This window comes from Arthrobacter sp. P1_D12, assembly GCF_056406175.1.
On the sequence record NZ_JBFUAR010000007.1, the window covers coordinates 1 to 113,620 of the forward strand.

Annotated in this window: 103 protein-coding genes, 1 tRNA gene and 1 pseudogene (1 of these 105 cut by a window edge); 41 read left to right on the plus strand and 64 right to left on the minus strand. The window is 67.3% G+C overall.

Going from position 1 to position 113,620, the window contains the following annotated elements:
• The 3 genes and pseudogenes from AC1DZV_RS06935 to AC1DZV_RS06945 form a co-directional block, all read left to right on the plus strand.
• Window positions 1-221, plus strand: a pseudogene (locus AC1DZV_RS06935) (lipoyl synthase); the annotation flags it as partial.
• 90 nt (window positions 222-311) lie between these two features.
• Complete coding sequence (locus AC1DZV_RS06940; protein ID WP_243179470.1) at window positions 312-1,061, plus strand: DUF4191 domain-containing protein; 750 nt, start codon at window positions 312-314, stop codon at window positions 1,059-1,061.
• 216 nt (window positions 1,062-1,277) lie between these two features.
• Window positions 1,278-1,640, plus strand: a complete 363-nt coding sequence (locus AC1DZV_RS06945) for a DUF3817 domain-containing protein (protein WP_476953328.1) — start codon at window positions 1,278-1,280, stop codon at window positions 1,638-1,640.
• A 167-nt stretch (window positions 1,641-1,807) separates the two neighbouring features.
• On the opposite strand, the gene AC1DZV_RS06950 is transcribed toward AC1DZV_RS06945, so the two are convergent.
• Entirely contained in the window at window positions 1,808-2,245 is a 438-nt protein-coding gene (locus AC1DZV_RS06950; protein WP_459384400.1) for an RDD family protein, read from the minus strand.
• A 284-nt stretch (window positions 2,246-2,529) separates the two neighbouring features.
• Here AC1DZV_RS06950 and glnA (AC1DZV_RS06955) point away from each other — a divergent pair, with 284 nt between their 5' ends.
• Entirely contained in the window at window positions 2,530-3,954 is a 1,425-nt protein-coding gene (gene glnA / locus AC1DZV_RS06955; protein WP_018772378.1) for a type I glutamate--ammonia ligase, read from the plus strand.
• A gap of 278 nt (window positions 3,955-4,232) precedes the next feature.
• Here glnA (AC1DZV_RS06955) and AC1DZV_RS06960 read toward each other — a convergent pair whose 3' ends face one another.
• The 5 genes from AC1DZV_RS06960 to glnA (AC1DZV_RS06980) form a co-directional block, all read right to left on the minus strand.
• Window positions 4,233-4,880 carry an MBL fold metallo-hydrolase gene (locus AC1DZV_RS06960; RefSeq protein WP_476953329.1) on the minus strand — a complete coding sequence of 216 codons (648 nt, stop codon included), beginning with the start codon at window positions 4,878-4,880 and terminating at the stop codon, window positions 4,233-4,235.
• Between the two features lie 70 nt (window positions 4,881-4,950).
• A complete protein-coding gene (locus AC1DZV_RS06965) occupies window positions 4,951-5,466 on the minus strand; it encodes a GNAT family N-acetyltransferase (RefSeq protein WP_476952022.1) in 516 nt (171 codons plus the stop codon).
• Between the two features lie 49 nt (window positions 5,467-5,515).
• Window positions 5,516-5,932, minus strand: coding sequence for a VOC family protein (locus AC1DZV_RS06970; RefSeq protein ID WP_476953330.1), 417 nt, complete (start codon window positions 5,930-5,932; stop codon window positions 5,516-5,518).
• A 71-nt stretch (window positions 5,933-6,003) separates the two neighbouring features.
• A complete protein-coding gene (locus AC1DZV_RS06975) occupies window positions 6,004-9,015 on the minus strand; it encodes a bifunctional [glutamine synthetase] adenylyltransferase/[glutamine synthetase]-adenylyl-L-tyrosine phosphorylase (RefSeq protein ID WP_476953331.1) in 3,012 nt (1,003 codons plus the stop codon).
• 9 nt (window positions 9,016-9,024) lie between these two features.
• The gene (glnA, locus tag AC1DZV_RS06980) at window positions 9,025-10,365 is read right to left on the minus strand and encodes a type I glutamate--ammonia ligase (RefSeq protein WP_028275859.1); all 1,341 of its coding nucleotides are present in this window, start codon (window positions 10,363-10,365) and stop codon (window positions 9,025-9,027) included.
• Window positions 10,366-10,627: 262 nt separating this feature from the next.
• Between glnA (AC1DZV_RS06980) and panB the strand changes: the two genes are divergently transcribed.
• From panB to AC1DZV_RS06995, 3 genes are all read left to right on the plus strand, one after another.
• Window positions 10,628-11,593: a 3-methyl-2-oxobutanoate hydroxymethyltransferase gene (gene panB / locus AC1DZV_RS06985; RefSeq protein WP_476952020.1), complete on the plus strand. Its 966-nt coding sequence runs from the start codon at window positions 10,628-10,630 to the stop codon at window positions 11,591-11,593.
• A 205-nt stretch (window positions 11,594-11,798) separates the two neighbouring features.
• On the plus strand, window positions 11,799-12,188 hold the full coding sequence (locus tag AC1DZV_RS06990) for an SHOCT domain-containing protein (protein WP_476952019.1): 390 nt from the start codon (window positions 11,799-11,801) through the stop codon (window positions 12,186-12,188).
• Window positions 12,189-12,211: 23 nt separating this feature from the next.
• Window positions 12,212-12,970, plus strand: coding sequence for an MBL fold metallo-hydrolase (locus tag AC1DZV_RS06995; protein WP_476952018.1), 759 nt, complete (start codon window positions 12,212-12,214; stop codon window positions 12,968-12,970).
• Between the two features lie 52 nt (window positions 12,971-13,022).
• On the opposite strand, the gene AC1DZV_RS07000 is transcribed toward AC1DZV_RS06995, so the two are convergent.
• Complete coding sequence (locus AC1DZV_RS07000; protein ID WP_476952017.1) at window positions 13,023-15,068, minus strand: phage holin family protein; 2,046 nt, start codon at window positions 15,066-15,068, stop codon at window positions 13,023-13,025.
• Between the two features lie 144 nt (window positions 15,069-15,212).
• Window positions 15,213-15,377 carry an SPOR domain-containing protein gene (locus tag AC1DZV_RS07005; RefSeq protein WP_018772367.1) on the minus strand — a complete coding sequence of 55 codons (165 nt, stop codon included), beginning with the start codon at window positions 15,375-15,377 and terminating at the stop codon, window positions 15,213-15,215.
• 131 nt (window positions 15,378-15,508) lie between these two features.
• Here AC1DZV_RS07005 and map point away from each other — a divergent pair, with 131 nt between their 5' ends.
• Together map and ppgK are read left to right on the plus strand one after the other, a co-directional pair.
• The gene (map, locus tag AC1DZV_RS07010) at window positions 15,509-16,387 is read left to right on the plus strand and encodes a type I methionyl aminopeptidase (protein ID WP_028275863.1); all 879 of its coding nucleotides are present in this window, start codon (window positions 15,509-15,511) and stop codon (window positions 16,385-16,387) included.
• 98 nt (window positions 16,388-16,485) lie between these two features.
• Window positions 16,486-17,289: a polyphosphate--glucose phosphotransferase gene (gene ppgK, locus AC1DZV_RS07015; RefSeq protein ID WP_476952016.1), complete on the plus strand. Its 804-nt coding sequence runs from the start codon at window positions 16,486-16,488 to the stop codon at window positions 17,287-17,289.
• A 196-nt stretch (window positions 17,290-17,485) separates the two neighbouring features.
• Here the strand turns inward: ppgK and nrdR are convergent, their stop codons facing one another.
• The 3 genes from nrdR to AC1DZV_RS07030 form a co-directional block, all read right to left on the minus strand.
• A complete protein-coding gene (gene nrdR / locus AC1DZV_RS07020; RefSeq protein ID WP_028275865.1) occupies window positions 17,486-17,989 on the minus strand; it encodes a transcriptional regulator NrdR in 504 nt (167 codons plus the stop codon).
• Between the two features lie 103 nt (window positions 17,990-18,092).
• Window positions 18,093-19,445, minus strand: a complete 1,353-nt coding sequence (hisD, locus tag AC1DZV_RS07025; RefSeq protein ID WP_476952027.1) for a histidinol dehydrogenase — start codon at window positions 19,443-19,445, stop codon at window positions 18,093-18,095.
• A gap of 29 nt (window positions 19,446-19,474) precedes the next feature.
• Window positions 19,475-20,053 (minus strand): hypothetical protein, encoded by a 579-nt coding sequence (locus tag AC1DZV_RS07030; RefSeq protein ID WP_476953332.1) that lies wholly within the window; start codon window positions 20,051-20,053, stop codon window positions 19,475-19,477.
• 195 nt (window positions 20,054-20,248) lie between these two features.
• Here AC1DZV_RS07030 and AC1DZV_RS07035 point away from each other — a divergent pair, with 195 nt between their 5' ends.
• Window positions 20,249-20,707: a flavin reductase family protein gene (locus tag AC1DZV_RS07035; RefSeq protein WP_476952026.1), complete on the plus strand. Its 459-nt coding sequence runs from the start codon at window positions 20,249-20,251 to the stop codon at window positions 20,705-20,707.
• Window positions 20,708-20,753: 46 nt separating this feature from the next.
• On the opposite strand, the gene dnaE is transcribed toward AC1DZV_RS07035, so the two are convergent.
• The 23 genes from dnaE to dinB form a co-directional block, all read right to left on the minus strand.
• Window positions 20,754-24,311, minus strand: coding sequence for a DNA polymerase III subunit alpha (dnaE, locus tag AC1DZV_RS07040; RefSeq protein ID WP_476952014.1), 3,558 nt, complete (start codon window positions 24,309-24,311; stop codon window positions 20,754-20,756).
• A gap of 118 nt (window positions 24,312-24,429) precedes the next feature.
• Window positions 24,430-25,398, minus strand: a complete 969-nt coding sequence (locus tag AC1DZV_RS07045; protein ID WP_028275872.1) for an RluA family pseudouridine synthase — start codon at window positions 25,396-25,398, stop codon at window positions 24,430-24,432.
• Between the two features lie 25 nt (window positions 25,399-25,423).
• Entirely contained in the window at window positions 25,424-26,002 is a 579-nt protein-coding gene (gene lspA, locus AC1DZV_RS07050; protein WP_223916639.1) for a signal peptidase II, read from the minus strand.
• A 152-nt stretch (window positions 26,003-26,154) separates the two neighbouring features.
• Entirely contained in the window at window positions 26,155-26,850 is a 696-nt protein-coding gene (locus AC1DZV_RS07055) for a DivIVA domain-containing protein (protein ID WP_028275874.1), read from the minus strand.
• 164 nt (window positions 26,851-27,014) lie between these two features.
• Window positions 27,015-27,323 carry a YggT family protein gene (locus AC1DZV_RS07060; protein WP_028275875.1) on the minus strand — a complete coding sequence of 103 codons (309 nt, stop codon included), beginning with the start codon at window positions 27,321-27,323 and terminating at the stop codon, window positions 27,015-27,017.
• A 137-nt stretch (window positions 27,324-27,460) separates the two neighbouring features.
• The gene (locus AC1DZV_RS07065) at window positions 27,461-27,991 is read right to left on the minus strand and encodes a cell division protein SepF (protein ID WP_026266243.1); all 531 of its coding nucleotides are present in this window, start codon (window positions 27,989-27,991) and stop codon (window positions 27,461-27,463) included.
• Between the two features lie 87 nt (window positions 27,992-28,078).
• Window positions 28,079-28,897, minus strand: coding sequence for a YggS family pyridoxal phosphate-dependent enzyme (locus AC1DZV_RS07070; protein WP_476953333.1), 819 nt, complete (start codon window positions 28,895-28,897; stop codon window positions 28,079-28,081).
• Window positions 28,890-29,657: a purine nucleoside phosphorylase YfiH/LACC1 family protein gene (locus AC1DZV_RS07075; protein ID WP_476952012.1), complete on the minus strand. Its 768-nt coding sequence runs from the start codon at window positions 29,655-29,657 to the stop codon at window positions 28,890-28,892. The genes AC1DZV_RS07070 and AC1DZV_RS07075 overlap by 8 nt, the downstream gene beginning before the upstream one ends.
• 114 nt (window positions 29,658-29,771) lie before the next feature.
• Complete coding sequence (gene ftsZ, locus AC1DZV_RS07080) at window positions 29,772-30,989, minus strand: cell division protein FtsZ (RefSeq protein WP_476952011.1); 1,218 nt, start codon at window positions 30,987-30,989, stop codon at window positions 29,772-29,774.
• 254 nt (window positions 30,990-31,243) lie between these two features.
• Window positions 31,244-32,155, minus strand: a complete 912-nt coding sequence (locus AC1DZV_RS07085; protein WP_476953334.1) for a cell division protein FtsQ/DivIB — start codon at window positions 32,153-32,155, stop codon at window positions 31,244-31,246.
• Complete coding sequence (murC, locus tag AC1DZV_RS07090) at window positions 32,148-33,548, minus strand: UDP-N-acetylmuramate--L-alanine ligase (RefSeq protein ID WP_476952009.1); 1,401 nt, start codon at window positions 33,546-33,548, stop codon at window positions 32,148-32,150. Before murC ends, AC1DZV_RS07085 begins: the two co-directional genes overlap by 8 nt.
• A 4-nt stretch (window positions 33,549-33,552) precedes the next feature.
• Window positions 33,553-34,725 carry an undecaprenyldiphospho-muramoylpentapeptide beta-N-acetylglucosaminyltransferase gene (gene murG, locus AC1DZV_RS07095; RefSeq protein ID WP_476952008.1) on the minus strand — a complete coding sequence of 391 codons (1,173 nt, stop codon included), beginning with the start codon at window positions 34,723-34,725 and terminating at the stop codon, window positions 33,553-33,555.
• 10 nt (window positions 34,726-34,735) lie between these two features.
• Entirely contained in the window at window positions 34,736-36,265 is a 1,530-nt protein-coding gene (ftsW, locus tag AC1DZV_RS07100) for a putative lipid II flippase FtsW (protein ID WP_476952007.1), read from the minus strand.
• 2 nt (window positions 36,266-36,267) lie between these two features.
• Complete coding sequence (gene murD / locus AC1DZV_RS07105) at window positions 36,268-37,869, minus strand: UDP-N-acetylmuramoyl-L-alanine--D-glutamate ligase (RefSeq protein ID WP_476952006.1); 1,602 nt, start codon at window positions 37,867-37,869, stop codon at window positions 36,268-36,270.
• Window positions 37,851-38,960, minus strand: a complete 1,110-nt coding sequence (gene mraY / locus AC1DZV_RS07110) for a phospho-N-acetylmuramoyl-pentapeptide-transferase (RefSeq protein ID WP_028275881.1) — start codon at window positions 38,958-38,960, stop codon at window positions 37,851-37,853. Before mraY ends, murD begins: the two co-directional genes overlap by 19 nt.
• Entirely contained in the window at window positions 38,957-40,525 is a 1,569-nt protein-coding gene (locus tag AC1DZV_RS07115) for a UDP-N-acetylmuramoyl-tripeptide--D-alanyl-D-alanine ligase (RefSeq protein WP_476952005.1), read from the minus strand. Before AC1DZV_RS07115 ends, mraY begins: the two co-directional genes overlap by 4 nt.
• 6 nt (window positions 40,526-40,531) lie before the next feature.
• Window positions 40,532-42,193 carry a UDP-N-acetylmuramoyl-L-alanyl-D-glutamate--2,6-diaminopimelate ligase gene (locus AC1DZV_RS07120; protein ID WP_476952004.1) on the minus strand — a complete coding sequence of 554 codons (1,662 nt, stop codon included), beginning with the start codon at window positions 42,191-42,193 and terminating at the stop codon, window positions 40,532-40,534.
• 197 nt (window positions 42,194-42,390) lie between these two features.
• A complete protein-coding gene (locus AC1DZV_RS07125; protein ID WP_476952003.1) occupies window positions 42,391-44,193 on the minus strand; it encodes a peptidoglycan D,D-transpeptidase FtsI family protein in 1,803 nt (600 codons plus the stop codon).
• A 41-nt stretch (window positions 44,194-44,234) separates the two neighbouring features.
• Window positions 44,235-44,915 (minus strand): cell division protein FtsL, encoded by a 681-nt coding sequence (gene ftsL / locus AC1DZV_RS07130; RefSeq protein ID WP_476953335.1) that lies wholly within the window; start codon window positions 44,913-44,915, stop codon window positions 44,235-44,237.
• Window positions 44,912-45,910, minus strand: a complete 999-nt coding sequence (gene rsmH / locus AC1DZV_RS07135; protein ID WP_476952001.1) for a 16S rRNA (cytosine(1402)-N(4))-methyltransferase RsmH — start codon at window positions 45,908-45,910, stop codon at window positions 44,912-44,914. The genes ftsL and rsmH overlap by 4 nt, the downstream gene beginning before the upstream one ends.
• Before the next feature lie 226 nt (window positions 45,911-46,136).
• The gene (gene mraZ, locus AC1DZV_RS07140) at window positions 46,137-46,565 is read right to left on the minus strand and encodes a division/cell wall cluster transcriptional repressor MraZ (protein ID WP_028275887.1); all 429 of its coding nucleotides are present in this window, start codon (window positions 46,563-46,565) and stop codon (window positions 46,137-46,139) included.
• 436 nt (window positions 46,566-47,001) lie between these two features.
• On the minus strand, window positions 47,002-47,373 hold the full coding sequence (locus AC1DZV_RS07145) for a DUF3040 domain-containing protein (protein WP_476952000.1): 372 nt from the start codon (window positions 47,371-47,373) through the stop codon (window positions 47,002-47,004).
• A 294-nt stretch (window positions 47,374-47,667) separates the two neighbouring features.
• On the minus strand, window positions 47,668-48,924 hold the full coding sequence (gene dinB / locus AC1DZV_RS07150) for a DNA polymerase IV (RefSeq protein ID WP_476952025.1): 1,257 nt from the start codon (window positions 48,922-48,924) through the stop codon (window positions 47,668-47,670).
• Between the two features lie 115 nt (window positions 48,925-49,039).
• Here dinB and AC1DZV_RS07155 point away from each other — a divergent pair, with 115 nt between their 5' ends.
• Both AC1DZV_RS07155 and AC1DZV_RS07160 read left to right on the plus strand, forming a co-directional pair.
• Window positions 49,040-49,567, plus strand: a complete 528-nt coding sequence (locus AC1DZV_RS07155) for a hypothetical protein (protein ID WP_476951999.1) — start codon at window positions 49,040-49,042, stop codon at window positions 49,565-49,567.
• Window positions 49,564-50,658: a polyprenyl synthetase family protein gene (locus AC1DZV_RS07160; protein ID WP_079553917.1), complete on the plus strand. Its 1,095-nt coding sequence runs from the start codon at window positions 49,564-49,566 to the stop codon at window positions 50,656-50,658. Before AC1DZV_RS07155 ends, AC1DZV_RS07160 begins: the two co-directional genes overlap by 4 nt.
• A gap of 135 nt (window positions 50,659-50,793) precedes the next feature.
• On the opposite strand, the gene AC1DZV_RS07165 is transcribed toward AC1DZV_RS07160, so the two are convergent.
• Window positions 50,794-51,147, minus strand: coding sequence for an Rv2175c family DNA-binding protein (locus tag AC1DZV_RS07165; protein WP_026266238.1), 354 nt, complete (start codon window positions 51,145-51,147; stop codon window positions 50,794-50,796).
• Window positions 51,148-51,455: 308 nt separating this feature from the next.
• Between AC1DZV_RS07165 and AC1DZV_RS07170 the strand changes: the two genes are divergently transcribed.
• Window positions 51,456-52,847, plus strand: coding sequence for a lytic transglycosylase (locus tag AC1DZV_RS07170; RefSeq protein ID WP_476951998.1), 1,392 nt, complete (start codon window positions 51,456-51,458; stop codon window positions 52,845-52,847).
• Window positions 52,848-52,968: 121 nt separating this feature from the next.
• The gene (locus AC1DZV_RS07175; protein WP_476951997.1) at window positions 52,969-55,125 is read left to right on the plus strand and encodes a Stk1 family PASTA domain-containing Ser/Thr kinase; all 2,157 of its coding nucleotides are present in this window, start codon (window positions 52,969-52,971) and stop codon (window positions 55,123-55,125) included.
• 146 nt (window positions 55,126-55,271) lie between these two features.
• Here the strand turns inward: AC1DZV_RS07175 and AC1DZV_RS07180 are convergent, their stop codons facing one another.
• The gene (locus tag AC1DZV_RS07180; protein WP_223916664.1) at window positions 55,272-56,666 is read right to left on the minus strand and encodes a class II 3-deoxy-7-phosphoheptulonate synthase; all 1,395 of its coding nucleotides are present in this window, start codon (window positions 56,664-56,666) and stop codon (window positions 55,272-55,274) included.
• Window positions 56,667-56,750: 84 nt separating this feature from the next.
• The gene (locus AC1DZV_RS07185; protein WP_476951996.1) at window positions 56,751-57,593 is read right to left on the minus strand and encodes a lysophospholipid acyltransferase family protein; all 843 of its coding nucleotides are present in this window, start codon (window positions 57,591-57,593) and stop codon (window positions 56,751-56,753) included.
• A 111-nt stretch (window positions 57,594-57,704) separates the two neighbouring features.
• Here AC1DZV_RS07185 and AC1DZV_RS07190 point away from each other — a divergent pair, with 111 nt between their 5' ends.
• Genes AC1DZV_RS07190 through AC1DZV_RS07200 form a run of 3 tightly spaced genes read left to right on the plus strand, consistent with a single transcriptional unit; the run spans window position 57,705 to window position 60,005 of the window.
• Window positions 57,705-58,505 carry an alpha/beta hydrolase gene (locus tag AC1DZV_RS07190; protein ID WP_476951995.1) on the plus strand — a complete coding sequence of 267 codons (801 nt, stop codon included), beginning with the start codon at window positions 57,705-57,707 and terminating at the stop codon, window positions 58,503-58,505.
• A complete protein-coding gene (locus AC1DZV_RS07195; RefSeq protein WP_476857719.1) occupies window positions 58,502-59,305 on the plus strand; it encodes an alpha/beta hydrolase in 804 nt (267 codons plus the stop codon). Before AC1DZV_RS07190 ends, AC1DZV_RS07195 begins: the two co-directional genes overlap by 4 nt.
• Window positions 59,298-60,005 (plus strand): hypothetical protein, encoded by a 708-nt coding sequence (locus AC1DZV_RS07200; RefSeq protein ID WP_476951994.1) that lies wholly within the window; start codon window positions 59,298-59,300, stop codon window positions 60,003-60,005. The genes AC1DZV_RS07195 and AC1DZV_RS07200 overlap by 8 nt, the downstream gene beginning before the upstream one ends.
• Before the next feature lie 58 nt (window positions 60,006-60,063).
• Here AC1DZV_RS07200 and AC1DZV_RS07205 read toward each other — a convergent pair whose 3' ends face one another.
• Window positions 60,064-61,158 (minus strand): ROK family glucokinase, encoded by a 1,095-nt coding sequence (locus AC1DZV_RS07205; RefSeq protein WP_476951993.1) that lies wholly within the window; start codon window positions 61,156-61,158, stop codon window positions 60,064-60,066.
• Window positions 61,159-61,381: 223 nt separating this feature from the next.
• Here AC1DZV_RS07205 and AC1DZV_RS07210 point away from each other — a divergent pair, with 223 nt between their 5' ends.
• Window positions 61,382-63,205: an AMP-dependent synthetase/ligase gene (locus AC1DZV_RS07210; RefSeq protein ID WP_243179542.1), complete on the plus strand. Its 1,824-nt coding sequence runs from the start codon at window positions 61,382-61,384 to the stop codon at window positions 63,203-63,205.
• A 128-nt stretch (window positions 63,206-63,333) separates the two neighbouring features.
• Here the strand turns inward: AC1DZV_RS07210 and AC1DZV_RS07215 are convergent, their stop codons facing one another.
• A complete protein-coding gene (locus tag AC1DZV_RS07215) occupies window positions 63,334-66,729 on the minus strand; it encodes a pyruvate carboxylase (RefSeq protein ID WP_476953336.1) in 3,396 nt (1,131 codons plus the stop codon).
• Window positions 66,730-67,046: 317 nt separating this feature from the next.
• Between AC1DZV_RS07215 and AC1DZV_RS07220 the strand changes: the two genes are divergently transcribed.
• Window positions 67,047-67,928, plus strand: coding sequence for a ParA family protein (locus tag AC1DZV_RS07220; protein ID WP_476953337.1), 882 nt, complete (start codon window positions 67,047-67,049; stop codon window positions 67,926-67,928).
• Between the two features lie 118 nt (window positions 67,929-68,046).
• Here the strand turns inward: AC1DZV_RS07220 and AC1DZV_RS07225 are convergent, their stop codons facing one another.
• From AC1DZV_RS07225 to gcvH, 5 genes are all read right to left on the minus strand, one after another.
• A complete protein-coding gene (locus tag AC1DZV_RS07225) occupies window positions 68,047-68,643 on the minus strand; it encodes a MerR family transcriptional regulator (protein WP_028275903.1) in 597 nt (198 codons plus the stop codon).
• A 350-nt stretch (window positions 68,644-68,993) separates the two neighbouring features.
• Window positions 68,994-69,497: a bifunctional nuclease family protein gene (locus AC1DZV_RS07230; protein ID WP_028275904.1), complete on the minus strand. Its 504-nt coding sequence runs from the start codon at window positions 69,495-69,497 to the stop codon at window positions 68,994-68,996.
• Window positions 69,497-70,219: a transcriptional regulator FtsR gene (gene ftsR / locus AC1DZV_RS07235; RefSeq protein WP_028275905.1), complete on the minus strand. Its 723-nt coding sequence runs from the start codon at window positions 70,217-70,219 to the stop codon at window positions 69,497-69,499. The genes AC1DZV_RS07230 and ftsR overlap by 1 nt, the downstream gene beginning before the upstream one ends.
• A 17-nt stretch (window positions 70,220-70,236) precedes the next feature.
• On the minus strand, window positions 70,237-70,713 hold the full coding sequence (locus AC1DZV_RS07240) for an FHA domain-containing protein (protein ID WP_028275906.1): 477 nt from the start codon (window positions 70,711-70,713) through the stop codon (window positions 70,237-70,239).
• Window positions 70,714-70,873: 160 nt separating this feature from the next.
• Window positions 70,874-71,260: a glycine cleavage system protein GcvH gene (gene gcvH / locus AC1DZV_RS07245; RefSeq protein ID WP_079553886.1), complete on the minus strand. Its 387-nt coding sequence runs from the start codon at window positions 71,258-71,260 to the stop codon at window positions 70,874-70,876.
• Between the two features lie 195 nt (window positions 71,261-71,455).
• On the opposite strand from gcvH, the gene AC1DZV_RS07250 reads away from it, so the two are divergent.
• On the plus strand, window positions 71,456-72,325 hold the full coding sequence (locus AC1DZV_RS07250) for an Fpg/Nei family DNA glycosylase (protein WP_476951991.1): 870 nt from the start codon (window positions 71,456-71,458) through the stop codon (window positions 72,323-72,325).
• Window positions 72,326-72,335: 10 nt separating this feature from the next.
• Here the strand turns inward: AC1DZV_RS07250 and AC1DZV_RS07255 are convergent, their stop codons facing one another.
• From AC1DZV_RS07255 to AC1DZV_RS07300, 10 genes are all read right to left on the minus strand, one after another.
• Window positions 72,336-73,925, minus strand: a complete 1,590-nt coding sequence (locus AC1DZV_RS07255; RefSeq protein ID WP_476953338.1) for a hypothetical protein — start codon at window positions 73,923-73,925, stop codon at window positions 72,336-72,338.
• A 224-nt stretch (window positions 73,926-74,149) separates the two neighbouring features.
• Window positions 74,150-74,226 (minus strand) — tRNA-Pro (locus tag AC1DZV_RS07260).
• 148 nt (window positions 74,227-74,374) lie between these two features.
• A complete protein-coding gene (gene der / locus AC1DZV_RS07265; protein WP_028275909.1) occupies window positions 74,375-75,925 on the minus strand; it encodes a ribosome biogenesis GTPase Der in 1,551 nt (516 codons plus the stop codon).
• Window positions 75,922-76,602, minus strand: coding sequence for a lysophospholipid acyltransferase family protein (locus tag AC1DZV_RS07270; protein WP_476952146.1), 681 nt, complete (start codon window positions 76,600-76,602; stop codon window positions 75,922-75,924). The genes der and AC1DZV_RS07270 overlap by 4 nt, the downstream gene beginning before the upstream one ends.
• A gap of 73 nt (window positions 76,603-76,675) precedes the next feature.
• Window positions 76,676-77,419 carry a (d)CMP kinase gene (gene cmk, locus AC1DZV_RS07275; protein ID WP_028275911.1) on the minus strand — a complete coding sequence of 248 codons (744 nt, stop codon included), beginning with the start codon at window positions 77,417-77,419 and terminating at the stop codon, window positions 76,676-76,678.
• Complete coding sequence (locus AC1DZV_RS07280; RefSeq protein WP_476952115.1) at window positions 77,419-78,528, minus strand: prephenate dehydrogenase; 1,110 nt, start codon at window positions 78,526-78,528, stop codon at window positions 77,419-77,421. The genes cmk and AC1DZV_RS07280 overlap by 1 nt, the downstream gene beginning before the upstream one ends.
• Before the next feature lie 2 nt (window positions 78,529-78,530).
• Window positions 78,531-79,796, minus strand: a complete 1,266-nt coding sequence (locus AC1DZV_RS07285) for a pseudouridine synthase (RefSeq protein ID WP_476952116.1) — start codon at window positions 79,794-79,796, stop codon at window positions 78,531-78,533.
• A 130-nt stretch (window positions 79,797-79,926) separates the two neighbouring features.
• The gene (scpB, locus tag AC1DZV_RS07290; RefSeq protein WP_476952147.1) at window positions 79,927-80,532 is read right to left on the minus strand and encodes an SMC-Scp complex subunit ScpB; all 606 of its coding nucleotides are present in this window, start codon (window positions 80,530-80,532) and stop codon (window positions 79,927-79,929) included.
• Between the two features lie 101 nt (window positions 80,533-80,633).
• The gene (locus AC1DZV_RS07295) at window positions 80,634-81,512 is read right to left on the minus strand and encodes a segregation and condensation protein A (RefSeq protein ID WP_476952117.1); all 879 of its coding nucleotides are present in this window, start codon (window positions 81,510-81,512) and stop codon (window positions 80,634-80,636) included.
• Between the two features lie 44 nt (window positions 81,513-81,556).
• Window positions 81,557-82,456, minus strand: a complete 900-nt coding sequence (locus tag AC1DZV_RS07300; RefSeq protein WP_476952118.1) for a ParA family protein — start codon at window positions 82,454-82,456, stop codon at window positions 81,557-81,559.
• Window positions 82,457-82,812: 356 nt separating this feature from the next.
• Here AC1DZV_RS07300 and AC1DZV_RS07305 point away from each other — a divergent pair, with 356 nt between their 5' ends.
• The 11 genes from AC1DZV_RS07305 to AC1DZV_RS07355 are packed head-to-tail and all read left to right on the plus strand — an operon-like array spanning window position 82,813 to window position 91,882.
• A complete protein-coding gene (locus AC1DZV_RS07305; RefSeq protein WP_028275916.1) occupies window positions 82,813-83,142 on the plus strand; it encodes a hydrogenase maturation nickel metallochaperone HypA/HybF in 330 nt (109 codons plus the stop codon).
• Between the two features lie 2 nt (window positions 83,143-83,144).
• The gene (gene hypB, locus AC1DZV_RS07310) at window positions 83,145-84,077 is read left to right on the plus strand and encodes a hydrogenase nickel incorporation protein HypB (protein WP_476953339.1); all 933 of its coding nucleotides are present in this window, start codon (window positions 83,145-83,147) and stop codon (window positions 84,075-84,077) included.
• Window positions 84,078-84,132: 55 nt separating this feature from the next.
• The gene (locus tag AC1DZV_RS07315) at window positions 84,133-85,191 is read left to right on the plus strand and encodes an NADH-quinone oxidoreductase subunit B family protein (RefSeq protein WP_026538777.1); all 1,059 of its coding nucleotides are present in this window, start codon (window positions 84,133-84,135) and stop codon (window positions 85,189-85,191) included.
• A 25-nt stretch (window positions 85,192-85,216) separates the two neighbouring features.
• Window positions 85,217-87,010 carry a nickel-dependent hydrogenase large subunit gene (locus AC1DZV_RS07320; protein WP_018772303.1) on the plus strand — a complete coding sequence of 598 codons (1,794 nt, stop codon included), beginning with the start codon at window positions 85,217-85,219 and terminating at the stop codon, window positions 87,008-87,010.
• A gap of 6 nt (window positions 87,011-87,016) precedes the next feature.
• Window positions 87,017-87,991 carry a NifU family protein gene (locus tag AC1DZV_RS07325; protein WP_476952120.1) on the plus strand — a complete coding sequence of 325 codons (975 nt, stop codon included), beginning with the start codon at window positions 87,017-87,019 and terminating at the stop codon, window positions 87,989-87,991.
• A gap of 43 nt (window positions 87,992-88,034) precedes the next feature.
• Window positions 88,035-88,757 (plus strand): DUF5947 family protein, encoded by a 723-nt coding sequence (locus AC1DZV_RS07330; RefSeq protein WP_476952121.1) that lies wholly within the window; start codon window positions 88,035-88,037, stop codon window positions 88,755-88,757.
• On the plus strand, window positions 88,750-89,391 hold the full coding sequence (locus tag AC1DZV_RS07335) for a DUF6084 family protein (RefSeq protein WP_476952122.1): 642 nt from the start codon (window positions 88,750-88,752) through the stop codon (window positions 89,389-89,391). Before AC1DZV_RS07330 ends, AC1DZV_RS07335 begins: the two co-directional genes overlap by 8 nt.
• Window positions 89,388-90,914, plus strand: a complete 1,527-nt coding sequence (locus tag AC1DZV_RS07340; RefSeq protein WP_476952123.1) for a hypothetical protein — start codon at window positions 89,388-89,390, stop codon at window positions 90,912-90,914. Before AC1DZV_RS07335 ends, AC1DZV_RS07340 begins: the two co-directional genes overlap by 4 nt.
• Window positions 90,911-91,030: a DUF6893 family small protein gene (locus AC1DZV_RS07345; protein ID WP_018772298.1), complete on the plus strand. Its 120-nt coding sequence runs from the start codon at window positions 90,911-90,913 to the stop codon at window positions 91,028-91,030. The genes AC1DZV_RS07340 and AC1DZV_RS07345 overlap by 4 nt, the downstream gene beginning before the upstream one ends.
• The gene (locus AC1DZV_RS07350; RefSeq protein ID WP_476952525.1) at window positions 91,027-91,611 is read left to right on the plus strand and encodes a hydrogenase maturation protease; all 585 of its coding nucleotides are present in this window, start codon (window positions 91,027-91,029) and stop codon (window positions 91,609-91,611) included. Before AC1DZV_RS07345 ends, AC1DZV_RS07350 begins: the two co-directional genes overlap by 4 nt.
• Window positions 91,612-91,624: 13 nt before the next feature.
• On the plus strand, window positions 91,625-91,882 hold the full coding sequence (locus AC1DZV_RS07355; RefSeq protein ID WP_476945388.1) for a HypC/HybG/HupF family hydrogenase formation chaperone: 258 nt from the start codon (window positions 91,625-91,627) through the stop codon (window positions 91,880-91,882).
• 70 nt (window positions 91,883-91,952) lie between these two features.
• Here AC1DZV_RS07355 and AC1DZV_RS07360 read toward each other — a convergent pair whose 3' ends face one another.
• Entirely contained in the window at window positions 91,953-92,723 is a 771-nt protein-coding gene (locus AC1DZV_RS07360; protein ID WP_476952125.1) for a DUF6390 family protein, read from the minus strand.
• Window positions 92,724-92,918: 195 nt separating this feature from the next.
• On the opposite strand from AC1DZV_RS07360, the gene AC1DZV_RS07365 reads away from it, so the two are divergent.
• The 3 genes from AC1DZV_RS07365 to AC1DZV_RS07375 all read left to right on the plus strand — a co-directional run bounded on the left by AC1DZV_RS07365 (window position 92,919) and on the right by AC1DZV_RS07375 (window position 95,911).
• Window positions 92,919-94,106, plus strand: coding sequence for an ABC transporter substrate-binding protein (locus tag AC1DZV_RS07365; RefSeq protein WP_476952126.1), 1,188 nt, complete (start codon window positions 92,919-92,921; stop codon window positions 94,104-94,106).
• Window positions 94,107-94,203: 97 nt separating this feature from the next.
• Window positions 94,204-95,169: a FecCD family ABC transporter permease gene (locus AC1DZV_RS07370; protein ID WP_476952127.1), complete on the plus strand. Its 966-nt coding sequence runs from the start codon at window positions 94,204-94,206 to the stop codon at window positions 95,167-95,169.
• Window positions 95,162-95,911, plus strand: a complete 750-nt coding sequence (locus tag AC1DZV_RS07375) for an ABC transporter ATP-binding protein (RefSeq protein ID WP_476952128.1) — start codon at window positions 95,162-95,164, stop codon at window positions 95,909-95,911. The genes AC1DZV_RS07370 and AC1DZV_RS07375 overlap by 8 nt, the downstream gene beginning before the upstream one ends.
• A gap of 138 nt (window positions 95,912-96,049) precedes the next feature.
• Here the strand turns inward: AC1DZV_RS07375 and AC1DZV_RS07380 are convergent, their stop codons facing one another.
• Window positions 96,050-97,417 (minus strand): cation:dicarboxylate symporter family transporter, encoded by a 1,368-nt coding sequence (locus tag AC1DZV_RS07380; protein ID WP_459384356.1) that lies wholly within the window; start codon window positions 97,415-97,417, stop codon window positions 96,050-96,052.
• 137 nt (window positions 97,418-97,554) lie between these two features.
• Here AC1DZV_RS07380 and AC1DZV_RS07385 point away from each other — a divergent pair, with 137 nt between their 5' ends.
• Both AC1DZV_RS07385 and AC1DZV_RS07390 read left to right on the plus strand, forming a co-directional pair.
• Window positions 97,555-99,279 (plus strand): sensor histidine kinase, encoded by a 1,725-nt coding sequence (locus AC1DZV_RS07385; protein WP_476952129.1) that lies wholly within the window; start codon window positions 97,555-97,557, stop codon window positions 99,277-99,279.
• Entirely contained in the window at window positions 99,276-99,995 is a 720-nt protein-coding gene (locus AC1DZV_RS07390) for a response regulator (protein ID WP_476952130.1), read from the plus strand. The genes AC1DZV_RS07385 and AC1DZV_RS07390 overlap by 4 nt, the downstream gene beginning before the upstream one ends.
• A gap of 332 nt (window positions 99,996-100,327) precedes the next feature.
• On the opposite strand, the gene AC1DZV_RS07395 is transcribed toward AC1DZV_RS07390, so the two are convergent.
• Both AC1DZV_RS07395 and AC1DZV_RS07400 read right to left on the minus strand, forming a co-directional pair.
• Complete coding sequence (locus AC1DZV_RS07395; RefSeq protein ID WP_476953340.1) at window positions 100,328-101,773, minus strand: SLC13 family permease; 1,446 nt, start codon at window positions 101,771-101,773, stop codon at window positions 100,328-100,330.
• A gap of 10 nt (window positions 101,774-101,783) precedes the next feature.
• Window positions 101,784-102,902 (minus strand): PrpF domain-containing protein, encoded by a 1,119-nt coding sequence (locus tag AC1DZV_RS07400; RefSeq protein WP_476952132.1) that lies wholly within the window; start codon window positions 102,900-102,902, stop codon window positions 101,784-101,786.
• A gap of 241 nt (window positions 102,903-103,143) precedes the next feature.
• On the opposite strand from AC1DZV_RS07400, the gene AC1DZV_RS07405 reads away from it, so the two are divergent.
• The gene (locus tag AC1DZV_RS07405; RefSeq protein WP_476953344.1) at window positions 103,144-104,082 is read left to right on the plus strand and encodes a LysR substrate-binding domain-containing protein; all 939 of its coding nucleotides are present in this window, start codon (window positions 103,144-103,146) and stop codon (window positions 104,080-104,082) included.
• A gap of 18 nt (window positions 104,083-104,100) precedes the next feature.
• Here the strand turns inward: AC1DZV_RS07405 and AC1DZV_RS07410 are convergent, their stop codons facing one another.
• A complete protein-coding gene (locus AC1DZV_RS07410; protein ID WP_476953345.1) occupies window positions 104,101-106,011 on the minus strand; it encodes an AMP-binding protein in 1,911 nt (636 codons plus the stop codon).
• 187 nt (window positions 106,012-106,198) lie between these two features.
• On the opposite strand from AC1DZV_RS07410, the gene AC1DZV_RS07415 reads away from it, so the two are divergent.
• The 4 genes from AC1DZV_RS07415 to AC1DZV_RS07430 all read left to right on the plus strand — a co-directional run bounded on the left by AC1DZV_RS07415 (window position 106,199) and on the right by AC1DZV_RS07430 (window position 110,475).
• Window positions 106,199-106,858: a GntR family transcriptional regulator gene (locus tag AC1DZV_RS07415; protein ID WP_476952134.1), complete on the plus strand. Its 660-nt coding sequence runs from the start codon at window positions 106,199-106,201 to the stop codon at window positions 106,856-106,858.
• Window positions 106,851-108,371 (plus strand): MmgE/PrpD family protein, encoded by a 1,521-nt coding sequence (locus tag AC1DZV_RS07420; protein WP_476952135.1) that lies wholly within the window; start codon window positions 106,851-106,853, stop codon window positions 108,369-108,371. The genes AC1DZV_RS07415 and AC1DZV_RS07420 overlap by 8 nt, the downstream gene beginning before the upstream one ends.
• Entirely contained in the window at window positions 108,371-109,273 is a 903-nt protein-coding gene (prpB, locus tag AC1DZV_RS07425; RefSeq protein WP_028277409.1) for a methylisocitrate lyase, read from the plus strand. Before AC1DZV_RS07420 ends, prpB begins: the two co-directional genes overlap by 1 nt.
• A 62-nt stretch (window positions 109,274-109,335) precedes the next feature.
• Window positions 109,336-110,475 (plus strand): bifunctional 2-methylcitrate synthase/citrate synthase, encoded by a 1,140-nt coding sequence (locus tag AC1DZV_RS07430; RefSeq protein ID WP_476952136.1) that lies wholly within the window; start codon window positions 109,336-109,338, stop codon window positions 110,473-110,475.
• Window positions 110,476-110,590: 115 nt separating this feature from the next.
• On the opposite strand, the gene AC1DZV_RS07435 is transcribed toward AC1DZV_RS07430, so the two are convergent.
• The 5 genes from AC1DZV_RS07435 to xerD form a co-directional block, all read right to left on the minus strand.
• The gene (locus tag AC1DZV_RS07435) at window positions 110,591-111,499 is read right to left on the minus strand and encodes a hypothetical protein (protein ID WP_476953341.1); all 909 of its coding nucleotides are present in this window, start codon (window positions 111,497-111,499) and stop codon (window positions 110,591-110,593) included.
• Between the two features lie 163 nt (window positions 111,500-111,662).
• Window positions 111,663-112,145: an 8-oxo-dGTP diphosphatase gene (locus AC1DZV_RS07440; protein WP_028277411.1), complete on the minus strand. Its 483-nt coding sequence runs from the start codon at window positions 112,143-112,145 to the stop codon at window positions 111,663-111,665.
• 35 nt (window positions 112,146-112,180) lie between these two features.
• On the minus strand, window positions 112,181-112,576 hold the full coding sequence (locus AC1DZV_RS07445; RefSeq protein WP_476952138.1) for a hypothetical protein: 396 nt from the start codon (window positions 112,574-112,576) through the stop codon (window positions 112,181-112,183).
• Between the two features lie 347 nt (window positions 112,577-112,923).
• Complete coding sequence (locus AC1DZV_RS07450; RefSeq protein ID WP_476953342.1) at window positions 112,924-113,487, minus strand: RNA polymerase sigma factor; 564 nt, start codon at window positions 113,485-113,487, stop codon at window positions 112,924-112,926.
• Window positions 113,488-113,555: 68 nt separating this feature from the next.
• Window positions 113,556-113,620: the 3' end of a site-specific tyrosine recombinase XerD gene (gene xerD, locus AC1DZV_RS07455; protein ID WP_476952149.1), read on the minus strand. Its footprint extends 967 nt past the window's final position; 65 of the gene's 1,032 nt are visible here — the last part of the coding sequence; the start codon falls outside the window, past its right edge; it ends in the stop codon at window positions 113,556-113,558.

Below are 113,620 nucleotides of genomic sequence, written 5' to 3' on the forward strand. Positions count from 1 at the left end.
CAGGAATTCGTGGACCTGCAGCACTGCAGCACGAAGCGGACGAGATCGGCTTCCTGGGCGTCATGTCCGGGCCCCTGGTCCGTTCCTCCTACCGCGCCGGCCGGCTCTGGGCCACCGCGATGCGCAAGAAGGGCTGGGAAATCCCGGCCGAACTCGCCCACATCGAAAGCTCCGGAAGCACCCGCCAGGAAGCCAGCTCGCTGCTCGCGGCACATTCCTGAACCCTGCTCTGACACCCTTCCACTTAAGGGCCGGCACCGGATGACTCCGGTGCCGGCCCTTGGCCGTCCATCACGTAGAATTAAGGAACTATGGCGAATTCCCCTGATCCCAGCAACTCCAGCCCGGCTTCCGAAGCTCCGAAGCGCGGTCTTTTCTCCCGCAAGCCCAAGGAAGCAAAGGCCAAGAAGCCGAGCCGGCTGAAGCAGATCGGCGAGGTCTTCCAGATGACCCGCCGCCACGATCCCATGGTTCCCTGGCTCATGTTGCTGGCGTTCCTGGGTGTTGTTGCCCTCAGCCTGCTGGTCGGTTTCCTGCTCGATAACTGGATCACCGGCCTGATCATCGGCATCGCCCTGGGCGCCCTTGCGGCCACGCTGATCCTCTCCCGCCGGGCCGAGCGCGCCGCGTTCGCGCAGATCGAGAACCAGCCCGGCGCCTCAGGTGCCGCGCTGGGCACGCTCAAGCGCGGCTGGATCACCGAGGACCAGCCCGTCGCCGTGAACCCCCGCACGCAGGATGCCGTCTTCCGTGCCATCGGCCGCCCCGGCGTCGTGCTCGTCAGCGAAGGCCCCAGCAACCGGGTCAAGCCGCTGGTCGACGCCGAGCGCAAGCGCCTTGCGCGCATCCTCCCCAACGTCACCATCCACGTGATCGAAAGCGGCCGCGGCGAGGGCCAGGTGCCGCTCAGCCAGATCGCCAGGAAAATGAACAAGCTCAAGGGCGAACTGACCAAGACCGAGGTCAGCGCCGTGTCGAAGCGCATTTCCTCCCTCGGCGGCCGCCTGCCCATCCCGAAGGGCATCGATCCCTACAAGGCCCGTCCCACCCGCGGACGCTAGGCGGGCGTCAGTACCGCACCGCATAACGGAATTGCCCGCAGTACAGAATCGCCCCGGTTCACGGCCACCTCAGGCCGCCAGCCGGGGCGTTTCTCTTATTGCCCGACGTCGGCCAGCCCGGCGCCGGGCCACCGGACCTGGGACAACGGACGCAAGGTACCGGGCAGAGCGACACTGGACACCGCGAAAACGCACGCAAGAACTCAGGAGACACGCATGAAACTTCCCTCGACCGCCACGATGATCCGCATTTTCCGGGGGCTGGCGATCGCCGAAGCGTTCAGCTGGGCCACGCTGCTGCTCGGCATGGTGCTCAAATGGATCACCCGGACGACGGAACTCGGCGTGGAGATTGCCGGTCCGATCCACGGGGCGTTCTTCATCGGCTACGCGATTGCGGCACTGAGCCTGTGGGCAATGCTCCGCTGGCCGTTCCGGGTTGCCTTGCTCGCCGGGCTCTCCGCCGTCTTCCCCTTCGCGACGGTGTGGTTTGAGCGCTGGGCCGGCCGCCACGGATACCTGACGGCACGGTCCGGAGAGGCTGCGCCGACGCCGGCCCAGGAGACGGCAGGGGTCTAGCTCCGTCCAGGACCTCGGGTTTCTGTGCGCCCCGGCACACCATCGCTGTGCCCATCTGACGCACATGGCCGCAATGCGGGGAGGTTAGCGGCCATTCGTGGCAAACGGACGAGGCCCCGCCGCGCCTGGTTGCCTGGCACCGCCGTCGCGCATCCGGCGACGGATTGCTACATCCGGACGAGCACCGTATTCATGGCCTTGTCGTGGAGGCCGCGCTGGTCCGGGTCGAAGATGACGGCAGGGATAACGAGGCACAGCAGCAGAGTACGCACCAAAGCCGCGAGTGGACCCGCCGGGCCGCCGCCCAGCCGGACCACGTGGATCCCCACGATCCGGTGGCCGATGCCGTAGCCGAGGGTGCCGATCAGCAGGATCTGCTCGATGGCAAACACGGCAAGCGTGGCCCAGGAGTCGCCGCCGAAGGCGAAATTGCTGATCAACAGGGCAATGCCCCAGTCAATGCAGATCGCCAAGATGCGCCGGCCGGCACGGGCGATCGATCCTGCCCCGGATTCGGGCAGCCCGAGCCGCTCCCCCGGGTACCTGGAGATGCCGGATGTGTCCGGCCCGGTGAGCCATGAACCGATGTCTTTGCGATCAACCACCCTCCAAGCTTATCGGCTCTGGCCTGTCCACAGTGTGGGAGGTAGGGTGTCACATTGTGGACCAGATAGGCCACAGTGTGGACTGGCGACTAGCGTTTACGTGTCAGGACATTCTGTAACCTCCCCGAAACAATGCGGACACTGCGGGGAAATCCCTTGTCCTTAGGGTGGTAACAGTTGCTAGCGACTGCGAAGCGGGGAAGCTTTTTTGCCTTCTCCGCTGTTGGACTGCGCTGGACAAATGTGCCTGACGGCCAGATCTTTCATATGCGTAAGGAGCATAGATGTTCAAGACTGCGGACGAAGTCCTCAAGTTCATCAAGGACGAAGACATCAAATTCGTCGATATCCGCTTCACCGATCTCCCGGGCGTTCAGCAGCACTTCAACGTGCCCGCCAAGAGCGTTGACGCCGACTTCTTCGTCAACGGCCAGCTTTTCGACGGATCTTCGATCCGCGGCTTTCAGGGCATCGCCGAGTCTGACATGCAGCTCATCCCGGACGTCACGACGGCGTTCATCGACACGTTCCGCATGGAGAAGACCCTTGCGCTGAACTTCTCGATCGTGAACCCGCGTACCGGTGACCCGTACCACCGCGATCCCCGCGGCGTGGCCGAGAAGGCGGAGGCCTACCTGGCTTCGACCGGCATTGCCGACACCGCGTTCTTCGCTCCCGAGGCCGAGTTCTTCGTCTTCGACAACGTCCAGTACCAGTCCTCCCCGCAGGGCAGCTTCTACAAGATCGACTCCGAGGAAGCACACTGGAACTCGGGCCGTGAGGAAGAGGGCGGAAACCTCGGCTACAAGACCCCGGTCAAGGGCGGATACTTCCCGGTCTCCCCCACCGACAAGCAGGCCGACCTGCGCGACGCCATGTGTGTTGCCCTGGACGAGGCCGGCCTTGAAGTCGAGCGCAGCCACCACGAAGTCGGCTCCGCCGGCCAGGCTGAAATCAACTACAAGTTCACCACCTTGACCCACGCGGCTGATGACCTGCAGAAGTTCAAGTACGTCATCAAGAACACCGCCGATGCCTGGGGCAAGTCCGTGACCTTCATGCCGAAGCCGGTCTTCGGTGACAACGGCTCGGGCATGCACTGCCACCAGTCGCTGTGGACCGGCGGCGAGCCGCTGTTCTACGACGAGAAGGGCTACGCCGGCCTGTCCGACACCGCCCGCTGGTACATCGGTGGCCTGCTGAAGCACTCCTCCGCTGTCCTGGCCTTCACCAACCCGACGGTGAACTCCTACCGCCGCCTGGTCAAGGGTTTCGAAGCGCCGGTCAACATGGTTTACTCGCAGGGCAACCGTTCCGCCGGTATCCGTATCCCGATCACGGGCTCCAACCCGAAGGCCAAGCGCATCGAGTTCCGCGCTCCGGACCCCTCCTCCAATCCGTACCTGGCGTTCGCTGCCCAGCTGATGGCCGGCATCGACGGCATCCGTAACCGGATCGAACCCCCGGCTCCGATCGACAAGGACCTCTACGAGCTCCCGGCCGAAGAAGCCAAGGACATCCCCAAGGCTCCGGGCACCCTCGAGGAGGCCCTGGATGCACTGGCCGAGGACAACGAGTTCCTGCAGGCCGGCGGCGTCTTCACCCAGGACCTGATCGACACCTGGATCGAGTACAAGTACGAGAACGAGATCCGTCCGCTTTCACTGCGCCCGAACCCGTACGAGTTCGAGCTCTACTACGGCGTCTAGTTAGATAAAGCGGCCCGACACTGTTCGTCCGCAACAGTTCCAATATAAAAAGGCCGGTCACGGGTTCATCCCGTGACCGGCCGCACACTGCAATGGCCTCCCACGACAGTCCGGCCTGCCGGGCACGCAGCACCACTTCGGTTTCCGTGCGCGCCAGTTCTTTGTGGAGTTCCGCCACGGCGTAGAGCGCCTCGGCCGGCCCCTTGCCGTCCATGGAACCTATCAATGTCTGCATGAAGCACCTCCTGCGTCAACGTTAGTTGACACAGGGAGAGGCGTCAACCCTCGTTGACGGCGAGAAGCCGGCGTAATTCCCCTATGGGATCGGGGATTTCCGGTCCGTGGGAAAAGAGCATCCTGTCCGGCTCCAGCAAGCTCAGTCTCAGAAGCGACTCTTCGGCCCGCGCAGAGTCCGCTGTAAACTGCTCCGGCGGCCGTCGCATCACACCTCCGGCTGTCCCCACAGCGTCCCCTACGAACAGCATTCCGTCGTCATGCAGCAAGCTGATATGTCCTGCCGTATGGCCAGGCGTCTGCACGATCTGAATATCGCGGACCCTGTCACGTTCCACGAGCGGGCGCAGCGGCACCGCGGAAGGAATCTGGGAAACGTCCGCCGCGCCCGTCCAGATCGCTGCCAACGGGCTCCGATCCACGACTTCGCCGAGGCCGCCGACATGGTCCGGATGCCAATGGGTGAGGACGACGTCGGTGATGTCACTCCATGCTGCTCCAACACGGTCCAACGCCGCCGCAATCGCATCCGCGCTGCCCTTGAGGCACGTATCGATCAACAGCAATCCCCCGGTGTGCGGCACAAGGAAACAACGTACGTCCATCGTCAACTCAACCGGCCCTGCCAGCCCGGCGGGGATGTGGAGCTCCTGGATGACCGGTTCTACCTGCATCTGTGAGTGGCCCATCATGCACCTTTCCAGCGGCTGATCGTGGTTCAATACTGAGGCACACATCGTCCCAGTCAAGATGCGCTTGCGGTCAGAATGCCCGGTACATGATGCGTTGCGGGCCGGCGTCGCCGCCTTCGTAGCGGCCGCGGTCCTCGAATCCGGCCTTGCGGTATGCGGCTTGGCCGCCGGGGTTCAGTTCGTTGACGGAGAGTACAACGCCGGCCTGGCCGCTGCCGAGGTCCGCCGTCAGTTTGGCGGCCTCCCGCACTGCGGCCTCCGCGGCGAGGGTGCCGAGGCCCTTGCCCTGCTGCCACCGGTCGATCAGGAAGCCCCGCAGGAGCCAGGCCGTGTGGTCCTCTGGCCAGCCCGCGAGGGTCGCCGCCCCAGCCTGGAGCGTCAAGACTCCCACGGCGGCCCCGTTCTCATCCACGGCGATCGGGTGCCGGGACTCTTCCTCGAGCCCGATCAGCATCATCCGCAGCGGGTCCCCCACCAACTTCTGCTGCCCAGCGCCGAGCTCCAGCAGCGCGATCTCCCCAAGCTTGATGGCCCGGGCGTCGTCGTCGAGGTTCTTTAAAGGCAGCAGCCATACATGTCCAGACATAAAGACAGCGTACCCGCGCCGGCGGCGCCCGCCGCCTCAAGGAAAGGGGCTACAGCGCAGCGTCCTTGGGCGGTCCGGCCGGATCCATCCAGAAGACTTCCCAGAGGTGTCCGTCCGGGTCCTGGAAGCTGTGCGTGTACATGAAGCCGTAGTCCTGGGCCTCCGCCGATGCCGTGCCCCCGGAGGTCAGGGCGGTGCGGATGACCTCATCCACGGCTTCGCGGCTCTCCAGCGAGAAGGACATGATGACCTCGGCGGTGCCGGCCGTAGCGGCGACGGACTTCGACGTGAAGGTCTTGAAGTAGGACTCGACGAGCAGCATGACGTACGCGCCGTCGTTGACGATCATGCAGGTGGCGTTCTCATCGGTGAAGTCGGGGTTGAAGGAAAATCCCAGCGCCGTGAAGAATTCAACGGTCTTATCCAGATTCCGGACGGGAAGGTTCACAAAAAGTTGCCTGGCCATTGGCCCAAGGTAGCACCGCCCGCAGCATGTGTCAGTAGGCCCTGTCAGCAGCCGCAGGCCGCCGCCGGGCGCTATTGGCCGTAGAAGACCCGCTCGAAGACCGCCCGGGCGCGCCGGCTCAACCGCAGGTAGTCCTCCTCCAGCGCCGCGGCGTTGCCCTGTCCGTAGCCGCACCAGCGGGCCACCGCCTCAAGGTCACGGCGGGAGGAGGGCAGCAGGTCCGAGGGCCGGCCGGTCCAGATGACGTTGGCCGAACGGATCCGGCTCGCCAGCCGCCAGGCCCGGAGGAGGATGCCGGTGTCCCCCGCGTCCATCAGGTCCAGGGCCGCGGCCGCCTCGAGCGCGTCCACCGTGGACGTGGTCCGCAGCTCCGGGTGCCGGCCGGCGTGCCGGAGCTGGAGCAGCTGGGCCAGCCACTCGACGTCACTCAACCCGCCCCGGCCAAGCTTCAGGTGACGGGCGGCATCGGCGCCGCGCGGCAGGCGCTCCGCCTCGACCCTGGCCTTGACCCGCCGCACCTCCCGGACGTCCTGGTCAGACAAAGACTCCGGGTACCGGATGGTGTCGATCAGCGCGACGAAATCCTCGGCCAGGGCGTCGTCGCCGGCCATGGGGCGCGCCCGCAGCAACGCCTGGGCCTCCCAGACCAGGGACCACCGGCGGTAGTACTCGGCATAGGACTCCAGGGACCGCACCATGGGCCCGCTCTTGCCCTCGGGGCGCAGGTCCGCGTCCACCGCGAGTACCCGCTCGGCCAGGATCGCCGGTTTGAGCGGCTGGGTCAGCAGGCTGGAGAGCTTGCCCACGATCTGCAGGGCCTGAGCCTGCGCCTCCTCTTCCGGCACGCCGGGGCGTCCGCGGTGGACATACATGACGTCGGCGTCCGAGCCGTAGCCGATCTCCCGGCCGCCCTGACGGCCCATCGCAACCACCAGCACGTGGGTCTTCAGCGGTTCCCCGGCGGTGATGATCGTCTCCGCCACGCGCAGCGCCCCCAGCACGGCGGCCCGGTCCGTGTCGGCGAGGGCTTCCCCCACCTGGTCCTGGTCCAGCAGCCCGGCGCTGTCCGCGATGGCGACCCGGAGGATTTCCCGGCGCCGGATCAGCCGGATCAGCCGCATGGCACTCTCCGGGTCCGCGTGCCGGGACATCTTCGAGGTGATTTCAAGCCATTGGGATTCGAAGCTCAGCGGCACCAGTTCCTTGTCCGTGCCCAGCCACGCCACTGATTCGGGCGAAACCTCCAGCAGGTCCGCGATCAGCCGGGAGTTGGCGAGCACGTGGCAGAGCCGCTCGGCCGCGGCCGTCGAATCCCGGAGCATGCCCAGGTACCAGTGCGTTGTGCCGAGGGCCTCGCTGACCCGCCGGAAGGCGAGCAGCCCGGCGTCGGGGTCCACGCCGTCGGCGAGCCAGTCCAGCAGGATGGGCAGGAGCTGGCGCTGGAGTGCCGCGCGCCGGCTCACGCCGGCGGTGAGGGCCTCGATGTGCCGCATGGCGCCGGGGGGATCGAGGTAACCGAGGGCGGCGAGGCGGCCCTGGGCGGCTTCCGGGGTCAGGCGTGCCTCTTCGCTGCTCAGGGTGGCGACAGTATTGAGCAGGGGGCGGTAGAAAATTCGTTCGTGGAGTTCCCGCACGGAGCGCTTGGTTTTTCGCCATGCGGCGACCAGAGCGTCCGGCTTGGGCCGCTCGGCGGAGAAAGGTCCCAGGACCGCCTTGGCGAGGGAACGCAATGACGCTTCGTTCACCGGCATGAGGTGCGTCCGGCGCAGCTGGAACAGCTGGATCCGGTGTTCGAGCAGCCGCAGGTAGCGGTAGTCGCGGTCGAACTCCGCGGCGTCGGAGCGGCCGATATACCCGCCGGCGGAGAGCGCGGCGATGGCCGAGGTGGTGTCACGGCAGCGCAGCGATTCATCAGACTTGCCGTGCACGAGCTGCAGCAGCTGGACGGTGAATTCGACGTCGCGCAGGCCGCCGCGGCCCAGCTTGATCTGCCGCTGTTCCTCATCGGCTGGAATATGCTCGGTGACGCGGCGGCGCATGGCGCGGACGGATTCGACAAAGCCCTCCCGGCCGGCCGAAGACCAGATCAGGGGCGTCAGGGCTGCCTCGTAGCGGGCCCCCAGGACGGTGTCGCCGGCGATGGTCCGGGCCTTCAGGAGGGCCTGGAATTCCCAGCTCTCGGCCCAGCGCGCGTAATAGCTCTCGTGCGAGGCGAGGGTCCGGACCAGCGGCCCCGACTTGCCCTCGGGCCGGAGGTTCGCATCGACTTCCCACAGCCCGGGTTCGCGGCTCGTGGACATGATCGCGCGCGAGATCCCGGAGGCGAGGACCGTGCCGATGGTCGTGGCCCGGGTCTCCTCAACCGCGCCGGACTCGATCACGTAGATGACGTCGACGTCGGAAATGTAGTTCAGTTCGCGGGCACCGCACTTGCCCATGCCGATCACGGCGAGGCCGACGTCGGCCACCTCCGCGGCGTCGAACTTCTCCGCCGCCTCGGCCCGGGACACGGCGAGGGCCGCCTCGAGCGCAGCCCCGGCGAGATCCGCCAGTTCCGCACCCGCGGCCGGCATGAAGTCCAGCGGATCGGCCGCGCACAGGTCCTTGATGGCGAGCTCCACGAGCCCGCGCCGGTAGGCGGTGCGCAGGGCCGCGTAGGCTTCCTGACCGCTAAGGGCCGCCACCGGCCGGGCAGACTTGGGATCGGCCCGCACCGACTGCAGCAGCCGCGTCCGCAGGGCCACGGCGTCCGCGGGCATCGGCTCCGGACTGACCCGGACATCGAAGGCATCGAGGTGTTCGGGGTGGCGGATGAGGAACTCGCCCAGCGCCTCGGAGGCCCCCAGGACCCGGTACAGCGGTTCGCTGCTTTCCGGGTCCGCGACGGCAAGCTTGCGCAGCTCCGGGTGCTTCTCGATCAGCCGGACCAGGGACTGCAGGGCCGTGTCCGGGTTGGCCGCCAGCTGCAGCCCTGCAAAGAGGGCATCCTGGTCGAGTCCTTCCAGTTCCCGGGCCGCCAGGAACCGCTCGCCCTTGTCGAGATCGCTGAAGCCGGCGGCAATGAGGCGTCGTGCCAGGCTCATCGGGGCAACCTACAGAATGCCGAGATTGCGCTGCAGTTCGTAGGGCGTCACCTGGAGGCGGTAGTCCTGCCATTCTGCACGCTTGTTGCGCAGGAAGTGCTCGAACACCTGCTCGCCGAGGATCTGCGGCATGAGCTCGGAATCCTCCATGGTCCGGATGGCGTCATGCAGGCTGGCCGGCAGCGGGTCGTGTCCCATGGCGCGGCGTTCCGCCGAGCTCAGCGACCAGATGTCGTCCTCGGCCGCCGCGGGGAGCTGGTAGCCCTCCTCGATGCCCTTGAGGCCGGCACCGAGCAGCACGGCGTAGGCCAGGTAGGGGTTGGCGGCGGAGTCGATGCCACGGTATTCGATCCGCGCGGACTGGCCCTTGCCGGGCTTGTACAGCGGGACGCGGACCAGGGCGGAGCGGTTGTTGTGGCCCCAGCTCAGGTAGCTCGGTGCCTCTCCCCCGCCCCAGAGCCGCTTGTAAGAGTTGACGAACTGGTTGGTCACGGCCGTGAATTCGGGGGCGTGCTTGAGGATGCCGGCGATGAACTGGCGCGCCGTCTCGGAAAGCTGGAACTCGGAACCGGCCTCGTAGAAGGCGTTGGTGTCCCCCTCAAAGAGGGAAAAGTGGGTGTGCATGCCGGAACCCGGGTGGGCGGTGAAGGGCTTGGGCATGAAGGTGGCATAGGTGCCCTGCTGCAGCGCGACTTCCTTGATGACCGTGCGGAACGTCATGATGTTATCCGCGGTCTGCAGGGCGTCGGCGTAGCGCAGGTCGATTTCGTTCTGGCCCGGGCCGGCTTCGTGGTGGCTGAATTCCACCGAGATACCCACCGATTCGAGCATGGTCACGGCGGTCCGGCGGAAGTCCTGGGCCACGCCGCCCGGGACGTGGTCGAAGTAGCCGCCCTCGTCCACGGGGATGGGTGATCCGTCCGGCCCCGGTTCCTGGGACTTGAGCAGGTAGAACTCGATCTCGGGGTGGGTGTAGCAGGTGAAGCCCATGTCCGCGGCCTTGGCCAGGGTGCGCTTGAGGACGTTGCGCGGGTCCGCGGCGGAAGGTTCGCCGTCGGGCGTCAGGATGTCGCAGAACATCCGCGATGTGGCCTCGGTCTCGCCACGCCACGGCAGGATCTGGAACGTGGCCGGATCCGGCTGGGCCAGCATGTCGGATTCGAAGACGCGGGCCAGGCCTTCGATCGAGGAACCGTCGAATCCGAGTCCTTCCTCGAAGGCGCCTTCCACCTCGGCCGGGGCCAGCGCCACGGACTTGAGCGATCCCACGACGTCGGTGAACCACAGGCGCACAAACCGCACGTCGCGCTCTTCGATCGTCCGCAGGACAAACTCTTGCTGGCGGTCCATACTGGCCTCTTTCCGGTTCTTCCATCCGCCCCAGGCCCGGCATTCATGGGCCCCGCGGCTGCTCACGGTTCACTTTACTAAGCATTGCCGCCGATTGCTGAAGCCGGACCCCCGCGTAACACACCGTTAACACAAAGGCGGACGAATTCGCGGCGAGAGGGGCTATTGCGCCGTCGCACAGGCCGCCCGTGTGACGTGATTCACGCCGGGCGGGGGCAACCCGCGGTAGCTGCGGCACTTCGTCTCGCACTACGCTCGTGGCATGGCCTCAAGTAACAGCTCCGATTCCAGCACGCCCGCAGAACTCGCGGCCCCCTACGGCAGCGGCCCGGCGGCGGCTTCAGCGGCCGCCTCTTCGGGCACGACGGCCAGTGGCACAGACGGAACCGCCGACGGCGGCACCGGCGGGCCTGCGGAGGCGGCCCGGAAACCGGCGGCCAGGATCCGCACGCATCATCTCCAGGCGGCCAAGGCGAACGGTGAGCGCTTCGCCATGCTCACCGCGTATGACCAGTACACCGCAGAAATCTTTGACCAGGCAGGCATCGAGGTGCTCCTGGTCGGCGATTCGGCCTCCAATAACGTCTTCGGCAACGAAACCAGCCTTCCGGTGACGGTGGACGAGCTCCTTCCGCTGTGCCGGGCCGTCGCCCGCTCCGCACGGCGGGCCCTGGTGGTCGCTGACCTGCCGTTCGGCAGCTACGAGGTCTCCGCCCAGCAGGCTGTTGCCACCGGCGTCCGGTTCCTGAAAGAGGGCCTGGCCCACGCCGTTAAGATCGAAGGCGGAAAGTTCTACGCCGAGACCGTCCGGGCCATGGTCCAGGCCGGCATCCCCGTCATGGCGCACATCGGTTTCACCCCGCAGAGCGAGCACTCCCTCGGCGGCTACCGCGTCCAGGGCCGCGGCGATGACGCCCAGCGGTTGATCGACGACGCCGTCGCGCTGGCGGACGCCGGCGCGTTCAGCGTGCTCATGGAAATGGTCCCGGCCGCCACGGCAGCCGCCGTGGATGCCGCCGTCGACGTCCCCACGGTCGGCATCGGCGCCGGCAGCGCCACCACCGGACAGGTCCTGGTGTGGCAGGACATGGCCGGTTTGCGCGGCGGAAAGATGGCGAAATTCGTCAAACAGTACGCCGACCTCCGCACGTCGCTCAGTGACGCCGCAAAAGCCTATGGCGACGACGTGCGCTCAGGCCAGTTCCCCGGCCCGGAACACTCCTTCTAGTTCCGCTCCGGCGGGCCCCTGACCTTCCGGTTCCGGGGACTCTTTTGCAAGACCTCATCCTTCACGGGCGATGCGTTGCGCCTCAGGTACGGGCAGGCTGACCAATAAGGTCTGCATTAGGACCTCAAGATGTTCCGCCGGCCCGGACGGTTTCATGCGCTAAGCGTCAGGTCAGGCTCCGGCGGACACGATTCGAGGAGTATCGATGGACACGAATAGCTTCTGGAACGTTCTGCTCTGGAGTTTCTGGTTCTTCATCTGGATCGCTGCGCTGATGGTGTGGTTCCGCTGCCTGATGGACTTGTTCAGCGACCACGAACTCAGCGGTTGGGCCAAGGCCGGCTGGGTTATCCTGCTGATCTTCGTTCCCTGGCTCGGCGCCCTCATCTACCTGATCGCCCGGGGCCGGAGCATGACCGATCGTCAGATGAAGATGCTGGCCCAGCAGCAGGCTGCCCAGCAGGAGTACATCAAGCAGGCCGCAGGCTCGACGGCCAGCCCGGCCGGCCAGATCGCCGATGCCAGGGCGCTGCTCGATTCCGGAGCCATCAACCAGACCGAGTTTGATTCGCTCAAGGCAAAGGCCTTGGCCTGACACGAAAACGGGCTACGCCCGACATGAGAATCACCTGGCTTGGTCACTCCACGGTGGTTCTGGATCTCGACGGGGTTCGGATCCTCACCGATCCGCTGCTCCGTTCCCATGCCGGGTTGCTCCGACGCCTGGCACCGCGTCCGGACCCGGCCTTGTGGGACCGACCGGACGCGGTGCTCCTCTCCCACCTGCACCACGACCACGCCGAGTTGCGCTCCCTGCGCATGCTGCGCGGGGCACCGCTGATGAGCGCGCCGGCGAACGTGGCCTGGCTGCGTCGCCGAAAGCTGGCGCACACAGTTTCCTTGGGCGACGGCTGGACCCCGGTAGGCAGCGGCGTCCAGATTCGCCAGGTGCCGGCCGAGCATCGCAGCCGGCCAATGCCGCACCGACCCAACGACGCCAATGGCCAGCTCGTCCGCGGCCAGTCGGGCATCGTGTGGATCGCCGGTGACACTGGCTTGTTCCCGGAGATGGCCGCGCTCCCCGCCATGGCGGGAGGGCCGATCGATGTCGCCCTGGTGCCGGTCTGGGGGTGGGGGCCGAGGCTCTCGGCGGGACACCTGACTCCGGAGACCGCCGCCCGGGCTGTCGCGATGAGCGGCGCGCGGTTCGCCCTGCCGGTGCACTGGGGGACGCTGCACCCTCCGTTCGTCACCTACTTTGCCCGGAGCTGGCTCGAGCGGCCCGGCCACCGGTTCGCCGCTGCCGTGGCGGAACAGGCTCCCGGCTGCACGGCAGTGGTCCTCGCTGCCGGCCAGTCCTGGGTCGCGCCCTCGTAAGCCAGGGGCCTCGGGTTGGATCCGCCCCGGGGAAATCCCCCCGGTTGGTCGCTCAGCCGCGGGACGCCGTCGTGGCGCGCTGGCCACAGGACTCAAGCATCGCCACCAGCACCTGGTGGAGTTCCCCGGCACCCTCGATCCGCTCGGGCAGCCGCGCCATGAGATCGGCCGGGCCCATCAGCACGGCGCGGTCCTGCCAGCCTCCCAGTCCCCCGTGCGATCCCACGAGGCCTTCGAAGGCTGCAACGTCGCCGGTCGCGGGATCCACCGCGCTGTTGACATAGAGGTCCGGCGCCTCGGGGTGCATCAACGCGAGATTCAGCACCCGCGCCGCATGCGGCCCGAAACCGGCCAGCGGGTCGGTGCCCTCCACTGCCCCGCTGGTGATGTTGACGCGCCCACCGCTTCCGATCGCCCACGCCCCGCCCTCTTCATCGATGCCGGCCACGAACCCGATGCCGGGATGGCCCGCCAGGCCAGGGACCAGGGCGGGCCACCGATGCTCGAGGGCCTGGAGACTCAGGCGCCGGTCACCCCGCAGGTACACCAGGCCCAGGTTGCCCGAGCCCAACACGACCACCGGGTCCTCCGCGCCGCCTGGGCCGGATGTCTGCTGTGCCGGCGTCTCTTGTGCCTTGGTCAGCACCTTGTCGGCGCGGCCGGCTAGCTTCCCGGACAATCCGCCAGTGGCAACGTCGCCGGCGATGGAGTCAGCGCGCCCGAGTCCCTCGACGGACGCGTCCACGTTCTGAACGTGTTCCTGCATCAGTTCCGCGCACAGATCACCAAGCGCCTGGTCATACCTGTCCGCGAACGGCGTGCCCTGGGACTGGCCGTGGTCCGAGAGCACCACCAGCCGGTAGCGGCGGGGAGCGGACCCGGCGAGTTCGGCCAAGGCACCGAGCGTGCGGTCCAAGCCATCCAGGGCTGCAAGCGACTCGGGGCGGAACATGCCTGCGTGGTGGGCAATCTCGTCGTAGTCAACGTAGTCGACATAGATGCTCTTCGTGCCGCGACGCAGCTCCTCTGCCACCAGCGCCGTGTTCAGGTCCCGCAGCAGACCGTTGGTGACTGCCCGCAGCAGGGCGAAGGTCCAGTCCCGCCGCACCCGCGGGTTGAGGTCACGTTTGACCTGTCTCCGGGCCTGCCAACGCTCCTTGAAGATCTCGCCGACGGTCCGCGTGAAGCTGCGCATGAAGCCGTTCGGGGTGGCAAAAAACCAGGCGAACGCCCGGCGGGTTTGGGTCGAGCCGCGCCGGACCTCTACCCGGCTCATCGTCAAAAACGAGCGGGGCGCGTCACCGGTGAACAGGTTCGAGATGGAGACGCCGTCGTCGCAGAGCAGTCCCTGGCCGGTGCTGTGCCTTTCTTCGATCACCCGGGCGTCTGCCGGACGGTTGGCCACCAGGACGCGTTGGAGCTCACGGTCATACCACCGGAAGGCCGGGATCCCGTCGACCGTGCCGTGCAGAATGCCCATCTGGCTCGCCGGCGTCGTGCAAGGCAGCTGGGGAGTCCATTCACGGAACTGATAGTCCCCCGAGGCCAGCCAGCGGCGGAGATGGGGCACTCCCCCGGACTGGATAGCCCACTGCAGCACCGGGAAGGGGACCCCGTCGAGCTGGACGAACAGGACACCGTCAACCTCCGGATCGGTCACCGGTACCTGCCGGCGTGCCCGTCCGGCCAGCGAGGTGATGAGGCCGTCATCGGTTCCGGCTGTGGTGGCCCACGAAATGAGCGTGCCCACGACGGCACTGACCCAAGTAGCGGCGAGGGCTGTCAAAGGCGTCGACTCGATGCCGGGCACCAGACGGATGGCGACGTACATGATCAGGGCCTGCCCCACCAGGGCGGTGAGAAGCACTGCCACCCAGCCCACCCTGGCCGAGATCTCCACTAGCACCGGGCGCAGGACCAGGCCGACGAGGCCGGCTGCCGCCGCCACGGCGGCGTATGACCACCAGCTGGCCGCAGAGAACCCCGGAAGCAGGGCGCCGGTGATAATGAGGGCTACAGTCGAGGCAGCCCAGGCAAGGACCAGCCTGGCGAGGTCTGAGATTCGGGCGCCGCGGGTGCGGGCAACGCGCGTCGGCATTTTCCCAGTATGGCTGTCGGCAACCGGCTCGCACCCACCCTCACAGGGTGAGAATCAGGGGCTGGGAAAAATCAGTCAGCCTGTGCGCTGTCCGGTCCGCGATCGCCGGGGGACGTTCCCGCGGGCGCAGCAGGCCCGTACGGGCTAGTCGTCCTCGTCCTTGTCCCAAGCCTCATTGCGCGCCTTGACCTTTTCCAGGGCATGTTCGGCTTCCTCACGGGTCTTGTACGGTCCGATCAGCTGGCTCCAGTCGGACATCGCGTCTTCCTCGATCTCGTGGGTGTTGACGTTGTACCAGTATTCGGGCATCGGGGCTCCTTCATGGCCCGGAGCGTGTCCCGGCGTGTTTTCCGGGCTGTATTTTCCGGGCTGTATTTTCCGGGCTGTATTTTCCGGGCTGTATTTTCCGGGGCGAGCCCGGCTACTTATATGATCAATCTATGCCTTCTCTAGCCTCAACTGCACCCATCGGCACGCTGGTCCCGGGGACAGTGAGCCCGCAGCTTCCCGTGCCGCCGTCCATCCCGCGTCCGGAATATGTAGGCAAGCCGGCTCCTGCGAAGTTCACAGGGTCCGAGGTCAAGTCGGCGGAGACCATCGAGAAGATCCGGATCGCCTCCAAAATCGCCGCCCAGGCCATCGTGGAGGTCGGCAGGCACATCGAACCCGGCGTCACCACCGACCAGCTGGACCGGGTGGGCCATGAGTTCCTGCTGGACCACAACGCGTACCCCTCCACCCTCGGATACCGGGGCTTTCCGAAGTCCCTGTGTTCGTCCCTCAACGAGGTCATCTGCCACGGCATCCCGGACAGCACGGTGGTCCGGGACGGCGACATCCTCAACATCGACATCACGGCCTTCATTGGCGGCGTCCATGGCGACACCAACTACACCTTCCTGGTCGGCGACGTCGACGAGGAATCCCGCCTCCTCGTCGAGCGCACCCGGGAATCGCTTAACCGCGCCATCCGGGCCGTGGCTCCCGGACGCGAAATCAACGTGATCGGCAGGACCATCGAGTCCTACGCAAAGCGCTTCGGCTACGGGGTGGTCCGCGACTTTACCGGGCACGGAGTTGGCGAAGCCTTCCACACCGGGCTGATCATTCCGCACTATGACGCGGCGCCGGCATACAACACCACCATGGAAACCGGTATGGTGTTCACGATCGAGCCAATGCTGACCCTGGGCACCGTTGACTGGGACATGTGGGCCGATGACTGGACCGTCGTGACCCGCGACCGCAAGCGCACCGCCCAGTTCGAGCACACCCTGCTCGTGACGGAGTCCGGTGCCGAGGTCCTCACGCTGCCCTGACCGCCGGCTCCACACGCTAGTTCCCGGAACCACCCCGCTCTTTCACCACCGGCCTTGCCCGGTCACTACAGCCCGCCCCTGCCACGAACGGAACGACATTGGCCAAGAAGGACGAAAAGTCGAAGAAGAACGCCCCCCTGATCGGCATTGACATCGGTGGCACCGGAATCAAGGGCGGGATCGTGGACCTGAAGAAGGGGAAGCTGATCGGTGACCGCGTGCGCTTCCCGACGCCGCAGCCCTCCACCCCTGAGTCCGTGGCCGAAGTCGTCGCGCAGGTTGTCGCCGAGCTCTCTGCCCGTTCCGATGCCCCCGACGCCAGCAGCCCCGTGGGAGTCACCTTCCCCGGCATCATCCAGCACGGCGTGGTCCATTCGGCCGCGAATGTAGACAAGTCGTGGCTGGAAGCCGACATCGATGCCATGCTCACGGCGCGTCTCGGCCGCCCGGTGGAGGTCATCAACGACGCCGACGCGGCCGGACTCGCCGAGGCCCGCTTCGGTGCCGGCGAGGGAGTCGCCGGCACGGTGCTGGTGATCACCCTTGGCACCGGCATCGGTTCTGCGTTCATCTTCGACGGCAAGCTGGTTCCCAACGCCGAACTCGGACACCTGGAGATTGACGGCTTCGACGCCGAGACCAAGGCCTCAGCCGTGGCCCGTGAGCGCGAGGGCCTCAGCTGGGAACAGTACAGCGTCCTGCTGCAGCGCTACTTCTCCCATGTTGAATTCCTGTTCTCCCCCGAGCTCTTCATTGTAGGCGGCGGCATCTCCAAGCGTGCGGACGAGTACCTGCCGCGCTTGAAGCTGCGCACGCCGATCGTCCCGGCCGAGCTGAAGAACGACGCCGGGATCGTGGGCGCGGCCATCGAGATTGCCCTCAAGCACAAGCTGGCAAAATAAAGGCCCATCACGCCGCAAAAACCAATTGAGCTATCACTCCGGGTCGTTCTGAACGCTGGGAACGACCCGGAGTGATAGCTCAATTTCTTTGTGGAGCGGTTAAGTGGAGCCGGTGGTGGCTGCGGCTTCCCCTCCGCTGCCACCACCGGAGTCTGTGGTGGATCCCGGGACGCAGTCACCAGGACAATCAGGACATTTACGACGGCGCCTGGAGCGGCCGCTTGTCCGGGCTCTTGCCGTCCCGGCCCTTGGTCTCGGCCTCATGGCGAAGCAGGGAAATCGCCGATTCGAAGTCCTCGAGCGATTCGAAGGCCTGGTAGACGCTGGCGAACCGCAGGTAGGCGACCTCGTCGAGACGCTGCAGCGGCTCCAGGATCGCCAGCCCGACTTCGTGGGCCTCGATTTCGGCGGCGCCGGATCCCCGGATCGCCTCCTCGACTTCCTGCGCCAGCAGGGCGAGGTCGTCTTCGGTGACCGGGCGGCCCTGGCAGGCCTTGCGCACGCCGTTGATGACCTTGCTGCGGCTGAACGGCTCGCCGACCCCGGAGCGCTTGATGACGGTCAGGCTGGTGGTTTCCACGGTGGTGAACCGGCGGCCGCATTCGGGGCACTGCCGACGGCGCCGGATGGCGGAGCCGTCATCGGCGATCCGGCTGTCCACGACGCGCGAATCAGGGTTACGGCAGAACGGGCAATACATGTCGGTTCCTCCCCTGTCGCAATCCGGTGTGACCTCAGTTTACGACTAGATGTAGCAGAATAACAAGCCTGTAATTACTACATGTAGTGGTCTGGGTCCTGAACTACCGGGCGGCGAACCGCACCGTGACGGCCTCGCCGTGCGCCGGCAGGTCCTCCGCGCCGGAGAGGCTGACGATGTGGCCGCTGACCTGCTCCAACGCGGACCGGGTGTAGTTGATGACCTGGATGGCACGCAGAAACGTGGTCACGTTCAGTCCGGAGGAGAAGGCAGCGGTGCCGCTGGTGGGCAGCACGTGGTTGGAGCCCGCGCAATAGTCCCCCAGGCTCACGGGGCTGTAGTCCCCCACGAAGATCGCACCGGCGCTGCGGATCCGGCGGGCCACCCGGGCGGCGTCGGCGGTCATGATTTCAAGGTGTTCCGCGGCGTACGCGTCGCAGGCGGCAATGCCCTGCTCCAGGTCCTCGACCAGCACCACCCCGGACTGCGGGCCCGAGAGTGCCTCGCGGACGCGGCTGGAGTGCTTGGTGGCAGCGGCCTGCCGCTCAAGCTCCACGCGGACCTCGGCGGCGAGGGCCTCGGAGTCGGTGAACAGCACCGATGCAGCCTTGGGGTCGTGCTCGGCCTGGCTGATGAGGTCCGCGGCCACGAGCGCCGGACTGGCGGTGGCGTCCGCGAGGATCGCGATCTCCGTGGTGCCGGCCTCGGAATCGATCCCGACAACGCCTTTGACCAGGCGCTTGGCGGTGGCCACGAAGATATTGCCCGGACCGGTGACGACATCCACGGGCTCGATCCCGGGGAGGTGGCCGCCGTCGGACGCGTCGGCCGGGATGCCGTAGGCGAAGGCCGCGATGGCCTGCGCCCCGCCGATCGCGTAGACCTCCTCGATGCCCAGCAGGCAGGCCGCAGCCAGGATCGTGGGGTGCGGGAGGCCGCCGAAGTTCTTTTGCGGCGGCGAGGCCAGGGCAATCGATTCGACGCCGGCGGCCAGGGCCGGGACCACGTTCATGATCACCGAGGACGGGTAGACCGCCAGGCCGCCGGGGACATAGAGCCCCACGCGCGCCACCGGCACCCAGTTCTGGCTGACGACGGCGCCCTCGCCGAGTTCGACGTCGATGTTCGCCGGGCGCTGGGCGTCGGCGAAGGCGCGGGCCCGCTTGATGGATTCTTCCAGGGCCGCGCGGACGGCGGGATCCAGGTTCTCAAGGGCTGCACGCAGCGCCTCGGCAGGGACGCGGGGATGCGCCTGCTCAACGCCGTCGAAAGCAAGTGCCAGCTCCTGCAGTGCGCCAAAGCCCCGGGCGCGGACGGCGGAGATGATATCCAGGACCTTGCCCTCGGCGTCGGCCATCGTCCCGGACTGTGCCCGGGGCACGGCTGCGCGGAGTCCGGCGAGAGACAGGTGCGCACCGCGCACGTCCACCGTGCGGAAGTTAAGGGCGGCGGTCATCGGGGTCACGGGGCTGTCAGGAGTTAGGCTCACCCGATCATTTTACGTGCCCCGCCGCGGCGGGGTTTGCCCCCGTTGCCCGGGAAGAGGCTGTTCAGGAAGATGGCCAGGGCGATCGCTGCCGGCCAGATGGCGAGGACCGCATAGGAGCGCAGGGAGAAGGCGACGCTGGCGCTGGCCGAAGTATCCGCCGGCGCTCCCCACCATTGGGCGCTGAGCACGCCGGTTCCCCACGCGATGAGCGCACCGGCTGCGCCGGCGAGGACCACGAGGATAACGGTGACGGGGCCGGGCTGCTGGTGCTTGTTGCCGGCGACGAACGACCCGGCAACGCACCCTGCGAGCAGGCACAGCCCCGCCAGCACAAGGTCCCTGGGCAGCCAGGTGGCGGTGTTGGTGCCGGCGGCGAGGTCAGGGTTTCCGGTCAGGATATTGAGGCCCGACGGCGCCAGAAGCCACCAGAGCAGCCCCACCGGGATGCCGGCGGCCGCGATGACCGTGGCCTTCCGCCATGTCCGCCCGGGACCTGGCTGCCCCTCGGGATGCCGCTCGGGCTGTGCGGGCTCCCCGGAGTGGTGGACGGGGCCGTCTACTGCGGACTGTGTCATGCAACAAACCGTAACAAGGATTGCCGCGGCGCATGACGCCGGCCGGCAGCACATGACGGGAGACGTAAAGAAAATGCCGCACTCGATTCCCCTGCGCAATACGCTGGCAGAGTATAAGTACGACACGCACGTGCAGCAGGGAGTTGGATCGCAGTGGCCACAGATGAAGGTATTTTCGAGGGAACATTCAGGGAAATGTTCCGCCGGCACGCGGCGGGCGTGGCCATCATCACGGCCAACCACAACGGCGTCCCGTTCGGATTCACGGCGACCTCTGTGGCCTCACTGTCCGCCAAGCCGCCGCGCTTTACATTCAACATGGCCAGGACCTCCAGCTCGTGGCCGGCCGTGGCGAACACGACCTACATTGGCGTGCACATGCTCGGGCTGGAAAACCAGGAGCTCGCCGACCGTTTCGCCCGGGCCGGCAACCGGTTCGACGGCGACCACTGGGAGCTCGGCCCCCACGAGGTGCCCGTGCTCAAGGGGGTCAGCGGCTGGCTGATCGGCAAGGTCCAGATGCGGCTCTCCTTCGAGAACAACGCCGTCGTGGTCGTCGAGGTGGTGGAGGGCCAGGTCGGCGACGACGGCGTTCCCCTGCTCTACCACTCCGGGGGCTACAGCCAGCCCGTTCCACTCGACTACGAGATCTAGCCGCCGGCCGGCCGGCCGTTCCAGTGCCCGGGGCCGGTAGCCCGCCCTAGTTATCCAGGCACGTCGGGCCGAGCAGCACCTTCAAGTCGCCGAACAGTGACGGGCTCGGGTTGACGCGCAGGTGCACCGGCAGCCCCATGACCTCCACCCGGGTGTCGCCCTGCAGGTGCAGGCGGACCTCCGAATTTCCGCGGTGGGTGCGCAGCACGTCGCCCAGTTCGGTGACCACGGCTTCGGTGGCCTTGTGCGTGGCCATGGTGATCACCACGGGCCCGTTCTGGCTGTCGCTGAGGTCCGGTACGGAGAGTTCCATGCAGTTCAAGGTGACGGCGCCGTCGTCGCGCCGCTGCAGCCGGCCCTTGACCACCACGATCAGGTCCTCCGCGAGCACCGAGGCGATGGGGCCGTAGACCTGGCCGAAGAACATGACCTCCATGGAACCGGCGAGGTCCTCGATTTCGGCCCGGGCGTAGGCGTTGCCGCTGGCCTTGGCGATCCGTCGGCTGAGCGAGGTGATCATGCCGGCGATGGTCACGATCGAGCCGTCCGGCGGGCCGTCTTCGGCGATGATCGAGGTGATCGACCGGTCGGCGTGCTGGCTCAGGAGCCCTTCCAGTCCTTGCAGCGGATGGTCGGAGACGTAGAGGCCGAGCATGTCGCGCTCGAACGCCAGTTTGTCCTTCTTCTCCCATTCCGGCAGGTCCGGGATCTCGGTGCTGAGCGACGCCTCGGGCTCCTGGTCCTCAAAGCCGGCGAAGAGGTCGAACTGGCCGATCGCCTCGTTGCGCTTGAGGGTGATGACGGAGTCGATCGCTTCTTCATGGATCATGGCCAGGGCCCGGCGGGGGTGGCCGAGCGAGTCGAAGGCGCCGGCCTTGATCAGGGATTCGATGGTGCGCTTGTTGCAGACCACTGCCGGGACCTTCAGGAGGTAGTCCTTGAAGGAGGTGTAGGCGCCTTCTTTTTCGCGCGCCGCCACCATGGCTTCGACGGCGTTCACGCCGACGTTGCGGATGGCGCCCATGCCGAAGCGGATGTCGGTGCCCACAGGGGTGAAGTTAAGGGCTGACTCGTTAACGTCCGGCGGCAGCACCGTGATGCCCATGCGCCGGCATTCGTTGAGGTAGATCGCCGACTTGTCCTTGTCGTCACCCACCGAGGTCAGCAGGGCAGCCATGTACTCCGGCGCGTAGTGCGCCTTCAGGTACGCGGTCCAGTAGGAGATCACGCCGTAGGCGGCCGAGTGCGCCTTGTTGAAGGCGTAGTCCGAGAACGGCAGGAGGATGTCCCAGAGGGTCTTGACCGCGGCCATGGAATAGCCGTTGTCCTGCATGCCCTGGGAGAAGCCGGCGAACTGCTTGTCCAGCTCGGATTTCTTCTTCTTGCCCATGGCGCGGCGCAGGATATCGGCCTGGCCCAGGGTATAGCCGGCGAGCTTCTGCGCCACGGCCATGACCTGCTCCTGGTACACGATCAGCCCGTAGGTCCCGCCGAGGATTTCGGACAGCGGTTCCTCGAGTTCCGGGTGGATCGGGATGACTTCCTGGATCTTGTTCTTGCGCAGCGCGTAGTCGGTGTGCGCGTTGGCGCCCATGGGTCCGGGCCGGTAGAGGGCCAGCACGGCGGAGATGTCTTCGAAGTTGTCGGGCTTCATCAGCTTGAGCAGGGACCGCATGGGTCCGCCGTCGAGCTGGAAGACGCCCAGTGTGTCTCCGCGGGCGAGCAGCTCGTAGGACGCCGTGTCATCCAGCTCGAGCGTTTCGAGGTCGAGCTCGATGCCGCGGTTCATTTTGATGTTTTCCAGGGCATCGGAAATGATCGTCAGGTTTCGCAGCCCGAGGAAGTCCATCTTGATCAGGCCGAGGCCTTCGGACGTCGGGTAGTCGAACTGGGTGATGACCTGGCCGTCCTGGAAGCGGCGCATGATCGGGATCACGTCGATGATGGGGTCCGAGGACATGATGACGCCGGCGGCGTGCACGCCCCATTGCCGCTTCAGGCCCTCGATGCCCAGCGCCGTCTCGAAGACCTTGGCGGCCTCCGGGTCGGTGCTGATGAGCTGGCGGAAGTCGCCGGCCTCGCTGTAGCGCTTGGACTGGGGGTTCTGAATGTCGGCCAGCGGGATGTCCTTGGCCATGACCGCCGGCGGCAGCGCCTTGGTCAGCTGTTCGCCCATGCTGAACGGGTAGCCCAGCACGCGCGAAGAGTCCTTGAGGGCCTGCTTGGTCTTGATGGTGCCGTAGGTGACGATCATCGCCACGCGTTCGTCGCCGTATTTGCGTGTGACGTAGTCGATCACTTCGGAACGGCGCCGGTCATCGAAGTCGACGTCGAAGTCAGGCATGGAGACGCGGTCCGGGTTGAGGAAGCGCTCGAAGATCAGGCCGTGGTGCAGCGGGTCCAGGTCGGTGATGCGCATGGCGTAGGCCACCATGGAGCCAGCACCGGAGCCACGCCCGGGACCGACCCGGATGCCGTTGTTCTTGGCCCAGTTGATGAAGTCGGCGACGACGAGGAAGTAGCCCGGGAAGCCCATCGAGGTGATGACTTCGAGCTCATAGTCGGCCTGCTTGCGGACCTTGTCCGGGATGCCTCCGGGATAACGGTAGTGGAGTCCCTTGTCGACCTCCTTGACCAGCCAGGACGTTTCGTCCTCCCCCTCCGGGCAGGGGAACCGGGGCATGTAGTTGGCGCCGGTGTTGAAGGAGACTTCGCAGCGTTCGGCGATCAGGAGCGTGTTGTCGCACGCCTCGGGGTGGTCGCGGAACAGTTCGCGCATTTCCTGCGGCGACTTCAGGTAGTAGCCGCTGCCGGAGAAGGCGAAGCGCGAGCCGCCGTTGTCGTAGGTCGGCTCCAGGAGGGTGGAACCGGACTGGATGGCCAGCAGGGCCTCATGCGCCTTGGCGTCGTGCTCGTGCGTGTAGTGCAGGTCGTTGGTGGCCACCAGCGGCAGGTTCAGGTCCTTGGCCAGGCGCAGGAGGTCACCGGTGACGCGCCGCTCGATGTCCAGGCCGTGGTCCATGAGCTCACAGAAGTAGTTCTCCGCACCGAAGATGTCGCGGAACTCCGCCGCGGCCTCCAGGGCTTCGCGGTACTGGCCGAGCCGCAGCCGGGTCTGGACCTCGCCGGACGGGCAGCCGGTGGTGGCGATGAGCCCTTCCGAGTAGGTGTTCAGCAGCTCACGGTCCAGCCGGGGCCATTTGCCGAAGACCGAGTCGAGCGAGGCGATCGAGGAGGCCCGGAAAAGGTTCCGCATGCCCACGTTGTTGTAGCTGAGCAGGGTCATGTGCGTGTACGAGCCGCCGCCGGAGATGTCGTCCTTGCGCTGGTGCTCCTCGCCCCAGCGCACACGGGTCTTGTCCGTGCGGGCGGTCCCGGGAGTCACATAGGCTTCGACGCCGATGATGGGCCTGATGCCCTGGTCTGTTGCGCGCTTCCAGAAGTCGAAGGCGCCGAACAGGTAGCCGTGGTCGGTCGTGGCGAGGGCCGGCATGCCGAGCCGTTCGGTTTCGTCGAACAGCTCACCGAGCCGGGCGGCACCGTCCAGCATCGAGTACTCGGTGTGGTTGTGGAGATGGACAAACGAGTCGTTGCTGGAAGTCACCGCACCATTCTAGTGCCGTGCCACGACGGCGGCGTGCAGCCACGGCGGTTGGCACCGAACGGCGGCAGCGGGCGGCCCGGCAGAACCCCGTGGATTCAGGCCGCCCGTGCCGTGCGGCTCAGGCGTTTCCGGACTCCAGGACCGTCAGCGCGTACTGCAGGTCCTGCGGGTACTCGCTGGCGACGGTAACCCGCTCCCCTGTCCGCGGGTGGTCGAAGGACAGTTCCCGGGCGTGCAGCCACTGCCGGGTGAGGCCGAGGGTGGCGGCCAGCCTCGGGTCCGCACCGTAGGTGAGGTCACCGGCGCAGGGGTGGCGCAGGGCCGAGAAATGCACGCGGATCTGGTGGGTGCGGCCCGTCTCGAGGTGCACCTCCACGAGTGAGGCTTTCCCGAAAGCTTCCAGGACCTCATAGTGCGTCACCGAATCACGGCCGTCCTCGGTCACGGCAAACCGCCAGTCATGGCCCGGGTGCCGGCCGATGGGCGCGTCGATGGTGCCCGCCAGCGGATCGGGAAGGCCCTGGACGACGGCGTGATATACCTTGTCCACGGTGCGCTCCTTGAAGGCCCGCTTGAGCACGGTGTAGGCATTTTCGGTCTTGGCCACCACCATGACACCGGACGTGCCGACATCGAGCCGGTGGACGATGCCGGCGCGCTCCGGGGCGCCCGACGTCGAAATCCGGTAGCCGAGCCCGGCGAGGCCTCCCACCACCGTGGGTCCCACCCAGCCGGGCGAAGGGTGCGCGGCCACACCGACCGGTTTGTCGATGACCACAAATTCGTCATCGTCCAGCAGGATCAACAGGTCGTCCACTACTTCCTCCACGATTTCCAGGGGGTCCCTGCGGTCCGGCACCACGACCTCGAGCACTGTGCCCAGGGTGAGTTTGAGGGACTTTCCGACCTTCCCTGCGTTGCTGGTGACGTTGCCTTCGGCGATCAGGACTGCGGCCTGGGAGCGGGAGATGTCCATCAGCCTGGCCAGTCCGGCGTCCACGCGGGAACCGGCGAGGTCCTCCGTGACGGTGAAGCGGTGGTGCCCGGCGGGTGCGGTGCCGGCTTCGGCGGCCATATCGGCCGCCATGTCAGCGGCGTTTCCTGAGGCAGTGTCAGACATCGTTAGCCACCGTATCCTTCGTGTGGCGCGAGCCGTCCAGGGAGATTCCGCGGAGCGTGAGCAGGCAGATGATCACGACGGCGGAGACGACGGCGGAGTCGGCGATGTTGAAGATCGCGAAGTTTGGCAGCTGGATGAAGTCCACCACATGGCCCATCGCGAAGGACGGCTCGCGGAACAGCCGGTCCGTCAGGTTCCCGAGTGCGCCGCCGAGCAGCAGTCCCAGCGCCAGGGCCCACCAGAGCGAACCGAGCTTGCGCAGCTGCAGCAGGATCGCGACAGACACGGCCGCCATGATGATCGTGAACACCCAGGTGACGTTCTCGCCGATTGAGAACGCCGCCCCCGAGTTGCGGATGTAGAACCAGTGCAGCAGCGGGGGAAGCACGGGGATCCGCTCACCCTCGGTCATGGTGGTCGTGACCCAGAGCTTGGTGAGCTGGTCGAACACGTAGGCGAAGACCGCGAAGGCAGCGAAAAGGACAAACAGCTTTGCCCGCCGCGGCCGGGCGCGCACGGGCTGTGCCGCCTCGACAGGCTGCATGGCGTCTGGTGATGGTGCGTCAGTCATAGGGCTTTCGATCGGGAGCCAGTGCGGGGACCGGGTTCAGGTACCGGCAAGCGCCGGGCACCTGGGCCGGTGCCGGCACGTTGCGGGAAAAGGGAAAAGCCGGCGGCCGAGGAATCCTCAGCCACCGGCTTTCAGAATACTTGCTTTTTGCCCTAGCTGGCTTCGCCAACCTCGGGGGCCGCGACGGAGCCGCGGGCGTCCAGGTCGCGGAGCTGGCCTTCGATGTAGGCCTTCAGGCGTGAGCGGTAGTCGCGCTCGAAGCCGCGAAGCTGCTCGACCTTGCGTTCCAGGACGGAGCGCTGCTGCTCGAGGGCACCGAGGATCTTGCGGGACTTTTCCTGCGCATCGTTGACGAGGCTGCTGGCCTCGATCTGGGCTTCAGCGATGATCTTGTCCCGCTGCTGCTCGCCGTCTGCGACGTGCTTGTCGTGCATCTGCTGCGCCATGGCGAGCAGGCCGGCGGCGGACTCCGACGCGGGGGTGGCGGCGCTGCGTGCCGGCTCGACAACCTGGGCGGCCTTGGCGGCCTGCTCGGCTTCCTTCTTCTTGGCGGCTTCTGCGGCCGCCTTTGCCTTGGCCTCGGCCTCGGCCTTGGCGGTGTCTTCCTTCTCGGCCTTGACGGGTGCCGGGACCTTTTCCACCACGGGTGCGGCGGCTGCGGAGCTGGCAGGCGTGCCGGCGCCGGATTCGGCGAGCTTCTTGCGCAGCTCGTCGTTCTCCTGGTTCAGGCGCCGAAGTTCGACGACGATCTCGTCCAGGAAGTCGTCAACCTCGTCCTGGTCGTAGCCTTCGCGGAACTTGGTCGGCTGAAAGCGCTTGTTGACAACGTCTTCTGGCGTCAAAGCCATCTGGTCACCTCGTTGGTCTAGTTAGTCAGTAGGCCTTCCGGCCGTCAAACTACGGTACCTAAATATGGTCTGGTTCCTCTAATTCAACACCGCAGTGTCAAACCGGAGTTTACTTTCGGTTTGGGCCGGGGCCGGGCAGGTCGCTGCCCGGCKGCGGCCGCGGCCTATGCTGCGATCGGCTGGGCGTACACCAGGCCCTTGACGATCCACATCGCCACACTCACGGCCACGAACAGCAGCAGGAAGCCGATGTCAAGCGACATTCCGCCCAACCGCAGCGGCGGGATGAGCCGGCGGAGCAGTTTGAGGGGCTTGTCCGTGACCGAATACACAGCATGGGCGGTCACTAGTGCCAAACCGCGCGGCCGCCAGCTTCGGGCAAACATCTGCACCCAGTCGTAGACCAGGCGGATGATCAATGCCACGAAAAAAAGCAACAGAGCGATATAGACGAGCCCCAAAACAATTCCCATGAGCTAACTCATATCTCCATGTTCATTCCGGATACCGAAGTGTCCTAAGGAAAGTGTCACTTCTATTTCAACACGGATAATTCCGCACGGATGCCAGGCAGGTGTCCCCGCCTGGCATCAGTACCGAATATTCGGGCCTAGCTCTGGTTGAAGAAACTTGCCTGCGTCTCGCTGACCTTCTTGTCGTCGCCAATGACTTCGATGTACGACGGCGAGAGCAGGAAGACCTTGTTGGTCACCCGTTCGATGCTGCCGCGGAGGCCGAAAACAAGACCGGCGGAGAAGTCCACGAGGCGCTTGGCGTCAGCCTCGCCCATGTCGGTGACGTTCATGATGACGGGGATGCCGTCGCGGAAGCTTTCGCCGATGAGCTTGGCGTCGTTGTACGACCGCGGATGGATGGTCGTGATTTGCCGGAGTCCGGTGGTCTCTTCGCGGCTCGATGCCGCACGCTTGATGGGTGTCACAGGTGCGCGATATTCCTCTTCAGCGGCGTGGGGCTCTTCCCGGGGGACCTCGCGGACGGGCGCCGGAGCACGTCGTTCCTCGCGGTCCTGCTCCATGGATTCGTCCTCATCCTTGTGCGGTGTGGGGTGCTCAGACTCGTAGTGTTCGTCGCCGTCGGCGAGCCCAAGATAGATCATTGTCTTGCGCAGAGCGCCAGCCATGGTCGACTCCTAATCTTGTCCGTAAGCGGGCCGCTTAGTGACTAGACAGCCTTGGAATCCCCGCCATTACCTTCCAATATGTCGAACTTACCGCAGGGCCGGACGCGGACCGAGAATATCGGAGCCAATGCGCAGGTGTGTCGCCCCGAAGCGGACGGCCTCTTCGAGGTCCTGGCTCATGCCGGCGGATATTCCCGTGGCGTACGGAAATTGTTCGGCCAGCCGCCCGGAAATGCCCGCCAGCTTTTCGAAAGCAGCCCCCGGGTCCGCCCCGAGCGGGGCAACGGCCATGACGCCGGCGAGCCTCAGCCCGCCGGCACCGGCGACCTGTTCGGCCAGCGCGGGGACTTCGCCGGGCGCCGCGCCTCCGCGGTGTGCCCCTGCTGCATCGCCGGCCTGCTCGGCCAGGCTGACCTGGATGAAACAGTCCAGGGGCGGGCGTCCGGTGCGGTCGGCTTCGACGGCCATCGCCTTGGCCAGGGCCGAGGCGACGGCTTCCCGGTCCACGGAGTGCACGGACGCGGCGTACTTCACCACGGATTTGGCCTTCTTGCTTTGGAGCTGGCCGATAAAGTGCCAGCTCAGGCCAAGGTCCTGAAGCTGCGCCGCCTTTTCCGCGGCCTCCTGGTCCCGGTTCTCCCCGACGTCGGTGACCCCCAGCGACGCCAGCCGCCGGACGTCCTGCGCAGGATGGAACTTGGTGACGACGATCAGGCGCGGTGGCGCCGCCWGCCGGCCCGCGGCGGCCACGGCGGCGTCGATCCGGCGGCGGACGGCCCCGAGGTTCGCCTCCAGCTGGGCCAGTCGGGGGCCTTCCAGCGCGTCCGTTCGGTTCTCATGATTCTCCCCCGGCGCCGTGACGGGCTGGCCGGCGTGTGCGTCGGGGCGCTGCGCCGGTTCAGTCATGGCCCTGCGCCCTATTCCCGTCAGTCCCGTCAGTCCCGTGGATGCCGTCCGTCCAAGCGAGCCCGGCGAAGCGGCCGGCGTGGCTGTTCCGGCGGTAGGAGAAGAGGGTGTCGTCCTCGAGGGTGCATCCCCCGGAGTATTCGATCGCGACGCCCGCAGCTTCCAGCTGGCTCCGCACTCCGGCCGGCAGGTCCAGGCCAGGGGTGCCGGTAGAGGTGGTGCACCAGGTGGCAGGCACGGCCGCGGCAACGTCCGCGCGCAGGCTGTCGGGGACCTCATAGCAGCGCCCGCAGACCGAGGGGCCCACCCAGGCGCTGATGCGGTCCGCACCGAGCTCCCGGAGGCGGGCCACGGCGGCTGGCACAACCCCGGCGGCGACGCCTGGCCGTCCGGCGTGGACGACGCCCAGCACCGGCGCCCCGGCCGGATCCTCGCCGACCAGCACCACCGGCACGCAGTCCGCCACCAGGACGGCCAGCGGCTCAGCCAGGGAGACCATGGCATCGGCCGTGGGCGCGGCCGGACCTTCGCCAGCGGAGTCCGCGGCCGTGGACCCGACGATGGTGGCGACGTCACTGCCGTGGACCTGGTTCATGTACCGGAAGGAGCGCCCGCCGAGCCCGGCGGCCGCTTCGAGATCCGCGCGCCGGCGGCGCACCGCCACGGGGTCGTCACCGACATGCAGTGCCAGGTTCCCGGCTCCGGCGTCGGTGAAAGCCACCCATACGCCCGCCCGGACTTCAGCCCGCCAGCAAAACAATCACAACACCGCCATCAACATGTCCGGAATACCTGCGTTCATATAATCCACCGTAACCCGCCGCAATGCAGCATGGCACCGCCGGACGGCGGTGCCATGCAGGAGCGGAACTATTTACTTCAGGAAGTCCGGGACATCCAGGTCATCGGAGTGCCGGCCGGACAGGTCCGGCTCCACGACGGCCGGAAGGTCGACGTCGAAGCCCGAATCGGCCGGTACGGCAGAGGGACGCTGCTGGCCCCAGCCGCCGTAGCCGGAGGCGCCGACGGTGGCGTGCAGCGGCTGGACCGGGGCGGAGGCGGGTGCCTGCGCCGGGGCGGGGGCGGCGGACGCGGGACGCGGCGGCGCGGCCGGCAGGGACTGGTCCATGGACGGCGAGGTGGCCTTGACGTCGTCGAAGCCGGCGGCGATGACGGTGACGCGTGCCTCGTCGCCGAGGGCGTCGTCGATCACGGCGCCGAAGATGATGTTGGCCTCCGGGTGGGCGACTTCCTGGACCAGGCGGGCTGCCTCGTTGATTTCGAACAGGCCAAGGTCCGAGCCGCCCTGGATGGACAGCAGCACGCCGTGCGCGCCGTCGATCGATGCTTCCAGCAGCGGGGAGGCGATGGCCAGCTCCGCGGCCTTCACGGCGCGGTCTTCGCCGCGGGCAGAACCGATGCCCATCAGCGCGGAACCGGCACCCTGCATGACGGACTTGACGTCGGCGAAGTCGAGGTTGATCAGGCCGGGGGTGGTGATGAGGTCCGTGATCCCCTGGACACCGGAGAGCAGGACCTGGTCGGCGGAACGGAACGCGTCCAGGACCGAGACGTTGCGGTCGCTGATGGAGAGCAGGCGGTCGTTCGGGATCACGATCAGGGTGTCGACTTCATCGCGCAGGGCGTCGATGCCGGCCTCGGCGGAGCCGGCACGGCGGCGGCCTTCGAACGTGAAGGGGCGCGTCACGACGCCGATGGTCAGGGCGCCAAGGGACCGGGCGATCCGGGCGACGACGGGGGCGCCGCCGGTGCCGGTTCCGCCGCCTTCGCCGGCGGTGACGAAGACCATGTCTGCGCCCCGGATGACCTCTTCGATTTCATCGGCGTGGTCCTCGGCGGCCTGGCGGCCAACCTCAGGGTTCGCGCCAGCACCGAGACCACGGGTCAGCTCACGCCCGACGTCGAGTTTGACGTCGGCATCGCTCATCAACAATGCCTGGGCATCGGTGTTGATGGCGATGAATTCGACGCCGCGAAGACCGACCTCGATCATGCGGTTGACTGCGTTCACGCCACCGCCGCCGATGCCGACGACCTTGATGACGGCCAAGTAATTCTGCGGAGCTGCCACGTTACGTGTCCCTTGTTCGTGTACTAATGCGAAAACTGGTCGAGTCCTGCTTGAAGCTTTGAACCTTAACCTTCGACTTGAAGGTTATAGTTATGTCAAGTAACTCATGTCTGTGACGGTATTTCCTATGCCGGGGACATTCAATAACCGCCGCCGCGTGTCGCGGGAATACCGGGCAAATAGCCCCTGTAAAAAGTCCCGAGGGCAGCTGGACGTCCGCTGGACATCCGGGCTGCGGCGGATCTGATTGCCGGCTACCGCGTGACAGGGTGCCGGGGCACGCTGACATCGTAGACCTTCACCGGGTTTTTGGGGTCGGCCGGGACCTTCAGGAGGGCAGAAAGGACCCGTGCCTTCAGCTCTTTCTCCCCCGCGTTGCCCCAGACGATTGTCTGCCCGTCGACGAGTTTGAGTTCGACGGCGTCGGCCGACGCGGCAGAGGCGTTGGAGAGCCGCGCCAGCACATCCGCCGGCAGGGCCCCCAGCACCGCCGTGATGGCCTGGAACAGGTCCTTCGGCAGCGTTCCGCTGCCGCCGTCGATCACCGGCAGCGATACCGAGGCCGCATCGGCGGTGGTGCTGAGCTGGACACCGTCGACGTCCACCAGCTGGAATGTCTTGCCCTGCTTGACCATGGCCACGGGAATGCGCTCGGTGACGTGCACCTGCAGGGTGTTGGGCGGCAGCGCCTTCGCGGTGACGTCCTTGACCTGGACCAGCGGCTTGAGCAGGGCTGTGACCTCCTCCTCGCTGATCTGCGGCAGCGGCTTGCCCTGAAGAGGCGCGAGGGCGGCCTGGACCTGATCCGGGTGCAGCATCTTTGTACCCTCCACCGTGACAGTGCGCAGGGCCAGCACCGGCGAGTAGACAGCGGCCGCGACGATCCCCGCCATCAGCACGGCCACGATCCCGATGGTGCTCAGCAGGATCCGCCGGCGACGCTTGCCCTTGGGCTCGGGGAAGGAGAGCACCTTGCCGGGCCCGTTGTCCGGGGTGCCCTGCGGGTTCTGCAGGTTCTGCGGATTGCGGGACCGACCGACGGCGGTGTCCGCGGCGGTCTTGGACGCAGAAATGACATCCGTGCCCGTTCCGGCGGACGGCGGCCGGGAGCCGGATCCGCCGGTGCCGGATCCGCCACGGTAGGTGGGGCGCCTGGTGCTAGGCACCGGCGGCCTCGGCCGTCAGGGCCTCGACAATCAGAGGCCCGTAGGCCGTGACGTCACCGGCGCCGGCGGTCAGCACGATGTCCCCGGGCCCTGCGGCCGTCAGCAGTGCCTGCACAGCTTCCCCGTCGGGTCCGACAAGGCGGCCGCCTGAGCCCAGGTGCTCGGCGATCAGCCCGCTGGTGACCCCTGGAATGGGATCCTCGCGGGCAGGATAGATGTCCAGGACCAGGGCCGTGTCCGCCGTGTTGAGCGCTTCGGCGAACTCGCGGGCAAATTCGCGGGTCCGGGAAAACAGGTGCGGCTGGAAGAGCACGTGCACCTTGTGCTGCCCGGCGACGGCCCGTGCCGCGGACAGGGCGGCGCGGACTTCCGTGGGGTGGTGGGCATAGTCGTCGTAGACGCGGACGCCCCGGCCCTCCCCCTTGAACTCGAAACGGCGCGAGGCGCCGGAGAAGTGGGCCAGTGCCGCCGCAGCGGTGTCGGGCGCGACGCCGAGTTCGATCGCCACGGCGAAGGCGGCGGCAGCGTTGAGTGCGTTGTGCCGGCCCGGAACCTGGAGTTCGACGCCGAATGTGCCCGCCGTCGTCGAGATCCCCATCCGGCCAGGTCCCGCGTCGTGCAGCCGGATGGCGGCGTCGTCGGCGGTTCCGTAAAGCACCACGCGGGTGTTGCCGCGGGCCAGGGTGCGCTCCGCCAGTGCCCTGGCCCCGGGGTCGTCAGCGCACGCCACCAGGACGCCGTCCGCCGGGAGCAGGGCCGTGAAGCTGTCGAAGGAGGCATAGACGGCCTCGGCGGTGCCGTAGAAGTCCAAGTGGTCCGGCTCGACGTTGGTCACCACGGCGATCCTGGGGCGGTAGTTCAGGAAGGAGCCGTCCGACTCGTCGGCCTCGGCGACGAAGATGCCCGCCGTGCCGTGTGCCGCATTGACTCCGAGCGCCGGGACGTTGGCGCCGATCGCGAAGGACGGGTCCAGCCCGGCGCCCTGCAGCAGCACCGTGATCATGGAGGTCGTGGTGGACTTGCCGTGCGTTCCGGCGACTGCCACCACAGTGTCATCCGCCATCGTGGCGGCCAGCGCCTCGGAGCGGTGCAGCACCGGGAGTCCGGCGGCACGGGCCGCTGCGAGCTCGGGGTTGTCGGCCCGGATCGCGGAGCCGGCGACCACCGTCTGGGCGTCTCCCAGGTTGCCGGGAGCATAGCCGACGGCGATCCGCGCCCCGGCGGCCGCGAGGTCCGCCATGACGGGCAGCGACTTGGCGTCGGAGCCGCTCACCGGGATGCCGCGGGCCACCATGATGCGGGCAACGGCGGACATGCCGACGCCGCCGATGCCGATGAAGTGGACGCGGCCGAGGGATTCCAGGGCATGCGTGCCGTGTTGGGGCTGGGTCATTGCTCTACTGCTTCCTGCCGTGCTGGTTCGGGCCCTGCTGTTTCGGACGCTGCCGGTTCCCGCTGTGCTCGTTCGAAGACGCGACGTCGAGGATGAGATCGGCCATGCGCCGGTCGGCGTCGCGGATGCCGAGCTGTTCGGCGCTGGCTGCCATCCGGGCCAGCCTGTCCGTGTCCAGCAGCAGGGGAATGATGTTCCCGCTGATCCAGTCGGCGGAGAAGGCCTTGTCATCGACGATCAATGCGCCTCCCGCGGCGACCAGGCCCGCGGCGTTCAGCGCCTGCTCGCCGTTGCCGATGGGCAGGGGCACGAAAACGGCAGGCACGCCCACGGCGGCCACCTCGCAGACCGTGGCGGCTCCGGCACGGGCCAGCAGCAGGTCCGCCGCGGCATAGACGGTTTCCATGCCGTCGACGTACTCCACCTGCCGATAGCCTGGCGCGGCGAGCGGTTTGCCGTCGGCGTCGTGGACGGACTTGCCGCGGCCGGTGATGTGCAGGGTCTGCACGCCGGCGTCGGCGAGGGCCCCTACGGCCGCAGCGAGGGACCGGTTGATGCTCTGGGCGCCCGAGGACCCGCCCGTGACGATGAGCGTCGGCCGGTCCGCGTCCAGGCCGAGCGCCTGCCGTGCACCGGCCCGGGCGGCCGCGCGGTCGAGGCCGGAAATTTCGGGGCGCATGGGCATGCCTACGTGCCGGGCGGCGCGGCCCAGTTTGGTCGCGGCGAAGGCCACTGCCACGTGGGCGCCGAGGCCTGCGCCAACGCGGTTAGCCAGGCCGGGACGGGTGTTGGCCTCGTGGACCACGATCGGGATCTTCCGGCGCCGGGCAGCGAGGTACATCGGTGTGCACACGTACCCGCCGACCCCCACCAGGACGTCGGCGCCTGCCTCGTCCAGGATTGAACCCGCCTGCTTCACCGCACCGGCCATCCGGCCCGGCAGCCGGAGCAGGTCCGCGGAAGGCCTGCGCGGAAGCGGGACACGGCTGATGGTGGCAAGGTCCAGGCCGGCCGCCGGGACGAGCCGCGCTTCCATTCCGCCGGGGGTCCCGACAGCCAGGAGCTGCACTCCGGGCCGGGACTTCCGGAGGGCGCCGGCGATTGCCAGCAGCGGGCTGATATGGCCGGCGGTTCCGCCGCCGGCAAGGACTACGGACAAGGGCGACTCGGTGTTCATGAAGGGCTGTTTACGCTTTCGTACGGTTCTTGGCGGCGGGGCTCTTGGCGGGGCTCTTGGTGGCGGGGCTCTTGGCGGGGCTCTTGCCTGCGGGGGCCTTGGGTCGGGCTGCCGTGCGGGCGGCGGACCGGCTGGAGGCCGTGCTGGCGGCGGACCGGCTGGCGGCAGTCCTTGCAGCCCGGGCAGCGCGGGCCCTCCGGACGGAATTAGCGAAGGCGGCCGGGCCGAACCTGAGCATCTTCTTCGGCTGCATGCCGGGGTCCATCTGGGCCCGGGCCAGGGACAGGACGACGCCGATTGCGCACAGCGACATCAGCAGGGCCGAGCCGCCATAGGAAATGAAGGGCAATGGGACACCGATCACCGGTGCCAGCCCGGTGACCACGGCCATGTTGACGCTGGCCTGGCCCAGCAGCCAGACCATGATCGTGCCGGCCAGGACGCGGTGGAAGACATCGTGCTGGGCGACGACCACGCGGTAGATGGCGGTGCCGAGGATGGCGAACAGGACCAGGACGACGATCGTGCCGACCAGTCCGAGTTCCTCGCCGATGATCGCGAAAATGAAGTCGTTGTGTGCTTCCGGGATCCAGCTGTACTTCTGCCGGCTCTGGCCCAGTCCGACACCGAACCAGCCGCCGGATGCGAGCCCGTACAGGCCGTTGGTGGACTGGTAGTTCAGGTCGGAGCCGTCGGCGCAGGTCTGGCCCGTCCATGACAGGATGCGGCACATCCGGTTCGGGCTCGTGACGGCGAGGATCGTCGCGCCAAGGGCCAGGACCGCCCCGGCGAAGCCGAAAAGGTACAGCCGCACGCCGGCGAAGAACAGCGCGGCGGCCACGATGATCATCACGATCATGGCCGTCCCGAGGTCGTTTCCGGCCAGGATGAGGCCCAGGACCGCAATGGCGCCCGGGAGCACGACCGGAATGAGCGCGTGGCGCCATTCGTGGAGGAGCTTGGCCTTGCGGTCAAGCACGGTGGCCATCCAGAGCGCGAGGGCAAGCTTGGCGGCTTCGGAGGGCTGGAACGTGAACGGACCGACGTCGATCCAGTTCTGGTTGCCCAGCGCGCTGCGTCCCACGAGGAGAACAAGGCCCAACAGCGCAATGGCCAGGAAGATGAGCGGCCAGGCAAAGCGCCGTAGCCAGACGACGTTCACGCGGGAGAGGACAAGCATCGCGAAGACGCCAATCGCGGCGAATCCGCCCTGTTTGAGGGCGGCCGAGTACGGCGACTCCCCCGCGGCGATGGCTTCCACGCTGGAGGCCGAGAGGACCATCATGATCCCGATCGCCGTCAGCGCCAGGGTGGAGCCAAGGATCAGGTAGTACGTGGATCCGTTGCGGGACTTGCCGGTGCCTTCCAGCGCGGACCAGAATCCGCGGCTCCAGGCACGCACCCGGGCAGCGGGGGTGACGGCGGGGCCGCCGGCCGTTGGCCGTGCCGCCGAAGGGGCCGGACGGCCGGCGGGCGTGCCACTACTGGCCCCGCCTGCGGCGGATCGTGTCGTCGTCGTACGTGTGGGCGTGCTGACCATTGTTACTCCTCGCTGGTCTGAGCCTGCCCTTCCACGAGCTCGTGGACAGCTTCGATGAAGGCATCGCCACGGTGAGCATAGGAAGAGAACTGGTCCATGGAAGCAGCCGCCGGGGCTAGCAGCACAGTGTCCCCGGAGGCGGCCAGCTGCGCCGCCGAGGCAACGGCCTGGGCCATCACAGTCTCGCCGAAAATCGGCGAAGGGCCTGCGTCGGCTTTGGCCGTACCGGCAGTCTGCACGTCTTCAGTCTCGCCCTTGCCCTGCCCGATCACGGGGACATCCGGCGCGTGTCGCTTCAGGGCGGCCTGCAGGTCGCTGGAGTCCGCGCCGATCAGGACCACGGCCTTGAGCCGGCTGCCCTGTTCCTGGATCAGGGAGTCGTAATTCACGCCCTTGGACAAGCCTCCCGCGATCCACACCACATTCTGGAACGCGGACAACGAGGCGGCGGCGGCGTGGGGGTTGGTGGCTTTGGAATCGTTGATCCACAGCACACCCTCATGCCGGGCCACCAGCTGGATCCGGTGGTCTCCCGGAAGGTAGTTCAGCAGGCCCTGGCGCACAGCCGATGGCTCCACCCCGTAGGCCCTGACCAGGGCAGCGGCTGCCAGCGCGTTGGCCACCATGTGGCGCGGCGCCACCGGTCCCAGGTCGGCGATCGAGGCGAGTTCGGCCGCGCTGTCCTTGCGTTCGGCGATGAACGCCCGGTCAACCAGCAGCCCTTCCACGACGCCGAGCATGCTGATGGCCGGGGTCAGTGTGGTGAATCCCACGGCCCGGCAGCCTTCCACCACGTCCGCGTCCTCGACCATGCGTTCGGTCTCGATCTGCTCGGCGTTGTAGATGCACGCCTTCTGCGTGTTCGCGTAGACCTTGGCTTTGTCGGCCAGGTAGGAGGCGTAGGAGCCATGCCAGTCCACGTGGTCTTCAGCGACGTTGAGGCACACGCTGGCCACCGGCGACACCGAGTGGCTCCAGTGCAGCTGGAAGCTGGACAGTTCCACCGCGAAGGCGTCGTAGTCCACGGGATCGCGCAGGGCGTCCAGGATCGGGGTTCCGACGTTGCCTACGGCGATCGCTTTCAGGCCGGCGGCCTGAAGCATGGATTCGGTCAGGCCGACCGTGGTGGTCTTGCCGTTGGTGCCGGTGATGGCCAGCCAGTCGGCGGTCTTGCGTCCCTCGCGTTCGCGGAGCCGCCAGGCGAGCTCGACGTCGCCCCACACCGGAATGTGCGCCCGCGCCGCTGCGGCGAGCAGGGCCTGGTCCGGGCGCCAGCCCGGGGAAGTGACCACCAGGTCCGGCTTCTGCCCGTCGATCTTCGGAACGGACTCCACCGCTTCCTCGCCCAGCAGGACGTCCACGGCGCCGACGATCCGGAGCGTGTCGGCCTGGGCCAGCGCCTTGGCGCTGGTGGCGGCGTCCACCACCACCACCCGGGCGCCGAGTTCAATGAGGGTGTCGGCGGCGGCGAATCCGGAGACGCCGATGCCGGTGACCACGACGCGCAGGCCGGCCCAGTCGGAATCCCAGGTGGTGAGTCCCTGCAGCCGGGGCGAGGTGGTGAGCGGGGCGGGGATGGGACTGGTCACAGCAGCACCACCCATTCGGCGTAGAAGATGCCCAGGCCGGCGGCGACAAACAACCCGGACAGGATCCAGAACCGGACCACCACCGTGACTTCGGCCCAGCCCTTGAGTTCGAAGTGGTGCTGGAGCGGTGCCATCTTGAAGAACCGTTTGCCCTTGGTGATTTTGAAGTAGCCCACCTGGATGATGACCGAGAGCGTGATGAGGACGAAGAGCCCGCCGATGAAGGCCAGCAGCAGTTCAGTGCGGGACAGGATCGCGAAGGCTGCGACGGCGCCGCCGATGGCTAGAGAGCCGGTGTCGCCCATGAAGATCTTTGCTGGCGAGGTGTTCCACCACAGGAACCCGACCATCGCCGCGCTCAGGATGGCGGCCAGCAGGGCCAGGTCCAGAGGGTCGCGGACCGAGTAGCAGCCGCTGCCGGCCTGCCTCGGGGATCCGCAGGCCTGATTGCTTTGCCAGATGCCCATGAGCGTGTAGGCCCCGAACACCATGACGGAAGCGCCGGCGGCCAGGCCGTCGAGGCCGTCGGTGAGGTTCACGCCATTGGTCGCGGCCGTGACGATCAGGTTGGACCACAGCACGAACAAGATGGCGCCGAGCACGGTTCCGGCGAACGCGAGGTTAAGCCACGGAATATCGCGCACCAGCGAGATCTGGGTGGACGCCGGGGTCAGGCCCGCGGCATTCGGGAAGTTCAGCGCCAGCACGGCAAAGATGATGCCAACGGCGCCCTGGAGGATCAGCTTGGCCTTGGCGTCCAGGCCCAGGCTGCGCTGTTTGGAGATCTTGATGAAGTCATCCAGGAATCCGACCAGCCCCATGCCCACCATGAGGAAGAGCAGGAGAAGCCCGGAGGCGCTTGGCCCCGGTGAGTGCGGGTTCATCATCCACATGATCAGGTGCGTGAGCCCGTAACTGACCAGGACCGCCACGACCACCACGGTACCGCCCATTGTGGGTGTGCCCCGCTTGGTGTGGTGGGAGGTGGGTCCGTCGTCCCGGATGAATTGTCCGTAGCCCTTGCGGACCAGGAACCGGATGAACAGCGGGGTGCCCACAAACGCGAGGAGCAGCGCCATTCCGGCGCCCATCAGCAGTGCAATCACAGCTGTGCACTCCCTTCTGTGGCGGTGGCAGCAGTTCCCTCAGCAGGTCGCTCGGGAGAGTCTTGGGTGGCATGTGGGGGTAATGCTATCCGATCCCCCAAGTGGCGCAGCCCGATGCCGTTCGATGACTTGAACAGGACCAGGTCGCCGGGCTGGAGCTCGGCTTGGAGAAGCTCGTAGGCCTCGTCCGCCGTCTCGGCGAAAACGCATTCGTCGCCCCAGGAGCCTTCGTTGACGGCGGAGACATACAGCGACCGCGCCTCCCGGCCCACCACGACGAGCCGCGAGATGTTCAGCCGCACCACCTGGGTGCCGACTGCCATGTGCTCGCGGATGGAATCCGGGCCCAGTTCCAGCATGGCGCCCAGGACCGCCCAGGTGCGGCGGCCGCGGCCCAGTTCGGCCAGCGTCCGCAGTGCTGCCCGCATGGACTCCGGGTTGGCGTTGTAGGCATCGTTGATGACAGTCACGCCGTCGGGACGCTCCGTGCGCTCCATCCGCCAGCGGCTGGCGGCGGTCTGCGCGCTGAGCGAGGCCGCGATCTGCGCGCCGGGGATGCCGGCCGCGTGCGCCGCGGCCGCGGCCGCGAGGAGGTTGGCCATGTGATGGGCGCCGATCAGCTTGGCGGCGACGTGGTGCCGGGTTGGTCCTTGCTGTGCCGTCACCTCGGCGGGCAGGTAGAGCTCAAATTCCGGGTGGCCGTCGGCGTTCAGTTCCACATCCGCGGCTCTCACCACATCGGCTTGGGCCACGTCGGCCTGGATGGTGTTGTCCGGGCCGGTGCCGGCCGCGCGTGAGGTGTAGCCGAGCACGCGGGCCCGGGTCCGGGTGGCCATCGCGGCGACGCGGGAGTCGTCCAGGTTCAGCACGGCGGTGCCCCCGGCCGGGAGCGCCTCCACGAGTTCGCCCTTGGCGACAGCGATGTTCTCGACGCCGCCGAACTCGCCGGCGTGGGCGGAGCCGACGCCGAGGACGACGCCGATCTCCGGCCGGACCATGTCCGCGAGGTATTGGATGTGGCCGATGCCCGTGGCGCCCATCTCGATGACGAGGTAGCGGGTGTCGAAGTCGGCTTTGAAGACTGTGAGCGGCACGCCGATCTCGCCGTTGTAGGACCCTTGCGGTGCAACTGTGGCACCTTCGGCGCCGGCGGCCGTGAAGATTCCGGCGAGCAGGTCCTTCGTGGTGGTCTTGCCGGCGGAGCCGGTGATGCCGACCACGGTGAAAGCGGCGCCGGCCGCGGCGCGGCTGGTGCGGATCCGGCGGACGGCTTCGGCGGCCAGCGCGCCCATGGCGAGGACAGCGTCCTCAACGACGACGGCGGGATAGTCCGTTCCGGCGGCGTCGGCCACTTCGCGCTCCACGAGCGCCAATACGGCACCCCGGTCAAAGGCTGCGCCGACGAAGTCGTGTCCGTCGGCGTTCTCCCCCGGTTTGGCCACATAGAGGGAACCCGCCGTGGCCTCGCGGGAGTCGGTCACCACGGAGGCGGGGGTAATTCCCGGTTCCGCGGCGAGCCGGCCGTTGGTTATGTCGGCGATTTCCGCCGCTGTAAATGCAATCATCTCGGTTTAGGACTCTATCCGGTGGTCTTCGAGAACGGTGAATCCCCGTGCTGTCAAGGCGTTCCGAAGCTCCACCCGGTCATCCAGTGCCAGGTTGACTCCCTTGACTTCCTGCCAGACCTCGTGCCCGCGCCCGGCTACGAGGATGGTGTCCCCGGCTCCGGCGAGCTCTACGGCCTTCAGGATGGCGGCGTCGCGCGGGAAGACCTCCAGGACTGTGCAGTCCAGGCCTTCGTCATCCTTGGCCGCCAGGGCCCCGGCAAGGACGTCCGCGCGGATGGCCGCCGCGTCCTCGTCGTGGGGATCGTCGTCGCTGACAATCACGGTGTCCGCCAGCCGCGCCGCGATGGCCCCCATCGCGGGGCGTTTGCCCTGGTCCCGCTGTCCGGTGGCGCCGAAAACGATGATCACTTTGGATCCGGGTTCCGGGGACCGGACGGCTTCGAGGGCACGGGCCAGCGCGTCGGGGTTGTGCGCGAAGTCCACCACGGCGGCCGGGGCCGTGGACACGAGCTGCATCCGGCCCGGCACCGCAACGGTGAAGGGATCCGCGGCGTCGAGGGCGGCCTGCACCGCGGCCGGCTCGTGGCCGCCGGCGAGGACCATCACTGTGGCCAGCGCTGCATTGGCGACATTGAAGCCGCCCGGCAGGCCCGTGTGAACGCGCAGCTCGGCGCCGTCGCGGTGCCGGAGGACGAAGTCGGAGCCGAGGCCCCGCGGAGCAGTCCGGGCAACGGTCCAGTCCGCGGTCCCGTCGGCGTCAGCCGGCCCGGCGCCGTCGGCCCCGGCCGTGACCAGGGTCGTGACCGGGATTTCGGCGGCGGCCGCGAGCTTGCGGCCCCAGTCATCATCGATGGTCACGACGGCGGCGCGGGCGCGTTCCGGCGTGAACAGCCGGGCTTTGGTCTGGAAGTATTCCTCCATGGTCCCGTGCAGGTCCAGGTGGTCCTGGGTGAGGTTCGTGAAGCCGGCGACGTCGAACACCACGGCGTCGACGCGGTGGAAGGACACGGCGTGCGAGGAAACCTCCATGGAGGCGGCATCGAGCCCGCGTTCGCGCATGAGCGCCAGCAGCGCGTGCACATCCGTGGATTCGGGCGTGGTCAGCAGGCTCGGTATCGGCTCCCCGCCGGCCAGGATCTCAATCGTCCCGATCAGCCCGGTCCGCTTGCCCAGCGCCCGCAGCAGGGCATTGATGAAATAGGTGGTGGTGGTCTTGCCGTTGGTGCCTGTCACCCCGAAGAGGGCCGGCGCCCCGGCGCCGTCGGGCCTGCTCTGGTAGATGAGCGCGGACAGCCGGCCGACCACGCTGCGCGGCTCGTGGGCCAGCAGCACCGGGACGGCGATGTCATGGCCCAGGGCCAGCAGGCGCGCCCCGGCGTCGTCTGTCAGGACCGCCACGGCGCCAGCGTCGACGGCCTGGGACACGAAGTCGGCCCCGTGCCGTGTGGCGCCCGGCAGGGCCACGTACAGGTCTCCCGGGCGGACGGACCGGGAGTTCAGGGAGATCCCGATGACCTGGACGGAGCCGGACGCACCGGGAACGGCGACGCCAATCGCCGCGCCAATGGCTGCCAGCGGCACTGCGGCAACCGCAGTGGGCCGGAAGCCCTGGGTGGAGTCATGGCCGGACGGCGCGGAAGCATCGGGGTCGGTGAGCTCTGACAAAGTGGATCTCCGTTGTGGTGCTAGTGGATCGGGCACTGAACTAATCGGGCACTGAAAAAAATCGGGCACTGAAAAAAATCGGGCACTGAATGAATCGGCACTGGTAGATCGGGACCTGCGCACGCGGAAATGCTCCGGCGCGCAGGCAATGGGTGTGGCGTCGGCTGGTGACTTCCGGGTGCCAGGTGGAACAGGCGCTACTTGGCGTACTGCGGCAGCCGCGCGGGTTCGCCGGTGGAGGGCTGGACGTTGAATGTGCGCAGCGTCTGGCTCATCACCGAACGGAACACCGGTCCGTTGGTGATTCCGAAGATGCTTCCCTTGGGCCGTTGCAGGACCACCTCAACAATAAACCGCGGATCGTCCATGGGCGCCATTCCGATGATGGAGGCTGTATAGCCGCAGAACCCTGATTTGCCGTCGTCGCAGGGCGATTCGGATGTGCCGGTCTTGGCACCCACCCGGTACCCGTCGATGGCAGCCTCTTTGATCTCACCCTCGGTTACGGCGCTCTCAAGGATGTCGCGGACCTGTTTGGCCGTCTCCTTGGAGACGACCTGCTGCGGAGCCTTGGCCGGGACTTTTTCCTCGGCACCGTCCGGGTTGATGTAGCTGTCGATCAACCGGGGCTGGAGCATCACGCCGTCGTTGGCGATGCTCTGGTAGGCCCGGACGGTCTGGAGGGTGGTTTGGGCGACGCCCTGGCCGAAGAGCACGGTGTACTGCTGGCGCCCGTCCCACTGGTCGGCCGGGGTCAGGATGCCCTTGGATTCGGCCGGCAGACCGATGTCGGGGGCCTCTCCGATGCCGAACTTCCGCAGCCACTCATAACGCTGTTCCTTGCTCAGCCGCTGGCCCACCATGACTGTGCCCGTATTCATGGAGTAGCCGACAATGCCCGCCAGCGTCCGCTGCTCGGTGCCGTGTTCGAACGCGTCGCTGAAGGTCTGGCCGTCCACGGTGTAGGTCGGTGGAATGGTGAACCTGTCCAGAGGGCTGGACTTCCCTTCCTGGATCGCCGCTGCGGCCGTGATCATCTTCTCCACCGAGCCGGGCTCGTAGGCGGCGGTGACTGCCCGGACCCCGCGGTCCTCGGCGGCAACCTTGCCGGGGTCGTTCGGATCCGGGGAGTCGGTATCGGCCATGGCGACGATGTTTCCGGTCTTGGCGTCCTGGACCACAATCACACCCCACTCGGCGCTGAGCTTGTCCTTCTGGCTTTGGATCGCCTGCTGGGAAAAGTACTGCAGGTCCGAGTTCAGCGTGAGTTTGATGTCCTTGCCGTTCACCGCCGGCGTCAATTGGTCCACGCCCACCGGTATGCGCAGTCCGTCGGCGCCGATTTCAAACAGCCGCTTGCCCGGTGTGCCTTTGAGTACCTCGTCCTGGGTCTGTTCGAGGCCCGCCTGTCCGGTGCTGCCGTCCTTGAGGAAACCCACAATTCCGCCGGCCACGGAGCCGTTGGGATACACCCGCTTGCTGGTGCCTTCGGTGACGACGCCGGGAATCTGCAGCTTGGACACCTTATCCTCGACGTCCGGCTTCAGGTCCTTGGCCACGATGTAGTAGCGCTGGGTTCCTGTCAGGGCATCGCGGAGGGTGCCGCGGTCCATGCCGAGCACGGCGGCGAGTTCGGAGATGCCCTGGTCCCGGGTGACCTTGACGAGTTCGTCCTTGCCGTTGATGGTCTCGAACCGGCGGAAGGATTCGGTCTTGGTATTGACTGTCTGGTCCACCACGACGTTGTAGCGGATGACGCTGCTGGCCAGGACCGCGCCGGAGGAATCAAGGATGCTGCCGCGCTCCGCGGGCAGCACGGTGGGCGTGAGCCGGTTGTTGAGGGCGGCCTCAGCCAGTCCCCCGATGTCCAGGCCCTGGACCATGAACAGCTTGCCGCCGACCACCAGCAGGAGCGCCAGCATGATGCCCAGCCCCACGCGGAGCCGCCGGGTGGGGTTTGGGGCTTTCGCCTTGCTTGCCCTGCCGGAGTTCTTCGCCACGGTGAGTCCTTGCTGCTTGCCTTGCTGGTGGTCAGTGAACGTTACTGCCCCGGCGTCTTCTGTGCGGGGGCGGGAACCGAGCCGCCGTGGAGCTCCACGGCGGGGGCGGCGGGTTTCGGTACGGGCTTCACAGCTGCCGGCGCCTTGTCTGTGTCCGCCGGTTTGGTGTCTGCCGGCTTGGTGTCCGCCGCCTTGCGCTGGGCGAGAGGCTCGTTCTCCGTGGCCGACGGGACCACCGTGAGCTGCCCGGCGACGGCCGGTGCAGCGATGACGGCGCCCGGGGCATCACCCTTGACGGCCGGCTTGGCCTTGCCGGTGACGTTGAGGGTGGAGAGGTCGATCTGGCCCTTGGCGACCGAAGCCACCATGCCCAGCTCCGTGGCCTTGGCCGCCAGGTTCTGCGGGGCGTCGAAGTTCTGCACCTGCTGGGTGAGGTCCTGGTTCTGCTTGGTCAGTGTGGTCTGTTCACTGCGGAGCTGGACCAGCTGGTACTGGGCGGAGGAAACGGAGATGTTCAGGACCAGCACGGCCATAAGGGCAATCGCCAGGAGTCCGAAGCAGAGCACCACGAACGGTGCGCGGCGCTTGCGCGGCACGGATCGGACCACCGACAGCGGGGTGCGTGCCTTGCGGGGCTGGTCAAGGCCGGGGCGGAGGCCGGGCAGGGCACGGGCAGTGGCGCCCTGGGCAACGGGGTAGCTGTTGACGGCGGCGGTGCTCATGCGGCTCTCCTGGCTTTGATGCGTTCGACGGCGCGCAGCCGGGCGGAAGCTGCGCGGGGGTTTTCGGCGATTTCAGCGGCGGTGGGTACCTCGGTGCCCTTTGTCAGGGTTTTGAGTTCGGCTTTGTGCTCTTCGAGTTCGACCGGGAAGCCGAGCGGCGCCGAGGACTTCGATCCGGCCTGGAAGAAGCCCTTGACGATCTTGTCTTCCAGGGAGTGGTAGGACATGACCACCACGCGGCCGCCGAGGGCGATGGCCTCGATCGCTGCCGGGATGGCGCGCTCGAGGACGTCCAGTTCCTCGTTGACCTCGATCCGGAGCGCCTGGAAAGTGCGCTTCGCGGGGTGGCCGCCGGATTTGGCGGCACCGGCTGGCACCACGGCCCGGATCTGGTCGACCAGTTCGCCGGTGGTGGTGAAGGGCTTTTCGGCGCGCGCGGCCACGATCCTGTTCGCGATGCGGCCGGCGAACTTCTCTTCGCCCCACTTCCGGATGATCCGGACGAGTTCTTCTTCGCTGTAGTTATTGACGACGTCGGCGGCCGTCTGGCCCCGGCTGGTGTCCATCCGCATGTCCAGGGGCGCGTCGAAGGAGTAGGCGAAGCCGCGCTCCCGCTCGTCCAGCTGGAGCGACGATACGCCGAGGTCCATGAGCACACCGTGGACTTCGGTGAAGCCCAGGTCTTCGAGGACGTCCGGGATTTCGTCGTAGACGGCGTGAACGAGGTCGGTCCGGTTCTCGAAGGGCGCCAGCCGGGCCCCCGCCAGTGCCAGGGCCTCCTCGTCGCGGTCGATGCCGATCAGGTGAAGGTCCGGGAAGCGCTCCAGGAGGGCCTCGGAGTGTCCGCCCATGCCGAGCGTCGCGTCGATCACCACGGGGGTCTCGCCGCGGCTCCGTGCGGCGTCGATGCCGGGGGCCAACAAATTGATGCACCGGTCCTTGAGGACCGGTACATGGCGTTCGGACGTCGGCTTCGCCTGGTCGGGATCCGTCATGCCTTCGTCCTTTCGTTGGCCTTGTTTGTTTTTGAGCTTTGCTTGTTGAGCTTTGCTGGTTGCGGATTGCTTGGTACTGCTCTTACGCAACGTTCCTTGGTCCAGATCCCCATCCGCGCCTATCCTGCGCCGGCCTGGCTCCGGGGAAGTGAGCCAGGACAACAACCGGATGGGCGGCTGGAGATCTCGATCAAGGAACGTTGTTTGCTGGTGGATCAGTGGGGGTTCAGAGAATCCCCGGGATGGCGTCGTCTGTTTCCGAGAAGGCGGTTTCCTTTTCGGCCAGGTACTCATTCCAGGCTTGGGCGTCCCAGATCTCTGCCCGGGATCCTGCGCCAATGACGGCGAGTTCCCGGCCAAGACCTGCATACTCCCGGAGCGCCGGCGGAATCGTCACGCGCCCCTGCTTGTCAGGTACCTCGTCCGAGGCTCCAGAGAGGAAAACACGGATGTAGTCACGTGCCTGCTTGGAGGAAATTGGAGCCTCCCGCATCTGCTCGTGAACCCGGCCGAATTCCGCCTCACTGAAGACGTAGATGCAACGCTCCTGGCCCCTTGTGAGAACCAGCCCGCTGGCAAGTTCCTCTCGGAACTTCGCGGGGAGGATAATTCGACCTTTTTCATCCAGACGCGGCGAATGTGTGCCGAGAAACACGGCCCACCGCCTGTCTGTTTTAGGAAGTCCAACGTCCCCTGTGCTGCCACTACCCTCTTACGTCCTCCACATTACTCCACATCGCTCCACAGTCAACGACACGCCCGGGATGTTTAGACAATTCTGCGGATGTTTATCCCCCTTCTTCCCAGCATTTGCAGGGAATCGGGACTGGCGGGGGAAAGTGGAGCGATTTTTCCCTGCTTGCCTCCCACCCCGCACCGATTGACGCGGCGCACCGGCGCGGGAGCGAATAATTCGGCGCGGTTGTCCCTTATTACGGCGCCATCGAAGCCAAATTCCAGCAATGCTGCAGCAAAGGTGCCGGAAATTACCGCCTTAAATGGCGAAAGACCCGCCGAAGCGGGTCTCGCGCCGCTCCCCGGCGGACCGGTGGCGGGAAGTGGAGGACTTTACGGGGCCGTCACTGAGCGGTTTAGGACTCGCCCCCGTGCCGTTCGTCCCAGCGCTGCTCGAGGTTGCTCATGAACGAACTCCGGGGCTTGCCCTGCTTGCGTCCGCCGGCTGCCCTGGACTTGCCCACCGCAGAACTGCGCATCGTGGCGAAATAGACTCCGGCGCCCATCACAACAAAGCCGAGGACCCCGACAAAGATGTTCTGCATCGACACCCCGACCAACAACAGCAGGACGCCCGCGAGAGTCGCGAGCACGCCGATGACTAGGTGGCGGGTGGACCATGAGCGTCCGGGGACCGATCCCATTGAGCTTGCAAACTTTGGGTCGTCCTCATGCAGCTGCTTCTCAAGTTGCTCCAGCAACTTCTGTTCGTGTTCCGAGAGCGGCATCACGACCTCCTCAAGTCTGCCAACGTCCGGGCATGACGTGGCCATTGCCCTAATTCCCTAACGCCCGGGATTCCGAAGTGGTTCCCCCGTCACCGCCATTGGTGAAAAGGGGGGCAATTCAGCTCTCCCGCGCCGGTCTTAGCTGGCCAGGTCGCCCGAACGGTCGATCCAGTAGTCCTAAACCTAGGTATTAATAAGGATAGATTGTCGCGGCCTGTTCTGAAAGACAGTCTTAAGGCCCTTTCGCCGCCGGAACACTTGGGAACGGGCGGCCCGCCGGGGTTCCGGCCGGGCTTACTCGGGGGCGCCCCCGGAATCCAGGAGCCGGGCCGGAAGGACTGACTTGTTGCCGAACTTCCGGGTGACAGCATCGAGGGCTTGTTCGGCGGCCCGCCAGTTGTCGTCCCGGCGGTCAAGACTGAGCTGAAGCGGGGCATCGGCGGCCTCTTCCAGCTGCTCGGCGCGGATGCCGACCAGCCGGACCGTCATGGGCCGCTCACCCACCGATTCCAGGAGCTGCACCGCCACCGCGTACAGGAGTTGGGCGCTGTCGATCGGTGTGCTCACGGTGCGGCTGCGGGTAATAGTGGAAAAGTCGGCGTAGCGCAGCTTGAGAGCCACGGTGCGGGCGTGCATGCCGGCACTGCGGAGGCGCTCCGCCGTCCGGTGCGAAAGCCGCAGCAGCTCCCTGTGAAGCAGCGCGTCATCCGCGGTGTCGGTGGCGAACGTCTCCTCGGCACCAATGCTCTTTTCCAGGCGGACCGGCGTCACGGGCCGTGGATCGATGCCCCAGGAGAGCCGGTAGACATGCTCCCCCGATGCGCCCAGCAGCTTGCGCAGGGAAGGCAGCGGCGACGCGGCCACGTCCGCCACCGTCCTGATGCCCCGGCGGGCCAGCACCTCCACGGTCTTGCCGCCGACTCCCCAGAGCGCACTGACGGGAAGGCTGTGCAGGTAGGGAACGGTTTCCTCCGGCCTGATCAGCAGCAGTCCGTCCGGTTTGCAGCGGGTGGACGCGATCTTGGCCACAAACTTGCTGGCGGCGATGCCCACTGATGCCGTAATGCCCAGCTCCCGGAACACGCGTGCCCTGATGAGTTCGCCAATCTCCCGTGGCGGCCCGAGCCTCCGGATGGCTCCCCCGACGTCCAGGAACGCCTCATCAACGCTGAGCGGCTCGACGAGGTCGGTGATGGAACCAAAGATTGCCATGATCTGGCCGGACACTTCGTAGTACAGCTTGTGGCGGGGCTCGATGATGACAGCAGAGGGGCACATCCGCGCCGCCACCACCATGGGCATCGCTGATCTGACGCCGAAGGCGCGGGCCTCATAGGATGCGGAGAGCACCACGGAGCGGTCTGCCGGGTAGCCCACAATCACGGGCTTTCCCTTCAGCTCGGGCCGGCTGCGCAACTCCACGGAGACGAAGAAGGCGTCCATGTCCACGTGCATGATGCTGCTGCGCCGCAGTTCCAGCAGGGAGTCCCCTCCCAGGCTGCCGGCGGGCTGGACCTGGGGCTGTGCATTCGAGGGCCCGTTGGGGTGCATATTCGTCTGCACTGTCTGCTGATTCTCTGCGTCCGGCCCCACGTCTTCAATCCTATGCCCGGGGACTGACTAAACTGGAGGCTGATTCCGCTTCAACCCCAGGAGGAAAGTCCCTGTGAAGGTATTTGGACAGCGCAAACGTGCCGCAGCCGCCATCGCGGCGGCTGGCGCGCTATTGGCCTTGGCCGCATGCACGCCTGCCGGCACCGGGAGCCCGGCGGCGTCGCCGGCGTCGACCCCGGACGCCTCTGCGCAGTCCTCCACCACGGCTCCCCCCAGCCCTTCCGCGGCGCCCGGCACGTCAGCCACAGTCGGCGCCCTCGTGCCCGGCTTCCCGCAGAAACTCCTGCCGCTGATGCCCGGGGCACAGGTGGTCTCCAGCAGCTTCGACAAAACCACGGTGCCGGCAACCGCGGCACTGGTCGGCAGCATCACCGCCCCCGCCGCCGATGTCCTGGCTTTCTACGCCAAGGGGCTGCAGGCGCAGGGCTTCAAGCCCGTACCCGGGGAAACCGTCGGTGCCCTGCCGTCCAAGGACTTCCTGCGCGGGGACAACGAAACCGTGAACATCTCCGTCATGCAGACAACTGGGGTGTCCACGTTCACGATCGGTGCGAACGTCGCTGCCGAGTCCGTCAAGTGAGTCTCGCCGAACAGCTGCGGCTCGAGCAGGCGGATTACGTGGCCGCCGTCGCCGGCAAGCTCACCGAGTTCCTGACCAGCCGCCAGGCAGTTATGGCCTCGATCTCCCAGGACATCGATCCGCTCATGGGCTCGATCTCAAACCTGGTCACGGGCGGAAAGCGCCTGCGGGCGCTCATGTGCTACTGGGGGTGGCGCGGCGCGGGCGGAGAAGCCGGCGCGGCCGAGGTGGTCACGGCCGGCTCGGCCCTGGAGCTGTTTCAGGCCGCGGCCCTGATCCACGATGACATCATTGACCGCTCGGACACCCGCCGGGGCGGACCCAGCGTCCACCGCAGGTTCATTGAACTGCATGAGGCCCAGGGCTGGGCGCTGGACAGCGAGCGGTTCGGCCACGCGGCAGCGATCCTGACCGGGGATCTGTGCCTGTCCTTCAGCGAGGAATCGTTCACGGAGATCGGACACCGGGCAGCCTCCGGCAGCCCGGCACGGCTGATCTTCAACCTCATGCGCGCAGAAGTCATGGCCGGGCAGTACCTCGACATCCTGGAAGAGGTCGCCGGGCCCCGGCGGGACCGCGCCGGGGCAGTCAGCCGGGCCCAGTCCATCATCCGGTTCAAGTCGGCCAAATATTCCACCGAGCACCCGCTCGCCCTCGGCGGCGCCCTGGCCGGCGCCGGCGACGAGCTGCTGCGCGGCTATTCCGCCTTCGCGCTGCCGCTCGGCGAGGCGTTCCAACTGCGGGACGATGTCCTTGGCGTCTTCGGTGACCCCGTCACCACCGGCAAACCTGCCGGGGACGATCTCCGTGAGGGCAAGCGCACGGTCCTGGTGGCCTTCGCCCTGGACCAGGCCTCGGCGGCTGAATCAGAGTTCATCGACGCCAAGCTGGGCAGCCCCGATCTCGGCGATGCGGACATCGAGGAGATCCGGCGGATCATCGTGGACTGCGGTGCACTCCAGGCCACGGAAGTGCTCATCGAGGAGTTCGGCAAGGCCGCCTTCGCCGCCCTGGACCTGCTGCCGCTTCAGGAGCTGCCCAAAACCGCGCTCCGGAGGCTGGCAGAAGCCACGGTCAGCCGCGCCGCTTAGCCCGGCCCCTCACGGCAGTACCGCCTTTTATAGGGTGCCTGGAAACGCCGCGGGCCGTGCACGGTGCAAGAGCAGTGCACGGCCCGTCAGGCACGTCCGGGGGATGCTGCCGGCGCAGTTGCTGCCGGTGTGCTTTTACCAGGCCAGTGATTGTGCCCTGCGGCGAATTTCGGTCTTGCGCCCTTCCCGCAGGGCGTCAATGGGCCGGCCGCGGAGGGAATCGTCCGGCGTAAAGAGCCAGTTGATCAGTTCCTCATCCGAGTATCCGGCGTCTGAGAGAACAACGATGGTGCCTTTCAGGCTCTCCACCGCATGCCCGTCCTGGATGAAAGCCGCAGGCACGGACCGGATGCGCCGGTCGCCGATTCTCACGGCCGCCAGCGCACGCTCGTCCAGCAATGCATGGACCTTGGTGATAGATACGTTCAGAAGCTGTGCGACATCGGGCAGGGGCAGCCATTCGCCCACGAGGCTTTCTACATTACTCACGCATAAAGATTGCCATGGCCGGTGCCCCGCCGCCTAGTCGGCATCCGCAGAATTCACCCTGCGGCCATGGCCGGTCCCGCCCAGCCGGAATGCCGCCCGGCAACACCGAGGGACTCCACTGGAACGACTTTCGGGCGACACTCCACCGGAATCCGGTTTGCGGAATGTCAAACGGTTCTTGTGCTAATTGCCAATTCATGAGAGATTCACATAGATCACATTTGTAACAGAAATAACTTTTGTCACACTGGTAACACCAGTTCTACCGGCCTGACCGCAGCGTTGCCGCTGAGAAGAGGATCTTTCCAATGACAACCTCACGTTCGCCACAGCTCCGTCCGGGGCGCAGCCTGCCGCTTATCGCGGCGACGACGGCGGCGCTTCCCGCCGTCGTGCTTTCCTCCCTGGCGATCGCCCAGCCTGCCGCAGCCGAATCGCGGGTGCGGTCGGTCCCGGCAACGCTCGCGGCAGCCATGCGTGCCCAGGCGAAGGCTGACGCGGCGACATCCCTGAAGGCGGCAGTGATCCCGGCTGCCTCCGTCCCGGTGACGCTGCCGAGCGCCTTGCGGCCCGCGCAGGCGGCTGCTCCGGCCGTCTACACGATCGCCCGCGGCGACACCATCAGTGCCATTGCCGGCCGCTACGGCCTGGACACGTTTGCCGTGCTCAAGCTGAACAACCTGCAGGCGAACACCATCATCTACCCGGGGCAGAAGATCAAGCTCACGGGCTCGTCGCCGGCGCCGGCAGCGCCCAAGCCGTCCGCACCGGCGAAGTCGACGCCGACAACGCCCGCCTCGGGCGGCAGCGTGTACGTCGTTAAGTCCGGCGACACCCTGAGCGCCATCGCCACCCGCCACGGCGTTGGGCTTTCCGAGATCTTCAAGTGGAACGGGCTCGGGATGAGCTCCGTGATCTATCCCGGCCAGAAGGTCAAGGTCGGCGGCGGTTCCAGCGCGCCGGCCCCCTCCGCACCGGTGACGGCCGCCGCACCCAAGCCGTCGGCGCCCGCGCCGGCCAGTTCCGGCTCCTACACCATCAAGGCCGGCGACACCCTCTCGGGCATCGCGGCCCGCAACGGTGTCAGGCTCTCGGACGTCCTGTCGGCCAACCGGCTGACAATGTCGAGCATCATCTACCCCGGCCAGAAGCTCGTCATCCCCGGCGCGTCGACCATCGCACCGGCATCGAGCACGCCTGCCACCACCACGCCCCTCGTGCCCAGCACGTTCCTCGGGTTCAGCTACCCGGCCGCGGTGGTCAGCTCGGCCAACCAGAACAAGGCGCTGCTCAATGCCTCTCCGGTGCCCACCCGCCAGCAGATGAAGTCGATCGTGGCGGACACGGCCCGGCGCATGGGCGTGGACGCCAGCCTTGCACTGGCTTTTGCCTTCCAGGAATCCGGCTTCGACCAGCGTGCCGTGTCACCGGCCAATGCGATCGGCACCATGCAGGTCATCCCGTCCTCCGGCGAATGGGCTTCCGATCTGGTGGGCCGCAAGTTGAACCTGCTCGATCCGTACGACAACGCCACGGCAGGCATCGCGATCATCCGCCAGTTGGTCCGCACGAGCCCGGATGTGGACACCGCAATTGCCGGCTACTACCAGGGCCAGTACTCGGTGAGCCAGAACGGCATGTTCGAGGACACCAAGGGCTACGTCGCCGCCATCAAGGCCAACCGGCAGCTGTTCGGCTAAACCCGGCCGTTCGGCCAACTACAGACTCCAGCACAGGCTCCCTTTCGGCGGAGCGTGACGCTACGGGCCCGGATCGCATGTTGATTCGGGCCCGTTTCTGTCCAGCGACTACGATTGTAAGGTGCAGGAATACGTGTCGGATGCTCTCGTAGGGAACCTGGTGGACAACCGCTACCAGGTTCAATCCAGGCTTGCCCGCGGCGGGATGTCCACCGTGTACCTCGCCACGGACCAGCGCCTTGAGCGTGATGTCGCGCTGAAGGTGCTCCATCCCCATCTGGCCGACGACCCGCAGTTCCTTGACCGGCTGGGCCGCGAAGCCAAGGCTGCCGCCCGGCTCTCCCACCCGCACGTCGTGGGCGTCCTGGACCAGGGCGAAGACGGCCGGCTCGCATATCTGGTGATGGAATTCATCAAGGGCCACACGCTGCGGGATGTCCTCAATGACAAGGGCGCCCTGTCGCCGCGGCTGGCCCTGGCGCTGATCGATCCGGTCGTCGAAGGCCTCGGCGCCGCGCACGCCGCCGGAATGATCCACCGGGACATCAAGCCCGAAAATGTCCTGATCGCCGACGACGGGCGGATCAAGCTTGGCGACTTCGGCCTGGCACGCGCTATCTCGACGTCGACGAGCACGGGCGCCCTGATCGGGACTGTCGCCTACATCTCCCCCGAACTTGTCCTGGGCAAACAGGCAGATGCCCGCAGCGACATCTATTCGGTCGGGATCATGCTCTACGAAATGATCACGGGCCGGCAGCCGTTCGAAGGCGACGTGCCCATCCAGGTCGCCTACCAGCACGTCAATTCCACCGTCGCAGCGCCTTCGCTGGAGGTGCCCGGGCTGGCCGCGGAGATCGACGAACTCGTCCAGTGGTGCACGGACCGGGACCCGGACAAGCGCCCCGTCGACGGCAGCGCCCTGTTGTCGGAACTGCGGCACATCAGGACCAACCTCAGCGACGCCGAACTCGACCTCCAGCCGCCGGCGGCCCGCAGCACCCTGCCGGCCGTGGCAGCACCGCCAACCCGGCCTCCGGGCGGTACCGGTCCGGCGTCGGACGCGCAGGCAACGGCCCACGTGCTGCCGCCCGCCGAAAGGCCCACGGAATTGCAGACTGAGGTATACGGCAGCCTCGCCCGGCCCACCGAGATGATTTCCCGCACCAGCGGCAACCCGACCACCGTGATGTCCGGTGCCCCGCGGCGTCCGGCCTACGGACCGTTGTCCACCCCGGACGAGGCGGCCTACGAAGGCGCCGGGTATGACGGCCCGGCGGAGAGCGCGGTTGCCCCCAGCAAACGCGCCCAGCGCAAGCTGGACCGGGACGAGGAGAAGGCGCGCCAGCGCGCGGCCGCCACGCCCACCAGGACCCTGCACGAGGGCAACCCCCGGCGCCGCGGCTTGCTGTGGATCGTCCTGCTCGTCGTCGCGGCGCTGCTCGCCGCCGTCGCCGGCTGGTTCTTCGGCATGGGTCCGGGGTCGCCGGGAACGATTCCCCCGGTGGCGAACAAGACCGTTGCCGAGGCCCAGGACCTGCTCCGCACCGCCGGCTTCCAATCCACCGTGAAGGATGTCTTCGACGACGACGTCTCGCCCGGGCTCGTGGTCGGCTCGGAGCCGACCGCCGGCGAGGTCATCCGCAAGTTCCAGCCGGTGTCGCTGGCCGTGTCCAAGGGCCCGGAGCTGTTCCCGCTGCCGGAACTGGCCGGCAAGAGCCTGGAGGAGGCCAAGACCACGCTCAACGGCGCCCAGATGGCTTTGGGCCCGATTACCGAGACCTTCGACGAGAAGGCACCTGCCGGAACCGTCCTTGCCCAGGCTCCGCGCAGCGGCAACCCGGTCAGGCACGGGACGCCAGTGGGCCTGACCGTCTCGAAGGGCCCGCAGCCCATCCCGGTCCCGGATGTCCGCGGGCAGGGGCAGGACGCCGCCGTTAAGTCCCTTGAGGATGCAGGCCTGAAGGCCGTGGTGGCCCCGGAAGCAGTGAACGACAGGAATGTCCCCGAGGGCGCGGTGCTGGCGCAGGACCCGGCCTCCGGCAACCTGACCAAGGGCGGCACCGTCACCTTGACCATCTCGAAGGGCCCGAAGCTCGTCGAGGTGCCCAGCTTCATCGGCAAGCAGGCCTCGGAGGCCCAGGAAGCCCTTGAGAAACTCGGCTTCAAGGTCCAGGTCGATAACATCCTCGGCGGTTTCTTCGGCACGGTCCGGGACCAGAATCCGGTGGACACGAAGGCCCCGGAAGGCTCGACCGTCACGCTCACCGTCGTCTGACTGGCACCCCGCTCCGGCCCCTGCTGCTCGCACAAGAAAGCTCCGCCCGGCTGCTGTAGCCGGGCGGAGCTTTTTGTCAGAATGCGTTCTGTGGGAAACGTTCTGCCGGAATGCGTTCTGCCGGACGCGTTCTGTCCATCAGTGCGTCAGCGCTTGGAGAGCGCTCCGGCCACCAGGAACGCCATCTCGAGCGACTGCATGTGGTTCAGGCGCGGATCGCAGACGGACTCGTAGCGGTCCAGGAAGGCTTCCTGGTCGATCGGGTCGGCTCCGCCGAGGCACTCGGCGACGTCGTCACCCGTCATCTCCACGTGCAGGCCGCCGGGAACGGTGCCGAGCGCGTGGTGGACTTCGAAGAATCCGCGCACTTCGTCAATGACGTCGTCGAAATTGCGGGTCTTGTAGCCGTTGGGCGAGGTGACCGTGTTCCCGTGCATGGGGTCGGTGACCCAAAGGACCTGGGCTCCGGAGGCGGTGACGCGCTCGACGATCGCCGGCAGCTTCTCGCGGATGTTGCCCGCACCCATGCGGGTGATGAAGGTGAGCCGGCCGGGCTCCCGGTTCGGATCCAGCTTGTCGATCAGGCGCAGGGCGTCGTCGCCGCTGGTCGACGGGCCGAGCTTGACGCCGATCGGGTTGCGGACGCGGGAGAGGAAGTCGACGTGTGCGTGGTCCAGCTCGCGGGTCCGCTCCCCGATCCAGAGGAAGTGCGCGGAGGTGTCGTAGGGCAGCCCCGTGCGCGAGTCGATGCGGGTCAGGGCGCGCTCGTAGTCCAGCAGCAGGGCCTCGTGGCTCGCGTAGAATTCCACCCGCTTCAGGGCCTCGAAATCGGCACCGCAGGAGGCCATGAACTTGATGGCGCGGTCGATGTCCCGGGCCAGGGACTCGTAGCGGGCGTGGGCCGGGTTCTCGGTGAAGCCCTTGTTCCACTGGTGCACCAGGCGCAGGTCCGCGAAACCGCCCTGGGTGAAGGCGCGGATCAGGTTCAGCGTCGAAGCGGAGGTGTGGTAGGCCTTGAGCATCCGGCCGGCGTCGTGGGCGCGGGACTCGGGCGTGAAATCGTAGCCGTTGACGATGTCGCCCCGGTAGGCCGGCAGGGTGACGCCGTCGCGCGTTTCATCGTTGGAGGAGCGGGGCTTGGCGAACTGGCCAGCCATGCGGCCCATCTTGATGACGGGCATGGCCGCGCCGTAGGTCAGGACAACGGCCATCTGCAGGATGGTCCGGACGCGGGCGCTGATCTTGTCCGCCGTCGCGGCTTCGAAGGTCTCGGCGCAGTCGCCGCCCTGGAGCAGGAACGCCTTGCCCTGCGCGGCGGCGGCGAGCCGCTCGCGAAGAATGTCCACTTCGCCGGCGAACACAAGGGGCGGGAGGACGGAAAGTTCCTTGACGGACGCCTCGAACACAGCCGGGTCCGACCAGGTGGGCTGCTGCGAGGCCGGGAGCTCCCGCCAGTTGTCCAGTCCGGGATAGTTGGCGGCTCCGCTCTGGGCGGTGCTGGTCAGCGGGGAAACTGGTTTCTCAGATAGCTCGGTCACTATCTAAGGATAGTAGTCCCATCAAGGTTCGGGGGCCCTGCCTGTCATTGACAGCCCGGCTGCCGTCATATGGCGCCCGTGGCCCGCTCATGCGGGGCCGGGAACCTCCGGCCCCGCGTCCCCGGCAGCGGTTTCATTCGGGGTTTCCGGTGGGGCCGTGTTTGGGGCTTCGTTCGGGGTATTGCCGGCGGCCGCATCCTGCACCGCGTCAGGGCCGGCAAGGGTTTTGTCCGGGGCCGCGTCCTGCGCTTTGCCCGCCAGGCGGAGCTTTACGACGGCGGCGTACTCATCCACGTATTCCTGGCCGGAGAGGCGCATGAGTTCGTACATGATCTCGTCGGTCACTGAACGCTGGATCAGCCGGTCATCCTCCATGCCGTAGTAGCGGCTGAAGTCGAGCGGTTCGCCAAAGATCATGCCGATGCGGCGGATGTTGGGCACGCGCTTGCCGATCGGCTGGACTTTGTCCGTTCCGATCATTGCCACCGGGATGACCGGAACACGGGCCTGCAGCGCAAGGCGCGCAACCCCCACCTTGCCGCGGTAGAGGCGCCCGTCGGGGCTGCGGGTCCCCTCGGGGTAGATGCCCAGGAGGGAACCCTTCTTGAGCACGTCCATGCCGGCGTTCAGCGACTGCGCGGACGCGGCGCCCCCGGACCGGTCCATGGGGAGCTGGTTGGTGAGCCGGAAGAAGGCTGCGGTCAGCCTGCCCTTGATCCCGGTGCCGGTGAAGTATTCGGATTTCGCCAGGAACGCGACCGGCCGCGGCACCATGACCGGCATGAAGATGGAATCCGAGAAGGAGAGGTGGTTCGAGGCAAGGATCGCGGCGCCCTCGGCAGGGGCGTTGTCAAGGCCCTTGACCCAGGGCCGGAACAGCAGCCTGAGCACCGGCCCCAGGACAAACGTCTTCATGAACCAATAAAACACTCGGTGACCTCTCCGGAAGGCGTCTGGCCTGCGGCCCGAACCGGTCCGGCCAGGCTTCAATGGACACCTTACTCTAGTGAGTTTTGGCGCTAAGGGTGACACGATGGGCTCATGACTGAAAGCAGCACTTCCCCTGCGCCCGCCGCTTTCAGCTACCCCGGCCACGGCCCGAACGCCCGGACCGGTGTGGCCATCTGCCACGGCTTCACAGGCAGCCCGCTCAGCGTCCTGCCGTGGGCCCGCCACCTCGCCGCCCAGGGCTTCGCCGTATCGGTACCGCTTCTGCCCGGGCACGGCACCCACTGGCGGGACCTCGCCCGGCAGGGCTGGCAGGACTGGTACAGGAGCTTTGAAACGGCGTACCTGGACCTGGCCGCCCGGACTGATGACTGCTATGTCGCGGGACTGTCCATGGGCGGCACGATCGCCCTGCGTACCGCGGCCCGCCACAGCGTGGCCGGCGTGGCCGCCGTCAACCCCGGCCTGAGCTTCTATGACCGCAGGGTCCGGATCGTGGGACTGCTCAAGTACTTCCAGCGCACGACCACGCCCATCCAGGAGGAGAATTCCACGGCGGCCACCACTGACGACGGTGACTACTCCCTGACGCCGCTGGCCGCCGTCCACCAGTTGCGCCGGCTGTTCGCCGCGACCCTCCGGGACCTGCCGTCCGTCTCCGCCCCGGCCCTGGTGTTCAAGTCGGACACCGACGCCGTGGTCCCGCCGTCGTCCCTGGCGCTGCTGCGCAGGCGGCTCGGGTCCCGGGAACTCACGGTGGTTCCCCTTCCGCACAGCGGGCACGTTGCCACCCTGGACGCCGATGCGCCGCTACTCTTTGAAGAATCAGTGCGTTTTTTCCTGCAGCACGCCCACGCCATTTCGCCGCCCCGCGCCCCCTCGGAGACCCCATGAGCATCCTCCCGGACCACTCGCCGTTCAGCAGCCCGTTCACGGGAACCATCCCCCGGACCGGCGTCGTGGTCTCGCACGGCTTCACCGGTAGCCCGCACGGTGTGCGGGACTGGGCGTTGTCCCTGGCCGGTGCCGGGTTCGCCGTCCGGCTGCCCCTGCTGCCGGGGCACGGAACGAGCTGGCAGGAGCTGGCCAAGACCCGGTGGCAGGACTGGCATGCTGCCTTGGACGCGGCCTACCTGGAGCTTGCGGAAGAATGCGACGTCGTGGTCGTGGCGGGGCTGTCCATGGGCGGCGCCCTCGCGTTGCGGATCGCGGCCACCCGCCCCGTGGCGGGGGTGGTGGTGGTCAACCCCGGCCTGGTTATCGATGATCCCCGCGCCCCGCTGGCGGGCGTCTTGAAGTTTGTTCTCAAGAGCACCCCGGCGATCGCCAATGACATTCTCAAACCGGGCATGGATGAGTGCGCCTACCCGCGCACTCCGGTGGCCGCCGCGCACGAGCTCAACAAGATGTTCAAGGACACCGTGCGGCTGCTGCCCCGCGTCACGGCTCCGGTCCGGGTCTACCGTTCCACAGTGGACCATGTGGTGTCCGAGTCCAGCATGGAGGCCCTGCGCCGCGGGTTGACCAACGCCCCGCTCGAGGTGGTCCGGCTGGAAAACAGCTACCACGTCGCTACCATGGACAACGACGCGCCCGAGATCTTCCGTGGCACGGCCGAATTTGTCCGGTCCGTTGCAGCCGCCGCCGGTCCGGGCGCCGCCCGCGCCAGCCGGAAGGACACGGCCAATGACTAAACCGGACCCCGGCGTCCCGGACCCCGAGACCCCTGACCCCGACGACGCCCGGTCGCCTGGCGCTGACGCATCCGGCCTCCAGCGTCCGGGCACTACCCCGCCCCCTGAGGCGCAGGACCCGGCCGCCGCGGACGCACCGCTTGCCGATGACGACGCCGTGTGGCTGGATCTCGTCGCCAGGCTGGAAGGGGTCGGGGCAGCCGGGGACGAGGCAGTCGGGGGAACTGACGGCCCGGCCGGCGGAACGGACAGCGCCGCCGGCACCGGCGCTGGATCCGGCGCCGGCACCGGTGCGAACAGGTCGTTCAGCGATTTCGACCCGCTGGGCCTCGCCGGCGTCGCGCCGATCGAACTTTCCGCCAGGGAGCGGCTCGCCTCCGCCCCGGGGAACCCGGCCGCGGGCAGCAGTGAGGCACCGGACACCGCATCCGGCCCCCGGGACTACGAGGCCGACGACGACGATGGCGTGTTCGTCCCGGAGGAGCCGCCCAGCCTGGCCGGTGCAGATCCGATGACCGTCCTTGCCTGGATTGGCGCGGTGGGTGGCCCGATTGCGCTCGTGTTCTCGGCGATGTTCTGGCGGTCGGCCCCGACGCTGGCGATCGTGGGCATGGTGGCCGCGTTCGCGGCCTCCGTGGTGTTCCTGATCATGAAGCTGCCGGGCGAGAAGGACGAGCACGACGACGGGGCTCGCATCTAATCCACCCAGTCAGGACGCCAACCCGCGCACTGGTTGGTTCAGGGCGTAGGAAGGCACGCTACTGGGTGTGCATGCGGCTGCTGACCCGGGAGAGGTCTGCGGCGCCGATCAGCCCGGCGTTGGGTCCCAGGGCCGCCAGTTCGATCTCCGCCGCGGGGCGGAAGCCGCGGCCGGTGAGGTTCCGCGCGAAGGCCTTCCGGGCCGGCGCGACGAGCAGCTCGCCGGCGTCGCACAGTCCGCCGCCGATCACGAACTTGCCTGGGTCCAGTGCCGCTGCGAGGTTCGCCAGGCCAAGGCCCAGCCATTCCCCGACGTCTTCGAGGAGTTCGCGGGAGGTCTGGTCCCCGGCCTTGGCCAGCTCCGTCACGATCACGCCCGTAATGCGTCCCACGTCGCCGTCCACGGCCTTGAGCAGTTCCTGGGCAACCGGGGAATTCGCGGCGGCCAGTTCCCTGGCCTCGCGGCCGAGCGCATTGCCCGAGGCGTATTGTTCCCAGCAGCCGCGGTTGCCGCACTCGCAGCGGTGTCCGCCCGGCATGATGATCTGGTGGCCGAACTCCCCCGCCACACCGAAGCGGCCGCGTTCGAGCCGTCCGTCCATGACCATGGCCCCGCCGATTCCCGTTCCCAGGGTGATGCAGACCAGACGGTCCTGTCCCTGCCCGGCGCCGAAGCGCCATTCCGCCCAGGCGGCGGCGTCGGCGTCGTTGGTCAGCAGGACGGGGCGGCGCAGCAGCCGCTGCAGGTTCTCGCGCAGCGGTTCATTGCGCCAGGCCAGGTGCGGGCTGAAGAGGACAGTGCCGCCGTCGAGGTCCATCCAGCCGGCGGCGCCGATTCCGACCGACCAGATCCGGTGTCCGGCGCCCAGCTCTCCGACCAGTTCGACAATGACCTGTTCCACGGCGCGCGGGTCGTTGCCCGGGGTGGAGCGTTTGGCCTGGCTGAGGATCCTGCCCTCGGCGTCCACCACGCCGGCAGCAACCTTGGTTCCCCCGATGTCGACGCCGATCGCCAGGCCCTTGCGGCCCAGCCGCAGGTGTGAGCGGAGGTCGTGCCCGGCAGTGGCGGCCGCGGCGCCGGCCAGGGTCCTGCTTCGCCAGGCGGCGGTCCGACGGCGCAGGCCGGACTGCCGGCCGGGTGATGGTGTCTGCATGGTGCCCCATTCTATTCGCCGGGGCCGCAACGGCAGCGAAGGCCCGGCCGCATGACGCGGCAGCAGAGCGCCGCCCACGTGCCCGCAGCATCCCCGACTGGCGGAACGGCGGTCCCGACCGTAAAGTTACTGGCCAGTAGGTGTCGCAGAACACACCTTCGGGGGGCCGCATACTAGGCTTAGCGGTACCCCTTGCGGGCCTATGGATACCAAAGGAGCTGTCGTGCGAGAAATCATTGTCCCGCCCCTGGTGAATGTCGATCCGGACACCAATGTCACCGATCTAGTGGTGCGCCAGGCGGCCAAGGCCTCCAACCCTGCGCTGTTCTCGCGGCTCGACGCAGCCGGCCAGTGGCAGGACGTCCGCGCCACCGAATTCCTGGCCGACGTCTCGGCCCTCGCCAAGGGCCTCATGGCCAGCGGTGTGGCCGCCGGCGACCGGGTGGGCATCATGTCCCGCACCCGGTATGAATGGGCCCTGATCGACTTCGCCATCTGGTTCGCCGGCGCCGTCTCGGTCCCGATCTATGAAACCTCCTCCCCCTCTCAAGTGGCCTGGAACCTTGGCGACTCCGGCGCCGTGGCCGCATTTGGCGAATCGGCGCACCACGAGGACATCATCCGGCAGGCGGCCACCTCCGAGGGCCTCACCGCCCTGGGGCATGTCTGGCAACTCGAGGGCGACAGCCTGGACGAGGTCCGTGCGGCCGGAGCCGGCGTCAGCGATGCCGAGCTCGAAGCACGCCGCAGCCAGGCGTCCCTGAACGATGTTGCCACGATCATCTACACCTCGGGCACCACCGGCCGGCCCAAGGGCTGCGAGCTGACGCACGGCAACTTCGTGGAACTGTCCGAGAACGCGCTGGTCACGTCGCTGGGCACGATCGTCCACGAGCAGGCACGGACCATCATGTTCCTGCCCATGGCCCACGTCTTCGCACGCTTCATCTCTGTGCTGGCAGTCGCGGCCGGCGTCACGGTGGCGCACACCCCGGATATCAAGAACCTGCTGCCGGATCTGCAGAGCTACAAACCGACCTTTATCCTCGCCGTCCCGCGCGTTTTCGAGAAGGTCTACAACTCGGCCCTGACCAAGGCCGAGGACGGCGGCAAGGGCGCCATCTTCCACCGCGCCGCGGACACCGCCATCGAATTCTCCCGGGCCCGGCAGGCCGGCAAGGTCGGGCTCGTACTGAAGCTCAAGCACGCCGTGTTCGACAAGCTCGTGTACAGCAAGCTCCGGGCCGCAATGGGCGGGAACGTCTCCCATGCCGTTTCCGGCGGCGGCCCGCTCGGTGAACGGCTGGGCCACTTCTTCCAGGGCATCGGCATGCAGATCCTGGAAGGGTACGGGCTGACTGAAACCACGGCCCCGGTCACGGTCAACACCCCCGACCTGATCAAGATCGGCACCGTCGGCGCCCCGATTCCGGGCAACTCCGTCAGGATCGCGGACGACGGCGAGATCCTCGCCAAGGGCGTGTGCGTCATGCGCGGCTACTACAAGCGCGATGACCTGTCCGCCGCGACCTTCGACGACGACGGCTGGTTCCGCACGGGAGACATCGGCCAGCTGGACGAGGCTGGATTCCTGACCATCACCGGGCGCAAGAAGGAAATCATCGTCACGGCCGGCGGAAAGAACGTGGTCCCTGCCCTGCTGGAAGACCAGATCCGGGCGGACGCGCTCGTCTCGCAGGTGCTCGTGGTGGGCGACAACCGCCCGTTCATCGGCGCCCTTGTGACCCTGGACGAGGAAGCCCTCCCCGGCTGGCTGGGCCGCCACGGGCTCCCGGCCTCGACCCCTCTCGCCGAGGCTGCCGTCAACCCCGCCGTCAAGGCCGCGGTCCAGGAGCTCATCAACCACGCCAACCAGTCTGTGTCCCAGGCCGAGGCGATCAAGTCCTTCCGGATCGTGCCGGCCGACTTCACCGAGGCCTCCGGACATCTGACCCCCTCCATGAAGGTCAAGCGGGCCCAGGTGCTCAAGGACTTCGAGAACGTGATCGAGGAAATGTACAGCGCCAAGCGACCCACTCTCGCCTAGGCTGCAACCGCGACCGCCCCGCACCAGAGCAACGCGGGAGGCAGTGCTCGGCAGAAACACAAGGGTCCTTCCGGCGGAAGCCGGAAGGACCCTTCAGTGTTAATGGGGTGCGGGTTGCCGCGCTGCCGCTATTCGACGACGAGCAGCAGATCCCCGCCCTGGACCTGTTCGATCCCGGCGACGGCGAGCCGCGCGACGGTGCCGGCCACCGGCGTCGTGATGGACGCCTCCATCTTCATGGCCTCGATCGTGGCCACCGTGTCGCCGGCCTTGACGGTGTCCCCGGCCTTGACGGTGAGCGTGACGGCACCGGCGAACGGCGAGGCGACCTGGCCCGGCTGGGACGTGTCGGCGCGTTCGGCGGCCTTGACGTTGCTCACCACTGAACGGTCGCGGACCACCACCGGCCGGGACTGGCCGTTGAGCGTGCACATTACCGTGCGCATGCCCTTCTCGTCCGGCTCGGAGACGGCCTCGAGCGAGGCGATCAGCCGGACGCCCTTCTCGAGCTCGATCTCGTGCTCCGCGCCGCGCTGCAGCCCGAAGAGGTAGTCCCGCGTGTCCAGCACCGAAAGGTTGCCGTAGGACTCCACGCTCTTCTGGTAGTCCTTGGTGGGACCGGCGAAGAGCAGGCGGTTGAGCGTGCCCCGCCGGGTCTTGGAATCGCCGTTGAGCGCGGCGCTGTCCTCGGCGCTGATCTCGACGTCGCGGACCTTGACGGTGCGCCCCTGCAGCGCCTTGGTCCGGAAGGGCTCGGGCCAGCCGCCGGGCGGGTCACCGAGCTCGCCGGAGAGGAAGCCGATCACGGAATCCGGGACGTCGTACTTTTGCGGGTTCTCGTTGAAGTCTTCCGGGTCGGCGTTGAGGCCTACCAGGTGCAGGGCGAGGTCGCCCACCACCTTGGACGACGGGGTCACCTTGACCAGGCGGCCGAGGATCCGGTCCGCCGCGGTGTACATGTCCTCGATCGCCTCGAAACGCTCGCCCAGGCCCAGCGCCATTGCCTGCTGGCGCAGGTTGGAGAGCTGGCCGCCCGGAATTTCGTGCTGGTAGACCCGGCCTGTGGGGCCCGGCAGTCCGGACTCGAACGGCGCGTAGACCCGGCGGACGGCTTCCCAGTAAGGCTCGAGGGCGCAGACGTTCGCCAGGCTGAGGCCGGTGTCGCGCGGCGTGTGGGCCAGTGCGGCGACGAGGGCCGAGGCCGAGGGCTGGCTGGTGGTTCCGGCCAGGGAGGCAGAGGCCACGTCTACGGCGTCCACGCCGGCATCCACGGCCGCGAGGAGCGTGGCCAGCTGGCCGCCGGCGGTGTCGTGGGTGTGCAGGTGGACGGGGAGGTCGAACCGCTCCCGCAGCGCCGAGACCAGGCGCGCCGCGGCAGCCGGACGCAGCAGTCCGGCCATGTCCTTGATCGCCAGGATGTGCGCCCCGGCGTCGACGATTTTCTGCGCCAGTTCCAGGTAGTAATCCAGGGTGTAGAGCGTTTCCTCCGGGTCCAGCATGTCCGCGGTGTAGCAGAGGGCAACCTCGGCGACGGCGGTACCGGTCTCGCGGACGGCCCGGATGGCCGGAGCCATCTGGTTGACGTCGTTGAGGGCGTCGAAGATCCGGAAAATGTCGATGCCCGTGGCGGCGGCCTCGTTGACGAACGCCACCGTGACCTCTTCCGGGTAGGGCGTGTAGCCGACGGTGTTGCGGCCGCGGAGCAGCATCTGCAGGCACAGGTTCGGCATGGCCTTGCGCAGGGCGGCAAGCCGGTCCCAGGGATCTTCGCCGAGGAAGCGCAGGGCGACGTCGTAGGTCGCCCCGCCCCAGGCCTCGACCGAGAGCAGCTCGGGGAGCAGCTTGGATTCTGCGGGACCGGCCGCCACGAGGTCCCGGGTGCGCACCCGGGTGGCGAGCAGGGACTGGTGCGCGTCGCGGAACGTGGTGTCTGTGACGGCCACGGCGTCCTGCGCGCGCAGGGCACGGGCAAACCCTTCGGGGCCGAGTTCCTGGAGACGCTGGCGGGACCCCGGCCGGGCCGGGGCGTCATCCAAGGCCGGTAGCTTGTCCGCCGGGTCCGTGTGGACCTTGAGTTCGCCGTTGGGCTTGTTGACCGTGACGTCGGCAAGCCAGGTCAGCAACTTGGTGCCGCGGTCGGCCGAGACCCGTGCCTTCAGCAGCTGGGGCCGTTCGTCAATGAACGAGGTGGCCACATCCCCGGCGACGAAGTCGGGATCGTCCAGGACAGCCTGCAGGAAGGAGATGTTGGTGGACACGCCGCGGATGCGGAACTCGGCGAGGGCGCGGCGTGCCCGGGCGACGGCGGCCGGGTAGTTGCGTCCGCGGCAGGTCAGCTTGACCAGCATGGAGTCGAAGTGCGGGCTGATCTCCGCGCCCGAGTAGACGGTGCCGCCGTCGAGCCGGACGCCGGCACCGCCGGCCGAGCGGTAGCCGGTGATCTTGCCGACGTCGGGCCGGAAGCCGTTGGCCGGGTCCTCCGTGGTGATGCGGCACTGCAGGGCGGCACCCTTGAGCTGGACGCTCTCCTGGGACAGGCCCAGGTCCGCGAGGCTCTCACCGGCGGCGATGCGCAGCTGCGCCTGGACGAGGTCGACGTCGGTGACTTCCTCGGTCACCGTGTGCTCGACCTGGATCCGGGGGTTCATTTCGATGAACACGTGCTGGCCGGCCCGCTCACCCACCGTGTCGACAAGGAATTCGACGGTACCGGCGTTGACGTAGTTCAGCGCCTTCGCGAACTTCACGGCGTCGCGGTACAGCGCCTGCCGGATGCCTTCGTCGAGATTCGGGGCGGGGGCGATCTCGATGACCTTCTGGTGGCGGCGCTGGATGGAACAGTCACGCTCGAAGAGGTGCATCACGTTGCCCTCCGCGTCGGCCAGGATCTGGACCTCGATGTGGCGCGGGCGCAGGACGGCCTGCTCCAGGAACATGGTGGGGTCGCCGAACGCGGCGTCGGCTTCGCGCATGGCGGCCTGCAGAGCCTCCGGAAGCGCCTCGCGGGTGTCCACGCGGCGCATGCCGCGCCCGCCGCCGCCGGCGACGGCCTTGGCAAAAATGGGGAAGCCGATTTCATCCGCGGCGGCGATCAGTTCGTCCAGGTCCTTCGACGGCTGGCTGGACTTGAGGACCGGGACGCCGGCCTTGCGCGCGGCCTCGAGGGCGGCAACCTTATTACCGGCGAGTTCCAGAACCTCGGCCGGCGGCCCGACGAAGGTGATGCCGGCCTCCTTCGCGGCCCGCGCCAGGCGCGGGTTCTCGGAGAGGAAACCGTAACCGGGGTAAATGGCGTCCGCCCCGGACTCCTTGGCGACGCGCACCACCTCATCAACGTCCAGGTAGGCCCGGACCGGGTGTCCCTCCTCGCCGATCAGATACGCCTCATCGGCCTTCTGGCGGTGAATGGAGTTGCGGTCCTCATGGGGAAACACAGCGACAGTCTTGGCACCCAGCTCGTAGCTCGCGCGGAAGGCGCGAATCGCGATTTCGCCGCGGTTGGCCACCAGAATCTTAGAAAACATACTTCTCCTGCTTCATCGCGGGCGTATCGGTAAGTGCTCACAGTGTCTAGGACCTGTGCGGGCAAACACAAATCATTGTGGCGACCGTCACAGCATTATCCGTCACGGACGCCGCGATGGGCAGGGCCTTGGCCTTAGAGCTTTCCCCGTCCGTCCGATTGGCGAGGTTCTGGCGCCCCACGCCGGATGAAACGGGTTTCGCCGGAGCATCAACATATGATGAGTGGGTGGGTGGCGCATGCACGCCCCGGCTCCGAAGAACGCAGGAGCCGGCACGACCCCGTCTCGGCAACCGGCGTTAGGTATTGGTTTTTCAAGTGCAAGTAGTGAGCATCAGCAGCCTCAAAGGCGGTGTCGGCAAGACATCCGTGACCACCGGACTGGCGTCGGCGGCATTGGCCGCCGGCATCCCCACCCTCGTCGTCGACCTTGATCCGCATGCTGACGCCAGCACGGCCCTGGGCGTGAGTCCGGACGATCAGCTCGATATCGGCAGGATGCTGAGGTCGCCGCGGCGGGCACATCTGGCGGACAACGTGGTCCCCAGCGGCTGGGTGGAACACGCCCGGATCAACGGCCGCGGCAACGCCAACGGCAGTGCGAACGGCAGGATACAGTCCGGCGCGGCAACATCCGTCCTGGACGTGGCCGTCGGCTCCGCCTATACCGGCATCTACGACCGCCCCGACCTGGGCCGCCGCGACCTTCGCCGGCTTTCCACGGTCCTGGCCGGCGCCACGAACTACGCACTCGTCCTGGTCGACTGCCCCCCGTCACTGAACGGCCTGACCCGGATGGCGTGGTCCGCAAGCGACAAGGTGACCCTGGTGGCCGAGCCCGGGCTTTTCTCGGTGGCCGGCACAGAACGCACCATGCGCGCCATCCAGCTGTTCCGGCAGGAATTCGCCCCCAAGCTGTCCCCCGCCGGCATCGTGGCCAACAGGGTGCGCAGCAGTTCGGCCGAGCACACGTTCCGGCTCTCGGAGATGGAATCCATGTTCGGCCAGCTGCTGTTGAGCCCGCATATCCCGGAGCAGGCCAACTGGCAACAGATCCAAGGCGCGGCCCACTCCATCCACCACTGGCCCGGCGACTCGGCCAAGAATGCGGCCGGGCTCTTCGATGCCCTGCTGCAGAACCTGTTGAACCAGGGCAGCGTGGCCCCGGCCGGCGCTGTCCGCGACCGCAGCCTTCGGTAGCCCCGGACTGCCGTACACAGCCCAACAAAATGAGGCCGCCTTCCCTGTCCGGGAGGCGGCCTCAGTCGTTTCTGTGCTCAGTCGTGTCAGTACGCAGTCATGCCTGCAGCTGTGGGAGCTAGCCGATCTTGCGGGCCGCTCGGCGTTTGCTCAGCTCGTCGTCGGGAAAGGACTGGTCCGCGGCGTGTTCGCTGGGAAGGGCTGCGAGGCTTCCCTCAACTTCGCGCCATACGCGGCCGACGGCGATGCCGAACACCCCCTGGCCGCCCTGGACGAGATCGATGACTTCATCTGCCGACGTGCACTCGTAGACACTGGCGCCGTCGCTCATGAGCGTGATTTGGGCGAGGTCCTCGACGCCGCGCTCCCGCAGGTGTTCCACGGCGGTGCGGATCTGTTGCAGGGAGACGCCCGTGTCCAGGAGCCGTTTGACCACCTTGAGAACCAGAATGTCGCGGAAGCCGTAGAGCCGCTGCGAGCCGGAGCCGGCCGCGCCGCGGACGGCGGGCTCAACGAGTCCGGTGCGCGCCCAATAATCGAGTTGGCGGTAGGTAATGCCGGCCGCCTTGCAGGCGGTGGGTCCGCGGTAGCCCGCGTCCTCGTCCAGAACGGGGAGATCCTCGGTGAACAGCAGGCCTTGGGCACCGCTGGCGGGCACAGCAACGCCGGCCGTTGAGGCCTGCTTCAGCTCGCCTGCTTCGCCTTTCGGACTCACGTGGACCCTCCTTGTCGTGGGTTCCCATGGGATTGTTGCATCGGCAGCAATAGATGTGAACAGCTGCATGACACCGGATGAATACTTCATCCGTGTAATTCAGCCGGGCTGCACCTTCCAGTGTGACTTGCGCGGCTACCGTATGCAATGGGAACTTGTACCTCCGACGTTAGGCCTGCCAAGGCCCAAGGTCAAAGACGTTGGGGCTATTCCAAGGGCGTGTCGAAAGTTTCATCCTCGGCTTTAACGTTTGGTGCCGCCACAGCTGTCACGCACGTATCAGAAACACCAGCAGTCACAGGCACGCCCGCAATCGGGCAGGTTCCCTGGCGCCGGTTGCCTCGGCCGGCTCAGCCGCCGAAGTCTTCGGGTTCGACGTCGTCGAGGAACTCGCGGAAGCGCCGCAGTTCGCCTTCCTCGTCCACGGCGGGTCCGGGGTGCGTGTCCTCGCCCTCGTCGTGTTCGGTGATCCGGACGCCGGCCTCGTCCATGACGGCGTCGGCGCACCAGATCCGGCACTTGGCGCGCAGGGCAACGGCCAACCCATCGGAGGCCCGGGAGCTCACGGTGGTGCCGTTCTCGAACTGCAGCTGCCCGTAGAAGATGTTGTCCTCCACCGCCACGATGTTGACGCTGACGATGGTGTGGCCCAGGGCCTCGACAACGTCCACCAGGAGGTCGTGGGTCATCGGCCGGGGCGGGATGACCCCCTGCTGGGCCAGGGCGATGGCGCTGGCCTCCGGGGTCCCGATCCAGATGGGCACGTGGCGCTCACCATGGATTTCCTTGAGCAGGACAAGCGGCTGGTTGGACGGCAACTCGATCCGCACGCCGACAATCTCCACCTCAATCATCAGATGTCCATCCTTGAGATGCGGTCGTGGACCAGCGCCTGGTGCAAGGACAGGCAGAGGTCGCTGATTTCCCGGGCCGCCTCGGCGGCGCGGGCGTGGGAGGCTGCGTCCTTGCGGGAGGTCAGGGTGGCCACAGCACGCTCCACGAGCCCGAATTCGCGGTCGGCAGCGGCCTGGAAGGGCCGCAGGTGGCGGGGTTCCAGGCCATGGCTCTCCAGCTGGACGCAGGCCCGCGCGACCTGCAGCGCGTGTTCGTCGAATTTGCCGTTGACGTGCCCGATCAGGCCGTAGCTCAGGAGCGATTCCAGCAACGGGACGCTCGCCCCGGATTCCGCGCGCAGCTGCTCCTCGCTGAGCCTGCGTGCCCGGCTGTGCAGCTCGGAGGCGAGCTCCTCGGAGACAATCCGCGGGGACAACGTGACGCCTGCCGGCAGGTTCTCCGGCCGTTCGCCCCGGTCGATCGCATCAAGGTAGTCCTTGATGACCTTCAGCGGCAGGTACTGGTCACGCTGGAGTGAGAGGACGAAGCGCAGCCGTTCGACGTCGTTCTCGGAGTACTGACGGTAGCCGGCAGGTGTCCGCTGCGGGTTGATGAGTCCCTTTTCTTCAAGGAACCGGATTTTTGACGCAGTCATGCTGGGGAAGTCGTCGCTCAGTTGAGCCAGGACTTCCCCGATGTTCAGAACCTGGGGTCCGCGCCGATCCGCATGTGCCGTGGCCACAGGCAACTACCCCGGAATCAGACGTTGCCTGCTGCGCGGGCAGGGCTGAGGTAGAAGGTGAGGCGGAATTTGCCGATCTGGACCTCGTTGCCGGACTTCAGTTCCACCGAGTCCACGCGGTCGTGGTTGACGTAGGTGCCGTTCAGGCTCCCGGTGTCCACAACCTCAAAGCTGCGCGCGGTGCGGCGGAATTCAACGTGCCTGCGCGAGACAGTGACGTCGTCGAGGAAGATGTCGGCGTCCGGGTGGCGGCCCGCCGTGGTGACGTCGGAGTCCAGCAGGAACCGTGCACCGGCGTTGGGGCCGCTGTGCGCCACGAGCAGGGCCGATCCGAAGGGAAGGGCCTCAACCGCTGCCCGTTCCTCAGTCGAAAGCTTCGGCGTGAAATTGGGTTCGTCGCGCACCGGAGTGAGGTTGATCGACGTGGTCTCCGAAGCCTTCACTCCACCCGTGCCGTAACCGTCACCGGTGTCGTTCCGTTCGTGCCCAAACATTGAGTCCTCCTCATTCGTTGCAGGTGTCCCCCCTGCAAACAACGCATGCCGTCCGGAAAAGCCGTGCAGTCCCGGTAATGAGGCCCTTCGGCGGGGCGCGGCTTTGTTTTGTTATCCCAACAACACTCGCCGGCGGCCCCGGCCCGAATGACCTCTGTCTTTAGCCTACCTGCTGTTCATACTCGGATGCACTGAGCAAGGACTCGACCGCGTCGGCTTCTGCGAGCTTGATTTCGATCAGCCAGCCTTCACCGTACGGATCGGAGTTGATAAGGGCGGAATCGGTGTCCAGCGACTCGTTCCTGGCGACCACCTCGCCCGTCACCGGGGCGTAAATGTCGCTGACGCTCTTGGTGGATTCGACCTCTCCGACGACGTCGTTGGCCTTGATGGTGGTCCCGACCTCGGGCATCTGGGCGTAGACGACATCCCCGAGGGCGTCCTGGGCAAAATCAGTGATGCCGACGCGCACAACCCCGTCGGCGTTGGGGGCCGAAACCCATTCGTGTTCTGCGGTGTAGGACAGGTCTTCGGGAATGATGCTCATGACGGGCCTTTCATCGGGTCAATCACCTGGCGGCGGCAGTCGTTTGTTCTAGCCGCCGCTGAAAGTATAGGCATATCGGGCAGGGGCCGGGGAGGGATCTGCGAAGATGGTGCCATGGCAGAACTTGCTCCGCTGAAGGGCGGGAATGTGAACAACCGGGGCGCCGGGACCGTCCGGACACGCCAGGGTTAGGCCATGCCTGAGCTCCCTGAAGTTGCGGCCCTGACGGACTTTCTGGACGAGCACCTGCGCGGAGCAATGGTGCGGAAAATCCAGCCGGTCTCCTTCGCCGTGCTCAAGACGGCAGACCCTCCCTACTCCGATCTCCAGGGCAAGGCCGTCAGCGGCGTGAAAAGGTTCGGCAAGTTTGTCAGCGTGGAAGCGGACGGGCTGCATTTTGTCTTCCACCTCGCCCGGGCCGGCTGGGTCCGCTTCACGGACTCCCCTACCGACGCCCAGCTGAAAATGGGCAAGGGCCATATCGCGCTGCGGCTGACGTTCTCGGGCGATTCCGGCCCGGTGGGCATGGACCTGACCGAGGCGGGCACGAAAAAGAGCCTGGCGGTCTATGTGGTCCGGGATCCGCACGACGTGCCCGGCATCGCGGCGCTCGGACCGGATCCGTTCAGTCCGGACTTCGACGTCGATGCACTGGCCGGGATTCTCGGCTCCAGTTCCCAGCAGATCAAGGGCGTCCTCAGGAGCCAGGGCATCATCGCCGGGATTGGGAATGCGTACAGTGACGAGATCCTGCACGCCGCGAGGACTTCGCCGTTCGCGATCGCCAAGTCGCTGGACCGGACGGACGTGCAGCGCCTCTACGACGCCATCCACACCATTCTGGGAACGGCGGTGGCGGAGGCCAAGGGCAAGCCGCCCAACGAGCTCAAGGACACCAAGCGGAGCCACATGCGGGTCCATGGCCGGACCGGCGAACCGTGCCCGGTATGCGGGGACACGGTCCGGGAGGTTTCCTTTGCCGATTCCGCCCTGCAGTACTGCCCGACGTGCCAGACCAAAGGAAAGATTCTGGCCGACCGCCGGACGTCCCGCTTCCTGAAATAGCGGGCGCGAGTCAGCCGTCGGCCCGGGTTCCCCGCCTCCGGACAACTGCGGAACGGATCGGGCGGGCAACCCAGACCAGGGCGCCGGCCAACAAGGCTCCGCCGATTGTGAGGACGAACGGCAGCGGGCCCATGGATCCCGCGGTCGAAGCCTGCGATTCTGGCGTAGCGACCGGTTGGGATGGCGCTGCGCTCGGTCCGGGAGCCGCCATGGTGGCCGGAACAGCGGCTGTCGACGGTGCAGCGGTCGGCCCGGCGTCGGGAGTCATCGGTGCATCCACCGGCATCGCCACCTCGACCCGGGACTTGACGGCGGGATAAGGCCCGGCCGCCCCGGGGGTCAAGTCGAACTGAACGCCGGTCATCGGGGCTTGGACCGAGGCCTGCGATTCGAGGTTTCCCTTGGTGGCCGTCGCTGTAGCCGTTGCAGGCGCCGACGGGGTCGGAGACACGGCGGCCGTAGCCGTTGCAGGCGCCGACGGGGTCGGAGACACGGTGGCCGTAGCCGTCGCAGGCGCCGACGGGCTCGGAGACACGGTGGCCGTAGCCGTCGCAGGCGCCGACGGGCTCGGAGACACGGTGGCCGTAGCCGTCGCAGGCGCCGACGGGCTCGGAGACACGGTGGCCGTGGSGACCGGCGCCGCACTAAAGGTGCCAGGTTGCACCACCGCTGTGGGGGCCGATCTCCGGACAACGTAGGAGTAACCAAGCCTGATCCCGGTGACCCTGACAGTCAGCGTCTTGCCAGCGTCCGACCCCGTCACAACATAGCTGGATCCGTAGGCCCGACCGGCACCGGACCACGCGTACTTCAGGACCAMCGGGGACGGGCCCCACATGCCGGGGTTCACGGYCAGGGTCGACCCGACCCTGGGGGTGCCGGTGATCGTGGGCGTGGACCTGACCAGCGCTCCCTTGATGACCGCCGCCGTCGGAAGGGACGTCCTCGAGTCAGGGGCGTGACCGGTCCGGGACGCGGTCACCTGGACCGTGAAGGTCGCGTACAGGTCGGAGGCGACCGGAACATAGGCCGCACCCGTGGCCCCGACGACCGCCACACCGGAACGGTACCACTGATAGCCCAACGCGGCCGGGGCAGCCCCGCCGCTCCCCGGGACCGCCGTCAGCGTAGACCCGACACTCGCCGTCCCGGTAATGACGGGGACCTCCCAGCCCGCAGCCACCGGCGCAGTGGCTGCCGAGGTCCTGGCCACAGTGGTGTAGCCGGTCCGGAACCCAGTGACCCGGACCGTGAGGGTACCGGCGACGTCCCTGGCGACGGGAACGTAAGTGGATGCGGTCGCCCCGAGGATGGCCACGCCCGAACGGTACCACTGGTAGTCCAACCTGACCCCGACAGGATCGGAACTGCCCTCATCGACAGGACCCCAGACACCCGGATCCGCCGTCAGCTTGGACCCCACCTCGGCGGCCCCCGTCACCGTGGGGACGGGTGAACCCTCGAGTTGAGCCGCTGCGAATGTGGTCTCGAGGAGATGAACGATGCGTTCCCCGGGCGGTTCGTACCCTTGCGCCGGCAGCGCCCCCGCCAGGAGCGAAGTAAGAGTTAGGGACAGAGCCGCAGTCAGGGCAATGGGCACAGCAAAGGTAAAGCCTTTCAAAGTTCCCCCAAATTTAGCGCAACCAAGCTTGCCGAAGTCTAGCTGCAATTCAGGGCTGACCTCGCACGACAGGTACCGGCTGGCCTCCAGCGGGAACTTTTTTGGTTTCCCCAACCGGCTAGGCGCGAAGTCCGTGCAGACGCAGGCAAAACAAAAACCGCCCCACCTCCAGGAAGATTCCCAGTGATGGAGCGGTTGTCTGTTGGTCGGGCTGACAGGATTTGAACCTGCGACCCCTTGACCCCCAGTCAAGTGCGCTACCAAGCTGCGCTACAGCCCGCTGGTTCCACCGTTCTCCGCCCGGAAGTCTTCCCGGATTCGCTCCAGGTTTTCTTCCAAGCAGTCCGGCCGAACCACCTCCAAAAGCTTACACGATCCGGGAGGGTGCCTGTGACAATTTCAGGCTGTGACGGCAAGGTGTGTCGGAATTAACGTTTCTTGCCACGCTTTTCGCGCACGCGCATGTTGACCTCGATCGGCGTGCCCTCGAAGCCGAAGGTCTCCCGGAGGCGTCGGGTGATGAAGCGGCGGTATCCCGGATCCAGGAATCCGGTGGTGAAGAGGACGAACTTCGGCGGCCGGCTCGAGGCCTGGGTGCCGAACAGGATACGGGGCTGCTTGCCGCCGCGGACCGGGTGCGGGTGCGCTGCGACAAGTTCGCCCAGGAACGCGTTGAGGCGTCCGGTGGGGATGCGCTTGTCCCAGCTTTCCAGGGCGGTGTCCAGGGCCGGGACGAGCCGGTCTTTGTGCCAGCCGGTCTTGGCCGAGATGTTCACGCGCGGTGCCCAGGCCACGTGTGCCAGGTCCTGCTCGATTTCGCGTTCCAGGTAGCGGCGGCGCTCGTCGTCGAGGAGGTCCCATTTGTTGAAGGCCAGCACCAGGGCGCGGCCGGATTCAACGGCGAGCTGCAGGATGCGGACGTCCTGCTCGCTGAGCACTTCGTCCACGGCCAGGAGCACGACGGCGACCTCGGCCTTTTCGAGCGCGCTCTGCGTGCGCAGGGAGGCGTAGAAGTCCGCGCCCTGGGCCATGTGCTGGCGGCGCCGGATGCCGGCGGTGTCCACGAAGCGCCACGTGCGTCCGCCGAGTTCGATGAATTCATCGACCGGGTCGCGGGTGGTGCCGGCGGTGTTGTCCACCACCACGCGCTCGGAACCGGCGAGCTTGTTCAGCAGCGATGACTTGCCGACGTTCGGGCGGCCGATCAGGGCGATGCGGCGGGGGCCGCCAGAGCGCTCGAGGCCTTCAATCAGGGAGTACTCCGGGAGGGTGTCCATGACGTGGTCCAGGAGGTCCGCCACGCCGCGGCCGTGCAGGGCCGAGACGGGGTACGGTTCGCCGAAGCCCAGGCCCCAGAGGGTGGCCGAGTCGGCTTCCTGGGCGAAGTCGTCCACCTTGTTGGCCACCATGATGACCGGCTTCTTCGACTTGCGCAGCATCTTCATGACGCCTTCGTCGGTCGCGGTCGCGCCCACGGCGGAATCGACGACGAACAGGACGGCGTCGGCAAGTTCCACGGCCATCTCGGCCTGCTCCGCCACACGGGCGTGGATGCCGCGGGCATCGTGCTCCCACCCGCCGGTGTCCACGACGGTGAAGTTGCGGCCGTTCCAGTTTGCCGAGTACATGACACGGTCGCGGGTGACGCCGGGGGTGTCCTCGACCACTGCCTCGCGGCGGCCCAGGATCCTGTTGACCAGGGTGGATTTGCCCACGTTGGGCCGTCCGATGATGGCCAGGACCGGGTCCAGCTTGACCGGGCCGTCAAAGTCCTCATCGTCGAAGTGGCCGCTCAGCAGGGCCGCGTCGTCTTCGTCGAGCTCGTAGTCGTCCAGCCCGGCACGCAGCGAGGCCGCGCGGAGTTCCGCTTCGTCATCGTCCAGGGCGGCAAGGTTTTCAGCCACCTGGTCGGTGCCGGTGGGCGTGTATTCGTCTTCGCCGGCGCCAAAATTGCCGGAGGTTTGAGTCGTATCGCTCATTGCACTTTCCTTAGGTGGTGATCTGCCGGCGTCCCGGCTACTGCAACATGTCGTTCATGCGGGGATTCCGCGTGGGGCAGGGGCTGCCCGGTCCTTAGTACTGAGTCCTGGACATGGCGCGCTAATGCGGCCCGGATTTCGGTTCCCGCCCTGTCCATTGAAACACGCCCGCTCTCGCCGGGCCTGCGGCTGACGTTGATGGCCCCGCCGAAGCTGACGTGCAGGCGCCGGCGCGGTGCGGGCACCGTGTCCAGGTGTTCGCCGCCGATTCTTGTGCCCAGGATGGCCACGGGAACCACCGTGGCGCGGGAGTTAAGCGCCAGCCAGGCGACGCCGTTGTTGATCGCGGCGGCCTCACCGCTCCCCCGCGTGCCTTCGGGAAGAATCCCGACGCACCGTCCGGCGTCGAGCAGGCTTCGGGCCGTGGCCAGCGCCGCACGGCCACCGCGGCGGTCGACGGGCACCTGGCCCGCCGCCGCCAGGACGCGGCCGAGGAACCCGGTGAACATCTCCTGCTTTACGAGGATGTGCATGGGCCGGGGCGAGGCGCCGAACATGACGGGCCCGTCCAGGAAGCTGATGTGGTTTCCCGCGAAAATCACGGGACCGGCCGCCGGGACGTTGGAGCGTCCGCTGACCGAGGTGCGGTAGACGAGGTGGTCCAGGAGCCAGCCCACGGGCCGGCTCCACGCCGTCGTCCACTGGCCGGGCAGGGAGGCGGGCGCTGTCCCCGGCAGTCCGGCGCGCCCCTCAGTCACCGTGGACGGCCCGGAGCGGAACAGGAGAATGGTTGACCACGGTGTCCACGATGTCGAGGGCGGCCTGGACCGTCTCGTCAAAGTCCAGGTCGGAGGAGTCCAGGGTCACGACGCCGTCGGCGGCCGTGGTGAAGTTCACCACGGTGGAGTCCTTGGCATCGCGGTGCGTGACCTGGGCTGCCAGCTGCTCGGCATTCTGGCTGCCGCCCAACTGGATGCCGCGGCGGCGCAGCCGGGCTTCCTCGCTGGCGGTCAGCAACATCCGCACCTCGGCATGGGGCGCGACGACGGTGGTGATGTCCCGGCCTTCGACCACCATGCGGCGGTGGTGCTTTTCGATCAGCTCGCGCTGCCGGCGGATCAGTTCAGTCCGCGCGCCCAGCGTGGTGGCGACGGCGCTGACTGCCGCGGAAATGGCGGGTTCACGGATGGCGAGAGTGACATCGTGCCCGCCGACGCGGACGTACTCTTCCTGCGGGCTCGTGCTGATTTCCAGCGGCAGGGTCTCTGCGGCGGTCTCGACGGCGGCCCCGTCGTCCAGGTCTGTGCCGCTCTGCAGGCAGAACCATGTCAGGGCGCGGTACATCGCGCCGGTGTCGAGGTAGGCCAGTTTCAGCCGGCGGGCCACCTCTTTGCTCACGCTGGATTTGCCGGAGCCGGAGGGGCCGTCGATGGCAACCACAAGGCTTTTTCCGGGGCGGACTACGTCCACTGTCTCAATGAGTTCCTGGGTCATTACTGGAGTACCCGCCATCCACGGTCGTTGAGGGCTGCTATCAAAAGGTCGTGCTTGTTGGGCAGGACGGAAATTTCCACCATGCCCACATTCTGCCCCGAAGAGTGGTCGAGGCGGAGGTCTTCGACGTTGACGCCGATCTCGCCAATCTCGGTCAGCAGCTTGGCGATCTGTCCGGGTGTGTCATCCACCAGCACCGTCAGCCACGAGTATGCCTGCGGGGGCCCGCCGTGCTTGCCCGGGATCCGGGACTGGCCGGCATTGCCTTCGCTGATCAGCTGGGCAAGGTCCAGCCGGGCGCCGGGAGCGGCCGGTGCCTCCAGGGTGCCGATCAGCCGGTTGAGGTCCTCGCGGACTCCGTGCAGGATTTCCACCACTTTTTCCGCGTTCGCGCCCAGGATCTGGACCCAGAGCGTGGGATCGCTTGCGGCGATCCGGGTGACATCCCGCAGCCCGTTGCCGGCCAGGGACAGGGCGTGCAGGGGTGTGCCCTGCAGGCGGCTGGCCACGAGCGAGGACATCACCTGCGGCAGGTGTGAGACGAGCGCCACGGCTGCGTCGTGTTCGTCGGCAGCGAATTCGGACACGACGGCGCCGAGATCGCCGGCCAGCGCACGCGCCACCCGCAGGGACTCAGGCAGTGTCTCTTCCGCCGGGCACACGACCCACGGCATGGAGGTGAACAGCTCGCCGCGGGCGGCGACCGGGCCCGATTTCTCGCGCCCGGCCATGGGGTGGGTCCCCACGTAGCGGCCCAGGTCCGCGCCGCGGCTGCGGAGATCGGCCAGGATCTGTGCCTTCACGCTCGCGATGTCCACCACGACGGCGTGCGGGTAATCCTGGAGCGCTGTGGCAACGACGTCCGCCGTGACATCCGGCGGCGCGGCCACGACGACGAGCTCCGGCGCCTCCCCCTCGAGGCGTGCCAGTGGCAGGCCGGCGCCGATGTCGACGGCGACGGCCTGGTTGGTCGGCGAGGGATCCGAGAGGAACACGGGGACGCCCCGCCCCCGCAGCCCCAGCCCGATGCTGGTGCCCAGAAGCCCGGAGCCCAGGACGAGCACCGGGCCGTTCAGGTGGCCGCGGCCGTGCGTGCGGAAGGCGGACATGCTTACAACCCCACGGAGGCCAGCAGGTGGCCGACTTCCTGCTTGCCGAGGTTGCGGATGCTGCCCTGGCGCTGGTCGCCGAGCCCGATGGGGCCGACCTTGACGCGTACCAGGCGCAGCACGGGGAAGCCGACGGCGTCGAACATGCGCCGGACGATCCGGTTCTTGCCCGAGTGCAGCACGACCTCGATCAGCACGTGGCCCGGGGTCGAGTCGACGAGTTTGAAGGAGTCCACCGAGGCGATGCCGTCCTCGAGTTCGACGCCGCCCTTGAGTTCGGCGCCCACGCCCTGCGGGAAGGGCCCGCGGACCTGCACAAGGTAGGTCTTGGGCACTTCATAGGACGGGTGCGTCAGGCGGTTGGCGAGCTCGCCGTCGTTGGTCAGCAGCAGCAGCCCTTCGGTGGCGACGTCAAGTCGGCCCACGTGGAAGAGGCGTTCGCCGTGGTGGTTGCGGACAAAGTCGCTGATGCACGGGCGGCCGTCCGGGTCCTCCATGGTGGAGACAACGCCCTTGGGCTTGTTGAAGACCATGTAGACCATGTTCTCGTCCAGCTGGATGCGCAGTCCGTCGACGTGGATCACTGCCGTCTTCGGGTCGACGCGCACGCCGAGTTCGGTGACCACCTGGCCGTCGACCTCGACGCGGCCCTCGGCGATCATTTCCTCGCAGACCCGCCGAGAGGCGACGCCGGCGGAAGCCATGACCTTCTGGAGGCGGGTGCCGTCGGCGTCGTGCAGCTCAGACTGCGGCACCTCGGCGCGGGGTCCGCGCTTGCGGGCCGGCTTGCGCACGGGCCCGAGGTTCTGGCCGAAGCGTTCACTGCCGAAGGCGCGGGAACCGGTGGCCTTGGCCGCTCCGGCGCCGACGCGCGGCTTGGGCTTGAGGGCGCCGGGAGTGCCGGGAGCCTTGCCGAAGCCGGGCTTGCGGGCGGCTGCCTTGCGGGCTGCCTCCTTGCCGGAGGGCGCTTTCGACTTCCAGTCAGCGGAAGCCGGGCGGGCAGTCGACGGCGCGCCGTCGGGACCCTGCAGGTCCGGATCGATGAAGGCCTCTTCGCGAGGCTTGGGGTGCTTGAAGGGGCGGTCTCCGCCGCCCTTGTAGCCGGCCCCGCCGCTGCGGCCGGCGCCGCCCTGGGAGCTGCGGCCTGCGCCGCCCTGTGCGCCGCGGCCTGAACCGCCTTGCGCCGGCTTTTGGCCGGAATAGCTTTGTCCGGCACTGTTGCGTCCCGAACTGTTACGTGGTGAACCCTGGCGTCCCGCCTGTGTCATGACCCGTCCTTACGTTGGTGGCCCGCGGCCGCTGTCTCCCGACAACACCCGCCGGCCGGGCAAATGGTTCTGCCCGGTGGATACTCTCGTGCAGACGTTGCGCCTGCACAGATTCTGCATTAAATACTGCTTACATTCTTCCTGCGTCGTAGTATTCCTCGATGCCTTCCAGTCCAGGAAGGTGGGGGGAAAGCTGTGGCAATTCAGCCACAGAGCCGATTCCCATCCGCTCAAGGAAATACGATGTCGTGCGGTACAGGATTGCTCCGGATTCGGGTTCTGTTCCCGAATCCTCAATCAGCCCCCGCTGCGTCAGCGTCCGCACGACAGAGTCAACGTTGACTCCTCGAATTGCAGACACCCGCGCCCTTGATACGGGCTGGCGGTATGCGATGACGGCGAGCGTTTCGAGCGCCGCCTGCGTCAGCCTGGCTGTCTGGCCTTCCAGCACGAATCCGCCAACGATCTCGGCGAACTCCGCGCGGGAATAGATCCGCCAGCCTCCGGCGATATTCCGCAATTCAAAACCCCGGGGGGCGGCACTGCTGCCGCCATTGTTGCCACCGTTGGTACTGCTGTTTTTACGGCTCTGGCTGGTGACGTCCGCATCCGGGGCATTAACAGTATAGCCGTTATACTCCCGCTGCAGTTCAGCCAGCAGGGTCTCGACGACGTCGACCGTCAGATTCAGCCCGGCTGCCAGGGCCGGGGCGGTGGCCGGTTCATCGATCACCATCAGGACGGCCTCGAGGGCCGCGCGGGCGCCCCCTGGCAGGCTCGCGACGTCCGGCCCAGCGTCCGGCCCGCCCTCGCGGGCAGCGTCGGGGAGTCGTTCGTTCACGGTTGGTCCTCATATTCTTCACTCAGGTTTTCGCTGCTCCACCCCTGGGTATCGGCCGTCCAGTGCACCGTCAGCTCCCCCAGCGGCAGCAGCTGGTCAAAGCCCACCGCCCGGTCGCGGAACAGCTCCAGCAGCGCCAGGAACCGCGCCACCACCACCAGCGTGGATTCGGCGTCGGCGATCAGGGCCCGGAAGCTCAGCGGCGTGCCCAGCCGCAGCCGGTTCCCCAGCAGCTCGGCCTGTTCCTTGACGCTGACGGGCGCGCCGTGCAGGTGCGCGAGGCCTACTTCGGTGGGGGCTGCCTCCTTGGGTTTGAGGGCCGCCTCGGCCAATGAGGCGAACTGGGCAGGGGTGTGCCGCCACAGCAGTTCCGGAAGCAGGGCAGCGAAGTGCCCCTCAAGGGCAACCTGCCGGGGATAGCGCCGGGCCTCAAGCTCGAGCGAGGAGCCGATCATGCCGGCCACCTGCTTGAAGGCCTTGTACTGCAGCAGCCGGGCGAACAGGAGGTCCCGGGCCTCCAGCAGGGCAATGTCCTCATCGTCCTCAACCTCGCCCGCGGGCAGCAGCCGGGCCGCTTTGAGGTCCAGGAGGGTGGCCGCAATCACCAGGAATTCGCTGGCCTCATCCAGGGCCCACTCCTCCCCCAGCTGCTGCAGGCCCCTGATGTACTTGATGAATTCGTCAGTGACCGTGGACAGCGCCACCTCGGTGATGTCCAGCTGGTGCTTGGAGATCAGGCCGAGCAGGAGGTCGAACGGGCCGGTGAAGTTGGCCAGCCGCACTTCGAATCCGGGCTTTTTGACGCGCGGTTCTGCTGGGTCCTCCGGCCCCGCGGCCCGCGCGGATTCCGCGCGTGTGTCGAGCTCCGCAGGCATGTCGAGATTCGCTGGCGGAGAAAAGGCGCCTGCCACGATCCTGGCTAGGGCGCGCCGCCGCGCGAGATCAGCTCTTTGGCCAGGCGGCGGTAGGCGTCGGCACCGACGTGGTTGCCCGCGTAGGTAGTGATGGGCTCGGCCGCGACCGTGGCGTCGGCAAATTTGATCGAGCGCTTGATGACGGTTTCGAAGACCTTGTCGCCAAAGGCCTCCACCAGACGGGCGATCACCTCGCGGCTATGCAGGGTCCGGGCGTCGTACATCGTGGCGAGCACGCCGTCGACCTGCAGGCGCGGGTTGAGGCGGTCCTGGACCTTGTCGATGGTTTCCACGAGCAACGCCACGGCGCGCAGGGCAAAGAATTCACAGATCAGCGGGATGATGACGCCATGGGCGGCGGTCAGCGCGTTGACGGTGAGCAGGCCGAGCGAGGGCTGGCAATCGATCAGGACGACGTCGTAGTCGTCCTCGACCTTTTTCAGGGCCCGGTCCAGCACCTGTTCGCGGGCCACTTCGTTGACCAGCTGTACCTCGGCGGCGGAGAGGTCGATGTTGGCCGGGAGCAGATCCACGTTTTCCACGCCGGTCTTCTGGATGGCGTCGCGGATGTCCACCTTGCGGTCCATCAGCACGTTGTACACGGTGAGGTCGAGCTCGTGCGGGTTGGTGCCCAGGCCGGCGGACAGGGCGCCCTGCGGATCGAAGTCGACCAGGAGCACGCGGCGGCCGTATTCGGCCAGGGCTGCGGCGAGGTTGATCGTGGACGTGGTTTTGCCGACCCCGCCCTTCTGGTTCACCATGGCGATGACCCGCGCAGGACCATGGGAGGACAGCGGCGCGGGCTCCGGAAAGTCGCGTTGGGGCCGCCCGGTGGGGCCCATGACGGCGTCTTCCAGATCGAGTTCGGTGCCTTCCAGAGTTGCTGAACCCTGTTCGCTGCTCACGTATCTATCCACACTTTCGATGACGGTGATTGTCGTGCTTCATTGTGCCGCTTCCGGGCTCCCGGAGCCCAGCGCGTTCCTCCCAAGGTTACAGCGCCCGACACGGTATTCGCCGGACCTTGACACTGCGCCGGAGGCTGTGCCTTGACGTTCGGGTTGAAGTCGAAGGTTGCTACCGGGCTGTCACGGCGTCCCCGGGGGGGGGGGCGGAAGCCCGCAGGCGCGCAGGGACGGAGGCCCGCAGGCGCGCAGCGGGGGGCTGAAGCAGGCAGGCGGGCCCGCGCTCCGGCGGCCCCGGAGATATTGAAGTTTGGACCCCGCAGGCCTACATTGAAACGACGAGGTGGCAGCGGCTCATGCACGAACTTTCGATCACGCAAAGTCTTGTGGAGGCGGTCCTGGACCGGACCGGTGGCCGCTCCGTGACGGGCGTCAACCTGCGGATCGGACCCTTGAGCGGCGTCCTCCCGGACGCCGTGCGCTTTTGCTTCGAAGTCGTTTCAGCTGACACGCCGCTGGCCGGGGCAACCCTGACGATCGATGAATCCGAGGGCCGGGCCAGATGCCGCAGCTGCCGCGACGAGTTCGTCCTTGAGGACATGTTTCTGCTCTGCCCCTGCGGCAGTGCCGATGTCGAAGTCGTCAGTGGCCGGGAACTCCTGGTCACCTCGGTGGAGGTTGCGTAGACATGTGTGCGACGTGCGGATGCGGCGACGACGCCGGCACCAGGGTTTCGGACCTCGACGGCACTGTGCACGACATCTTGCCCGCTGCTGCGGCCCCGCACGAACATCCGCACCCGCATCCGCACGAGCATCCGCACGATCACGGCCATCCCCACGATCACGACCACGATCACGGCCATCCGCATCCCCAATCGCCCGGGACAGCCGGCGCCGGGCACAGCCCCGCGGCGGAGGGACGGACCCTCATCTCCCTGGAGGAGAACCTGCTCGCCAAGAACGACCTCCTGGCCGCACGGAACCGGGGTTGGCTGGAAGGACGCGGCATCCAGGCCTTCAACGTCATGAGTTCCCCAGGGGCCGGCAAGACCACGCTCCTGGTCCGGACCATCAGGGAACTTGCCGGTGAGCTGGACATTGGAGTGATCGAAGGGGACCAGGAGACCTCGCTGGACGCCGACCGGATCCGGTCCACCGGGCGGCCGGTGATCCAAATCAACACCGGGGCAGGCTGCCACCTGGATGCCGGGATGCTGCAGCGGGCGCTGGGCGCGCTGGATCCGGTCCCCGGATCGACACTCTTCATCGAAAACGTGGGCAACCTGGTGTGCCCGGCATTGTTCGACCTCGGCGAATCGGCCCGGGTCGTCGTGATCTCAGTTACGGAGGGCGATGACAAACCGCAGAAATACCCCCACATGTTCCTGGCTGCCGACCTGGTAATCATCAACAAAGCAGACCTGCTCCCCTATGTGGAGTTCGACGTCGAACGTTGCGTGCGCCAGGCGCGTCTGCTCAATCCCGGCGTCGACGTCCTGACCCTGTCAGCTACCACCGGCGACGGCATGGACGGCTGGCTGGAGTGGATCCGGAAGAATCCCCACCCGGCGGCGGCTGCCGCCGGGAGTGCGCCGCGCTCTGGCGGACTACGCGTTTGACCGTTGACGCAACATTCGAGCCGCGGCCACAGGGCGGGCTCCGAAGGAGGCAACGATGCCTACAGCTACTGCATTGAAAGCGGAAGAAACCTTGATCCACGTCCTGTGGATCAATGCCGGACTCAGTTGCGACGGTGACTCCGTGGCCCTGACGGCGGCAACCCAGCCAAGCGTCGAGGAGATAGCCCTTGGGGCACTTCCCGGACTACCCAAGATTGCCATGCACTGGCCGCTGATCGACTTCGAATGCGGCCCGCAGCAAGGCGCCGACGACTTCCTCGAGTGGTTCCGCAAGGCGGACCGCGGCGAGCTGGAGCCGTTTGTGCTGGTGGTGGAGGGGTCCATCCCGAATGAAAAGCTGCACGCCGCGGGCGGCTACTGGGCGGCCTTCGGCAACAACCTCGACACCGGACAGCCGATCACCACCAGCGAGTGGCTGGACCGGCTGGCGCCCAAGGCGACGGCGATCATCGCCGCCGGGACCTGTGCGACCTACGGCGGCATCCATGCCATGGCCGGAAACCCTACCGGCGCCATGGGGGTGCCCGACTATCTCGGGTATGACTGGCGCTCCAAAGCCGGGATCCCGATCGTGTGCGTCCCGGGCTGCCCCATCCAGCCGGACAACCTTTCCGAAACCATGACGTACCTGCTGTATCAGGCCACCGGACAGGCCCCCATGATTCCCCTGGATGAGGCGCTCCGGCCGACCTGGCTGTTTGGCCAGACGGTGCACGAGGGATGCGACCGCGCGGGGTACTACGAACAGGGCGACTTCGCCACCGAATACGGGTCCCCGAAGTGCATCGTCAAGCTCGGCTGCTGGGGACCGGTGGTCAAGTGCAACGTGCCCAAACGCGGCTGGATGAACGGAATCGGCGGCTGCCCCAACGTAGGCGGCATCTGCATCGGCTGCACAATGCCGGGCTTCCCGGACAAATTCATGCCGTTCATGGACGAACCTCCCGGCGGCAAGCTGTCGACCGCGTCGGTCATGCCGTACGGCAAGACCATCAGGACACTGCGGAACATCACGAAGCACACGCTGGACCAGGAACCCCGCTGGCGCAAACCCGGTAATGATCTGCTGACCGGCGCCAAGCGGACCTGGTAGGGACGCTAGGCAGAGAGGCAATGCAATGACTTCGACGATTCCGATGCCCTCGGCGGACGGTACCGCGGGCGAGAACCTGGTGGAGATGGCCTGGGACCCGATCACAAGGATCGTCGGCAGCCTCGGCATCTACACCAAGGTCGATTTCAAGAACAACCAAGTGGTGGAATGCCACAGCACGTCCTCGATTTTCCGCGGCTATTCCATCTTCATGCGCGGCAAGGACCCCCGGGACGCGCACTTCATCACGAGCCGGATCTGCGGAATCTGTGGCGACAACCATGCCACCTGTTCCTGTTACGCGCAGAACATGGCCTACGGCGTGAAGCCGCCCCACTTGGGCGAATGGATCGTCAACCTGGGCGAGGCCGCCGAGTACATGTTCGACCACAACATCTTCCAGGAGAACCTGGTCGGCGTGGACTACTGCGAGAAGATGGTCTCCGAAACCAACCCGTCGGTGCTGGCCAAAGCCGAGAACACGCCGGCCCCGCACGCCGCTGAGCACGGATACCGCACGATCGCGGACATCATGCGCTCGCTGAACCCGTTTACCGGGGAGTTCTACCGCGAGGCGCTGCAGGTGAGCCGGATGACCCGGGAAATGTTCTGCCTGATGGAGGGCCGGCATGTCCATCCCTCCACGCTTTACCCCGGCGGCGTGGGCACCGTGGCGACGATCCAGCTGATGACGGACTACATCACCAGGCTCATGCGGTACGTGGAGTTCATGAAGAAGGTCGTGCCGATGCACGATGACCTCTTCGACTTCTTCTATGCGGCCCTGCCAGGGTACGAGCAGGTCGGGCTGCGGCGCACCCTGCTGGGCTGCTGGGGGTCCTTCCAGGACCCGGAGTTCTGCAATTTCGCCTACAAGGACATGACGGAGTGGGGCCGGAAGATGTTCGTCACCCCCGGCGTCGTGGTGGACGGCAAACTCGTGACCACGGACTTGGTGCGCATCAACCTGGGGATCCGGATCATGCTGGGCTCGTCCTACTACGAGGACTGGGGCGACCAGGAAATGTTCGTCACCCGCGATCCGCTGGGCAACCCGGTGGACCGCCGGCACCCCTGGAACCAGCACACCAACCCGCGGCCGCAGAAGCGCGACCTCGAGGACAAGTACAGCTGGGTGATGTCACCGCGGTGGAATGACGGCGAAAGCAACCTGGCGCTGGATACCGGCGGCGGCCCGCTGGCCCGGCTCTGGTCGACCGCCCTTGCCGGCTTCGTCGACACCGGCTACCTCAAGTCAACGGGCAGCAGCGTCCAGATCGAGCTCCCCAAGACTGCGCTGAAGGGCCCGGTGACCCTGGAATGGAAGATCCCGCAGTGGAGCAACACGCTGGAGCGGAACCGCGCCCGGACCTATTTCCAGGCCTACGCGGCGGCCGCCGCCCTGCACTTCGCCGAAAAGGCGCTCGAGGAAATCCGGGCCGGCCGCACCAAGACGTGGGAGTCCTTCGAGGTGCCGGAGGAAGCCATCAGCTGCGGCTTCACCGAAGCCGTCCGCGGCGTGCTCTCGCACCACATGGTGATCCGCGACGGCAAGATCGCCAACTACCATCCCTATCCGCCGACGCCCTGGAACGCCAGCCCGCGCGACTCCGAGGGAACACCGGGCCCGTATGAGGACGCGGTGCAGGGCCAGCCCATCTTCGAGGAGAACGACCGCGATCATTTCAAGGGCATCGACATCATGCGCACCGTCCGCAGCTTCGACCCCTGCCTGCCGTGCGGCGTCCACATGTATCTCGGCGACGGGCAGACGCTGGACTTGCTGCACTCCCCCACACAGTCGCTCACCGGTGAGTAGCCCGCCATGGACCGGGAGAATCTGTTGGGCTCGGCCGGTGAACGGATCAGTTCCCTCCTGGACGCACTGGGCTCCGGCGGTCCGGTGGCCCGGGACCGGGCGGAGGAACTGGTCCGGCAGGTGACGGAACTCTACGGTGCCGGGCTGGAGCGGATCCTGCACGTGCTCGATTCGCAGGGTGCGCTCGGGCCCGGAACGGTTTCCGCCCTCACCTCCGACCCGTTGGTGTCAGGCCTGCTCCTGATCCACGGGCTGCACCCCGTGGACCTGCCCGGCAGGGTCGCCGGTGCCCTGGACTCGGTCCGGCCCTACCTCGGCTCGCACGGCGGGGATGTGGAACTGCTCGATATCAGCGAAGAAGGCGTCGTCCGGCTGAGGCTGCTGGGCAGTTGCCAGGGCTGTCCGTCGTCGTCGGTGACGCTCAAGCTCGCCGTCGAGGACGCGATCGAATCTGCGGCGCCCGAGGTGACCGGCATCGAAGTGGAGGAGGCGGCTCCCGCCGCCGTTCCCGCCCTCATCCCGGTCGGCGCCCTGCGCTCGCGGCTGGACGGGTTGGGCGGCCCGCCCGACGGCGGCATTCGCAGTGCCGCGCCGGACTGGGCGGTCCCCGACGCCGGCACGCCGGCCTCAGGCACGTGGCAGGCGGTCCCGGCCCTCGCTGAGCTGGAGTCCGGAGCCGTGGCAGGCTTCCTGGTGGCGGGTGTGGAGGTAATCACGTGCCGGATCGGCCCGGACGTCTACGCGTTTGTGGACCGCTGCCCGCGGTGCACCCACTCCATGCCGGGCGCCTCGCTGCAGCGGGCTCTGGCTGCCCCGGTGGGCGGGGGGCTGTTGCGCTGCCCGCACTGCCGCAGCCACTTCGACGTCCGGAAGGCCGGGGCCTGCCTCGAGGACAAGGCGCTGCACCTTGATCCCCTCCCGCTGCTGCTCCGCGACGGGGTTCCCTCCGTGGCCGTCCCCACCACCGCGGACCCGCTGTGAGGTGCCGGCACATGAATTCCGCGGCCCGGGAACGGAGCAGGGCATGACGGCGACGCCGGGAACCGGGAGTCAGCCGGCCGGCAGCGCCGGAAACAACAGGGCCGGAAACAGCGCGTCGGCGCTCGCCGTGCTCCGCCGGATAGCGTCCACCCGCCCGGCCCAGCCCGCCGGCGAGCGCTGCGAGATGTGCGCGGAGCCCATCCCGGACGCCCACCAGCACGTGGTGGATCTGGAGAGCCGCTCCCTGCTGTGCACGTGCCGGCCCTGCTATCTGCTGTTCACGGACTCGTCGGCCCATCTGCGTTACCGCTCCGTCCCTGACCGCTACCTCTCGTTCGAGCCCTTCGAGCTCGGCCAGGCCCAGTGGGACGAGCTGGAAATCCCGGTGGGGCTGGCATTCTTCTTCTTTAACTCAGCTCTGGGCCGGACGGCCGCTTTCTACCCGAGCCCCGCGGGCGCCACGGAGTCCGAACTTCCCCTGGCTGCCTGGGCGTCGGTCGAGGCGGCCAACCCGGCCATCACCGTGCTCGCACCCGACACGGAAGCCCTGCTGATCCGCGCCCCCGGCCCCGACCGGGACCGGGCGGACTGCCACCTGGTCCCCATCGATGCGTGCTACGAACTGGTGGGCCGCCTGCGGCGGGTATGGAAGGGCTTCGACGGCGGCCAGGAGTCCCGCCAGGAGCTCGCGGGATTCTTCGACCGGATCAGCCGCCGCAGCAGGCCCGGCGCCCCCGCGGCAGATCTGGAGGGACGCCATGGTTGAGCTCGATTTCAGTGTGCTGGACATCGCCCCGGAGCCCTACGCGGCCGCACCCCAGCTGACCGCCCGCCTGCGGATCCAGGAGAAAAGCGGCGCCGCCGTCCATGCCATGGCCCTGCGGTGCCAGGTGCGGATCCTGGCCCAGCGCCGCGGCTACAACGCCGACGAGGAAACCGGGCTGCTGGAACTCTTCGGCACCCGCGGACGGTGGCCCACCACGCTCAAGCCCTTCATCTGGATGCACAGCGGCGTCCTGGTCCAGGGATTTGCGGACAGTGCCGACGTTGACCTGCCGCTGCCCTGCACGTTCGACTTCGACGTCGCAGCGGCAAAATACCTGAACTCCCTGCGGGACGGGACGGTCCCGCTGGAGTTCCTCTTCTCCGGGACGGTCTTCACGCGCGGCGCGGCGGGCTTCGGCGTCGAGCAGATTCCCTGGGACCGGGAAACTCGGTACGCCCTGCCCGTGGCGGCCTGGCGCTCGCTGATGGACGCGTTCTTCCCGAACCAGGGATGGATCCGCCTGGACCGCGACGTCCTCGCGGCCCTGGCCAGGTACAAGGCGGTCCACGGCTTGATTTCCTGGGAGGCCGCCATCGAGGGGCTGCTGGCCGGGGCGGGTGACCCGGTGCCGTGAACACCGGACTCAGCCTGGCCCGCGCCGTCGCCGACGCTGTCCTCTACGAGGGGTACCTCCTGTACCCCTACCGCGCCTCGTCCGCCAAGAACCAGGCCCGCTGGCAGTTCGGCGTGCTCGGGCCGCCGGGCGCGGCTGAATCCGGTGCCGGCGAAGAGCCGGACATGGCAGCGGATTGCCTCCTCGAGCCGGGACCCGCGGCCCGGGTCGACGTGCACCTGCGCTTCCTGCACCTCCAGAGCCGTTCCGCCGAACGCGCGGATGCCGGCGGTTTCACGCCCGTCGACGAACTCACCGTCGGCGCTTCCCGGTGGCTTAGCTGGGACGAGGCAACGGATCAGGAGATCACCCTCGGGCCGTACAGCCTCGGCCAGCTTGCCGCGGGCGTGTGCGCGCCGGTGAAAGTGCCGGCGAACGAGGACGTCGAGCCCGTGCTGGATCCCGCCGGCGCCATTGCCGGCCGGCTTGTGCGCCGGCGGCGGGAGCTTCGTGGCGAGGTGCGCCTGCTGGCGGCGCAAGTGGCGGCGCCGGGGCAGGCCGCCCAGGCCGGCGCCGCGGCCGGGCCGGCCCACGGGCCGCTGTGGCGGCTCAGGGTCACGGTGGAGAACGCGGCGGCCGCCGCCACCGACACGCGTTCCGCCATCGAGTACTCGTTCATCGGAGCCCATGTCCTGCTCGCCGTCCACGATGCCGATTTCCTGTCGGTGATCGATCCGCCGGAATGGGCAGCAGCGGCGGCGGCTTCGTGCAGCCAGCACCGCTGCTGGCCGGTGCTCGCCGGCCCCGAGGGGCAGCGCGATGTCCTGCTCCTGTCCCCGATCATCCTCTATGACCATCCGGCGGTGGCACCGGAAAGCACCGTGGAACTGTTCGACGCGACGGAGATCGATGAAATCCTGACCTTGCGGGTGCTCACCCTGACCGATGCGGAAAAGGCGGAGGCCCGGTCAACCGATGCCCGGGCCGCGGCGATCATCGAACGCTGCGAAAACATGACGGCAGAGGAGCTCCAGCAGTTGCACGGCATCCTGCGGAACCCGAACGCCGGTGCGCCCCGTGGACCCGGGAGCATCGGAGGCGACGGCTTCCCCGGCCCCGCGGTCCCGGCCTATCCGGAGTTCTCGGTTCCGGAATTCTCGGTTCCGGGCGACGCCGAATCAGGTACCGACGCTGACACCGGTGCCGGCACGCCGTGGTGGGATCCGGCCCGGGACGCCGCCGTGGATCCGGGATCGGACACCGTCTTCATCAACGGCGTCCCGATCTCACGCGGCAGCAGGGTGCGGGTTGTCCCGCTGCGCCGCGCCGACGCCCAGGACCTCTTCTTCGCCGGCAAGTCGGGGCGTGTCACCGGAGTCCACTTCGACGTCGACGGCGGAACGCACATCGCGGTGGTCCTCGAGGCCGACCCCGCCGCCGAACTGCAGGAGTGGTACGGACGGTATCTGTATTTCGCCCCCGAGGAACTCGTCCCGCTCACCGCGGCGCCGGCCCCGGACAACGGAAAGGAACCATCACCATGAAAGCTCTGGGCATCATGACAGTCGTGCTCTTGCTGGCCGCAGGCCTGGCAGCAGCCGTCGTCGGCCTGCGTTCAATTCCGGACATCAAGCGCTACGTGCGAATGCGGAGCATGTGAGGCCCGGTGTGATCGGGGTTCTCGTGGCGGGCGTGGGGAACGTGTTCCTTCGCGACGACGGATTTGGGCCGGCCGTCGCCCGCCGGCTGGCCGAGGAGGTGTCCGGCCTGCCCGGCTGGGCGCCGGAGGAGGTCCAGGTGCGGGACTACGGGATCCGCGGGCTGCACCTCGCCTACGATCTCCTGGACGGGGTGGATGCGCTGGTGCTCGTGGATGTGCTCCCGGCCCCGGCCGACGGGAGCACAAGCGCGGGAACGCTCCGGATCCTGAAGATCCGGGTGGAGGACCTGGAAAGCGGCGGTCCGCTGACGCCTGCCGGCCTGCGGGCCAATCCGGCTTTCGATCCGCATGGCATGGACCCGCTGGCTGTCCTCCGCCGTCTGCGTGTTTTGGGCGGATCGCTGCCGGAGACCTACCTGGTGGGCTGCGTCGCGGGGCGAACGGACGAGGGCATGGGACTGTCCGAGGACGTGTCCCGCGCCGTTCCGGCAGCCGTGGAAGCAGTCCGCACCCTGGTCACAGCCCGCATCACGAACGCAGATGCAGCGCCCGCGAGCGCGGCTCCGGATGAAGCAGGCTGAGGAGGAACCACGGATGTGTCTGGGAATACCGGGCCGGATCATCGAAGTGATCGACGGCTACAACGGGCAACTCGCCCTCGTGGATGTGGCCGGAGTGGAGCGCAAAATCAACGTTGGCCTCCTCGATGACGGCCCTGTGGAGAGCGGCACGTGGGTGCTGATCCACATGGGCTTCGCCCTGGAACGCGTGGACCAGGAAGGTGCCGACCGTGCGATGACGGGACTTGAGCTCATGGGACGGGGCCCGGATCCCACCGACACGGTCCCGTAGCTTTCACTCCCCCACTGGCTGGACTCCCCCACTGAAGGAACTCGCCACTGAAGGAACTGCAAGGCGCCCGCTATTCGAGGGCGATCGCGGCGCCGCGGTGCTCCACGCCGGAATTCGCGATCTTGAGGTGGCGCGCAAAGTAGTGCTGGAGCCGGTGGAGCTGGGCGGGCGAGAGCCGGTCGCACACCCAGTCCCAGTGGAGGGACACCATGTCCCCGGGCGTGAGGTCAGCGATGAAGCCGGACCCGGCCACGGCGTACTTGGCCGTCTCGATCACGGGTTCCCCCAGCGACAGCGCCATCCCGTCCCACGCCAGGGGCCGCGAGCGCACGAGGGCGCTGTCCCCTTCGACGGCCACCACCTCGCCCCACCGGATGCGGCATTGGTCAAGGACGTTCAGGGCCGTGGATGAGCGCCGGTCATCGCGCAGGAGTCCCGTCCACGGATAGATTTCCAGGACGTGGAAGCTGTGATGCGGGACGCCGCCGGCCAGGACCCCTTCCATCAGGTGCGGGAACTGATGCCCGGTCCGTGCGCGGAACCGGTCCTCCATGGAATTGCCGATGCTGCGCACACCCACGGAGTCCAGCAGCGTGTTTCCCACCCAGTAGGCCTCCACCACCGCGTAGTCCAGCGGGTCCGGGATTCCGGTGGCACCGGCGATGAGCTCCAGGTACGGCCAGGCGCCGGCGAACCCCTTCGCAAGTTCGCGCAGGCCCGCGTCGGTCACCCCGGACTGGCCATAGTGCAGCAGCGCGTCGCTGTCAGGCGGCCCGCAGCTGCCCCGCGAATTCGGCGGATACGCGTAGCGGACAAACAGTTGGGCGCCGTTGATTTCCATCCCGTGGCCTCGTTTCACAGGGGATATCAGCGAGGCTAGCACCGGCGCCCGTCGGCGAACAATGCCCGGCGTGACCGGCATTGACACCCCTGCGCATTCGGCGGATGCTGTGAGGAAATGCCGCACCGGGACCATTGCTGTGGCCGGCGCGGAGCGAAAGGCCGTTGCGCGCGGTCCTTCCCGGGAGGTAGGCCGATGAGCATCCCCGAAGCCAACCGACGATCTGTACTGGCAGCGGCCCTCTACGGCGGAGGGGCGCTGTTCCTCGCATCCTGCGCCGCGGCCGGCACGGCGCCACAGTCGTCGCCGCAGTCAACGCCGCCGGCAGGGACTGCCGGTACAGCGCCCCCGGGTTCCGCCTCCGGCCCGGCCGGGATCCAGGTGACGGACCAGCGCGGGACCGTCCTGAGTTTCGACCACCCGGTCACCCGGGTGGTGACCATTCCCATGCCCGCCGCCTCCCTGCTCGCCGCCGTCGACCAGGGCGCCAGCCATCTCGCCGGGATGCACAACGCCTCCTGGGTCGCGATGCGCGACGGCGCCATGGGCGCCATGTACCCGGAGGCCCTGAACATCCCGCACGACATCGCCACGACCGACTTCACGCCCAATGTCGAAAGCATCCGGGCGCTGAACCCCGACGTCGTGGTCCAGTGGAGCGATGCGCAACTGACGGCACCGTTGGAACAGGCCGGGATGAAGGTCCTGGGCATCACGAACACCGGCACGCAGCAGGACGTGGACACGTGGACCGCGCTCTTCGCAACGATGCTGGGCCGCCCGGACCGGGCCGTGCAGATGAAGGCCCGCAGCGACGGGCAACAGAAGGCCATCCAGGCCGAGACCGCCGCCCGCGGCACCGGCGGCCCGGGCATCGTCTACTTCAACAGGTTCAGCGGCGGCCTCAAGGTGGCCGGAAACGGCAGCTACAACGACTTCTACATCAAGCTCATCGGGGCACACAACCCCGCCACCGGCCCGCAGGGCCTTCAGGGCAAGGGCATGGTGGGCGTGGACGTCGAACAGGTCCTGGCCTGGGATCCGGAAATCATCCTGCTCGGGAACTTCGACGACGCGATGCCCGCCGACGTCTACGCCAACCCGGTGTGGCAAAGCGTCTCCGCCGTGCGCTCCCGCCGCGTCTACAAGGTCCCGCTGGGCGGCTACCGCTGGGATCCCCCGGGGCAGGAATCGCCACTGATGTGGCGCTGGCTCACAGATGTCAGTTTCCCCTCCGGCAACCGCTCCACGCTGAGGAACGAGACAAACGACTACTTCGACTTCCTCTACCGCTACCGGCCATCGGCTCCCGAGCTGGACAAGATCCTCTGGACCGAAGCCAACGGCACCTCGGCCAACTACCGGCAGTTCGATGCTTCGTGAGGCCCAGCCTCTGACCACGGGACCCCCCGGCGGCCGGGGACCGGGGCTGCGCCAGGTCATCGGTCCATGCCTGCTCTCCGGAGCAGTCCTGGCGGCCGTGTCGGCGGTTGCACTCGCCAGCGGCCGCTACAGCGTGCCCCTGGACCATGTCGTGCAGATCCTGGCCTCGCGAATAGTTCCCTTCGGCCCGGGCCTTCCCGCGGCCGAGGAAAACGTGGTGCTGCTGGTCAGGTTGCCCAGGGTCCTGCTGGCGCTGCTGGTCGGTGGCGCCCTCGCAATCGGTGGCGCGGCCCTGCAGGCCGTGTTCCGCAATCCCCTGGTCAGCCCGGAGGTCATCGGCGTCTCCTCGGGCGCCTCCTTCGGCGGTGCCCTGGCCCTGCTGCTGGGCCTGGGCCCCGTCGCCCTCGTGGGCGGATCGTTCGGCTTCGGGCTGCTGGCACTGGGAATCGTCTTCCTCATCACGTCCGGGCGGGGCGGCGCCCACATCCTCATGGTGGTCCTCGGCGGAATCGTCACGGCCTCGTTCTTCTCCGCCCTGGTGGCCCTGGTGACGTACCTGGCGGACCCGTTCACCACCTTGCCCGCCATCGTTTTCTGGCTGCTTGGCAGTGTCTCCACCGCCACCTGGGCGAAAGTGCTGGTGGCCCTCATTCCGATCGCTGCCGGCGGCGTCGTCCTGCTGGCCCTGCGGTGGCGGATCAATGTGCTCTCGCTCGGCGACGACGACGCCACCGCCCTGGGGCTCCGGCCGCGCCCCCTGCGCTGGGCGGTCCTCGCCGCCGTGGCCCTCATGGTCGCCGGGGCCGTCGCCGTCAGCGGCGTCATCAGCTGGGTGGGGCTGGTCATCCCGCACCTCGCACGCATGTGGGTGGGACCGGACCACCGGGTGCTGCTGCCGGTCTCCTTCCTGCTGGGCGGGGCCTACCTGATCGCCATCGACACCATCGCCCGCACCGCCACGGCCGGGGAAATCCCGTTGGGCGTCCTGACCGCCCTGATCGGCGCACCGGTCTTCTTCGTGCTCTTGCGCCGGAACCGGGAGAGGATCTGGGACGGTGCTTGAGCTGCGCGGGGCCGGCTTCGGCTATTCACCGCAGAACTGGGTGTTCAAGGATCTCAGCTTCTCGGTGCCGCCGGGCACCGTGACCGCGGTCCTGGGGCCCAACGGCAGCGGCAAGACGACCCTGGTGCGCTGCGCGGCCGGCATGCTGGCCGTACAGGAGGGTGCGGTGCGCAGGTCCGAGACGGCGGGCTATGTTCCCCAGGCGCGCGGCAGCACGTTCGGCTACCCGGCCCTGGACATGGTGGTCATGGGCCGTGCCCGCCACATCGGCGTCTTCCGCTCCCCCGGCAGCCGGGACAGGGCCGCCGCGCTCCGCGCCATGGACCGGGTCGGGATCGCCGCCCTGGCCGGCCGGCTGTTTCCGACGCTGAGCGGGGGCGAGCAGCAGCTGGTCCTGATTGCACGGGCTATCGCGGGCGGTTCGCGGCTCCTCGTCCTGGACGAGCCGTCCACCGGGCTGGACCTGAAGAACCAGGTCCGGGTCCTCCAGCTGCTGAGGGAACTCGTGCGGACCGGGATGTCGCTGCTCGTGAGCACCCATCACCCGGACCACGCCCTGTTCCTCGCGGACTCGGTGGTCCTGATGGGCGCCGCGGGTGTGGTGACCGGGCCTGCCGGGCCGCTCCTCGCCGATGCGCAGCTTTCGGCGCTGTACGGCGTACGCGTCAGCACCCTGAACTACGACGACGCCGGGACGCCCCGCCGCACCGTGGTCACCCCCTTCGGCGCCGACGAGGGCTGAACCGAACGCCCAAGCGCCCGGCAGCTGGGCTGCCGGGCGCTTGGGGCGTCATCGAGCGGTAGTGCGTCCGGTCAGTTTAGGGCCGGGGTGCGGCGCCGGACCGGTTCCGGCGCGGGTCAGGACGGTGCAGGCGTCGGTTCAGGCGTGTGCCAGGACCGGTTGTGCCGGCTGTGCGGGCTGTTCGGCGGCATCCTGTGCGCCGGAGTGGCCGGCCAGCATCGTCTCTTCGTCGAACGGCTCGGCACCGGCCAGGACACGGTCCACGCGTCCTCCGTCGATCTCCTTGACCCAGGTGCCGATCAGCACCGTGGCGACGGCGTTGCCGGTGAAGTTGGTCAGGGCGCGCGCCTCGGACATGAACCGGTCGATGCCGACGATCATGCCCACGCCGCCCAGCAGCTGGGGTGCGTGCGCCTGGAGTCCGGCGGCCAGCGTGGCCAGGCCGGCGCCGGTGACGCCGGCGGCACCCTTGGAGGCGATGATCATGAAGACCAGCAGGGAAACCTGGGCGCCAAGGTCCAGCGGCGTGCCCATGGCGTTGGCGACGAAGAGTGCTGCCATGGTCAGGTAGATGGCGGTCCCGTCCAGGTTGAAGGAGTAGCCGGTGGGGACCGTGACGCCGACGACGGGCTTGGACACGCCGAGGTGTTCCATCTTCGCGATCAGGCGGGGCAGCGCGGCTTCGGAGGAGGAGGTCGAGAAGATCAGCAGGTATTCGCGGCCGAGGTACTTCATAAGCTTGAAGATGCTGACGCCTGCGACCGCCTTGAGCAAACCGCCGAGGACCACGACGATGAACAGGGCGCAGGTGATGTAGAAGGCGCCCATCAGGGTCGCCATGCTGATGATGGCCTGGAAGCCGGTGGCGCCGACCACCGCGGCGATCGCGCCGAAGGCTCCGACCGGGGCCAGCCACATGATCATGATGAGGATGCGGAACACGAGGGCCTGGCCGTACCCGACGGCCTTGAGGATCGGGGCTCCCTGGGGGCCCATCTTCTGCAGCGCGAAGCCGACCAGGATCGCGGCGAGGAGAGTCGGCAACACGGGAATGTCGCCCGGGATGATGCCCAGCAGGAAGTCAACGGTGCTGTCGACCGCCGCCTTCTTGTTCGGATCATAGGGGGCGAGCTTGAGGCCCTCGCCCGGGTGGATCAGGTTGCCGACCACGAGGCCGATCGCCAGGGCGAAGGTGGACATGACCACAAAGTAGGCGAGCGCCAGGCCGCCGACCTTGCCGACCGTCGCGGCCTTGGCGATGGAGCCGATGCCGAGCACGATCGTGCAGAAGATCACGGGCGCAATCATCATCTTGATGAGTTTGATGAAGCCGTCGCCGAGCGGCTTGAGGGATTTGCCGACCTCGGGGAACAGCAGGCCAATAACGGCACCTGCGATCACGGCGACGATGACTGCGATGTAGAGGTAGTGGGACTTGTCCAGTCCCTTGCGCTTCTTGGCCGGAGCGGCGGCCGGTGCTGCTGACTCTCCTCGTTGAGAGGCCATGGTGTTCTCCTTGGATAGGCTGGACTTGGTGCGGTCCTGGCTGTGGTCCGCTCTTGTCCTTCTTGCGTGTAACTTCATCATTGATGAGAAGGTGACGCGCATCACCCTTGCGTTCATATTGGTCATGGAAGGTGTTGATGATCCGGCGCTGGAGCATCGCCCGCAGGCTGTTTGCGGCCAACCTGCTGTTCGTGGTTGCCCTGACGGCCATCGTTGGCACGGCCGTGTTCGTGGACGCGCGCGATCACGCCTACGACGAGGCCGGACGCCGGATGACCGGCATCGCCACGGCCGTCGCCGACGCCCCCTTCGTCCTGGCGGCGGCGGACACAGCCGATCCCACGGCCCTGCTGCAGCCGTATGCCCTGAAGATCATGAACGACGCCGACGCGGATTTCATCACGATCATGGACCCGGACCGCACGCGCTGGACCCACCCGCGCGATGAGGAACTGGGCAAACCGTATATCGGCTCCATCGACGCGGCCCTCCATGGCCAGGTGTTCACGGAAGTCATGGCCGGCACCCTCGGCCCGTCGGTGCGCACCATCGCCCCGGTCAAGGATGCCCACGGCAAGGTACGGGCGCTCGTGGCCGCGGGCGTGACGGTCCGGACGGTGGACGTCGCACTCTCCGGCCGGCTGCCGGCGCTGCTGGCCATCAGCCTGGCGCTGCTGGCCGGCGGGTCGGCGGCGGCCTGGCTCCTGGGACGGTATCTGCGCCGGGTGACCCGCGGCTGGGGCCCGGAAGAGCTGGGCCAGCTCTTCGCTTACTACGAATCGGTGCTGCATTCGGTGCGTGAGGGCGTGATCCTCATCGACCCCAAGGGCAAAGTGGTGATGTACAACGACCAGGCCGCCGAACTGCTCGGGCTGAGGAAACAATCCGCCGACGGCGGTCCCACCTCCGGCGCTGACGGCGGCGTTGCGGGGGGCGGGCGCCAGGCGGCGCCCTCCCTCGCGGAGTTGCCGCTGGCCCCCAGCCTCAAGGAGCTCTTCGAATCGGGGCGGACCGCCCTGGATGAGATCCACCTGACCGGCTCGCGGATCCTGGTGGTCAACCAGGGCCCCGCGGTGGGACCCGAATCGGCCGGCGCCCGCCCGCGCGGAGCGAAGTCCGGCGCTGCCGCCGCTGGCACTCCTGTTTATGGAACGGTCGCCACCATCCGGGACCGTACCGAGATCGAATCCCTGGGCAGTGAACTCGAGACCATGCGCACGCTCTCGGACGCGCTCCGCGCCCAGACCCATGAGCACGCCAACCGGCTCCACACCATCGTCTCGCTCATGGAACTGGGCCGGGGCCCCGAGGCGCTGGACTTCGCCACCAAGGACCTGGAACTGAGCCAGCGGCTCACGGATGACATTGTGAGCTCCATCGAGGAACCCGTGCTCGGCGCCCTGATCATGGGCAAGGCGGCCGAAGCACACGAACGCGGTGTAGAACTGACCCTCAATACCAGCGGTTCCACGGCCGTGACCGGACTGGCCGTGCAGGACCTCGTGGCCATCCTGGGGAACCTGCTGGACAATGCCATCGACGCCGCGGCCGAGGCGCCGGCACCCAGGCTCGTGGAGCTGACCGTCGAGACCACCGGCTCCGCCCTGGAGATTACCGTGGAGGACAGCGGCCACGGGATCGATCCCGCGGCCGTGGAGGACGTCTTCCGGCACGGTTTCAGCACCAAGGCCCCGGGACCGTTCGGACGCGGCCTCGGACTGGCCCTGGTGCGCCAGGCGGTGCAGCGGCTGGGCGGTACCATGACAATCACCAGCCCGGCCGGGGCGCTGTTCCGCGTCACTCTGCCCGTCACATCACCGCCGGTCACTACGCTGCCGGTCACTACCGAGGGACAACCATGAGCGAGATCCGGGTGCTCGTCGTCGAGGACGAGCCCATCGCTGCCGCAGCGCACGCCGCCTACATAGAAAGACTGGACGGTTTCACCCTGGCGGGCTCCGCGCCCGACGGCCAGTCCGCCCTGCGCCTGCTCACCGAATTCGCCGCGGCAGGCAATCCGGTGGAGCTGGTCCTGCTGGACATGAACCTCCCGGACCTGCACGGGCTGGACATCGCACGCCGCATGCGGGCGGCCGGACTGTTCGCGGACATCATCGCCATCACCGCGGTGCGGGAACTGAACATTGTCCGCAGCGCGGTGGCCATCGGCGTGGTCCAGTACCTGATCAAACCGTTCACCTACGCGACCTTTGCGGACAAGCTCGCCAGCTACCGGCTGTTCCGCGAGCAGCTGGCCGCACCCCTGGCCGGGGAAGCCGGAGCCCGGGCGTCCCAGAGCGATGTGGACCAGGCCTTCGCCAGCCTCCGTGCCCCGTCCGAGCTGTCGCTGCCCAAGGGCCTGGCCGTATCCACGCTGGAATCCGTCCAGGACTACATCAAGCAGCAGGCCGAGGCGGTGTCGGCCAGCGAGGTCATGGAGGCGCTCGGGATGTCCCGGGTCACCGCCCGGCGCTACCTCGAATACCTCGCCGACGCCGGAACGGTCTCCCGCGCCGCCCGCTACGGCGCCCCCGGCCGGCCGGAGAATGAATACCGCTGGAACCGGCCGAGGACATAGGCCTGCCGCTCCCCCGTTCCCGTCACTCACTTGCCGGTAATCCCGGGAAACACTGCCGCGAAATGCCGTCCCGGCGGTTTCCTTGCGGCGGGGATGATCGGGAATGCTTGGTGCCATGCGGCCGCTGTTGAATTGTCAGGGCAGTGGGGCGGCGCGCGTTGCGAATAGGCGATGATCCGGGTGATCATCATTCGCCGCCCCACTGCGGTCTGGTGCCGGCGGACTCTGTGTGTCCGGGCCTTCTTCGTGGTTACTCGCCGCAACCAAAGACTTCATTCAAGGCGGCGAGGTCGTCCCGGCTATCGGTAGCCGCGTCGCCGGTGGCCGTGCGGTTACATGATGCCGGTGGGAACCAGCAGGACCCAGGCGAGGGCGGGGGCTACGAGCACCACTCCCCCGGCATAGGCCATCAGCTGCCGGTAGACTCGCTGCCTGTCATTGTCGCGGGCGTTGGCGACGACCAGCGCACCGTCGGTGGAAAAGGGCGAGACATCCACCACCGTGGCAGCTATAGCCAGCGCCGCGACCGTTCCTGAGGCGCTCAGCGAACTGGTAGCCAGGAGCGGACCGGCCAGGGGAATGAACGCGGTCAGCAACGCCGTGGAGGAGGCGAAGGCTGAGCCGACGCCAATGACATAACAGAGGACCAGGGCCACCAGCAGCGGTGCGCCCAGTGCCAGAGCCTGCTCGGCGAGGGTATCGATGACACCAACATGCTGGAGCAGGGAGACATAGGTGATCATGCCGGCTACCAGCAGGACGGTGGACCAGGAGACGCCGCCGATGAACGTTTGGTGTTCTTTGATGTTGACCAGCGCCAGCAGGAGTCCGGCGGAGAGTGCCACAAAGCCGATCGGCAGGTGGAAGCCCAGGGTGCACACGAGCATCACCGCGATCAGTGCCAGCGTGAGGATCTGCTGCCCGCGAGGGCGGCTGGTGCGGGCTGTGTCGACGTCGGCATGCTGGCCGCCTTCGCCGTCCCGCAGCCTGCCCAGGAGGGCGAACAGGACGATGGTGAGCACGGAGAGGATGAGATTGATGGCGAAGCTGGCGATGAAGAGTGCGCCCTGGGAGATGGGAAATCCGTTCTTCAGGGCGATGTCGTGCACCAGCACGCCGGCGACGGACAGCGGGGAAAAGCCGCCGGCGTGGGCTCCGTTGATGATGAATGCGCCCATCAAGACGGGATGGATCCGGGACTCGTAGGCGAATCCGATGGCCGCCGGTGCCAGCAGCGCGACGGCGGCCGGCGAGAAGGTGCCCAGTGACGTGAGCGCAGCAGCGATCAGGAAGAACACCCAGGGCAGCAGCATCGTCTTGCCCCTGACGAGGCGTACGCAGGTCTGGACGATGATGTCGATGGTGCCGTTCCGCTGGGCCATGCTGAAGAAATAGGTGACTCCGATGATCGTCACGACGATGCTGGCGGGGAACTCTTCGAGGATCTGCTTGTCCGTCATTCCGAGCATGAAATAGCCGACGCCGAAGGAGGCAACCAGCCCCATCACGCCGATGTTCAGCGGCCATTTCGTGGCGACGATGAACATTATGACGAGGATGACGAGCGGGATGATTTGGACAGCGGTCATGGAGTGCTCCGGTTGCGGGGTGGCCGAAGGGTTGAAGATATCACCCCCCAGCACGAGCGCAATCAAAGCCAGGAACGCGAACCCGGCGGCCGCCGCCAGCAGCATTCGGCGGCGGCGGGTTGGACGCGGGGCATCGTTGTCCCGGGTCTGGTCCGCAGCGACAGCGGCGCGGTGCTCAGTCTTGGTCATGATGGTCTCCTCAGCGGGTGGCTCCCGCGAGGGAGGCAGCGACGGCGCTGCCGGGGACCTCGGGGAGATGGATGATGGTTGTGGCGATGGTGCGGGCCGTGCGGTCGACGCCTACGAGGAGCGTCCCGTCGTGCTCCTCGCTCCAGGTCTCGATGACCCCGGCGGGGGTGCGGAGCCGGAGCGTGCTCCCCAGGGAGTCGCCCGTGATGGTGTGCAGCACGGTGCCGGGGGTGCGGGCGGCCAGGGTCAGGGCGATGCTGCCGGTGATGGCCAGGGCCGGGTGGGGCTTGCCCATGGAGAGCATCATGACGTTGGCGTTGCAGTCCGGGCCGGCCTGGGCGGGCGCGGCGACGATGGCGAGCTTGGGGATGGCCCGGGCCGCTTCGGCTGTCGTGCGGACCAGCCCCATCCGCACCGCCGCCTGCCGCCGGATCTGCTCCAGGGTATCCAGCTGCAGCTCCACTCCGGCGCGCCAGCTGTCGTACCTGGCCGGGTCCAGGCCCAGCTCTTCGGCGTTGACGATCACCACGGGCGCTCCGGCGTCGACCATCGACACGGTCCAGCAGGTTCCGCCGGCGGTGAGGGTGTCAGTGGCCGCTCCGGTGGGCAGCAGCGCACCGGTGGTCCTGCCGGCAGGGTCCTGGAAGCCGAGCCTCACAGCGTAGCCGGGGAAGGGTACGCCTGGCATCCGGGCGTCCGGAACGGAGGCCAGGGCTCCGGCAGGGGTGGCCACGCGCTGGACGATGATTTGGTTGGTGTTGGTGTTGCGGGTGACGATCCGCGTGACGTCTCCATTGGGGAGCACCCAGCCCTTCTCGATGGCGTACAGACCCACCACCGCCGAGCCGTTCCCGCAGTTGCTGCCCCAGTCCACCGCGGCCTCTTCGACACCCACCTGGGCAAAGGTGTACTCAACGTCGACGTCGCCGCTGACGGGCCGGTGCAGAATCACGGCCTTGCTGGTGGTCGAGGTGGCGCCGCCGACGCCGTCGATCTGGCGCGGGTCCGGGCTGCCGAACAGCCGCGGCAGCAGCACATCGAGGCTGGTGCCGGCCGCCTGAAGATGCTCCGCTTCGAACACCCAGCACTTGCTGGTGCCTCCGCGCATCCATTGGGCTTCGATCTTCATGGTGTTTCCCGCTTCTCCTCGTGCCTCAGACTTGAATGAGGACCTGAAAAGAGATTGAGCCAGATCACAATTTTAGACAATGTTGGATTTTTTCAGGGGGATGTAGGATTGCTTAACTCATAGAGCGCTGGAGGATTATTCCCCAGCTGCAAAGCGTCCATTGCCAGGAATAGTGCTCGAAGTCCTCAAGGGAGGCCTCGTCCCGGCAGGGAATGAACCAAAGGCGAAGAAGGGTGAAGCGTTGCTTAAGGACGAAGGTCAGGATTTGTTCGACATAAGGCGGCTGGCGCTTCTGCTGGAGGTGGTGGAGCAGGGCTCGATCACCGCCGCGGCCGAGTTGATGATGTTCACGCCCTCGGCCGTCTCCCAGCAGCTGCGCAAGCTCGAACAGGAAGTGGGGCAGCCTCTGCTCACCCGTCGTTCCCGCGGGGTGGTGCCCACCGAGGCCGGCCAGGTTCTGGCCGGCCACGCCCGCAAGATCGTCTGGCAGATGCAGGCAGCCCGGTCCGACCTTGGCCAGATTGCCGGCCTCAGACGCGGTTCCCTGACCGTGGGTACATTCCCAACCCTGGCCGGATCCTTCCTGCCCATCGTCATCAGGACCTTTAAAAAGCGCTACCCGGCCATCAGCCTCTCTTTGCGCAGCGCCCGCTTCGATGAACTCGTCGCAGATCTGCAGTCCGGGGTCACGGGTCTGTGCCTGCTCTGGGATTACCCCTGGAATCCGTTCCGGGACGATTCCATCCGCGTAACCGAGGTCTTCCGGGAGAGCACCGTTATCCTGGTGGCCCGCAGCCATCCACTCGCCGACCGGGAGCAGGTACGCATGGAAGACCTGCGCAACGAGTCCTGGATCGTGCGCGCCGAGGCCCACCCCGTCGTGGAGGTGCTGCAGCGTTCCGCTCACGACGCCGGATTCGAACCGGAGATTGCCTTCCTGGCCAACGACTACCAGGAGGCCCAGGCCATGGTCAGCGTTGGAATGGGCGTGGCCATGGTGCCCAAGACCGCCGTGGCACTTCAGCATCCCGACGTGAAGGTGCTGAGCCTGGGTTCCGCTGCCCCGCTGCGGAGGATACTGCTGGCTCAGCGGGAGGATAAGGTCTATGCCCCGGCCGAGGTGGCTTTCCACTCCACCCTGTTGGAAATCGCCCGCGAACGGGCCGGCGACTATCACTAGACCACAAGGCTGCTCCGGTCACTCCGCAGGGCCGGGGCGCAGGGTGTCGAGCAGCGCGTCGATCACGCCGGCGTCCTCGATCGTGGAGGGCACCACGTAGGTCTCGCCGTCGGCGATCTGGCGCATGGTCTTGCGCAGGATCTTTCCCGAACGGGTCTTCGGCAGGGCGTCCACCACGGTGACGTGCTTGAAGTCCGCCACGGCCCCGATGTCGCGCCGGACCAGGGCGATCAGGTCCTTGACCAGGACGTACTCGGGCACGTCCACCCCGGACTTGAGGACCACGTAGCCGCTGGGCCGCTGGCCCTTGAGCGGGTCGGCGAGGCCGATCACGGCGCATTCGGCAACTGCCGGGTGCTGGCCGATCACCTGTTCCATGGCGCCGGTGGAGAGCCGGTGTCCGGCGACGTTGATGATGTCATCCGTGCGGCCCATGACGAAGACGTAGCCGTCCTCGTCCCGGTAGCCCGAGTCACCGGTGGCGTAGTAGCCCTCAAACGCCTGGAGGTAGGAGGAGATGTAGCGGTCGTCGTTGCGCCAGAGCGTGGTCAGGGTGCCAGGCGGCAGCGGCAGGCCCAGGACGATGTTGCCTTCCGTGCCGGCCTCGACGTCCCCGCCCGCGCCGTCGACGACGTTGAGCCGGAAGCCGGGCATCGGGACGCTCGGCGACCCGGCCTTGATCGGCAGTCCGCCGAGGCCGCGGGGGTTGGCGCAGATGGCCCAGCCCGTCTCCGTCTGCCACCAGTGGTCGACCACCGGAACACCGAGCACCCGGGAGGCCCAGTGGAAGGTATCGGTGTCCAGCCGCTCGCCGGCCGCGAACAGCGTCCGCAGGCTGGCAATGTCGTACTTGTCCAGGAACCGGCCCTCAGGGTCGGCCTTGCGGATGGCCCGCAGCGCGGTGGGCGCGGTGAACAGCACGTTGACCTTGTGGTCCTGGATGACCCGCCAGAACGCGCCGGCGTCGGGCGTCCCCACCGGCTTGCCTTCGTACAGCACCGTGGTGGCGCCGGCCAGCAGCGGCCCATAGACGATGTAGGAGTGGCCCACCACCCAGCCCACATCCTTGGCGGTCCACATGACGTCGCCGGGGCCGACGTCGTAGAGGTTTTCCATGGTCCATTTCAGGGCCACGGCGTGGCCGCCGTTGTCCCGCACCACGCCCTTGGGCGAGCCGGTGGTGCCCGAGGTGTAGAGGATGTACAGCGGGTCCGTCGCCTTGACGTCCACCGGCGCGGCCGCCTCCGCGGAGGCCATCTCGGTGTCCCAGTCGAGCCATCCGGGGTGCTCGGCCGCCATGGAGGCCACCGTCGAGACGAAGCCGTCCCTGGCCTTGACCAGCACCGGGGTTCCGGCGGCGCCGGCGATACTGAGGGCCTCGGCGACGGCGGGCAGGTACTCAATCCGGCGCGACGGCTCGATGCCGCCGGACGCCGTCACCACCGCCGCGGGGGCTGCATCGCGGATGCGGGCGGCAAGTTCCTTGGGGGCAAACCCGCCGAAGACGACCGAGTGCACGGCGCCGAGCCGCGCGGTGGCCAGCATCGCGATCACGGCCTCGGGGATCATCGGCATGTAAATCACCACGCGGTCGCCCTTGCCGACGCCGCTGCGGCGCAGGACACCGGCGAACCGGGCCACGAGGTCCGTCAGTTCCGCATAGGTATAACTCTGCCGGATGCCCAACATCGCGGAGTCGTAGACCAGGGCGTCCTGCTCACCCCTGCCCTGGGCGACGTGCCGGTCGAGGGCGTTGTACGACGTGTTCAGGACCCCGTCCGGAAACCAGTCGTAGAGCGGTGCCCGGCCCGCGTCGAGGGCCCGCCGCGGGGGCGTCTGCCAGGAGATCCCTTCCGCTGCGTCCAGCCAGAATTCTGCGGGATGTTCCAGGCTCCGTTCGTAGGCGGCCCGGTAGCTCTTGGTGACCATGACGTACATCCTGTCCACGACGTTGTGATGCAGCCATGGTAAGCCGGGGCGTACCGGCGATACAAGGGTCATGTATACACAGCTCGGCTATTTCCTTGTCGCATGCGGCAATTGCTGGGCAAAGGGCCGTTGCTTGTATACACTGATGATGTTCCACCCCGACAGAGCCGCCACCGAAGGAGGCACGATGCGCGCCAGCGACAAGGCCTATGCGGCCCTGCGCGACGACATCATCGAATGGCGCCTCCTGCCCGGAACCGTGCTCGCGGAGGTGGAACAGTCGGCGCGCCTCGGCATCTCCCGCACCCCGCTGCGGGAGGCCCTGAGCCGGCTCACGGCCGAAGGGCTGACGACGACGGCGGGCGGGCGCGGCGTCGTCGTCACCGACATTTCCCTGGACGACATCGACGAACTGTTCGAACTGCGCGAAACCCTCGAGGGCAGGGCCGCCGCCCTGGCGGCCGAGCGCGGCGACCCCGCAACCTTCGATGCGTTGCGGCGCGAACTGCTCCGGGCCCCGGAACTGATCGGCGGACAGGATCCGGCCCTGCACGACTACTACGGGCTGGTCGGACGGCTGGACGCGGCCATCGACGCCGCCATCTCCAACGCCTACCTCGTCCAGGCCATGCGCAGCCTCCGCGTCCACCTCGTGCGCGTCCGCCGCCTGGCCGCCGATGACGCCGCCCGGCTCACTGCCGCGGCCGCCGAGCACGCTGCCATCGCCGAGGCGATCGCCGCCGGCAACCCGCGCCTGGCCGAGGCCGCCACCACGCTTCACCTGCACCGCAGTCTTTCGCACGTCAAAGCCACCCATACACCTCAGCAAAGGGAGCACCATGGTTAAGGAACACCACGTCCGCGTTTACAAGAGCGAGGAAAACCTGGGCCGCGAGGACCAACTGGCCTACAAGATCGCCAAGGTCGCCGCGGATCCCGTGGAGGTCACCGATGAGGTCACCGACATGGTGATCAACCGGATCATCGACAACGCCTCGGTGGCGGTCGCGTCGCTGAACCGCGCCCCGATCGTCGCGGCCCGGGCCCAGGCCCTCACCCACGGCCCCAGCACCGGCGGCAAGGGCGCCAAGGTCTTCGGCATCGAGGAACGCGTCTCCCCCGAATGGGCCGCCTGGGCCAACGGCGTCGCGGTCCGTGAACTCGACTACCACGACACCTTCCTGGCCGCGGACTACTCGCACCCGGGTGACAACATCCCCCCGGTCCTGGCCGTCGCCCAGCACGTAGGTTCCAGCGGCCGGGACCTGGTCCGCGGCATCGCCACCGGCTACGAGATCCAGGTCAACCTGGTCAAGGCCATCTGCCTGCACAAGCACAAGATCGACCACGTGGCCCACCTCGGCCCGTCCGCCGCCGCCGGCATCGGCACCCTGCTGGGCCTCGACGTCGAGACCATCTTCCAGTCGGTCGGCCAGGCGCTGCACACCACCACCGCCACCCGGCAGTCCCGCAAGGGCGAAATCTCCACCTGGAAGGCGCACGCCCCCGCGTTCGCCGGCAAGATGGCCGTCGAATCCGCGGACCGTGCGATGCGCGGCCAGACCTCCCCCGTGCCGATCTACGAGGGCGAAGACGGCGTGATCGCCTGGATGCTGGACGGCCCGGACGCCTCCTACACCGTGCCGCTGCCGGAGGCCGGCGAGGCCAAGCGGGCCATCATGGACACGTACACCAAGGAACACTCGGCCGAATACCAGGCCCAGGCGTGGATCGACCTCGCCCGCAAGCTCAACGGCGAACACCCCGAGGTCACGGACCCGGCCAACGTCGAATCCGTGCTGATCAAGACCAGCCACCACACCCACTACGTGATCGGCTCCGGCGCCAACGACCCGCAGAAGTATGATCCCACGGCCAGCCGCGAGACGCTGGACCACTCGATCCCGTACATTTTCACCGTCGCCCTGCAGGACGGCACCTGGCACCACGTGGACTCCTACGCCCCGGAACGCGCTGCCCGCCCCGACACCGTGGAACTCTGGCACAAGGTCAGCACGGTCGAGGACCCGGAATGGACCCGCCGCTACCACTCCCTGGACATCGCCGAGAAGGCCTTCGGCGGCACCGTGGAGATCACGCTCAAGGACGGCACGGTCATCACCGATGACATCGCGGTCGCCGATGCCCACCCGCTGGGCGCCCGGCCCTTCGCCCGGGAGCAGTACGTCAACAAGTTCCGCATCCTCGCCGCCGGCCTGGTGGCCGATGAGGAGATCGAGCGCTTCCTCGCCGCCGCCGCCCGGCTCCCCGAGCTCGCCGCCGGCGAGCTGGACCAGCTGAACATCCAGGCCGCCGACGGCGTGATCGACCTCGCCGGCGCCCCGAAGGGACTCTTCTAATGTTGTATTCGAAGGTCACACCGGAGCAGAAGCGGATCCGGTTCCGCGAAATCCTCGCCTCCGGCACCATCGCCCAGTTCCCCGGCGCGTTCAACCCGCTCTCGGCGCGGCTGATCGAGGAGAAGGGCTTCGCCGGGGTGTACATTTCCGGCGCCGTCCTCGCCAATGACCTGGGCCTGCCGGACATCGGGCTGACCACGCTCACGGAGGTGGCCACCCGCGCCGGGCAGATCGCCCGGATGACGGACCTGCCGGCGATCGTCGACGCCGACACCGGCTTCGGTGAGCCCATGAACGTGGCCCGGTCGGTCCAGGAGCTCGAGAACGCCGGCCTGGCCGGCTGCCACATCGAGGACCAGTTCAACCCCAAGCGCTGCGGCCACCTCGACGGGAAGAACGTCGTGGATCTGGAGACCGCCACCAAGCGGATCCGGGCCGCGGCCGATGCCCGCCGCGACCCGAACTTCCTGATCATGGCCCGGACCGACATCCGCGCCACGGACGGGCTCGAGGCCGCCCAGGAGCGCGCCAAAGCGCTAGTGGAGGCCGGTGCGGACGCGATCTTCCCGGAGGCGATGAAGGACCTGGCCGAATTCCAGGCCATCCGCGATGCCGTTGATGTCCCGATCCTGGCCAACATGACCGAATTCGGCCAGAGTGCCTTGTTCACCGTGGAGGAGCTGGCCGGCGTCGGCGTCAATATGGTCATTTATCCGGTGACGCTGCTCCGTAGTGCCATGGGCGCTGCGGAGCGTACTCTGGAATCGATTAAGGCCGACGGAACCCAGGAGGCACAGGTTGGAAGCATGCTGACCCGTGCGCGTTTGTACGATCTCGTTGATTACGAGGCTTACAACCGTTTTGATACCGGAGTCTTTAATTTCCAGATCCCCGGTAAGTAAGCCCCGCATAGAACCTCCGGCACGTGCCGGTATACAGGCGTTAGGAACAAAGGAGTTTCAGCATGGCTGAACAGGACATTAAGAAGGGCCTCGCCGGCGTCGTGGTGGACTACACCGCGGTTTCCAAGGTCAACCCGGACACGAACTCGCTGCTGTACCGCGGCTACCCCGTCCAGGAACTGGCTGCCAAGTGCAGCTTCGAGGAAGTCGCGTACCTGCTCTGGAACGGCGAGCTGCCCGATGCGGAGCAGCTGGCAGAGTTCACCGCCCGGGAACGCGCCGGACGTGCCCTGGATCCGGTCGTCAAACAGGTGATTGACGCGCTGCCCACCACTGCGCACCCCATGGATGTCTGCCGGACTGCCACGTCGGTGTTGGGGGCCCGGCACCCCCTCGCCGAGGACGCCTCGCGCGAAGCCAACCTGGCCAAGGCCATCGATCTGTTCGCCGCGATGCCTGCAGTGGTGGCCTACGACCAGCGGCGCCGGCACGGCCAGGACGTGGTGGAACCCCGCGAGGATCTGGGCTACGACGCCAACTTCCTCTGGATGACGTTTGGTGAGGAACCCGTCCCCGAAGTAGTCGACGCGTTCAATGTCTCCATGATTTTGTACGCCGAGCACTCCTTCAATGCCTCGACCTTCACGGCCCGGGTCATCACCTCCACGCTCTCGGACCTGCACTCTGCCGTGACCGGCGCCATCGGGGCCCTCAAGGGTTCGCTGCACGGCGGTGCCAACGAGGCCGTCATGCACACCTTTGACGAGATCGGCATCCGGCCCGAGGAGTCCCTGGAGGACGCCCACGTCCGGGCCAAGGCCTGGATGGAGGACGCCCTGGCCCACAAGAAGAAGGTCATGGGCTTCGGCCACCGCGTCTACAAGCATGGCGACTCCCGGGTGCCCACCATGAAGTCGGCGCTGGACAAGATGATTGCGCACTATGGCCGGCCGGAGCTGCTGGGCCTCTACAACGGGCTCGAGACGGCGATGGACGAGGCGAAGGGGATCAAGCCGAACCTCGACTATCCGACTGGACCCACGTACCACCTCATGGGCTTCGACACGGCCACGTTCACTCCGCTGTTCGTCGCCAGCCGCATCACGGGCTGGACGGCGCACATCATGGAGCAGCTGGATTCGAACTCCCTGATCCGCCCCCTGAGCGAGTACAACGGCGTCGAGGAACGGCACCTGGCGTAGCAGGGCTTCCTGCGGGACGCGCGGGACCGGACAGCCGGCACGGACCGGCCACCTATTCGTAGGTGGCCGGCCCGTGCTGTTTGCTGTCTGCTGTCTGCTGTCTGGGCGGAACCTGCTAGGCCTCGTGGATCTTCAGCGAGGTGAGCATGCGCTTCGCGTTCAGGTACTCCGGGGTCTGCATGTACGCCCGGGCTGCGTCCAACGAGGGGAACGTCTTGGCTCCCTTGCGCATGGGATCGTCCTCCGTGTCCCCAGGCCGAACTTCGAAAGCGTCGGCGAACGAGAACAGCGGCCACTCGGGCGGCCCGGTGACGACGTTGTAGAACATGCAAGTGGTGCCGTTCTGCCCGGCCGGGGTATCGGTTAGTCCGAAAGATGCCGTAACGCGGTCCGGTCCCTGGAGTGCCCGAAAGGCAAACCTCGGCGTGACCGAACCCTTAGCGGGCTGGTGCGGGAGATTCACTTCGACCGAATCGAGCACCGTGAAGGGAACGGCGCCCTGGCACGCGCCGCCGAGTCCACCCGACGGTCCGACGTGCAGGGACGCCACCACCACAGCGGCCTCATTCGCGACGTCAACATCAACCCCACCGGAACCCCTGGCGGCATCGGAGACACGCCAGGAGGCCGGGTAGTCGAAACTGACCTTTGAATCGGCGCTGGTGAAGGTCCGCCAGGCCCCGGCAGAAGGTGCCGCGGTTGCCGGATCGGACGTTGCGGACGACGAGGGCGCCGAGGGCGCCGAGGGCGCCGGCGTCGCACCGATCGACGACGGCGGCGTCGTCGTCGTCGTCGTGAGGGCAGCGAACGGTGTCGGTGCCGTCGTTGCGGCCGTCGAGGCCGCCACGGGGGCCGGGTCCGCGGACCGCATGGTTCCAGCCACCGCGACGCCACCGGCGACGGCCGCCACGGCGAGGGCAACGACGGCGGCCGCCCACGGCCAGCGCCGGCGTGCCCCGGTGCCCCGGGACGGCTCGCCGTCCCTACGATCCCCAACCGGAAGGTCATGATTGTTCGAGTTCATGCCGTGCCCCCAAAATATTCCGTGTGCCGCTGGCCAGTGTGGGACGCAAGTGCGTGGCTCATCTCGGCGCAATGTTCGAACCCTAGGCTACCGGCCAAGCCGCGGCATTCCCCGGCACCCCGATTTCGAGTCGCGTAATTCTGCGGCGCGGTTGCCGCGGACTTCAGCGTCGCGGGATCCGGACCGACGCGACAGTCTCGTTGTCCTCGTTGAGGACCACGACGACGTCGATCGTTTCGCCTGCCAGCGCCGGAGGCAGCCAGTGCCCCGCATCCTGCCACATCCGCTCCAGCGGCAGCGCCGCGGAGTCGAACCATTCGGGCGTGATTTCCGGGCTCTCGGCGGGTTCGCCGTGCCACCGCCGGGTGGTGAAGAGCCGGCACGACATGTTCCAGTCAGGCCGGGCCGGAAAGATGAACTCGACAACGCCGGCGTGGGCCAGGTCCTCTTGGAGCACTATGATCCCGGCTTCTTCCCAGACCTCGCGGACCACGGCCTCGGCGTCGCTCTCCCCCGGCTCCACGTGGCCGCCGATTCCCACGATTTTGCCGATGCCAAAGCCGGTCCTTTTCATGCCCAGCAGCACCTCCGTGCCGCTCTCCGCATCACGGAGCGGGAAGCAGAGAGTGACTGGCGTGAGCTTCATGTGCTCAACCCTATAGCTGCCGCAGGCTGCCGGCGCTATCCCGCGGCCGGGCCGTCGCCGACAAGCTCCGGCCTCAGTTCAACTGGTATCCCCTTATCCGCGAATTCTTTGTCCATGGCCTGCTGCGGCGTGAGGCCCTGGTTGTTCGTGGCTTGGAACTCCCAGTTGAAGACGCTGGACCACTCCTGCCGGACATCGCAGAGGAATCGGCCGTTCTGCAGTTTGGCGATCTTGAACCAGGCGTTGCCGCCATCGAGCTGGAGTGCCCGGATCCCGTCACCGGAAATGGAGTAGGCGAGCCATCCGCCGGCGCAGCCCAGCACCGTGTAGTAGCCCTGTTCGGCGGGGGCAATCGGGATGATCGCGCGCTGCTGGTCATTGCGCTGCTGGTCAATGTTGGCCGGGGTGCATGCGACCCCGCCGGTGCTCAAAGCGGCAGGACTCGCTTTCGTGGGGGCGGCAGTGGACGGGGTTGGGGACGACGGCGATGGGATGGCTGAGACAGTCGGGGCCGGGATGCCCGTCTGGGCTGGCCCGGGTGCTGTCGGCATCAGATTGCCGCCGACAACCACCGCGCCAACGATGGCTGCAGCGGCCAGTACAGTCGCGGCCGCAGCCCGCACGGCATTGCGTCGTGCCGGAGTGCGCCCTGTCAAAAGGACGACATTCGGATCCGTGGAAAATACGATTGAGCGGGCAGGGTCGCTTCCGGACTCTGCTCCCGGCGCTCCCACCCGAGGTTTTGCATCCCTCATGAGCTGTTCGATGCGGTCCATGGCTAGTCCTTCCGTTCGGTCATGAGATGTGAGGGGGCAGCTTTCGCGAACGCCCGGCGTGCCCGGTGGAGGCGAACCGCAGCGGCGGATGAAGAACATCGCAGCGTCTGCGCCAGTTCAGCGATGGTCAGCTCGTCCCAGTAGGAGAGCATGAGGACTTCGCGGTCCCGCTCCCTGAGCTGCACCAGCACCTCTGCCACTGCGGCTCGTTCTTCATCGTTTGACTCGGGGGCTTGGCTGCGGACATCGTCTTTCAGCCTTTCGACTAGTTCCTGGCGGCGACGGCGGCCCTTATACTCATTGCCGACCACATTCCGGGCCGTTGCCAACAGCCAGCCAATGCCGGGCGGTTCCGCCAGCTCCTTCTCCCAGGCAATTCTGAAGACGTCCGCGGCCAGTTCCTCGGCGCGGTGTCCGTCACTGATACGGCAGGCAATGTAGCGATAGACCCGCGCGGAGTGCTGGGTGTGCAGATCAATGAACGCTTGCTCTTTGGCAGCCAACATGGTGGTTCCCCCGGACATCGATGACTTCTTCTTGATGTGTAAGTGTCCAGTGAACGGCATTTTCTTACACAGGGCCGCAAAAAAGTTTGCCGGAACCGGCGCGGTGCGGGGACCCGGCGGACTGTGCCTTAGCCCAGGGCGCGCGGGTGCGCGGCGGCGTAGATCTCCCGCAGCGTATCGGCCGTCACCTGGG

Excerpts from the sequence above, each read along its gene's own strand:
- AC1DZV_RS06940 (WP_243179470.1), top strand. The coding sequence starts at position 312 with ATGGCGAATTCCCCTGATCCCAGCAACTCCAGCCCGGCTTCCGAAGCT.
- AC1DZV_RS06945 (WP_476953328.1), top strand. The coding sequence starts at position 1,278 with ATGAAACTTCCCTCGACCGCCACGATGATCCGCATTTTCCGGGGGCTG.
- glnA (WP_018772378.1), top strand. The coding sequence starts at position 2,530 with ATGTTCAAGACTGCGGACGAAGTCCTCAAGTTCATCAAGGACGAAGAC.
- AC1DZV_RS06960 (WP_476953329.1), bottom strand. The coding sequence starts at position 4,880 with ATGATGGGCCACTCACAGATGCAGGTAGAACCGGTCATCCAGGAGCTC.
- AC1DZV_RS06965 (WP_476952022.1), bottom strand. The coding sequence starts at position 5,466 with ATGTCTGGACATGTATGGCTGCTGCCTTTAAAGAACCTCGACGACGAC.
- AC1DZV_RS06970 (WP_476953330.1), bottom strand. The coding sequence starts at position 5,932 with ATGGCCAGGCAACTTTTTGTGAACCTTCCCGTCCGGAATCTGGATAAG.
- AC1DZV_RS06975 (WP_476953331.1), bottom strand. The coding sequence starts at position 9,015 with ATGAGCCTGGCACGACGCCTCATTGCCGCCGGCTTCAGCGATCTCGAC.
- glnA (WP_028275859.1), bottom strand. The coding sequence starts at position 10,365 with ATGGACCGCCAGCAAGAGTTTGTCCTGCGGACGATCGAAGAGCGCGAC.
- panB (WP_476952020.1), top strand. The coding sequence starts at position 10,628 with ATGGCCTCAAGTAACAGCTCCGATTCCAGCACGCCCGCAGAACTCGCG.
- AC1DZV_RS06990 (WP_476952019.1), top strand. The coding sequence starts at position 11,799 with ATGGACACGAATAGCTTCTGGAACGTTCTGCTCTGGAGTTTCTGGTTC.
- AC1DZV_RS06995 (WP_476952018.1), top strand. The coding sequence starts at position 12,212 with ATGAGAATCACCTGGCTTGGTCACTCCACGGTGGTTCTGGATCTCGAC.
- AC1DZV_RS07000 (WP_476952017.1), bottom strand. The coding sequence starts at position 15,068 with ATGCCGACGCGCGTTGCCCGCACCCGCGGCGCCCGAATCTCAGACCTC.
- AC1DZV_RS07005 (WP_018772367.1), bottom strand. The coding sequence starts at position 15,377 with ATGCCCGAATACTGGTACAACGTCAACACCCACGAGATCGAGGAAGAC.
- map (WP_028275863.1), top strand. The coding sequence starts at position 15,509 with ATGCCTTCTCTAGCCTCAACTGCACCCATCGGCACGCTGGTCCCGGGG.
- nrdR (WP_028275865.1), bottom strand. The coding sequence starts at position 17,989 with ATGTATTGCCCGTTCTGCCGTAACCCTGATTCGCGCGTCGTGGACAGC.
- hisD (WP_476952027.1), bottom strand. The coding sequence starts at position 19,445 with ATGACCGCCGCCCTTAACTTCCGCACGGTGGACGTGCGCGGTGCGCAC.
- AC1DZV_RS07030 (WP_476953332.1), bottom strand. The coding sequence starts at position 20,053 with ATGACACAGTCCGCAGTAGACGGCCCCGTCCACCACTCCGGGGAGCCC.
- AC1DZV_RS07035 (WP_476952026.1), top strand. The coding sequence starts at position 20,249 with ATGTTCCGCCGGCACGCGGCGGGCGTGGCCATCATCACGGCCAACCAC.
- AC1DZV_RS07045 (WP_028275872.1), bottom strand. The coding sequence starts at position 25,398 with ATGGCGGCCGATATGGCCGCCGAAGCCGGCACCGCACCCGCCGGGCAC.
- lspA (WP_223916639.1), bottom strand. The coding sequence starts at position 26,002 with ATGACTGACGCACCATCACCAGACGCCATGCAGCCTGTCGAGGCGGCA.
- AC1DZV_RS07055 (WP_028275874.1), bottom strand. The coding sequence starts at position 26,850 with ATGGCTTTGACGCCAGAAGACGTTGTCAACAAGCGCTTTCAGCCGACC.
- AC1DZV_RS07060 (WP_028275875.1), bottom strand. The coding sequence starts at position 27,323 with ATGGGAATTGTTTTGGGGCTCGTCTATATCGCTCTGTTGCTTTTTTTC.
- AC1DZV_RS07065 (WP_026266243.1), bottom strand. The coding sequence starts at position 27,991 with ATGGCTGGCGCTCTGCGCAAGACAATGATCTATCTTGGGCTCGCCGAC.
- murC (WP_476952009.1), bottom strand. The coding sequence starts at position 33,548 with ATGACCCAGCCCCAACACGGCACGCATGCCCTGGAATCCCTCGGCCGC.
- murG (WP_476952008.1), bottom strand. The coding sequence starts at position 34,725 with ATGAACACCGAGTCGCCCTTGTCCGTAGTCCTTGCCGGCGGCGGAACC.
- ftsW (WP_476952007.1), bottom strand. The coding sequence starts at position 36,265 with ATGGTCAGCACGCCCACACGTACGACGACGACACGATCCGCCGCAGGC.
- murD (WP_476952006.1), bottom strand. The coding sequence starts at position 37,869 with ATGGGTGGTGCTGCTGTGACCAGTCCCATCCCCGCCCCGCTCACCACC.
- AC1DZV_RS07115 (WP_476952005.1), bottom strand. The coding sequence starts at position 40,525 with ATGATTGCATTTACAGCGGCGGAAATCGCCGACATAACCAACGGCCGG.
- ftsL (WP_476953335.1), bottom strand. The coding sequence starts at position 44,915 with ATGAGCACCGCCGCCGTCAACAGCTACCCCGTTGCCCAGGGCGCCACT.
- rsmH (WP_476952001.1), bottom strand. The coding sequence starts at position 45,910 with ATGACGGATCCCGACCAGGCGAAGCCGACGTCCGAACGCCATGTACCG.
- AC1DZV_RS07145 (WP_476952000.1), bottom strand. The coding sequence starts at position 47,373 with ATGCCGCTCTCGGAACACGAACAGAAGTTGCTGGAGCAACTTGAGAAG.
- dinB (WP_476952025.1), bottom strand. The coding sequence starts at position 48,924 with ATGCACCCCAACGGGCCCTCGAATGCACAGCCCCAGGTCCAGCCCGCC.
- AC1DZV_RS07170 (WP_476951998.1), top strand. The coding sequence starts at position 51,456 with ATGACAACCTCACGTTCGCCACAGCTCCGTCCGGGGCGCAGCCTGCCG.
- AC1DZV_RS07190 (WP_476951995.1), top strand. The coding sequence starts at position 57,705 with ATGACTGAAAGCAGCACTTCCCCTGCGCCCGCCGCTTTCAGCTACCCC.
- AC1DZV_RS07195 (WP_476857719.1), top strand. The coding sequence starts at position 58,502 with ATGAGCATCCTCCCGGACCACTCGCCGTTCAGCAGCCCGTTCACGGGA.
- AC1DZV_RS07200 (WP_476951994.1), top strand. The coding sequence starts at position 59,298 with ATGACTAAACCGGACCCCGGCGTCCCGGACCCCGAGACCCCTGACCCC.
- AC1DZV_RS07205 (WP_476951993.1), bottom strand. The coding sequence starts at position 61,158 with ATGCAGACACCATCACCCGGCCGGCAGTCCGGCCTGCGCCGTCGGACC.
- AC1DZV_RS07215 (WP_476953336.1), bottom strand. The coding sequence starts at position 66,729 with ATGTTTTCTAAGATTCTGGTGGCCAACCGCGGCGAAATCGCGATTCGC.
- AC1DZV_RS07230 (WP_028275904.1), bottom strand. The coding sequence starts at position 69,497 with ATGATTGAGGTGGAGATTGTCGGCGTGCGGATCGAGTTGCCGTCCAAC.
- AC1DZV_RS07240 (WP_028275906.1), bottom strand. The coding sequence starts at position 70,713 with ATGTTTGGGCACGAACGGAACGACACCGGTGACGGTTACGGCACGGGT.
- gcvH (WP_079553886.1), bottom strand. The coding sequence starts at position 71,260 with ATGAGCATCATTCCCGAAGACCTGTCCTACACCGCAGAACACGAATGG.
- AC1DZV_RS07250 (WP_476951991.1), top strand. The coding sequence starts at position 71,456 with ATGCCTGAGCTCCCTGAAGTTGCGGCCCTGACGGACTTTCTGGACGAG.
- der (WP_028275909.1), bottom strand. The coding sequence starts at position 75,925 with ATGAGCGATACGACTCAAACCTCCGGCAATTTTGGCGCCGGCGAAGAC.
- cmk (WP_028275911.1), bottom strand. The coding sequence starts at position 77,419 with ATGACCCAGGAACTCATTGAGACAGTGGACGTAGTCCGCCCCGGAAAA.
- AC1DZV_RS07280 (WP_476952115.1), bottom strand. The coding sequence starts at position 78,528 with ATGTCCGCCTTCCGCACGCACGGCCGCGGCCACCTGAACGGCCCGGTG.
- AC1DZV_RS07285 (WP_476952116.1), bottom strand. The coding sequence starts at position 79,796 with ATGACACAGGCGGGACGCCAGGGTTCACCACGTAACAGTTCGGGACGC.
- scpB (WP_476952147.1), bottom strand. The coding sequence starts at position 80,532 with ATGGTGATCGATGAACCGGCCACCGCCCCGGCCCTGGCAGCCGGGCTG.
- AC1DZV_RS07295 (WP_476952117.1), bottom strand. The coding sequence starts at position 81,512 with ATGCCTGCGGAGCTCGACACACGCGCGGAATCCGCGCGGGCCGCGGGG.
- AC1DZV_RS07305 (WP_028275916.1), top strand. The coding sequence starts at position 82,813 with ATGCACGAACTTTCGATCACGCAAAGTCTTGTGGAGGCGGTCCTGGAC.
- hypB (WP_476953339.1), top strand. The coding sequence starts at position 83,145 with ATGTGTGCGACGTGCGGATGCGGCGACGACGCCGGCACCAGGGTTTCG.
- AC1DZV_RS07315 (WP_026538777.1), top strand. The coding sequence starts at position 84,133 with ATGCCTACAGCTACTGCATTGAAAGCGGAAGAAACCTTGATCCACGTC.
- AC1DZV_RS07320 (WP_018772303.1), top strand. The coding sequence starts at position 85,217 with ATGACTTCGACGATTCCGATGCCCTCGGCGGACGGTACCGCGGGCGAG.
- AC1DZV_RS07325 (WP_476952120.1), top strand. The coding sequence starts at position 87,017 with ATGGACCGGGAGAATCTGTTGGGCTCGGCCGGTGAACGGATCAGTTCC.
- AC1DZV_RS07330 (WP_476952121.1), top strand. The coding sequence starts at position 88,035 with ATGACGGCGACGCCGGGAACCGGGAGTCAGCCGGCCGGCAGCGCCGGA.
- AC1DZV_RS07335 (WP_476952122.1), top strand. The coding sequence starts at position 88,750 with ATGGTTGAGCTCGATTTCAGTGTGCTGGACATCGCCCCGGAGCCCTAC.
- AC1DZV_RS07345 (WP_018772298.1), top strand. The coding sequence starts at position 90,911 with ATGAAAGCTCTGGGCATCATGACAGTCGTGCTCTTGCTGGCCGCAGGC.
- AC1DZV_RS07355 (WP_476945388.1), top strand. The coding sequence starts at position 91,625 with ATGTGTCTGGGAATACCGGGCCGGATCATCGAAGTGATCGACGGCTAC.
- AC1DZV_RS07360 (WP_476952125.1), bottom strand. The coding sequence starts at position 92,723 with ATGGAAATCAACGGCGCCCAACTGTTTGTCCGCTACGCGTATCCGCCG.
- AC1DZV_RS07365 (WP_476952126.1), top strand. The coding sequence starts at position 92,919 with ATGAGCATCCCCGAAGCCAACCGACGATCTGTACTGGCAGCGGCCCTC.
- AC1DZV_RS07380 (WP_459384356.1), bottom strand. The coding sequence starts at position 97,417 with ATGGCCTCTCAACGAGGAGAGTCAGCAGCACCGGCCGCCGCTCCGGCC.
- AC1DZV_RS07385 (WP_476952129.1), top strand. The coding sequence starts at position 97,555 with ATGATCCGGCGCTGGAGCATCGCCCGCAGGCTGTTTGCGGCCAACCTG.
- AC1DZV_RS07390 (WP_476952130.1), top strand. The coding sequence starts at position 99,276 with ATGAGCGAGATCCGGGTGCTCGTCGTCGAGGACGAGCCCATCGCTGCC.
- AC1DZV_RS07395 (WP_476953340.1), bottom strand. The coding sequence starts at position 101,773 with ATGACCAAGACTGAGCACCGCGCCGCTGTCGCTGCGGACCAGACCCGG.
- AC1DZV_RS07400 (WP_476952132.1), bottom strand. The coding sequence starts at position 102,902 with ATGAAGATCGAAGCCCAATGGATGCGCGGAGGCACCAGCAAGTGCTGG.
- AC1DZV_RS07410 (WP_476953345.1), bottom strand. The coding sequence starts at position 106,011 with ATGGTCACCAAGAGCTACCGGGCCGCCTACGAACGGAGCCTGGAACAT.
- AC1DZV_RS07415 (WP_476952134.1), top strand. The coding sequence starts at position 106,199 with ATGCGCGCCAGCGACAAGGCCTATGCGGCCCTGCGCGACGACATCATC.
- AC1DZV_RS07420 (WP_476952135.1), top strand. The coding sequence starts at position 106,851 with ATGGTTAAGGAACACCACGTCCGCGTTTACAAGAGCGAGGAAAACCTG.
- prpB (WP_028277409.1), top strand. The coding sequence starts at position 108,371 with ATGTTGTATTCGAAGGTCACACCGGAGCAGAAGCGGATCCGGTTCCGC.
- AC1DZV_RS07430 (WP_476952136.1), top strand. The coding sequence starts at position 109,336 with ATGGCTGAACAGGACATTAAGAAGGGCCTCGCCGGCGTCGTGGTGGAC.
- AC1DZV_RS07435 (WP_476953341.1), bottom strand. The coding sequence starts at position 111,499 with ATGAACTCGAACAATCATGACCTTCCGGTTGGGGATCGTAGGGACGGC.
- AC1DZV_RS07440 (WP_028277411.1), bottom strand. The coding sequence starts at position 112,145 with ATGAAGCTCACGCCAGTCACTCTCTGCTTCCCGCTCCGTGATGCGGAG.
- AC1DZV_RS07450 (WP_476953342.1), bottom strand. The coding sequence starts at position 113,487 with ATGCCGTTCACTGGACACTTACACATCAAGAAGAAGTCATCGATGTCC.